The organism is Variovorax sp. dw_308, assembly GCF_019207085.1.
In the GTDB taxonomy this organism is placed as follows: Bacteria; Pseudomonadota; Gammaproteobacteria; order Burkholderiales; family Burkholderiaceae_C; genus Variovorax.
This window is the reverse complement of record NZ_JAATOM010000004.1, coordinates 168,393-281,143: the sequence shown is the minus strand read 5'-3', so window position 1 is coordinate 281,143 and position 112,751 is coordinate 168,393. Positions and strand designations below refer to the sequence as shown.

General features: G+C 66.9%; 104 protein-coding genes and 1 pseudogene (2 of these 105 cut by a window edge). 45 read left to right on the top strand and 60 right to left on the bottom strand.

What is annotated here, in order from left to right:
• On the top strand, positions 1-99 hold the 3' portion of the coding sequence (mltB, locus tag HCU76_RS10655; protein WP_218509207.1) for a lytic murein transglycosylase B. 1,011 nt of this gene lie to the left of the window's left edge; the window shows 99 of its 1,110 coding nt (coding positions 1,012-1,110); its start codon lies off the left edge, out of view; its stop codon occupies positions 97-99.
• Here the strand turns inward: mltB and HCU76_RS10650 are convergent.
• Positions 77-1,006, bottom strand: a complete 930-nt coding sequence (locus HCU76_RS10650; RefSeq protein WP_218509206.1) for a DMT family transporter — start codon at positions 1,004-1,006, stop codon at positions 77-79. The genes mltB and HCU76_RS10650 overlap by 23 nt on opposite strands.
• 85 nt (positions 1,007-1,091) lie before the next feature.
• Here HCU76_RS10650 and HCU76_RS10645 point away from each other — a divergent pair, with 85 nt between their 5' ends.
• Positions 1,092-2,039 carry a LysR family transcriptional regulator gene (locus HCU76_RS10645; RefSeq protein ID WP_218509205.1) on the top strand — a complete coding sequence of 316 codons (948 nt, stop codon included), beginning with the start codon at positions 1,092-1,094 and terminating at the stop codon, positions 2,037-2,039.
• Positions 2,032-3,309, top strand: coding sequence for a tetratricopeptide repeat protein (locus tag HCU76_RS10640; protein ID WP_218509204.1), 1,278 nt, complete (start codon positions 2,032-2,034; stop codon positions 3,307-3,309). Before HCU76_RS10645 ends, HCU76_RS10640 begins: the two co-directional genes overlap by 8 nt.
• Before the next feature lies 1 nt (position 3,310).
• Here the strand turns inward: HCU76_RS10640 and HCU76_RS10635 are convergent, their stop codons facing one another.
• From HCU76_RS10635 to glpD, 8 genes are all read right to left on the bottom strand, one after another.
• Positions 3,311-4,015, bottom strand: a complete 705-nt coding sequence (locus HCU76_RS10635; RefSeq protein WP_218509203.1) for a hypothetical protein — start codon at positions 4,013-4,015, stop codon at positions 3,311-3,313.
• A gap of 78 nt (positions 4,016-4,093) precedes the next feature.
• Positions 4,094-5,824: an ABC transporter substrate-binding protein gene (locus HCU76_RS10630; RefSeq protein WP_218509202.1), complete on the bottom strand. Its 1,731-nt coding sequence runs from the start codon at positions 5,822-5,824 to the stop codon at positions 4,094-4,096.
• Between the two features lie 88 nt (positions 5,825-5,912).
• On the bottom strand, positions 5,913-6,221 hold the full coding sequence (locus tag HCU76_RS10625) for a DUF2160 domain-containing protein (protein WP_218509201.1): 309 nt from the start codon (positions 6,219-6,221) through the stop codon (positions 5,913-5,915).
• Between the two features lie 11 nt (positions 6,222-6,232).
• Entirely contained in the window at positions 6,233-7,045 is an 813-nt protein-coding gene (locus tag HCU76_RS10620; RefSeq protein WP_218509200.1) for a carbohydrate ABC transporter permease, read from the bottom strand.
• A 382-nt stretch (positions 7,046-7,427) separates the two neighbouring features.
• Positions 7,428-8,318: a carbohydrate ABC transporter permease gene (locus HCU76_RS10615; protein WP_218509199.1), complete on the bottom strand. Its 891-nt coding sequence runs from the start codon at positions 8,316-8,318 to the stop codon at positions 7,428-7,430.
• A 10-nt stretch (positions 8,319-8,328) separates the two neighbouring features.
• The gene (locus HCU76_RS10610; RefSeq protein WP_218509198.1) at positions 8,329-9,399 is read right to left on the bottom strand and encodes an ABC transporter ATP-binding protein; all 1,071 of its coding nucleotides are present in this window, start codon (positions 9,397-9,399) and stop codon (positions 8,329-8,331) included.
• Positions 9,400-9,412: 13 nt separating this feature from the next.
• Positions 9,413-10,486: an ABC transporter ATP-binding protein gene (locus HCU76_RS10605; protein ID WP_218509197.1), complete on the bottom strand. Its 1,074-nt coding sequence runs from the start codon at positions 10,484-10,486 to the stop codon at positions 9,413-9,415.
• Positions 10,477-12,078 (bottom strand): glycerol-3-phosphate dehydrogenase, encoded by a 1,602-nt coding sequence (gene glpD / locus HCU76_RS10600; protein WP_218509196.1) that lies wholly within the window; start codon positions 12,076-12,078, stop codon positions 10,477-10,479. Before glpD ends, HCU76_RS10605 begins: the two co-directional genes overlap by 10 nt.
• Before the next feature lie 109 nt (positions 12,079-12,187).
• Between glpD and HCU76_RS10595 the strand changes: the two genes are divergently transcribed.
• Both HCU76_RS10595 and glpK read left to right on the top strand, forming a co-directional pair.
• Positions 12,188-12,955 carry a DeoR/GlpR family DNA-binding transcription regulator gene (locus HCU76_RS10595; RefSeq protein ID WP_218509195.1) on the top strand — a complete coding sequence of 256 codons (768 nt, stop codon included), beginning with the start codon at positions 12,188-12,190 and terminating at the stop codon, positions 12,953-12,955.
• Entirely contained in the window at positions 12,952-14,448 is a 1,497-nt protein-coding gene (gene glpK / locus HCU76_RS10590) for a glycerol kinase GlpK (protein ID WP_218509194.1), read from the top strand. Before HCU76_RS10595 ends, glpK begins: the two co-directional genes overlap by 4 nt.
• A gap of 321 nt (positions 14,449-14,769) precedes the next feature.
• Here glpK and HCU76_RS10585 read toward each other — a convergent pair whose 3' ends face one another.
• The 3 genes from HCU76_RS10585 to HCU76_RS10575 all read right to left on the bottom strand — a co-directional run bounded on the left by HCU76_RS10585 (position 14,770) and on the right by HCU76_RS10575 (position 19,787).
• Complete coding sequence (locus HCU76_RS10585; protein ID WP_213953546.1) at positions 14,770-15,723, bottom strand: alpha-E domain-containing protein; 954 nt, start codon at positions 15,721-15,723, stop codon at positions 14,770-14,772.
• Between the two features lie 21 nt (positions 15,724-15,744).
• On the bottom strand, positions 15,745-17,247 hold the full coding sequence (locus HCU76_RS10580) for a circularly permuted type 2 ATP-grasp protein (RefSeq protein WP_213953545.1): 1,503 nt from the start codon (positions 17,245-17,247) through the stop codon (positions 15,745-15,747).
• A 77-nt stretch (positions 17,248-17,324) separates the two neighbouring features.
• Positions 17,325-19,787: a DNA internalization-related competence protein ComEC/Rec2 gene (locus HCU76_RS10575; protein ID WP_256354117.1), complete on the bottom strand. Its 2,463-nt coding sequence runs from the start codon at positions 19,785-19,787 to the stop codon at positions 17,325-17,327.
• Positions 19,788-19,904: 117 nt separating this feature from the next.
• Here HCU76_RS10575 and HCU76_RS10570 point away from each other — a divergent pair, with 117 nt between their 5' ends.
• Complete coding sequence (locus HCU76_RS10570) at positions 19,905-23,483, top strand: transglutaminase family protein (RefSeq protein ID WP_218509193.1); 3,579 nt, start codon at positions 19,905-19,907, stop codon at positions 23,481-23,483.
• A 72-nt stretch (positions 23,484-23,555) separates the two neighbouring features.
• Positions 23,556-26,246: a circularly permuted type 2 ATP-grasp protein gene (locus HCU76_RS10565; protein ID WP_218509192.1), complete on the top strand. Its 2,691-nt coding sequence runs from the start codon at positions 23,556-23,558 to the stop codon at positions 26,244-26,246.
• Here HCU76_RS10565 and HCU76_RS10560 read toward each other — a convergent pair whose 3' ends face one another.
• Positions 26,247-26,408, bottom strand: a complete 162-nt coding sequence (locus HCU76_RS10560; RefSeq protein ID WP_213953542.1) for a hypothetical protein — start codon at positions 26,406-26,408, stop codon at positions 26,247-26,249.
• A 318-nt stretch (positions 26,409-26,726) separates the two neighbouring features.
• Here HCU76_RS10560 and HCU76_RS10555 point away from each other — a divergent pair, with 318 nt between their 5' ends.
• The 4 genes from HCU76_RS10555 (at position 26,727) to HCU76_RS10540 (ending at position 31,248) form a co-directional block, all read left to right on the top strand.
• On the top strand, positions 26,727-27,731 hold the full coding sequence (locus HCU76_RS10555) for a transglutaminase family protein (protein ID WP_213953541.1): 1,005 nt from the start codon (positions 26,727-26,729) through the stop codon (positions 27,729-27,731).
• Positions 27,732-27,808: 77 nt separating this feature from the next.
• Positions 27,809-28,267, top strand: coding sequence for a RidA family protein (locus tag HCU76_RS10550; protein ID WP_213953540.1), 459 nt, complete (start codon positions 27,809-27,811; stop codon positions 28,265-28,267).
• Positions 28,268-28,596: 329 nt separating this feature from the next.
• A complete protein-coding gene (locus tag HCU76_RS10545; protein WP_218509191.1) occupies positions 28,597-30,246 on the top strand; it encodes a CorA family divalent cation transporter in 1,650 nt (549 codons plus the stop codon).
• A 198-nt stretch (positions 30,247-30,444) separates the two neighbouring features.
• Positions 30,445-31,248, top strand: a complete 804-nt coding sequence (locus HCU76_RS10540) for a class I SAM-dependent methyltransferase (protein WP_218509190.1) — start codon at positions 30,445-30,447, stop codon at positions 31,246-31,248.
• Between the two features lie 21 nt (positions 31,249-31,269).
• On the opposite strand, the gene HCU76_RS10535 is transcribed toward HCU76_RS10540, so the two are convergent.
• The 10 genes from HCU76_RS10535 to HCU76_RS10490 form a co-directional block, all read right to left on the bottom strand.
• Entirely contained in the window at positions 31,270-32,487 is a 1,218-nt protein-coding gene (locus HCU76_RS10535) for an ROK family transcriptional regulator (RefSeq protein ID WP_218509189.1), read from the bottom strand.
• The gene (locus tag HCU76_RS10530; protein ID WP_213953536.1) at positions 32,484-32,939 is read right to left on the bottom strand and encodes an RbsD/FucU family protein; all 456 of its coding nucleotides are present in this window, start codon (positions 32,937-32,939) and stop codon (positions 32,484-32,486) included. Before HCU76_RS10530 ends, HCU76_RS10535 begins: the two co-directional genes overlap by 4 nt.
• Before the next feature lie 25 nt (positions 32,940-32,964).
• On the bottom strand, positions 32,965-33,768 hold the full coding sequence (locus HCU76_RS10525) for an ATP-binding cassette domain-containing protein (RefSeq protein WP_218509188.1): 804 nt from the start codon (positions 33,766-33,768) through the stop codon (positions 32,965-32,967).
• A gap of 2 nt (positions 33,769-33,770) precedes the next feature.
• Positions 33,771-34,733 (bottom strand): ABC transporter permease, encoded by a 963-nt coding sequence (locus tag HCU76_RS10520; protein WP_213953534.1) that lies wholly within the window; start codon positions 34,731-34,733, stop codon positions 33,771-33,773.
• Between the two features lie 51 nt (positions 34,734-34,784).
• Positions 34,785-35,792: a sugar ABC transporter substrate-binding protein gene (locus tag HCU76_RS10515; protein ID WP_213953533.1), complete on the bottom strand. Its 1,008-nt coding sequence runs from the start codon at positions 35,790-35,792 to the stop codon at positions 34,785-34,787.
• A 409-nt stretch (positions 35,793-36,201) separates the two neighbouring features.
• The gene (locus tag HCU76_RS10510; RefSeq protein WP_218509187.1) at positions 36,202-36,864 is read right to left on the bottom strand and encodes a zinc ribbon domain-containing protein; all 663 of its coding nucleotides are present in this window, start codon (positions 36,862-36,864) and stop codon (positions 36,202-36,204) included.
• 8 nt (positions 36,865-36,872) lie between these two features.
• On the bottom strand, positions 36,873-37,649 hold the full coding sequence (locus tag HCU76_RS10505; RefSeq protein ID WP_218509186.1) for a hypothetical protein: 777 nt from the start codon (positions 37,647-37,649) through the stop codon (positions 36,873-36,875).
• A 233-nt stretch (positions 37,650-37,882) separates the two neighbouring features.
• A complete protein-coding gene (locus HCU76_RS10500) occupies positions 37,883-38,542 on the bottom strand; it encodes a UdgX family uracil-DNA binding protein (protein WP_218509185.1) in 660 nt (219 codons plus the stop codon).
• A 29-nt stretch (positions 38,543-38,571) separates the two neighbouring features.
• Entirely contained in the window at positions 38,572-38,820 is a 249-nt protein-coding gene (locus HCU76_RS10495; protein ID WP_213953529.1) for a hypothetical protein, read from the bottom strand.
• Positions 38,821-38,943: 123 nt separating this feature from the next.
• A complete protein-coding gene (locus tag HCU76_RS10490) occupies positions 38,944-39,963 on the bottom strand; it encodes a tripartite tricarboxylate transporter substrate-binding protein (RefSeq protein WP_218509184.1) in 1,020 nt (339 codons plus the stop codon).
• A 103-nt stretch (positions 39,964-40,066) separates the two neighbouring features.
• Between HCU76_RS10490 and HCU76_RS10485 the strand changes: the two genes are divergently transcribed.
• Positions 40,067-40,960, top strand: a complete 894-nt coding sequence (locus HCU76_RS10485) for a LysR family transcriptional regulator (RefSeq protein ID WP_218509183.1) — start codon at positions 40,067-40,069, stop codon at positions 40,958-40,960.
• Between the two features lie 15 nt (positions 40,961-40,975).
• Here HCU76_RS10485 and HCU76_RS10480 read toward each other — a convergent pair whose 3' ends face one another.
• The 4 genes from HCU76_RS10480 to HCU76_RS10465 are packed head-to-tail and all read right to left on the bottom strand — an operon-like array spanning position 40,976 to position 45,445.
• Complete coding sequence (locus HCU76_RS10480; protein WP_218509182.1) at positions 40,976-41,962, bottom strand: ABC transporter permease; 987 nt, start codon at positions 41,960-41,962, stop codon at positions 40,976-40,978.
• Positions 41,962-42,963, bottom strand: coding sequence for an ABC transporter permease (locus HCU76_RS10475; RefSeq protein WP_218509181.1), 1,002 nt, complete (start codon positions 42,961-42,963; stop codon positions 41,962-41,964). The genes HCU76_RS10480 and HCU76_RS10475 overlap by 1 nt, the downstream gene beginning before the upstream one ends.
• Positions 42,956-44,440, bottom strand: a complete 1,485-nt coding sequence (locus tag HCU76_RS10470) for a sugar ABC transporter ATP-binding protein (RefSeq protein WP_218509180.1) — start codon at positions 44,438-44,440, stop codon at positions 42,956-42,958. Before HCU76_RS10470 ends, HCU76_RS10475 begins: the two co-directional genes overlap by 8 nt.
• A gap of 3 nt (positions 44,441-44,443) precedes the next feature.
• Positions 44,444-45,445 (bottom strand): autoinducer 2 ABC transporter substrate-binding protein, encoded by a 1,002-nt coding sequence (locus HCU76_RS10465; protein ID WP_345944618.1) that lies wholly within the window; start codon positions 45,443-45,445, stop codon positions 44,444-44,446.
• A gap of 278 nt (positions 45,446-45,723) precedes the next feature.
• Here HCU76_RS10465 and HCU76_RS10460 point away from each other — a divergent pair, with 278 nt between their 5' ends.
• Together HCU76_RS10460 and HCU76_RS10455 are read left to right on the top strand one after the other, a co-directional pair.
• Positions 45,724-46,152: a cupin domain-containing protein gene (locus HCU76_RS10460; RefSeq protein ID WP_213953523.1), complete on the top strand. Its 429-nt coding sequence runs from the start codon at positions 45,724-45,726 to the stop codon at positions 46,150-46,152.
• A 148-nt stretch (positions 46,153-46,300) separates the two neighbouring features.
• Positions 46,301-47,203: an ABC transporter substrate-binding protein gene (locus HCU76_RS10455; protein ID WP_213953522.1), complete on the top strand. Its 903-nt coding sequence runs from the start codon at positions 46,301-46,303 to the stop codon at positions 47,201-47,203.
• Positions 47,204-47,206: 3 nt separating this feature from the next.
• Here HCU76_RS10455 and HCU76_RS10450 read toward each other — a convergent pair whose 3' ends face one another.
• On the bottom strand, positions 47,207-48,238 hold the full coding sequence (locus HCU76_RS10450; protein WP_218509179.1) for an aldo/keto reductase: 1,032 nt from the start codon (positions 48,236-48,238) through the stop codon (positions 47,207-47,209).
• Between the two features lie 140 nt (positions 48,239-48,378).
• Here HCU76_RS10450 and HCU76_RS10445 point away from each other — a divergent pair, with 140 nt between their 5' ends.
• The 9 genes from HCU76_RS10445 to HCU76_RS10405 all read left to right on the top strand — a co-directional run bounded on the left by HCU76_RS10445 (position 48,379) and on the right by HCU76_RS10405 (position 56,375).
• Complete coding sequence (locus HCU76_RS10445; RefSeq protein ID WP_256354116.1) at positions 48,379-48,717, top strand: c-type cytochrome; 339 nt, start codon at positions 48,379-48,381, stop codon at positions 48,715-48,717.
• Positions 48,718-48,834: 117 nt separating this feature from the next.
• Complete coding sequence (locus HCU76_RS10440) at positions 48,835-49,458, top strand: twin-arginine translocation signal domain-containing protein (RefSeq protein WP_218509178.1); 624 nt, start codon at positions 48,835-48,837, stop codon at positions 49,456-49,458.
• Between the two features lie 49 nt (positions 49,459-49,507).
• Positions 49,508-51,076: a GMC family oxidoreductase gene (locus HCU76_RS10435; protein ID WP_218509177.1), complete on the top strand. Its 1,569-nt coding sequence runs from the start codon at positions 49,508-49,510 to the stop codon at positions 51,074-51,076.
• A gap of 41 nt (positions 51,077-51,117) precedes the next feature.
• Positions 51,118-51,465, top strand: a complete 348-nt coding sequence (locus HCU76_RS10430) for a ribbon-helix-helix domain-containing protein (protein ID WP_213953518.1) — start codon at positions 51,118-51,120, stop codon at positions 51,463-51,465.
• Entirely contained in the window at positions 51,462-51,998 is a 537-nt protein-coding gene (gene gloA / locus HCU76_RS10425; RefSeq protein ID WP_213953517.1) for a lactoylglutathione lyase, read from the top strand. Before HCU76_RS10430 ends, gloA begins: the two co-directional genes overlap by 4 nt.
• A gap of 50 nt (positions 51,999-52,048) precedes the next feature.
• On the top strand, positions 52,049-53,560 hold the full coding sequence (locus HCU76_RS10420; protein WP_218509176.1) for an FGGY-family carbohydrate kinase: 1,512 nt from the start codon (positions 52,049-52,051) through the stop codon (positions 53,558-53,560).
• Between the two features lie 42 nt (positions 53,561-53,602).
• A complete protein-coding gene (locus tag HCU76_RS10415; RefSeq protein WP_218509175.1) occupies positions 53,603-54,490 on the top strand; it encodes a sugar phosphate isomerase/epimerase in 888 nt (295 codons plus the stop codon).
• 92 nt (positions 54,491-54,582) lie between these two features.
• Positions 54,583-55,335, top strand: a complete 753-nt coding sequence (locus HCU76_RS10410) for a carbonic anhydrase family protein (protein ID WP_213953514.1) — start codon at positions 54,583-54,585, stop codon at positions 55,333-55,335.
• Positions 55,336-55,403: 68 nt separating this feature from the next.
• Positions 55,404-56,375 carry a hypothetical protein gene (locus HCU76_RS10405; RefSeq protein WP_218509174.1) on the top strand — a complete coding sequence of 324 codons (972 nt, stop codon included), beginning with the start codon at positions 55,404-55,406 and terminating at the stop codon, positions 56,373-56,375.
• Between the two features lie 315 nt (positions 56,376-56,690).
• On the opposite strand, the gene HCU76_RS10400 is transcribed toward HCU76_RS10405, so the two are convergent.
• Positions 56,691-58,688: a hypothetical protein gene (locus HCU76_RS10400; protein WP_218509173.1), complete on the bottom strand. Its 1,998-nt coding sequence runs from the start codon at positions 58,686-58,688 to the stop codon at positions 56,691-56,693.
• 44 nt (positions 58,689-58,732) lie between these two features.
• The gene (locus HCU76_RS10395) at positions 58,733-59,494 is read right to left on the bottom strand and encodes an SDR family NAD(P)-dependent oxidoreductase (RefSeq protein ID WP_213953511.1); all 762 of its coding nucleotides are present in this window, start codon (positions 59,492-59,494) and stop codon (positions 58,733-58,735) included.
• Between the two features lie 89 nt (positions 59,495-59,583).
• Here HCU76_RS10395 and HCU76_RS10390 point away from each other — a divergent pair, with 89 nt between their 5' ends.
• The gene (locus tag HCU76_RS10390) at positions 59,584-60,132 is read left to right on the top strand and encodes a DUF924 family protein (protein WP_218509172.1); all 549 of its coding nucleotides are present in this window, start codon (positions 59,584-59,586) and stop codon (positions 60,130-60,132) included.
• 11 nt (positions 60,133-60,143) lie between these two features.
• Here the strand turns inward: HCU76_RS10390 and HCU76_RS10385 are convergent, their stop codons facing one another.
• Positions 60,144-61,370 (bottom strand): S9 family peptidase, encoded by a 1,227-nt coding sequence (locus HCU76_RS10385; protein WP_213953509.1) that lies wholly within the window; start codon positions 61,368-61,370, stop codon positions 60,144-60,146.
• Positions 61,371-61,584: 214 nt separating this feature from the next.
• On the opposite strand from HCU76_RS10385, the gene HCU76_RS10380 reads away from it, so the two are divergent.
• Positions 61,585-62,625 carry a VWA domain-containing protein gene (locus HCU76_RS10380; protein ID WP_213953508.1) on the top strand — a complete coding sequence of 347 codons (1,041 nt, stop codon included), beginning with the start codon at positions 61,585-61,587 and terminating at the stop codon, positions 62,623-62,625.
• A 4-nt stretch (positions 62,626-62,629) separates the two neighbouring features.
• Here the strand turns inward: HCU76_RS10380 and HCU76_RS10375 are convergent, their stop codons facing one another.
• From HCU76_RS10375 to HCU76_RS10360, 4 genes are read right to left on the bottom strand one after another with little or no spacing between them, the layout of a single operon-like run.
• Positions 62,630-63,751: an NAD(P)/FAD-dependent oxidoreductase gene (locus tag HCU76_RS10375; RefSeq protein ID WP_218509171.1), complete on the bottom strand. Its 1,122-nt coding sequence runs from the start codon at positions 63,749-63,751 to the stop codon at positions 62,630-62,632.
• Positions 63,752-63,755: 4 nt separating this feature from the next.
• Entirely contained in the window at positions 63,756-64,739 is a 984-nt protein-coding gene (locus tag HCU76_RS10370; protein WP_213953506.1) for a tripartite tricarboxylate transporter substrate binding protein, read from the bottom strand.
• 35 nt (positions 64,740-64,774) lie between these two features.
• Entirely contained in the window at positions 64,775-65,485 is a 711-nt protein-coding gene (locus HCU76_RS10365; RefSeq protein WP_218509170.1) for an RraA family protein, read from the bottom strand.
• The gene (locus HCU76_RS10360) at positions 65,482-66,489 is read right to left on the bottom strand and encodes a hydroxyacid dehydrogenase (RefSeq protein WP_218509169.1); all 1,008 of its coding nucleotides are present in this window, start codon (positions 66,487-66,489) and stop codon (positions 65,482-65,484) included. Before HCU76_RS10360 ends, HCU76_RS10365 begins: the two co-directional genes overlap by 4 nt.
• 95 nt (positions 66,490-66,584) lie before the next feature.
• Between HCU76_RS10360 and HCU76_RS10355 the strand changes: the two genes are divergently transcribed.
• Complete coding sequence (locus HCU76_RS10355) at positions 66,585-67,514, top strand: LysR family transcriptional regulator (RefSeq protein WP_218509168.1); 930 nt, start codon at positions 66,585-66,587, stop codon at positions 67,512-67,514.
• Positions 67,515-67,541: 27 nt separating this feature from the next.
• Here the strand turns inward: HCU76_RS10355 and HCU76_RS10350 are convergent, their stop codons facing one another.
• From HCU76_RS10350 to HCU76_RS10335, 4 genes are all read right to left on the bottom strand, one after another.
• Positions 67,542-67,958 (bottom strand): PIN domain-containing protein, encoded by a 417-nt coding sequence (locus HCU76_RS10350; protein ID WP_218509167.1) that lies wholly within the window; start codon positions 67,956-67,958, stop codon positions 67,542-67,544.
• A complete protein-coding gene (gene vapB, locus HCU76_RS10345; protein ID WP_213953501.1) occupies positions 67,955-68,212 on the bottom strand; it encodes a type II toxin-antitoxin system VapB family antitoxin in 258 nt (85 codons plus the stop codon). The genes HCU76_RS10350 and vapB overlap by 4 nt, the downstream gene beginning before the upstream one ends.
• Before the next feature lie 130 nt (positions 68,213-68,342).
• Complete coding sequence (locus HCU76_RS10340) at positions 68,343-71,885, bottom strand: patatin-like phospholipase family protein (protein ID WP_218509166.1); 3,543 nt, start codon at positions 71,883-71,885, stop codon at positions 68,343-68,345.
• A 392-nt stretch (positions 71,886-72,277) separates the two neighbouring features.
• Positions 72,278-73,837 carry an AMP-binding protein gene (locus HCU76_RS10335; RefSeq protein WP_218509165.1) on the bottom strand — a complete coding sequence of 520 codons (1,560 nt, stop codon included), beginning with the start codon at positions 73,835-73,837 and terminating at the stop codon, positions 72,278-72,280.
• A gap of 228 nt (positions 73,838-74,065) precedes the next feature.
• Here HCU76_RS10335 and HCU76_RS10330 point away from each other — a divergent pair, with 228 nt between their 5' ends.
• On the top strand, positions 74,066-74,878 hold the full coding sequence (locus tag HCU76_RS10330; protein ID WP_256354115.1) for a transporter: 813 nt from the start codon (positions 74,066-74,068) through the stop codon (positions 74,876-74,878).
• Between the two features lie 69 nt (positions 74,879-74,947).
• Here the strand turns inward: HCU76_RS10330 and pstS are convergent, their stop codons facing one another.
• The 3 genes from pstS to HCU76_RS10315 form a co-directional block, all read right to left on the bottom strand.
• Positions 74,948-75,967, bottom strand: a complete 1,020-nt coding sequence (gene pstS / locus HCU76_RS10325; protein WP_218509389.1) for a phosphate ABC transporter substrate-binding protein PstS — start codon at positions 75,965-75,967, stop codon at positions 74,948-74,950.
• A gap of 160 nt (positions 75,968-76,127) precedes the next feature.
• Positions 76,128-76,487 carry a hypothetical protein gene (locus HCU76_RS10320; protein WP_218509164.1) on the bottom strand — a complete coding sequence of 120 codons (360 nt, stop codon included), beginning with the start codon at positions 76,485-76,487 and terminating at the stop codon, positions 76,128-76,130.
• Positions 76,488-76,514: 27 nt separating this feature from the next.
• Positions 76,515-77,984: an esterase-like activity of phytase family protein gene (locus HCU76_RS10315; protein WP_218509163.1), complete on the bottom strand. Its 1,470-nt coding sequence runs from the start codon at positions 77,982-77,984 to the stop codon at positions 76,515-76,517.
• A 145-nt stretch (positions 77,985-78,129) separates the two neighbouring features.
• On the opposite strand from HCU76_RS10315, the gene HCU76_RS10310 reads away from it, so the two are divergent.
• Both HCU76_RS10310 and HCU76_RS10305 read left to right on the top strand, forming a co-directional pair.
• The gene (locus tag HCU76_RS10310; protein ID WP_213953496.1) at positions 78,130-78,315 is read left to right on the top strand and encodes a hypothetical protein; all 186 of its coding nucleotides are present in this window, start codon (positions 78,130-78,132) and stop codon (positions 78,313-78,315) included.
• A 426-nt stretch (positions 78,316-78,741) separates the two neighbouring features.
• A complete protein-coding gene (locus HCU76_RS10305) occupies positions 78,742-79,467 on the top strand; it encodes a DUF1045 domain-containing protein (RefSeq protein WP_218509162.1) in 726 nt (241 codons plus the stop codon).
• 14 nt (positions 79,468-79,481) lie between these two features.
• Here HCU76_RS10305 and HCU76_RS10300 read toward each other — a convergent pair whose 3' ends face one another.
• The gene (locus HCU76_RS10300) at positions 79,482-79,709 is read right to left on the bottom strand and encodes a hypothetical protein (RefSeq protein WP_213953494.1); all 228 of its coding nucleotides are present in this window, start codon (positions 79,707-79,709) and stop codon (positions 79,482-79,484) included.
• A gap of 112 nt (positions 79,710-79,821) precedes the next feature.
• Between HCU76_RS10300 and HCU76_RS37180 the strand changes: the two are divergent.
• Positions 79,822-80,073, top strand: a pseudogene (locus tag HCU76_RS37180) (arsenate reductase ArsC); the annotation flags it as partial.
• On the opposite strand, the gene HCU76_RS10290 reads toward HCU76_RS37180, so the two are convergent.
• Both HCU76_RS10290 and HCU76_RS10285 read right to left on the bottom strand, forming a co-directional pair.
• Positions 80,015-81,721 (bottom strand): alkaline phosphatase, encoded by a 1,707-nt coding sequence (locus tag HCU76_RS10290; protein WP_371319788.1) that lies wholly within the window; start codon positions 81,719-81,721, stop codon positions 80,015-80,017. The pseudogene HCU76_RS37180 and the gene HCU76_RS10290 overlap by 59 nt on opposite strands.
• A 120-nt stretch (positions 81,722-81,841) precedes the next feature.
• Entirely contained in the window at positions 81,842-82,330 is a 489-nt protein-coding gene (locus HCU76_RS10285; protein WP_213953491.1) for a low molecular weight phosphatase family protein, read from the bottom strand.
• A gap of 312 nt (positions 82,331-82,642) precedes the next feature.
• Between HCU76_RS10285 and lplT the strand changes: the two genes are divergently transcribed.
• Entirely contained in the window at positions 82,643-83,899 is a 1,257-nt protein-coding gene (lplT, locus tag HCU76_RS10280) for a lysophospholipid transporter LplT (RefSeq protein WP_218509388.1), read from the top strand.
• A 15-nt stretch (positions 83,900-83,914) separates the two neighbouring features.
• Here lplT and HCU76_RS10275 read toward each other — a convergent pair whose 3' ends face one another.
• Positions 83,915-85,159, bottom strand: a complete 1,245-nt coding sequence (locus tag HCU76_RS10275; RefSeq protein WP_218509160.1) for a glycosyltransferase family 1 protein — start codon at positions 85,157-85,159, stop codon at positions 83,915-83,917.
• A 152-nt stretch (positions 85,160-85,311) separates the two neighbouring features.
• Between HCU76_RS10275 and HCU76_RS10270 the strand changes: the two genes are divergently transcribed.
• Positions 85,312-85,923, top strand: a complete 612-nt coding sequence (locus HCU76_RS10270) for a hypothetical protein (protein WP_218509159.1) — start codon at positions 85,312-85,314, stop codon at positions 85,921-85,923.
• A 117-nt stretch (positions 85,924-86,040) separates the two neighbouring features.
• On the opposite strand, the gene HCU76_RS10265 is transcribed toward HCU76_RS10270, so the two are convergent.
• Complete coding sequence (locus tag HCU76_RS10265; RefSeq protein ID WP_218509158.1) at positions 86,041-87,696, bottom strand: aminotransferase class III-fold pyridoxal phosphate-dependent enzyme; 1,656 nt, start codon at positions 87,694-87,696, stop codon at positions 86,041-86,043.
• A gap of 50 nt (positions 87,697-87,746) precedes the next feature.
• Between HCU76_RS10265 and asd the strand changes: the two genes are divergently transcribed.
• On the top strand, positions 87,747-88,640 hold the full coding sequence (asd, locus tag HCU76_RS10260) for an archaetidylserine decarboxylase (RefSeq protein WP_218509157.1): 894 nt from the start codon (positions 87,747-87,749) through the stop codon (positions 88,638-88,640).
• Between the two features lie 16 nt (positions 88,641-88,656).
• On the opposite strand, the gene HCU76_RS10255 is transcribed toward asd, so the two are convergent.
• Both HCU76_RS10255 and HCU76_RS10250 read right to left on the bottom strand, forming a co-directional pair.
• Complete coding sequence (locus HCU76_RS10255; RefSeq protein ID WP_256354114.1) at positions 88,657-89,526, bottom strand: hypothetical protein; 870 nt, start codon at positions 89,524-89,526, stop codon at positions 88,657-88,659.
• Positions 89,527-89,826: 300 nt separating this feature from the next.
• Positions 89,827-91,416, bottom strand: a complete 1,590-nt coding sequence (locus HCU76_RS10250) for a triacylglycerol lipase (protein ID WP_218509156.1) — start codon at positions 91,414-91,416, stop codon at positions 89,827-89,829.
• Between the two features lie 249 nt (positions 91,417-91,665).
• Between HCU76_RS10250 and HCU76_RS10245 the strand changes: the two genes are divergently transcribed.
• Together HCU76_RS10245 and HCU76_RS10240 are read left to right on the top strand one after the other, a co-directional pair.
• Positions 91,666-92,427, top strand: a complete 762-nt coding sequence (locus HCU76_RS10245) for a PIG-L deacetylase family protein (RefSeq protein WP_213953484.1) — start codon at positions 91,666-91,668, stop codon at positions 92,425-92,427.
• Between the two features lie 61 nt (positions 92,428-92,488).
• Positions 92,489-93,565: an MBL fold metallo-hydrolase gene (locus tag HCU76_RS10240; protein WP_218509155.1), complete on the top strand. Its 1,077-nt coding sequence runs from the start codon at positions 92,489-92,491 to the stop codon at positions 93,563-93,565.
• Position 93,566: 1 nt separating this feature from the next.
• Here the strand turns inward: HCU76_RS10240 and HCU76_RS10235 are convergent, their stop codons facing one another.
• From HCU76_RS10235 to HCU76_RS10220, 4 genes are read right to left on the bottom strand one after another with little or no spacing between them, the layout of a single operon-like run.
• On the bottom strand, positions 93,567-93,746 hold the full coding sequence (locus HCU76_RS10235; RefSeq protein WP_213953482.1) for a hypothetical protein: 180 nt from the start codon (positions 93,744-93,746) through the stop codon (positions 93,567-93,569).
• A 21-nt stretch (positions 93,747-93,767) separates the two neighbouring features.
• Positions 93,768-96,161: a DNA topoisomerase IV subunit A gene (gene parC, locus HCU76_RS10230; RefSeq protein ID WP_218509154.1), complete on the bottom strand. Its 2,394-nt coding sequence runs from the start codon at positions 96,159-96,161 to the stop codon at positions 93,768-93,770.
• 44 nt (positions 96,162-96,205) lie between these two features.
• Positions 96,206-97,069: a lytic transglycosylase domain-containing protein gene (locus HCU76_RS10225; RefSeq protein WP_218509153.1), complete on the bottom strand. Its 864-nt coding sequence runs from the start codon at positions 97,067-97,069 to the stop codon at positions 96,206-96,208.
• On the bottom strand, positions 97,062-99,065 hold the full coding sequence (locus tag HCU76_RS10220; protein ID WP_213953479.1) for a DNA topoisomerase IV subunit B: 2,004 nt from the start codon (positions 99,063-99,065) through the stop codon (positions 97,062-97,064). The genes HCU76_RS10225 and HCU76_RS10220 overlap by 8 nt, the downstream gene beginning before the upstream one ends.
• A gap of 193 nt (positions 99,066-99,258) precedes the next feature.
• On the opposite strand from HCU76_RS10220, the gene HCU76_RS10215 reads away from it, so the two are divergent.
• From HCU76_RS10215 to HCU76_RS10190, 6 genes are all read left to right on the top strand, one after another.
• Positions 99,259-100,476: an MFS transporter gene (locus tag HCU76_RS10215; RefSeq protein ID WP_213953478.1), complete on the top strand. Its 1,218-nt coding sequence runs from the start codon at positions 99,259-99,261 to the stop codon at positions 100,474-100,476.
• 5 nt (positions 100,477-100,481) lie between these two features.
• Positions 100,482-100,622: a hypothetical protein gene (locus HCU76_RS10210; protein WP_213953477.1), complete on the top strand. Its 141-nt coding sequence runs from the start codon at positions 100,482-100,484 to the stop codon at positions 100,620-100,622.
• Positions 100,623-100,627: 5 nt separating this feature from the next.
• Positions 100,628-101,197, top strand: a complete 570-nt coding sequence (locus HCU76_RS10205) for a class I SAM-dependent methyltransferase (protein WP_371319797.1) — start codon at positions 100,628-100,630, stop codon at positions 101,195-101,197.
• Between the two features lie 91 nt (positions 101,198-101,288).
• Positions 101,289-102,212: a 4-hydroxy-tetrahydrodipicolinate synthase gene (gene dapA / locus HCU76_RS10200; protein WP_213953476.1), complete on the top strand. Its 924-nt coding sequence runs from the start codon at positions 101,289-101,291 to the stop codon at positions 102,210-102,212.
• Between the two features lie 112 nt (positions 102,213-102,324).
• A complete protein-coding gene (gene bamC, locus HCU76_RS10195) occupies positions 102,325-103,407 on the top strand; it encodes an outer membrane protein assembly factor BamC (RefSeq protein ID WP_213953475.1) in 1,083 nt (360 codons plus the stop codon).
• 26 nt (positions 103,408-103,433) lie between these two features.
• On the top strand, positions 103,434-104,210 hold the full coding sequence (locus tag HCU76_RS10190) for an MBL fold metallo-hydrolase (protein ID WP_213953474.1): 777 nt from the start codon (positions 103,434-103,436) through the stop codon (positions 104,208-104,210).
• A gap of 73 nt (positions 104,211-104,283) precedes the next feature.
• Here HCU76_RS10190 and HCU76_RS10185 read toward each other — a convergent pair whose 3' ends face one another.
• The 3 genes from HCU76_RS10185 to HCU76_RS10175 all read right to left on the bottom strand — a co-directional run bounded on the left by HCU76_RS10185 (position 104,284) and on the right by HCU76_RS10175 (position 106,336).
• Positions 104,284-104,562 carry a hypothetical protein gene (locus HCU76_RS10185; RefSeq protein WP_213953473.1) on the bottom strand — a complete coding sequence of 93 codons (279 nt, stop codon included), beginning with the start codon at positions 104,560-104,562 and terminating at the stop codon, positions 104,284-104,286.
• Between the two features lie 132 nt (positions 104,563-104,694).
• Positions 104,695-105,204, bottom strand: coding sequence for a hypothetical protein (locus tag HCU76_RS10180; RefSeq protein WP_213953472.1), 510 nt, complete (start codon positions 105,202-105,204; stop codon positions 104,695-104,697).
• A complete protein-coding gene (locus HCU76_RS10175) occupies positions 105,191-106,336 on the bottom strand; it encodes a JmjC domain-containing protein (RefSeq protein ID WP_218509152.1) in 1,146 nt (381 codons plus the stop codon). The genes HCU76_RS10180 and HCU76_RS10175 overlap by 14 nt, the downstream gene beginning before the upstream one ends.
• A 15-nt stretch (positions 106,337-106,351) precedes the next feature.
• Here HCU76_RS10175 and HCU76_RS10170 point away from each other — a divergent pair, with 15 nt between their 5' ends.
• Positions 106,352-106,876, top strand: a complete 525-nt coding sequence (locus HCU76_RS10170) for a peptidylprolyl isomerase (RefSeq protein ID WP_218509151.1) — start codon at positions 106,352-106,354, stop codon at positions 106,874-106,876.
• A 79-nt stretch (positions 106,877-106,955) separates the two neighbouring features.
• On the opposite strand, the gene HCU76_RS10165 is transcribed toward HCU76_RS10170, so the two are convergent.
• From HCU76_RS10165 to coaBC, 4 genes are all read right to left on the bottom strand, one after another.
• The gene (locus tag HCU76_RS10165; protein WP_218509150.1) at positions 106,956-107,450 is read right to left on the bottom strand and encodes a glycine zipper 2TM domain-containing protein; all 495 of its coding nucleotides are present in this window, start codon (positions 107,448-107,450) and stop codon (positions 106,956-106,958) included.
• A gap of 234 nt (positions 107,451-107,684) precedes the next feature.
• On the bottom strand, positions 107,685-108,131 hold the full coding sequence (dut, locus tag HCU76_RS10160) for a dUTP diphosphatase (RefSeq protein WP_213953468.1): 447 nt from the start codon (positions 108,129-108,131) through the stop codon (positions 107,685-107,687).
• Positions 108,128-108,568 carry a hypothetical protein gene (locus tag HCU76_RS10155; RefSeq protein WP_218509149.1) on the bottom strand — a complete coding sequence of 147 codons (441 nt, stop codon included), beginning with the start codon at positions 108,566-108,568 and terminating at the stop codon, positions 108,128-108,130. Before HCU76_RS10155 ends, dut begins: the two co-directional genes overlap by 4 nt.
• A complete protein-coding gene (coaBC, locus tag HCU76_RS10150; RefSeq protein WP_218509148.1) occupies positions 108,565-109,791 on the bottom strand; it encodes a bifunctional phosphopantothenoylcysteine decarboxylase/phosphopantothenate--cysteine ligase CoaBC in 1,227 nt (408 codons plus the stop codon). Before coaBC ends, HCU76_RS10155 begins: the two co-directional genes overlap by 4 nt.
• A 104-nt stretch (positions 109,792-109,895) precedes the next feature.
• Here coaBC and HCU76_RS10145 point away from each other — a divergent pair, with 104 nt between their 5' ends.
• The 3 genes from HCU76_RS10145 to HCU76_RS10135 form a co-directional block, all read left to right on the top strand.
• On the top strand, positions 109,896-111,575 hold the full coding sequence (locus HCU76_RS10145) for a CTP synthase (protein WP_213953465.1): 1,680 nt from the start codon (positions 109,896-109,898) through the stop codon (positions 111,573-111,575).
• Positions 111,576-111,609: 34 nt separating this feature from the next.
• Positions 111,610-112,467 (top strand): 3-deoxy-8-phosphooctulonate synthase, encoded by an 858-nt coding sequence (gene kdsA / locus HCU76_RS10140; RefSeq protein WP_218509147.1) that lies wholly within the window; start codon positions 111,610-111,612, stop codon positions 112,465-112,467.
• 79 nt (positions 112,468-112,546) lie between these two features.
• Positions 112,547-112,751: the 5' portion of a DUF1330 domain-containing protein gene (locus HCU76_RS10135; RefSeq protein ID WP_213953463.1), read on the top strand. Its footprint extends 86 nt past the window's final position; only the first 205 of its 291 coding nucleotides appear in the window; the start codon lies at positions 112,547-112,549; the stop codon falls past the right edge of the window.

Below are 112,751 nucleotides of genomic sequence, written 5' to 3'. Positions count from 1 at the left end.
CAGAACTTCTACGTGATCACGCGCTACAACTGGAGCAGCTACTACGCGATGTCGGTGCTCGACCTCGGCCGCGAGGTCAAGGCGGCGATGGAACAGTAGCGGCCTGCATCGGCCCGCGCTGCGGCAGCGTAACCCACCAGGCCGCGACCACGATCAGCAAGCCGCCGACCCAGCCCAGCGGCCGGATGTCTTCCCCGAGCCAATGGACAGCCACCAGCGCGCCGAAGACGGGCTCGCTGCCCATGAGCAGGGCAACGCGGCTCGGGCTGGTCCGGGCGGCCGCATGGTTCTGCGCGAAGAAGGCGAAGACGGTGCAGAACATGACGAGGTACGCCATCGCCCACCAAAAGCTGGCGCCGCTCGGCAACGGGGCCAGCGCGCCCTTCGACCGCGCGAGCGCAAGCACGAATGCGCCGATGGCGATCACTCCAGATTGCACGGCCGTCAACGTGAGCGCGGGCACGGCATGCCGGCCGGCCAGCCGCCTCGTGAGGCAGACCATCACGGCGCGCAGGAACGCGGCGAGCAGCATGAGCCCGTCGCCCCAGCCGAGAGACAGGTCGGCGGGCGACGTCAACGACAACATTGCGGCGCCGGCCGCGGACATCGCGGCCGCGCCGAACACCCGCTGTTGCGGTCGCTCGCCCAGCAGCCACCATTCGACCAGCGGCGTGAGGGCCACGCAAAGGCTGATGAGGAAAGTCGCGTTGCTTGCCGTGGTCAGCGACACGCCGAAGGTCTCGCACAGGAAGACGGCCAGGAGGTTCGCGCCGAGCATCCCGCCGACGGCCAGGCCGCTGCGCCCCTGGGCAGTGAACAAAGTCTTCAATGCGGGCAGCAACACGATGAAGGTCAGGCCGAACCGCAACGCGAGAAACTCCAGCACCGGCAACTGTTGCGTGGCCTGCTTGGCCACCGCATAGCTGCTCCCCCACACTGCGGCGACCATCAGGAGCATGAGCTCCCCGCTGCCGATGCCGCGCCACGGCGACTTCGCGAAACCCATTCGATGCCTTTCAGAATTGGAGATCGATTCTTCCGGGCAGGTCATCCGCTGAATAGACTGTGCGTCCGAACAAGACTTGTGCGCCATGGGAACGAATGACTTCTTGAAAGTGCTGCCGGAGATGGTGACCTTCGTGCGGGTGGCCGAAGTGGGGAGCTTTTCCGCGGCGGCCGGCATGCTGGGACTGACGCCGTCCGCCGTGAGCCGCCAGGTCGCGCGACTGGAGAAGGTGCTGCAGGTGCAGTTGATCGTGCGCACGACGCGCCAGCTGCGTCTCACCGAACCGGGCATCGAAGCCTTCGTACGCTGCAGCGAGCTGGTCAAGGCGGCGCAGGACACGATGGCCATGGCGCAGCAGTACGCCAGTGCGCCGCGCGGCCTGGTGCGCATCAGCGCGCCCAAGGCCTTTGCCCGGCATGTGCTGCACCCGCACCTGCTGAGCTTTCTCCATCGCCATCCCGATGTGGACGTGCAGCTCATCGTCTCCGACCGCGATGTCGATCCGGTCCGCGAAGGCGTGGACCTGGTGGTGCGGCTGACGCAGGATCCGCCGCAAGGCCTGGCCGCCCGGCCGTTGATGGATGTGCAGACCCTCCTCTGCGCCACGCCCGCCTACCTCGCGCGCGGCGAGGCGATCGGGCATCCGCACGACCTGGTCTCGCACAGCTGCCTGTCGCTCGGCGAACACGAGCGCGACAACCATTGGCGCTTCCGCAGGGGCGACGAAGACGCGGAGGTCGTCGTCCACGGGCGCTACGTCGCCAACCACAGCGAGATTCGCCTCGAAGGCGTGCTGGCGGGCCTGGGCATCGGCTGCCTGCCGGACTTCATGGCGCGGCAGGCGCTGGACGAAGGTACTGTCGTGCGCGTGCTGCCCGAGTGGGCCTTCCAGTCGACCTACCAGGGACGGGCCTGCGTGCTCTATCCGCCGAATCGCTTCATGGTGCCGAAGTGCCGGGTCCTGATCGATCACCTGGCGGAGGCGCTTGCCGCGCCGCACCTTGCCGACGGAAGGAGACCAGGCCATGGATGAAGGCACCTTGCACGGACTGTGGATCGATGCGCTGGCCGAGGTCGGCGTCCCTGCCACGCCGCACACCGACGAGCTGTTTTCCGCGCTGGTCGCACGCTATCGCGAGGCGCATCGCGGGTATCACACGCTGCAGCACCTTGCCGAATGCCTGTCGCTGCTTGGCCTTCACCAGGCCGAAGCCGAACGCTCCGGCGAGGTGGCGCTCGCGCTGTGGTTCCATGACGCGATCTACGACGTGCGCAGCCATGACAACGAGCAGAAGAGCGCCCACTGGGCACGCGACGCGCTGGCCTCGGCAGGCTTGTCGCAAGACGCGGCCCTACGGGTGCATGCGCTGGTCATGGCAACGCGCCACAGCGCCGTGCCCGAGGGCAAGGACGCCCGCCTGCTGGTGGACATCGACCTGGCCATCCTCGGCGCGCCGGCGGCTCGTTTCGCCGAATACGAACGCCAGATCCGCGTCGAATATGCGCACGTCCCGCCGGTGCTATTCGAGCCGCGCCGGCATGCCATTCTTTCGGGTTTCCTTGCGCGCGAGCCGCTGTATCTGACGCAAGCGATCCGGGCCGAACGCGAGGCACAGGCACGCATCAACCTTCAAGCCGCCATCGACGCGACGGCAAGGACCACCGTGCCATCCGTCGAGGAATTGCTCGCGCTTGCCATCCAGCAGGTCAATGCCGGCGAGCGGGCACAGGCCAAAGCCCTCTGCGAGATCGCGCTGGCAGCGCATCCACCGCATCCCGCTGCCCACCAACTGTCGGCCTGGCTGCTCTTGCAACAGGGCGATGCGGTGGCAGCAAGGGATCAGATCGAACACAGCCTCGCACTGCGGCCACAGCACGAGCAAACGCTGGTGCTTGCCGGCGAGATTGCACGTGCGTCCGCGCAGCCGGCAGTGGCCTTGCGCTACTTCGAGCGCGCGCACGGACTGCAGCCCGAGCGCCCGGAGCGTCGGCAACTCGTCGCCACGGTGTGGTTCGAACTCGCGCTCCAGCACCACGACGCCGGCGACCTTCAAGGCGCGGCCAGGGCATTGCGCGAGGCCTTGCGACTGATGCCGCGCTATGTCGAGGCAGAGGTGAACCTGGGCATCGTGCTGCAGGAAACCGGCGACATGGACGGCGCCTTGCAAGCCTACGGCCGGGCCTATCGACTGCGCGACGACACCTTCGGCCGCATCGCGCACGCGCTGTCGACGCCGCGCAGCGGTCGCCTGTGGCTGAACCTGGACGAGCTGCGCGCCACCCTGGGCGCAACCCCACGCTGAATCAACCGATGCCGCGCCTGCGGTAGCCCTTGCGATAGACACCCGGCCCCGCCATGATCTTCGTGGCGACCGCTTCGTAATCCTTCACCTCGGCAGGCGACATCGGCGCGCAGGTCAACGACAGCGGCTCGCGCACGACCGGATAGCACTGCGCCACCGGCGTGCCGCGCGGCAGGATGCCTTCAAACGACGGATCGACCCAGACCGCCGGGAAGTTGATGCCGACGTCATGGAAGCGATCCGCATCGACGAGGCCGGTCACGAGCCTGAACGGCAGGTCGTCGCGATGGACCGGGTGCACCGCCATCAGCGACCAGCCGGCCTCCAGTTCGATCGTCCAGAAGCTGTTGAACTTGATGGCCGACTGGCGGCCATGCGCCAGCGGCGAGCCCGCGATCTGCTCCGGCACATGAAAGCTCAGCGGCGCACGAGGATGCCCCGGCATCGCCAGGGCGGGCAGCGGCCAATCCCAGCTGAACTGGCCCGCCTTGACCGTCACGTCGCAGGGCAGGAGCACCATGAAGCCGTGCGTCATCGCGTCGACAAAGGGCGGACATTGCTTGACCGTGCGGATGTTGCGCTGGTGCACGGTCGAAGGCACGCGCGGCGCCATTGCGCGCAACCAGTCCGGGAGCATGGCCCGGGCAGGCACGGGCCGCGGCAGCAGGTCGAAGAGCGAAGGGTCGCAACGAAAGATGATGTTCATGCAAATGACGAAGCGCCGGGGCAGGTCCTCGCGGAGTCTGCCACGGCGCCTCGTTCCAGGGCGCAGGGTTTCAACCTGTCAGCGTACGCGCCCTTCCTTCCAGGCACCGACCAGCTTGTCGTAGTTGATGGTCTCGCCCTTCGGCTTCTCGTTGGCCAGCTTCTTCCACGGCGCGCCCTTGTCGCTCAGCCACTTGTCGGGCGAGCTCTTCGGGTTGAGCTTGGGTGCGCAGTGCGCCATGCCGGCACGTTGCAGCCGGGCCATCACGTCGTCCATCTCGTTGGCCAGGTTGTCCATCGCCTGCTGCGGCGTCTTCTCGCCCGTCACGGCGACGGCCACGTTCTTCCACCAGAGTTGCGCGAGCTTCGGATAGTCGGGCACGTTGTTGCCGGTCGGCGTCCACGCCACGCGCGCGGGGCTGCGATAGAACTCGATCAGCCCGCCGTACTTGGCCGCGTTCTGCGTGAAGTAGTCGGAGCGGATGTCGCTGTCGCGGATGAAGGTCAGGCCGACGATGGACTTCTTCAGCGACGTGGTCTTCGCCGTCACGAACTGCGCATAGAGCCACGCTGCCGTCGCGCGGTTCGGATCGTTCGACTTGAGGAAGGTCCAGGAGCCCACGTCCTGGTAGCCGTTCTGCATGCCCTGCTTCCAGTACGGGCCGTTCGGGCCGGGCGCCATGCGCCACTTCGGCGTGCCGTCCGCGTTCACCACCGGCAGGCCGGTCTTGATCATGTCGGCGGTAAAGGCCGTGTACCAGAAGATCTGCTGCGCGATCTGGCCTTGCGCCGGCACCGGACCCGACTCGCCGAAGGTCATGCCCATGGCTTCCTTGGGCGCGTACTTCTTCATCCAGTCGATGTACTTGGTCAGGGCGAAGACCGCCGCCGGCGAGTTGGTGGCGCCGCCACGCTCGACCGCTGCGCCGACCGGCGTGCACTTGTCGTCCGCCACGCGAATGCCCCATTCGTCGACCGGCAAGCCGTTGGGAATGCCGATGTCGGCCTCACCCGCCATCGACAGCCATGCGTCGGTGAAGCGCCAGCCGAGCGAGGGGTCCTTCTTGCCGTAGTCCATGTGTCCGTAGATGGGCTTGCCATCGAGCGTCTTCACGTCTTCGCTGAAGAAGGCGGCGATGTCTTCATAGGCGCTCCAGTTGAGCGGCACGCCGAGGTCGTAGCCGTACTTGGCCTTGAACTTGTCCTGCAGGTCCTTGCGGGCGAACAGGTCGGCACGGAACCAGTAGAGATTGGCGAACTGCTGGTCGGGCAGCTGGTAGAGCTTGCCGTCCGGCGCCGTGGTGAAGCTGGTGCCGATGAAGTCCTTCAGGTCGAGGCCGGGGTTGGTGTATTCCTTCCACGGGCCGGCCATCTGGTCGGTGAGCGAGAGTGCCGTGCCGTAGCGGTAGTGCGTGCCGATGTGATCGGAGTCGTTGATCCAGCCGTCGTAGATCGACTTGCCCGACTGCATCGACGTCTGGAGCTTTTCGACGACGTCGCCTTCCTGGATGATGTCGTGCTTGACCTTGATGCCGGTGATTTCCTCGAAGGCCTTGGCCAGCGTCTTCGATTCGTATTCATGCGTGGTCAGCGTTTCGGAGACAACCGAAATCTCCTTGACGCCCTTGTCCTGCAGCTTCTTGGCGGCGTCGATGAACCATTTCATCTCGGCCATCTGCTGGTCCTTGTTGAGCGTCGACGGCTGGAACTCGCTGTCGATCCACTTCTTGGCCTCTGCTTCCCCGGCCCAGGCGCTCTGCATGGCGAGAGTCGCCGCTGCCAGTGCCAACGCTGTGTAGCGCATCTTCATGGTTGTCTCCTCGATGGAACTTCCCTGGTGTGTGCAGATGCCGGCTCCGGGAAGAGAAGAGCCAGCCGTTATCGAACACAAACTGCGGTCAGCCCTTTCGCATGACCAATGCGAGCACGAGCATCGACAGCACGAAGCTGATCCAGATCGATGGCTCTGCCTCGAGCTGCATCCACTCCTGGAACTTGCCGGCCAGGCCGATGAATGCGAGGTTGATGTAGGCGGCGATGAGGAGGCCCATGAAGAGCCTGTCGCCGCGCGTGGTTTCCATCGGCAGCCAGCCCTTGCGCATGACGGTGGGCGACTTGAGTTCCCACACGGTCATGCCGACCAGCATCAGCGCGATGCAGCTGAAGAAAACGGCCACGGGGGTGGTCCAGACCATCCAGTCGAACATTTGCCAGCCTCCTAGACGCGGCCCATCGCAAAGCCTTTTGCGATGTAGTGCCGCACGAACCAGATCACGATTGCCCCAGGCACGATGGTCAGCACGCCGGCCGCGGCCAGCGTTGCCCAATCCATGCCGGCGGCGCTCACGGTACGGGTCATGGTGGCCACGATGGGCTTGGCGTTCACGCTGGTGAGCGTGCGCGCCAGCAGCAACTCGACCCAGCTGAACATGAAGCAGAAGAACGCCGCCACGCCGACGCCGGCCTTGATCAGCGGCAGGAAGATCGTGATGAAGAAGCGCGGGAACGAATAGCCGTCGATGTAGGCTGTCTCGTCGATTTCACGCGGGATGCCGCTCATGAAGCCCTCCAGGATCCACACAGCGAGCGGCACGTTGAACAGCAGGTGTGCGAGCGCGACGCCGATGTGCGTGTCCATCAGGCCGACGGTGCTGTAGAGCTGGAAGAACGGCAGCAGGAACACGGCCGGCGGCGTCATGCGGTTGGTCAGCAGCCAGAAGAACACATGCTTGTCGCCGAGGAACGAATAGCGCGAGAACGCATAGGCCGCCGGCAGCGCCACGGTCAGCGAGATCACCGTGTTGATGCCCACGTAGATCAGGCTGTTGATGTAGCCGGAGTACCACGATTCTTCAGTGAAGATGCGAACGTAGTTGGCCCAGGTGAAGTGCTGCGGGAAGAACGAGAAGTTCGACAGGATCTCCTCGTTCGTCTTGAAGCTCATGTTGATCATCCAGTAGATGGGCAACAGCGCGAAGGCGACGTAGAGCAGCAGGAAGATGCTGCGCTTCCAGGACGTCTTTTCGGTCATGTCGCTTGCTCCTTCGTGTGCTGTGACGCTGGTGCTGCGTTGAGGCGCAAGTGAGACCGGGATGCGCGTCGTCTCAGGGCGTGTATCGACGGTGCGGGTATCCGGGCTGCAGGGATCCGGGGTGCGTGCCGGAGACACCGGGTATCTCCCTCCGCGAATGTCCCCCGGCCTGCGGCCTCCTCCTTTATTTCGCTGCGGGAGACACCCGATGTCCCCGACACGTGGAACGGTCCGCGTTGGCACCGGTCGAGCGACCACTGCGCATCTGGATCACGTCGATGGTGTGCTCCACGCAGCGAAATAAAGGAGGAGGCCGCAGGCCGGGGGACATTCGCGGAGTGGAGTACGCCGTCGGCGTGATCACCCCCACAAAGGTAGCAAGTCATTTCTCGACCTCCACTTCCTGCGTCCCCACTCGCTGCATCCAGTTGTAGAGCACGAAGCACAGCAACAGGATGATCAGGAAGTAGATCAGCGAGAAGGCCGCTGCCGGCCCGAGGTCGAACTGCCCCACGGCCTTCTGCGTCAGGTACTGGCTGAGGAAGGTGGTCGCATTGCCAGGCCCGCCGCCCGTGAGCACGAAGGGCTCCGTGTAGATCATGAAGCTGTCCATGAAGCGCAACAGCACCGCGATCATCAGCACGCCGCGCATCTTCGGAAGCTGGATGTAGCGGAACACGGCGAACTTGCTCGCGCCGTCGATGCGCGCCGCCTGGTAGTAGGCATCGGGGATGGATCGCAGGCCCGCGTAGCACAGCAGCGCGACCAGCGGCGTCCAGTGCCACACGTCCATCAACAGCACCGTCAGCCACGCGTGCGTCGCGTTGCCGGTGTAGTTGTAGTCGACGCCCAGCCATTGCAACGCGTAGCCAAAGAGGCCGATGTCCGCGCGGCCGAAGATCTGCCAGATGGTGCCAACGACGTTCCACGGGATCAGCAGTGACAGCGCGACGATCACCAGCACCGCGGAAGCTTTCCAGCCCGCGGCCGGCATCGACAACGCCAGCAAGATGCCGAACGGGATCTCGATGGCCAGCACCGCAAACGAGAAACCGAGTTGCCGAAGCAGCGCTTCATGCAGTTCGCTGTCGCGCATCACCGAGGCAAACCATTCCGTACCGACGAACACGCGGCGGTCGGGCGAGATGATGTCCTGCACCGAATAGTTCACCACCGTCATCAACGGCACGATGGCCGAGAAGGCCACGCAGATCAGCACCGGCAGCACCAGCAGCCATGCTTTCTGGTTGATGGGTTTGGTGGTCGTGCTCATGTGCTTCCCCTTATGCGACCAGTTCTTCGTTCTGGTAGTAGCAGGTATGGTCGTCGACGACTTGCAGCCACGTGGTCTCGCCCACGGCCGGGGCCGGCGCATCGGAATGCAGGCGCACCTTGAGCAGCACCCCGCCTGCCTCGGCGGTCAGCATCAGGTGCGTGCCGACGTCCTGCACCAGCGTCACCCTGGCCGGCACGGCGCCGGGCGCTTGAGGCGCCGCGAGCTTGACGTACTCCGGCCGGATGCCGACCTTGAGCGGACCGTCCGGCAGCTGGCGTGGCGCGCGCAAGCGCGTGCCCGCGACTTCGAGCAGGCCGGCCGCGCTGTGCGCCGCCAGGAAGTTCATGCCCGGCGAGCCGATGAAATGGCCGACGAAGGTATGCGCCGGCCGTTCGAACAAGGCCTCGGCGCTGCCGACCTGCACCGCCTTGCCGCGCGTCATCACCACCACTTCTTCGGCGAAGGTCAGCGCCTCCACCTGGTCGTGCGTGACGTAGATGAGCGTGAGTTTCAACTCGCGGTGGATCTGCTTGAGCTTGCGCCGCAGCTGCCACTTGAGGTGCGGATCGATCACGGTGAGCGGCTCGTCGAACAGCACGGCCGAGACATCGCTGCGCACCAGGCCGCGCCCCAGGGAGATCTTTTGCTTGGCATCCGCCGCGAGCCCTGCCGCGCGTTGGTTCAGCTGCCCGCTCATCTCCAGCATCTCCGCGATCTCGCCGACGCGCTTTTTGATCTGGTCTTCCGGCACCTTGCGGTTGCGCAGCGGAAAGGCCAGGTTCTGCGCCACGGTCATCGTGTCGTAGATCACCGGAAACTGGAACACCTGCGCGATGTTGCGGTCTTGCGGCGTGGCGTTGGTGACGTCGCGGCCATCGAATGTCACCGTGCCCTGCGAGGGCTTGAGCAGGCCCGAGATGATGTTGAGCATCGTGGTCTTGCCGCAGCCGGAGGGGCCGAGCAGCGCATAGGCGCCGCCGTCGCGGAAGCTCATCTTCAGCGGCAGCAGCGCGTAGTCACTCTCTTGCCGGGGGTTGGGCCGGTAGGCGTGGGCGAGGTCTAGGTCGATGCGGGACATGGCTGCGTCTACCTCACTGCGCCCTGCGCCATGCAGGCGCCACGGACAGCTTGCCGGACCCGTCGAACACGTAGGCCTGGTTCGCCGTGAAATAGAGCGTGATCGCTTCGTTGAGGTCGAGCTTGTGCACGCCGGTGAGTTGCGCGACAAGCTCGCCGACCACGGTATGCACGTGGACGAAGGTGTCCGAGCCCGAGATCTCCGCCAGCTCCACCTTGCCCGACAGCGAGATGTCGCCCTCGCCCGCGTTCACGTTCAATGCGCTGGCGCGCAAGCCCACAACGACGGTTCCCTCTGTGCCGGCGGGCAGCGTCAATGGCAGCAACGGCCCGCCTTCGAGTTGCACGCCGCCGGCGACGACGCGCCCTGCGAGCAGATTCATCGGCGGGTCGCTGAAGGCACGCGCCACGCGCAAGGACTGAGGCGCATGGAAGACTTCAGCGGTCGGTCCGTACTGGAGCAGTTCGCCGGCATCGAGGACCGCGGTGTAGCCGCCCAGCAGCAGTGCCTCGCCGGGTTCGGTGGTGGCATAGATCACGGTCGAGTCGCCGCTCGCGAAAAGCTGGGCGAGTTCTTCTCGCAGCCCCTCGCGCAGTTTGTAGTCGAGGTTGACCAGCGGTTCGTCGAGCAGCATCAGGGGCGCGTTCTTGGCGAGCGCGCGGGCCAGCGCCACGCGCTGCTGCTGCCCGCCCGACAGCTCCTGCGGGTAGCGGTCGAGGAACATGCCGATGTGCAGCTTGTCGGCCAGAGCCTTCACGCGCGTGAGGATGTCTTTCTCGCCGCGCAGCCTCAACGGCGACGCGATGTTGTCGGCCACCGTGAGCGACGGATAGTTGATGAACTGCTGGTAGACCATGGCCACGTTGCGCTGGCGCACCGGCATGCCGGTCACGTCCGCGCCGTTGACAGTCACCTTGCCTTGGGTCGGCGCGTCGAGGCCCGCCATCAGGCGCATCAGGCTGGTCTTGCCCGATTGCGTGGCGCCCAACAGGACCGTGACGGCGCCCGTGGTCGGCGCAATGCTCTGCTCATAGAGCCATGTCTGTGCGCCGACCTTCTTGGTGACACGCTCCAGCTTCAGTTGCATGCGTTGATCCCCTCGGTTTTTATTCTGTCGAACCAGGCCTCGACCGCGGCGCGCTCCGCGGGGCTGTAATGCAGGCCCAGCTTGGACCGGCGCCACAGCACGTCCTGGGCAGTTGTCGCCCATTCGCTGGATTGCAGGTACCGCAGCTCGCGCTCATGAAGCCCCGGCGCCACTTCGGCGCCCATGTCGGACATCGACATCGCATCGCCCAGCACGAGAGCGAGGCGTGCACCATAAGCGCGGGCGAGCCGCCGGGCAAGCGCTGCCGGCAGCCATGCACGCTTCTGCTGCACCGCCGCCACGAATCGCTCGAAATCCGTATCTGGCTTCTCGGCTTTGCCGATCCATGACGAGAGATCGCCACCCGCGAGGAATGCGCCGTCGGTCCACGCCGGGCGCGCATCGCCCAGCATGCGGCTGACCTCGTCGGCAGCGTCTTCGGCCAGCTTGCGGAAGGTCGTGATCTTGCCGCCCCATACCGACATCAGCGGCGCCGCTTCGCTGTTGGGTTCCAGCAGGTAGTCGCGCGTCACGGCTGACGGGTCGCCGGAGTCGTCGTCGAGCAGCGGGCGCACGCCGGAGTAGCTCCATGCCACATCGGCTGGCTCGATCGGCTTCTCGAAATAGCGGCTGGCCTGCGTGCACAGGTAGGCGATCTCGTCCTCGGTGATGTGCGCGCCGGCGGGATCGTCGCCTTCGATCTCGATGTCGGTGGTGCCGATCAGCGTGAAGTCGCGCTCGTAGGGAATCGCGAAGATGATCCGCTTGTCGGGGTTCTGGAAGATGTAGGCATGGTCATGCGTGAACACGCGCGGCACCACGATGTGGCTGCCCTTCACCAGGCGCAGGCTCTTGGTGGCCAGCGTTTCGCCGCGCGCCGAATGGGCCACGCTGCGCAAGAACGATTCGGCCCACGGGCCGGCCGCGTTGACCACGGCCCTCGCCCGCACGGTACGCGAGCCATCGGCGCCTTCGAGCGTCGCGACCCAGCCGTCGCTGCCGCGCTGCGCCGCCACGCAACGCGTTCGCGTGAACACCTGCGCGCCGCGCTCCCGCGCATCGAGCGCGTTGAGCACCACCAGGCGCGCGTCGTCCACCCAGCCATCGGAGTAGACGAAGCCGCGCTTGTAGCTCTTCTTCAACGGCGCACCGGCCGCGTGCTGGCGCAGCTTGACCGTGCGCGAGCCCGGCAGCACTTCACGTCTGGCAAGGTGGTCGTACATGAACAGCCCGATCCGGATCATCCAGGCCGGCCGCATCGACGGGTCATGCGGCATGACGAAGCGCAGCGGCCACATGATGTGCGGCGCGCTCTTGAGCAGCACCTCGCGCTCTTGCAATGCCTTGCGCACAAGAGAAAACTCGTAGTACTCGAGATATCGCAGGCCGCCATGGATCAGCTTGGTGGAGGACGATGATGTGTGCGAGGCCAGGTCGTCTTTCTCGCAAAGGACCACGCGCCAGCCCCGCCCCGCCAGATCCCGCGCAATGCCGCAACCGTTGATGCCTCCGCCCACGATCAGCACGTCGCAATCGATGTCGCGACCCGGCTCGGATGAAGGATTGACGCTCACGGCTGGGGTGCATTGCATTTGCGAATTTGTTCATTCTTATTCCTTAATGCTCGCTTTTCGTGGGAGTTTTCCCTTAGAGGCATTCGTTTCTTTTCGTTTTATAAAGTTTTCACCCCACGCCAGCCACATGTCGTCCAACACCAACCCCCGGCAAATCCACCTCCTCGACACGGTGCGCGAGCGCGGTTCGGTCACGGTCGACGAGTTGGCGGAGATGCTCGACGTCACGCTGCAGACGGTGCGCCGCGACGTGCAGCGACTGGCCGACGACGGCCTGCTGACGCGCTTCCACGGCGGCGTGCGCGTCCCGAGTTCGACCACCGAGAACATCGGCTACCAGCAGCGCGAGACGCTGCACGCTGAGGGCAAGGCACGCATCGCCCGCGCCGTCGCCGGCCAGGTGCCGAACAACTGCTCGCTGATCCTCAACATCGGCACCACGACCGAGGCCATCGCCAAGGCGCTGCTGCGCCACAGCGGCCTGCGCGTGATCACCAACAACCTCAACGTGGCGGCCATCCTCAGCGACAACCCGCAGTGCGAGGTGATCGTGGCCGGCGGCTCGGTACGGCCGCGCGACCGCGCCATCGTGGGCGAAGCCACGGTCGATTTCATTCGCCAGTTCAAGGTCGACATCGCGCTGATCGGCGTGTCGAGCATCGAGTCCGACGGGTCGCTGCGCGACTTCGACCTGCGCGAGGTGAAGGTCGCGCAGACCATCATTGCGCAGGCGCGCGAGGTCTGGCTTGCCACCGATGTCAGCAAGTTCAACCGACCGGCGATGATCCAGCTGGGGCACCTCTCGCAGATCGACCGCCTGTTCACCGACGCGCCACCGCCAACGCCCTACCCCGACCTGCTGGCGCGCGCGCAAGTCCGCCTGGAAATCGCATGACCGCCTACTTGTTGGCCCTTGACCAGGGCACCTCCAGCTCACGCAGCATCGTGTTCGACCGCATCGGCCGCATCGTCTCGATGGCCCAGCGCGAACTGACGCAGATCTACCCCCAGCCCGGCTGGGTGGAGCACGACCCCAAGGAAATCTGGGAAAGCCAGGTCGCCACCGCGCGCGAGGCACTGCTCAAGGGCGGCTTGACGGCGAGGGACATCCATGCCGCCGGCATCACCAACCAGCGCGAAACCACTCTGCTGTGGAACCGCAAGACCGGCGAGCCGGTGCACAACGCCATCGTCTGGCAGGACCGCCGCGCCGAGCCCATGTGCGCGCGCCTGCGCGAGGAAGGCCTGACGGAGACCATCCGCGACAAGACCGGCCTCGTCATCGACGCCTACTTCTCCGGCACGAAGTTGCGCTGGCTGCTGGACAACGTTCCGGATGCGCGCGCGGCGGCCGATCGCGGCGAACTGGCTTTCGGCACCGTCGACAGCTGGCTCATCTGGCAGCTCACCGGCGGCAAGGTGCATGTCACCGACGTGAGCAACGCCTCGCGCACGATGCTCTTCAACGTGCACACCAACACCTGGGACGCCGAACTGCTCAAGGCGCTCGACATCCCCGAATCGCTGATGCCCGAGGTGAAGCCCTCAAGCGCCCATTTCGCCGATGTGGAGGTCGCGTCGCTGGGCCGCCCCATCCCGATCGGAGGCGTCGCCGGCGACCAGCAGAGCGCACTCTTCGGCCAAGCCTGCTTCGAGGCCGGCATGGCCAAGAACACCTATGGCACTGGCTGCTTCATGCTGATGCACACCGGCGGGGAGTTCCAGCCTTCGCACAACGGCCTGCTCGTGACCAGCGCCGCGCAGACCGGCACGACACCGCAGTACGCGATGGAGGGCAGCGTGTTCGTGGGCGGCGCCGTCGTGCAGTGGCTGCGCGACGGCCTTAAGGCGATCGAAGGCAGCGCACAGGTGCAAGCCCTGGCCGAAAGCGTGCCCGATGCGGGCGGCGTGATGATGGTGCCGGCCTTCACCGGCCTTGGCGCGCCCTACTGGAATGCGGATGCGCGCGGCACGATTACAGGCCTCACGCGCGGCACGACGCTCGGCCATGTCGCGCGCGCCGCGCTGGAAAGCATCGCCTACCAGAGCGCCGCGCTGCTCCAGGCCATGAGCCGCGATGCGGTCGCGGCCGGCGGCATGCCGGTGGCCGAACTGCGCGTGGACGGCGGGGCCAGCGTCAACGATCTGCTGATGCAGTTCCAGGCGGACCTGCTGGGGATTCCGGTCGTGCGGCCGGAGATGACCGAGACGACGGCCCTGGGTGCCGCGTACCTTGCCGGCTTGTCGACCGGCATCTACAGCGACGTGTCGCAGCTCTCGAACCTGTGGAAGGTGGAGCGGCGCTTCCTGCCGACCTGGAGCCGCGCGCAAGCTGATGCGGCGATGGCGCGGTGGGAGCATGCCGTGCGGCAGACTGTGTTGCAGTGAACCGCATTGACCGGCTCTCATCGAAGACAGAATTCTGTACGACATCGACTCCGGAACTCGAAGCATGAAAACCACGCAAGGGCGCCCCGGTTGCCAGTTTTCCACGGACGTGGCGGGCTGGCATTGGGCGTGAAAGGATTGGACGACAAGGCACTCCTGGAAGCCGCGGACGATGACGCGTGACGTCAAGTTCTTGTCGCCGCATCGAGGCTTGAACCTCCTTCGCGCGGCAGCGAGCCAAGGCACAAAGTAAAAAGCGCCACTGATTCATATCAGTGGCGCTTTGCGGCAACCGGCTTGCAAGACCCGGCCGGTCGGCCCTCAGTGCGTCGGCACCAGGAAATCCTGGCTGATCCGCCACCCCAGCTCATTTACCCGATCCAGGAACTGCGTCAGGTACGCATGCAACCCCGTCGCCAGGATCTCGTCCACCCGCGCGTACTGCAAATCGGCCAGCAGCTTGCCCGCACGCCGCTGCGTCTCCGCACTCTGGTCGTTCGCCACCTTCGCCAAGTTGGCCACCACCTCCGCCAGGCTCGCATGCAATGAACGGGGCATGTCGGCGCGCAGGATCAGCAACTCGGCCACGCGCTCCGGCTTGATCACGTCACGGTACACCTTGCGGTACACCTCGAAGGCCGAGACGCTGCGCAGGATCGCGCTCCAGTGATAGAAGTCGTACTCCTGGTCGCTGGCGCCCTGGCCGAAGAACTCGCTGTTCATTGCATGGAACTTCACGTCGACCAGGCGCGCCGTGTTGTCGGCCCGCTCCAGGAAGGTGCCCAGACGCGAGAAGTAGAAGGCCTCGTCCTGCAGCATCGTGCCGAGCGTGACGCCGCGCGACAAGTGCGAGCGGAACTTCACCCATTCGAAGAACTGGCCCGGGTCGCGTTCGAAATCGCCCGCGCGCAGCATGCGGTTCACTTCCAGCCAGGTCGTGTTCTGCGTTTCCCAGGCTTCGGTGGTCAGCGCACCGCGCACGGCGCGCGCGTTCTCGCGGGCGGCGCGCAGGCAGGACAGGATCGACGACGGGTTGTCCTCGTCCTTGACCATGAACTCCATGACCTGTTGCGGAACGATCTGCTCGTGCGTCTTGCGATACGAAGGCAGCAGTTCGCTGATGGAGAGCAGGCCTTGCCAACCGTGCTGCGCGACTTCGGCCGACTGCGGCAGCAGCGAGGTCTGGTAGTTGACATCGAGCATGCGCGCGGTGTTCTCCGCGCGCTCGGTGTAGCGCGACATCCAGTAGAGGTGATCGGCGGTGCGAGACAGCATCTGTGAGCTTTCCGTTTGTCGTTATGCCGATTGCTTTTGCGATTGCGAAGGCGCCGCGGGCGCTGCGGCCGGGCGCCGGTCCGCTTCGAGCACCCAGGTGTCCTTGGTGCCGCCGCCCTGCGAGGAGTTGACCACCAGCGAGCCTTCCTTCAGCGCCACCCGGGTGAGGCCGCCCGGCACCATCTGCACTTCCTTGCCCGACAGCACGAAGGGCCGCAGGTCGATGTGGCGCGGCGCGATGCCGGCGTCCACGAAAGTGGGCGAACTCGACAGGCTCAGCGTGGGCTGCGCGATGTAGCCGTCGGGCTTGGCCAGCACGGCCTTCTTGAAGTCCTCTATCTCGGCCTGCGTCGCGGCCGGGCCGATCAGCATGCCGTAACCGCCAGCGCCGTGCACTTCCTTCACGACCAGGTCCTTCATGTTCGAGATGACGTACTCCAGTTCGTCCTTGTTGCGGCACATGTAGGTGGGCACGTTCTTGAGGATCGGCTTTTCGTTCAGGTAGAACTCGATCATCTTCGGCACGTAGGGATAGATCGACTTGTCGTCGGCCACGCCGGTGCCCACGGCATTGGAGATGGCGACGTTGCCGGCGCGGTAGGCGCGCATCAGGCCGGCGCAACCGAGCGTGGACGTGGGGCGGAACACCTCGGGGTCGAGGAAGTCGTCGTCGACGCGGCGGTAGATCACGTCGACCCGCCTCGGCCCCCGCGTGGTCCGCATGTAGACGAAGTCGTCCTTGACGAACAGGTCCTGTCCCTCGACCAGTTCCACGCCCATCTGCTGGGCCAGGAAGGCATGCTCGAAGTAGGCGCTGTTGTACATGCCGGGCGTGAGCACCACCACCGTGGGCTCGGGCGTGGCCGGCGGGGCGATGGCGCGCAGGGTTTCCAGCAGCAGGTCGGGGTAGTGCGCGACAGGCGCGACGCGGTTCTGGTTGAACAGCTCGGGGAAGAGCCGCATCATCATCTTGCGGTTCTCGAGCATGTAGCTCACGCCGCTGGGTACGCGCAGGTTGTCTTCGAGCACGTAGTACTCGCCGCTGCCGTTGGCGTCCGGGGCCCGCACGATGTCGATACCGGCGATGCTCGAGTAGACGTCGTGCGGCACATGCACGCCCATCATCTCGGGGCGGAATTGCGCGTTGTCCTTGATCTGCTCGGCCGGGATGATGCCGGCCTTGATGATTTCCTGGTCGTGGTAGACGTCGTGGATGAAGCGGTTGAGCGCATTGACGCGCTGCACCAGCCCCTTTTCCATCTCGGCCCATTCGTCGGCCGGGATGATGCGCGGCAGCAGGTCGAACGGGATCAGCCGCTCGGTGCCGGCGCCATCCTCGTCCTTGGCGCCATACACCGCGAAGGTGATGCCGACCCGGCGAAAAATCATCTCCGCCTCTTCGCGCCGCGAGCGCATCACCTCGCCCGGTTGCTTCGCCAGCCATTGGTCGTAGCGCTGGTAGTGGCTTCGGATCGCAGCGCCTGCGTAAGGCTGCGACTCGTACATCTCGTCAAATTTGTGCATAGAGCGACCAATCTCCTTCGCACATAGCTTAGCAAGTTCGAGGCCAATTGCCTGCCTTTGTCAACCCGATTGCGCGATCACCGCGGCACGTGCCGCCAATAGCGCCGGGCGACCGCGCGCTCGCACTCCCAGGCCGCGGGCGACGTGCTTTGCCAGGCGATCGCGCCGCAATGTGGCGAATCGACCACCGCGATGCCGCGCGCCTCGTAGCGCTTCGTCACCTCGTCGGCGGGATGGCCGAAGCGGTTGCGGTAGCCGGCCTGCACGAGTGCGATGCGCGGTTTCAGCGTATCGAGCAGCAACGCGCTCGACGAGGTCTTGCTGCCGTGGTGCGGCGCCAGCAGCACGTCGGCACGCAAGCCGGGATCGCGCTTCACCAGGGCGCTTTCCTGGTCGCGCTCGATGTCGCCGGCCAGCAGCGCGCTGGCGCGCCCGTTGTCGATGCGCAGCACGCACGAGATCGCGTTCGGCTTGGTGGCGCTTTCATAGTCGGCAGCCACCGGATGCAGGAACTCGAAGCGGACGCCGTCCCATTCCCAATGCTGGCCTGCCACGCACTTGTCCGAACGACGCAATTCCTGCAGGGGGTGCATTTCCTCGATCGAACTGCGCAGCGCCGCCTGCGGCTGCGTGGCCAGCACGGCCGGTGCACCGCCTGTGTGATCGGCATCGCGATGGCTCAGCACCACCGTGTCGAGGCGCACGTCCAGGGCCCGCAGCAAGGGCACCAGCACCCGCTGGCCGGCGTCGCTCTCCAGGCTGTAGCGGGGGCCGGTGTCGTACAGCAGGGCATGGTGCGCGGTGCGCACCAGCACGGCGTTGCCCTGGCCGATGTCCGCCGCCAACAGGTCGAACTCGCCAAGCCCGGGACGTCCCGGCTGCCAGAGCAAGGCCGACAACAGCAGCGGCAGTCCGAGCGCACGCATCGCCAGCGGCAGCTGCATGGCCAACAGCACCCCGCCCGCAACCCCGCAGAGCGCCAGCCATGCCGGCGGCGCCCCGGTGGAAACGGTGGCCAGCGGCCAAGCTGCCAGCCATTGCAGGAAGTCGCCCAGGCCCTGCACGGTCCAGGCGGCGACATCCCACAAATGCGGGATGGCCACGCCCAGCATCGCCAGCGGCGTCACCACCAGCGTCACCCATGGGATCGCGAGGGTGTTGGCCAGCAGCCCGACCAGCGAGACTTGCTGGAACAGCAGCAAGGTCAGCGGCGCCAGCGCGAGCGTGACCACCCATTGCTCGCGCAGCATGCGCAGCAGGCGCGCCACGAAGCTCGTCCTGCCGGCCGGCGACTCACCCGCATCGGTCGCGAACAGCACCCCCACCGCGACGAAGCTGAGCCAGAAGCCGGCCTGCGTCAAGGCCCAGGGGTCGAGCGCGACCACCACCGCGCAGGTGCAGAGCCACAGGTTCGGCGCCGGCCACCGCCGGCCGGTGAGGCGCAGCAGCGCCAGCGTCGCCAGCATGCTCACCGTGCGTTGCGACGGCACGCCCCAGCCGCTGAACAGCGCATACAGCGCGGCCAGCAGCACGCCGCCGACCAGCGCAACCTGCGGCGCGGGCCATAGCAGCATGCAGCGCGTGCTGCGCCGCCACAGCGCTCCCACCAGCGCCGCGGCCAGCCAGGCGAACATGGTGATGTGGAGTCCCGAGATGCTCATCAAGTGCGCCACGCCCGTCGCGCGGAAGATGTCCCAGTCGGCGCGATCGATCGCGCTCTGGTCTCCGGTGATGAGCGCGGCGATGACGCCGGCCGATCGCTTGTCGGCCACCCGCTCGAAGACCGCGTCGCGCACCCACTCGCGGGCGCGTTCTACCGGGTGTTGCCACGTCATGCCCAGGCGCATGGGCGGCGCGTCGTTGCTGCCGGCACGCACATAGCCGGCGGCGCGAACGCCCTGCTCCCACATCAGCAACTCGTAGTCGAAGCCGTGCGGGTTGAGGTTGCCGTGCGGTGCACGCAGTCGAACCGTCATGCGCCAGCGTTCGCCCGCGTGCAGTTCAGCCGGCATCGAGGGCGCCGGGGCCTGGTTCTCGTCTCGCACGGGCCGGCCCCACAGGCCCGTGTTCTCGGCGTACCAGCCGAGCGCAAGTTTCGTGGGCCATCCAGCAGGCCCGGTCGGAGGCGCCTCCCTGCCCACCCAGCGTGCCGATTCGACATCGAGCCGAAAACGCAAGGCGCCCTCGCCCCGCTGCGGCATCTGCGCGACGACCCCGACCACTTCCACGTCGCGCCCCTCGATGTCCGGATCCAGCGCCCCATCGGCATACAGCACGGCTCGCGTGCCGGCCAGGCCAAAGGCCAGGGCGGCCCCCAAGAGCAGCGCGAGCAGCCCGGTCGCACGGCCACCCCGATGGCGCAGGCGTTGCAAGACCCACAAGGCAAACAACGCTGCCAATGCCATCGCCGCATAAACCGCGAGCGCCCACAGTTCCCGCTGCTGCAGTTGCAGCGCGGCGCCCAGCACCGACCCGGCCATCGCGGCAAAGGCCCACGGGCGGCGCTGGCCGGTGTCTTGTTCCTCCCCGACGGCCTCCATCAACGTCTCTTCCGCCCCACGTTTCCCACTCCGTCCCTTCGCGCTTTGGCGCGTTAATTGCTTGCTTGTGGGCTAGTATGCGTGCGCCACTGGCGCCCCTTCACGACACTTCAAAACATGTCCATTCACGCCGCGCTCCACCACGTCACCCACTACAAATACGACCGCCCCGTGCAATTGGGGCCGCAGGTTGTGCGACTGCGGCCCGCGCCGCATTGCCGCAGCAACGTCATCTCGTATTCGCTGCAAGTCGAGCCAGCCGATCATTTCGTCAACTGGATGCAGGACCCGTTCGCCAACTACCAGGCACGGCTGGTCTTCCCGGAAAAGACGCGCGAGTTCAAGGTTACCGTCGACCTCGTCGTCGAGATGGCGGTCTACAACCCGTTCGACTTCTTTCTGGAGCCGCAAGCGGAAAACTTCCCGTTCAAGTACACGGAATCGCAGGCAGAAGAGCTCGCGCCTTACCTCGTCAAGGACGAACCCACGCCGCTGTTCAAGGCCTACCTCGCCAAGGTCGACCGCAAGGAACAGCGCACCATCGACTTCCTGGTCGGCATCAACCAGCAGGTCCAGAAGGACATCAACTACCTGATCCGCATGGAGCCCGGCGTGCAGACGCCGGAAGAAACGCTGACCAATGCCAGCGGCTCCTGCCGCGACTCCGGCTGGCTGCTGGTGCAACTGTTGCGCCATTGCGGCCTGGCCGCGCGCTTCGTCTCCGGCTACCTGATCCAGCTCACGCCGGACGTGAAGGCGCTCGACGGCCCCAGCGGCACCACCGTCGACTTCACCGATCTGCACGCCTGGTGCGAAGTATTCCTGCCGGGCGCCGGCTGGATCGGCCTCGACGCCACCTCCGGCCTGCTGGCCGGCGAAGGCCACATCCCTCTCGCCTGCACGCCCACACCATCGAGCGCCGCGCCCATCGAAGGCGTGGTCGACGATGCCGAGGTCGACTTCGGCCACGAGATGAAGGTCACGCGCATCTACGAATCGCCGCGCGTCACCCTGCCCTACACCGACGAGCAATGGGCCGATGTGCTCAAGCTCGGCGAGGCGGTCGACAAGCGCCTGGTCGACGGCGACGTGCGCCTGACCATGGGCGGCGAGCCCACCTACGTGGCCACCAGCGACCGCGACGCGCCCGAGTGGAACACCGACGCGCTCGGCCCCACGAAGCGCGGCTATGCCACCGAACTCGTGCACAAGCTGCGCGCCGAATACGGCGACGGCGGCTTCCTGCACTTCGGCCAGGGCAAGTGGTACCCGGGCGAGCAATTGCCGCGCTGGGCCCTGTCGATCTTCTGGCGCACCGACGGCCAGCGCCTGTGGCACGACCCCGAACTGTTCGCCGACGAGCGCGTGCCCACGCACTACACCAGCGAAGACGCACGCCGCTTCACCACCGTGCTGGCCCACAAGCTGGGCCTGACCGAGCGCTTCATCCAGCCCGGCTACGAAGACGTCTACTACTACCTCTGGCGCGAACGTCGCCTGCCGGTCAACGTCGACGTGTTCGAGTCCAAGCTCGAAGACGAGATGGAACGCGTGCGCCTGCGCCGCGTGTTCACGCAGAAGCTCGACGCGGTCATCGGCTACATGCTGCCGATCGAACCAGCCAGCGCGGAAAGCGATGCACCGCCGCTCGAAGGCCCCGGCTGGAAGACCGGCCCCTGGTTCCTGCGCGACGACCGCCTGTTCCTCATTCCGGGCGACTCGCCGATGGGCTACCGCCTGCCGCTCGATTCGCAACCGTGGGCGAGCAAGGGCGACTACCCCTACCTGGTCGACCGCGACCCGACCGCACCCCGCGCCGCATTGCCGACGGCGGCCCAGTACCAGGCACGCTATGCCGCCACCGCGACCGCACCCGCGAGCGGCGCAGGCCTCGGCACGGCATACGCATCCGCCAATGGGGCAGGCCGCGGCACGGCCTATGCACCGGCCACCACGCCCGGCAGTGGAACCGGCGACCTGGCGTCCGTTCCTTATGCCTTCGGCACGCCGCCCGCAGCGGGCACGGCACTGAAGATGCAGGGCTCCGGCAAGCCCTCGCCCTTCGATGCCAGCATCGCGGACGGAACCCGCCAGCCACGTCGAGGCGAGTCGGCCCACTGGGTCACGCGCACCGCACTGTGCGTGGAAGTTCGCGACCCGCGCCGCGCCAACGGCCCGGCTGCGGAAAAGGTCGGCGCTGCCTCCGGCGTGCTCTACATCTTCATGCCGCCGCTGGCCCGCCTGGAGGACTACCTCGACCTGGTCGCGGCCGTCGAGGCCACGGCCACGCAGCTTGGCGTGAAGATCGTCATGGAGGGCTATCCGCCGCCGCGCGATCCACGCCTGAAGGTGCTGGCCGTCACGCCCGACCCCGGCGTGATCGAGGTCAACATCCACCCGGCCAACAACTGGAAGGAACTGGTCGACCACACCGAGTTCCTCTACAACGCGGCCTTCGAGACGCGCCTTTCGGCCGAGAAGTTCATGACCGACGGGCGCCACACCGGCACCGGCGGCGGCAACCACTTCGTGATGGGCGGCGCCACGCCGGCGGACAGCCCCTTCCTGCGCCGGCCCGAACTGCTCGCCAGCCTGCTGCTGTACTGGCACAACCATCCGTCGCTGTCGTACCTGTTCTCGGGCATGTTCATCGGCCCGACGAGCCAGGCGCCGCGCGTGGACGAGGCCCGCAACGACCAGGTCTACGAACTGGAGATCGCGCTCAAGGAAATCGCGAAGAACCGCGAGATCTACGGACAGAACATGCCGGCCTGGCTGGTCGACCGCACACTGCGCAACATCCTGATCGACGTGTCGGGCAACACGCACCGCAGCGAGTTCTGCATCGACAAGCTCTACTCGCCGGATTCGAGTACCGGCCGCCTCGGACTGCTGGAGCTGCGTGCCTTCGAAATGCCACCCCACGCGCGCATGAGCATCGCGCAGCAGTTGCTGATCCGCGCGCTGGTAGCCCGCTTCTGGGACGCGCCCTGCAAGGCGCCGATGACGCGCTGGGGCACCGAGCTGCATGACCGCTTCCTGCTGCCGACCTTCGTCAAGATGGACTTCGACGATGTCATCGCCGAGATGAAGCAGGCCGGCTTCGCCTTCGATGTCGACTGGTTCGCGCCGCACTTCGAGTTCCGCTTCCCGCTCGTGGGCCAGGTGCAGGCGATGGGTGTGGAGCTTTCGCTGCGCAACGCGCTGGAACCATGGCATGTGATGGGCGAGGAAGGCTCGGCCGGCGGCACCGTGCGCTACGTCGACTCGTCGCTGGAGCGCATCGAGGTGCGCGTCACCGGTCTCAACGAAAGCCGACACGTGATCACCGTCAATGGCAAGGTGCTGCCGCTGCAGCCGACCGGCACCGTGGGCGAGTTCGTGGCCGGCGTGCGCTACAAGGCCTGGAACCCGCCGTCTGCGCTGCACCCGAGCATCCCCGCGCACGCGCCGCTGACCTTCGACATCGTCGATACCTGGATGAAGCGTTCGCTGGGCGGTTGCCAGTATTTCGTCGCGCACCCGGGTGGCCGCAACTACGATACCTTCCCGGTCAACGCCTACGAAGCCGAGAGCCGCCGTCATTCGCGCTTTGCACGTATGGGCCACACGCCCGGCCTGCTGAGCACGCCGCCGGCGACCATCGAGCTGGCGGGCAGCCGCGAGTTCCCGTTCACGCTCGACCTGCGACGTTAGGCACATGTTTCCACCGGGGCCGCTGCCCAATGCCCATGACGGCAATGTGACAATCGGCCCACTGTGGAACCCATGAACGACTCCCTCTTCGGCAACGCCTCGCTGGAGGCGCCCGCCGCCTTGGCCTCGGCGCTCGCACCGCCCGCGCACGCCGGCCATTTCGACGAACTGAGGGGTGCGGCAACGCCGCTGAACGCACCGCGCAACAGCCTGCCTTCGCAACCGGTCGCACCCTTGCACGACGCCGCGCAGGCGCCGCCCGTGCCGCAGCCCGAAGCGTCGCCCTCGCCGACGCGCCCACCGTTGACGTCCGGCTGGTCGCAGTTCTTCGACGAGCTCGGCTCGGGCGGCTTCGGCGACCTGCCGCGCCGCGCCGTCAGCCTGGCGCGCCAGATCCGCGACAACGGCGTCACCTACAACGTCTATGCCGACGGCGACGGCCCGCAACGCCCGTGGTCGCTGGACCTGTTCCCCTTGATCATCTCGCCCGAGAGCTGGGCCCAGATAGAGGCCGGCGTGCAGCAGCGCGTGCGGGTGCTCGACCGCGTGCTGGCCGATGTCTATGGCCCGCAGCAGCTGCTGGCCGAGGGCCTGCTGCCGGCCGCGCTGGTGCGTGGCCATCCCGGCTACCTGCGGGCGATGCACGGCGTCAAGCCGCCGGGCGACACCTGGCTGCACATCGCCGGCTTCGACCTGGCGCGCGGCCCGGACGGCAACTGGTGGGTCGTCTCGCAACGCACGCAGGCGCCTTCGGGCCTCGGCTACCTGCTGGAGAACCGCCTGGCCATCTCGCGCCAGTTCCCGCAGGCCTTCGAGGCGCTCCACGTGCAGCGCCTGGCCGCCACCTACAGCGCACTGATGGAAGGCCTGCAGAAGATCTGCCCGGCCGGCGCCCCGCCCCACATCGCGCTGCTGACGCCCGGCCCCTACAACGAAACCTATTTCGAGCATGCCTACCTGGCGCGCTACCTCGGCATCACGCTGGTCGAGGGCAATGACCTCACCGTGCGCGACCAGCGCCTCTACCTCAAGACCTTGCAGGGCCTGCGCCCGGTGCACGGCCTGATCAAACGGCTGGACGACCAGTACCTCGATCCGCTCGAACTCAAGCCCGATTCCACGCTCGGCGTACCCGGCCTGCTGCAGGCCATTCGCGCCGGCAACGTGCTGGTGGCCAACATGCCGGGCTCCGCCTTCCTCGAATCGCCCGCGTTGCTCGGCTTTCTCCCCGCGCTGGCGCGCCACCTGATCGGCGAACGGCTGCAGTTGCCTGCGTTGCCGACCTGGTGGTGCGGCGAGCGTGCCGCCCTGGAAGCAGTGCTGCCGCAGCTCGGCGACTGCGCCATCAAGCCGACCTACACCGGCTCGGCTTCGCACGACACCTTCGAGCCGGTGCTCGGCAGCCGCTTGAGCCGTCGCGAACTCGACGAATGGGCGGGCCGGATCGTGCGCGGCGGCGATGCGCACACCGTGCAAAGCTACCTGCCGCTGTCGCAGATGCCCACCTGGGCGCAGGACTTCGGTCCCGGCCACATCGCACCGCGCGCGGTCCTGCTGCGCGTGTTCGCGGTGAGCGATGGCGCGCAGTCCTGGCGCGTGCTGCCGGGCGGGCTGGCGCGGCTGGCCGGCGCGGACGCGCAGATCGCGTCGATGCAGCGCGGCGGCAGCAGCGCCGACGTCTGGGTGCAGACCAACGGCCACGTCGACCGCACCTCGCTGCTGCATCCGCAGTCCACGCCCGCCTCCCTGGCCCGCCATCGCGCGCCGGTGACCAGCCGTGCCGCGGAGAACATGTTCTGGCTCGGCCGCTACACCGAGCGCGCCGAAAACGCCGTGCGCCTGGCGCGGCTCACGCTCGACTTGCTCGGTGGCGAAGACCAGTCTTCGCGCCAGTTGCTCGGCTGGCTGCATCGCCTCGCCTTGCGCAATGCCCTGGTGCCGCGCGAAGTGCCCGGCGGGACGAAATCACGGCGCGTGTTCGAGCGCGTGTTGATTGCCGAACTGGGCGACGTTGAACGCGGCGGTAGCGTCGGCTTCAGCCTGCGCTGCGTGCGCGAGGCGGCGGCAGCCGTGCGCGAGCGCCTGTCGCAGGACCATTGGACCCAGATCGTGCGGGCCGAAGCGGAGTTCCTGCGCCGCACCGCCGAGCAGGCCGGCGAAGCGGGCGAAAGCAGCTATGCGATCGGCGCCGCGCTGCGTTCGCTCGAAGGCGCCAGCGCCGCGCTGGCCGCGATGACCGGCGCGCAGACCGACCGCATGACGCGCGACGATGCATGGCGGCTGCTGTCGATCGGGCGGCACATCGAACGGCTGGCCTTCCTTTCAAGCGCGCTGGCCGCCGGCTTCCAGAACGGCGCGGTGCATGAGGTCGCGGGATTCGAAGCGATGGTTGCGCTGTTCGACAGCACGATCACCTTCCACGCGCGCTACCAGCAACGCCGCGATGTCGCGACCATGGTGGACCTGCTGGTGCTCGACGGGGACAACCCACGCTCGCTCGCCTGGGTGACGCAGACGCTGCGCGGGCGCATCGCACGGCTCGCGGGCAGCGCGCCAGGCAAGCTGACCGCCCTCTCCTACGAGCTGCCCGACCCGTCCACGTGGACGCTCGAAAAGCTCTGCGAGCCAGGCCCCGACACGCAATACCCGGCGCTGGTGCACCTCTTCGAAAGCTGCGAATCAGCCGCCTACCACGTGTCCGACGCGATCGGCACGCGCTACTTCACGCTGACTTCGGAATCGTTGCGCTCCGTGGGGGCCTGATTACTTCCCGCTCGCCCGGAAGGCGAGGCCGAACAGTGCGCAGAGGATGACGCCGCCAAACCAGATGAACTGCGCCGTGAACGGCAAGGCGCTGACATCGACGAACCACGCGGGTGCGCTCATCCCGGCGGCGATCAGGAGGAACAACTTGCTTTTCGGCATGGTTCTTCCCCCGTCGCTCTGCCCTTGAGCCAGCCCGCCAGCTCATCGTCGAGCAGGTGGGGATGATCGATTGCGACGATCCTTGCGATCGCAGCCCGGTCGATCCCGCCCGGCAGCCTCGGTTGATTCATATGTTGTTCTCTCCCTGTCCTTATGTCTTGGGCGTGACGCTTGCCCGGTTCCATTGCCCGGGCGATTGTCTCAGGCTGTCTCGGCCTCCGGCGAGCGACTCGGGCAATTTGATGCGTGCGAAGTCCAGCTTTCAGGCGGTCCTCATCCAACCGGCAACTTCGCCCGTCATGAGCGCAAAATCCGGCCATGCTGCTCCACGTCACCCACGAAACCCGCTACGACTACACGCCCCCGGTGGAAACCGCGCAGCACCTGGCGCACCTGAAGCCGCTTGTCACCGCATCGCAACGCCTGGTGAGCCACCAATTGACGATCACGCCGGAGCCCGCCCAGCGCAGCGCGTCGCCCGACATCTACGGCAACGCTCGCGCGTTCTTCGCGCTGGACACGACGCATCAGAAGCTGGTGGTCACGGCCGAAAGCGTGGTGGAAACCTCGAACCCGGTGCTCGGTCCCGCCGCAGCGCGCACACTGCCCTGGGAGCAGGTGCGCGAGCGTTTTCAATACCGCAAGGGCGCGCCCTACGACGCGGCCTCGGACTTCGCCTATCCCTCGCCCTACGTGCCGCGCCACGATGACTTCGCGTCCTACGCGCGGCCCAGTTTCGCTCCGGGCCGGGCGACCTTCGATGTCGCGATGGACCTGTGCCTGCGCATCTACAGCGAGTTCGACTACGACCCCGAAAGCACCGAAGTCAACACGCCCGCGGTCGAGGCGCTGGCCCAGCGGGGCGGCGTCTGCCAGGACTTCGCCCACATCATGATCGGATGCTTCCGCACCATGGGACTGCCCGCGCGCTATGTCAGCGGCTACCTGCTGACCCAACCGCCGCCCGGCAAGCCCCGCCTGGTGGGCGCCGATGCCTCGCATGCATGGGTGTCCGTCTACCTGCCGGGCATCGACGGGGCCGGCGACTGGGCCGACTTCGATCCGACCAATGGCCGGCAGCCGGGCGAGGACTACGTGACGCTGGCCATCGGCCGTGACTATTCCGACGTGTCGCCGATGCGCGGCGTGCTGCATGGCGGCTCGCGCCACACGCTCAAGGTGGGCGTGACGGTGATGCCGATCGACGAACTCGGCGACGAAGCACGCATGCTGGCGGAGGAAGCGGTGCGCAATGCGGGACTGTCTCAGTCGCAGTCGCAGTCACAGTCACGATCGCAGTCGCAATCACAATCGCAGTCCTGAAGCCGGGGCCGCCTCTGCGTCGAAGTGCGCGGCGGCCCGTACTCTTTTTCAATCATCGATCTTCCGGAGATGACCTCATGAGCGTTTACGACAAGCTGTCCCAACTCGGCATCACCCTGCCCCCGGTCTCGGTGCCGGCCGCGGCCTATGTGCCCTTTGTTCGCACCGGCAACCTGGTGTTCCTTTCCGGGCACCTGGCCAAGAAGGACGGCAAGGTCTGGGTCGGCCAACTCGGCGTGAACATCGAGACGGCCGAAGGCAAGCAGGCCGCCCGCGCCGTCGCCATCGACCTGCTCGGCACGCTGCATGCGGCAGTGGGCGACCTGAACAAGGTCACGCGAATCGTCAAGCTCATGAGCCTCGTCAATTCGACCGGCAGCTTCACCGAACAGCACCTGGTGACCAACGGTGCCAGCGAGTTGATCGCGGAAGTCTTCGGCAGCGAGAAAGGCGCGCATGCGCGCAGCGCGTTCGGCGTGGCGCAGGTGCCGATGGGCGCCTGCGTGGAAATCGAGATGATTGCAGAGGTCGGTTGAGAAGGCGCGGCGCGGCCGATCGCATCGGTCGGCTGCGCGGGCGTGGTCAGGCAGGGCCGATCAAGGGCGCCCGGTCGGTCTCGTCGAAGCCATGCTGGCGTGCCAGCGGTCGACGAGCACCGCGGGCGTGCCGCGCAACGCGGACGCATCGGGCGCCACCGGGGCCCTGCGTGCTGAGGATGAAGCCGTTCACCTCGTAGCCAGCCAGCGCATCGATGGCCTCGCGCTGACGGCCCGTGGCAATGAGAGGGGGCTTGATTTCATGAAGTCGGTTTCACAGTTGGCCAAGGGAATACCCTTGACACAACCACCCTTCATAAACTGAGGCCATGTCACACATCACCTCGCCGCCCCACGTGCAGCAGTTCCGCCAGATCCTGCTCTGGCCACTGCGCCTCATGCCCACCCCTGACACGCCCGGCGGACACCCCAGCCCCTGGCAAGTGCTGCGCCAGCTCGGCGCCGATTCGCCCTGGAGGGAAGAGGTGGACGAGTACACCGGCGACAGCAGCCGCTTCCACGAACGCCACTACAACGAGTTCGTGAGCTTCCTGCCGTATGTGCAGCGCTTCCTCTACGGCGAGGGCCGGGCGCGCGAAGGCGGCGGCAAGGATGGCGACTCGCCGATGCGCGTGTTCCGCCGCCACGACATCGCAGCCGTGCGCCTTGTCACCCGACCCGGCGAGGCGCCGATCACGTTGCAGGTGATCCACGCGGACCTGTACTTCTTCTTCGACGTCGACGTGGTGATGCTCAACATCGAGGTGGGCGCGGACAACCTCAGCCTGGCGCAGGCGCAGGAGGTGCTGTATCGCTTCGGCCGCGCCTACCCGGCCGGCTGGGACGCCGACGGCTCGCCTTCGCATTGTCTGCACAGCGTCGAATGGCTGGCGCCCGACGGAACAGTGTTGTCGCGCTCCGACGCGCAGAACCGAGAGGCCTTCCTGCAGCACGTGGCCGAGCACCGTGCGCCGCGCTTCTCGGCGCACTGGGCCTTCGTGATGCAACCGCTGGTCAGCGACCATTCCACCGAGCCCGGCGCGTTGCGCTACCGCCAGATCGAGTACTACCGCATGCCGACGATGGCGTACGTCTCGCTCGACGATCCGACCCGGCTCACGCGCAGCGACTACGTGCGGCTCGGCTTGGTCACCGGCGTTGGCGAGAGCGAAGCCACCCTGCCCTACGCCGAGGCGCACCTCGAGGACTTCGAGCGGAAGTACTGCTACGACCGCTTCTGGGTCGATGCGGGGAGTGCACCCAACACGCGCTACATGTGCAGCGGCTATTCGCTGGTGGTGGTCGGCGATGCGCGCTCCGAGTTCTTCTGCTGCCGCGACCGCGGCGTGCTGGCGCAGTTCAGGCACCAGCACTTCCTGGTGTTCCTGATCTCGCATTTCCAGAAGGCGTCGTTGCTGCTTTTCTCCGACCAGCTGGTGGAGGCATTGAGCAAGCTCGACGTGCACCATGCGTCGAGCGTGAAGAAGTTCAAGCGCGCCATCCGCCACAACTTCGAGCGCTTCCTGCGCTTCACGCACCGCTACTGGTTCCACGAGATTTCCGAGCAGGCGCAGGTGCGCGCGCTCTCGCACATGTGCCACACGCACCTCGGGCTCGACCCGCTCTACGAGGAGGTCAGGGAGCGCATCGCCGAGATGAACACCTACCTCGACGCCGACAGCCTGCGACGCCAGGCCAATACCGTGGTGCGGCTGACCGTGGTCACGCTGTTCGGCCTGATCGGCACCATCACCACCGGGTTCCTCGGCATGAACCTGCTGGCCGAGGCGGACTCGCCGCTGATGACCAAGCTGATCTGGTTCTTCGTGGTGTTCGGCTTCACGACCTGGCTGACGGTGTATACGATGGTGAAGTCGCAGCGGCTGTCGGACTTCATCGATGCGCTGTCGAATGACCGGCTGACTTTCCGCGGGAAGATGAAGGCGCTGGTGCAGGTTTGGCGGCCGGGCGCGGATTGAAATGAACGGATGGCGGCGGCGTTGGTTTAGCCCGTGCTGCCTCGCTGCTTGATCCCAGCGCGGGCCTGCGCCCGGGCATCGCGCTCTCGCGAGGCGCAACGATTGATACTGATGCAAATCGCCAACTGGCCTTGCCATTTCCCCGCCCCCGCGTAAAGTCCCGACGCGCCCGCATCCCGCGATCGCGCCGGAGGCCCGATGACCCAGGACCCCTTCACCGACCTGAAGCAGCGCCAGCGCGAGATGTGGGCATCGTTCGCCCCCACAGCCACCTTCACCACGCCCACCGCTGCGCACCTCGTCAGGTTCGCACGGATCCAGCCAGGTGAAACGGTGCTCGACGTGGCAACAGGCACGGGCGTCGTCGCCATCACCGCCGCGCGCGCTGGCGCCAAGGTCTGCGCACTCGACCTCACACCCGAGCTGCTCGACGTCGCGCGCGACAACGCCGCCATCGCCGGCCTTGAGGAGATCGGCTGGACCGAGGGCGATGCCGAGCAACTGCCCTACCCTGACGCGTCCTTCGACGTCGTGCTCAGCCAGTTCGGCCACATGTTCGCGCCGCGCCCTGGCGTCACCGTCGCGGAGATGCGGCGCGTGCTGAAGCCGGGCGGCCGGGTGGCCTTCGCGACCTGGCCGCCGGAACACCTCGTTGGCCAGATGTTCATCCTGATCGGCCGCCATTCGCCGCCGCTGCCGGCCGGGGCGTCACCACCGCCCCAGTGGGGCAACCCGGCCATCGTCGCGGAGCGGCTGGGTGCACACTTTGGTGAGGCCACATTCGAGCGCGGCACCAAGGTGTTTCCAGCGCTCAGTCCCCAGCACTACCGCGTGAGCATGGAGCGCGGGGTCGGGCCGGTGCAGAAGCTCATGGACGGCCTCGCCGCCGATCCGGCAAAGCTCGCGAGCCTGCGCGCCGAGTTCGACTCGCTGATCACGCCCTGCTTCCGCGACAACCTCGTTCACGAGGAGTACCTGCTGACCCGCGCCCAGGCACGCTGAGGCGGGCCGGGCTGGAGAACGCTACCGCTCCACCTTCAGGAACAGGTCGCGATCAGGTGCGAAGTTGCCATACAGCGGCAGCAGCGCCCCGCCGATGGCCCGCGCATCGGCGCCGATCGCGCCGGCCAGGATCTGCGGCCGCGTCACGCCTTCCCAGCTGTAGTGGTCGAAGGCCTCCGCGACCTGCGCCATCAACGCGGCCAGCATCTCGCGGCTGAAGGACCCGTCGATGATCACGCCGTCGAGATCGAGCAGCGCGGCCGCGCTGTCGATGGCCAGCGCGATGGCCAGGGCGGACTCGCGCATCCATGCCTGCGTGACCTGCAGCCAGGGCGCCTGCAGCGCACGCTCGTCGGCAAAGGCGCTGGCATCGAGCCCCTCCTTCGCGTACATCGCCTCCAGCGTGAACAGCGAGGCCACGCTCAGCAACTGGCGCGGCGGCGCACCGTTGGCGCCGCCGAGGCCCAGCGGCATCGAGCCCACCGCGCCGGCATTGCCGGTGACGCCGTGGCGCAGGTGGCTGTCGATGACCAGCCCGCCGCCGATGAAGGTGTCGATGTAGATGTAGAGAAAGCTGCGGATGCTGCGCCCGCGCCCGGCCACCAGTTCTGCCACGCAAGCGGCAGAGGTGTCCTTGACGACTTCCACCGGCAGCGAGGTCATGGCCGCGACCTTGGCCCGGATGTCGATGCGGCTCCACTTGCCGGCCCGCTCGGGCGCGACGCCGAGCAAGGATTGCCAGCCGCCGAGCGACAGCGGCGCCGCGATGCCGATGCCGTGCAGCAGCTGCGCGCGCTTGGGGCCGAGCGACTTGCGCAGCGCGGCGAGGCGGCTGCGTATCTCGTCGAACAGCGTATCGGGGTCGGGGAACTCGTAGTCGAGCGTGAGGCGTTCTCGCACCTGCGCGTTGAAGTCGACCAGCAGCACGTCCAGGCTGCGCCGGCCGATCTTGATGCCGATGGAGTAAGCGCCGTCGGGGTTCAGCGCCATCGGGATGGAGGGCTGGCCGATCTTGCCGCGCACCGGTGCATGCTTGAGCACCAGGCCATCGGCTTCGAGGCGCGCGATGATGATCTGCACGGTCTGCGCAGTAAGGTGCGTGACCCGCGCGATCTCGGCCTTGGGCAGCGCGCCGTGCAGGCGGATCGCCTGCAGCACCACGCGCTCGTTGAACTGGCGCATGCCGACCTGGTTGGAACCGCGCGGGCGCAATCGCGGTGATGCCTCCAGGGTGGTCATGACACGAGGGCATGCGCAATGACGCCCTTCTTGAAAACGAAATTCGAAAACGCTTGCATCTCGCCAGTTTGCACGATGGCAAATGCGCGCTCGACACGCTCGTAGAACGCGAAGCGCTCCACCGCCTCGCACTGCGACTCCTGCGCATCGCCACGCGCGCACATCTGGCCGATCACGTCGCGCTGCAGGGCGGAGCGATAGCCTTGCGGCGTATCGCCCACCTGCATGAACGTCACCGGCTGCGCCACGGCAGCGTCGAGCGGCAGCACCGACAGCACTGCCGCGCAGGCCTCGCGCATCCCCACGCCAGGCAGCCGGATGACCGGCTTGCCGCGGCCCAGGGAATGCGCGGTGAAGTTGGCGTCTGCCACAACGATCTCGTCACCGTGGCCCATCTCGCACAGCACCTTCAGCAGTTCAGGTGCGAGCAACGGGTCGATGTTCTTGAGCATGGTTCGCTTCGACTGCGCGCCCGGTTCAGGCCAGCGCCTGCTGCGGCAGGTCCTCGGCGCGCATGGCGCCGGTCATCACCGCGACCGTGTCGCTCATGCTGATGTTCTTCGGGTTGACGATGCAGGCCCGCTTGCCCAGTCGGGCGATGTGGATGCGGTCGGCAATCTCGAAGACGTGCGGCATGTTGTGGCTGATGAGGATCACCGGCAGGCCCTTGTCGCGCACGCGGCGGATGAGTTCGAGCACCATGTTGCCCTCCTTCACCCCGAGTGCCGCGGTGGGCTCGTCCAGGATCACGACGTGCCTTGCGAAGGCCGCGCTGCGCGCCACCGCCACGCACTGCCGCTGTCCGCCGGAGAGCGTCTCGACCGCCTGCGTCATCGAGCGGATGCCCACCTTCAGGTCGTTCATGCGGGCGATGCTTTCGTCGAGCATCTTCTTCTTGTCGATGATGCGGAACAGCCTGGAGAAGAAGCCTTCCTTGATGATCTCGCGGCCGAGGAAGAGGTTCTCGGAGATCGACATCGCGGGGGCCACGGCCAGGTCCTGGTAGACCGTCTCGATGCCTTCGCGGCGTGCGTCCATCGGCGACTTGAAGTGGATTACCTTGCCGTCGAGCTTGACCTCGCCCTCGTCGGGAATGGTCGCGCCGGAGAGCGCCTTGATCAGCGATGACTTGCCGGCGCCGTTGTCGCCGATCACCGCCATGATCTCGCCGGCGCGCAGTTCGAAGTCCGCGCCATCCAGCGCCGTGACGTTGCCGTAGCGCTTGACCAGGCCCTTGGCCTCCATGACGAGCGGTCCGTGGGAATGTACTGGCGTGGTCATGATCAGCGAGCTCCCTTGCGAGAAAGTTGGTCGGTGGCGACGGCCAGGATGACCAGCACGCCGGTGATCAGCACCTGGTAGACGGAGGCCACGCCCATCAGCGTGAGGCCGTTGCGGAACACGCCCACGATCACCGCCCCCAGCAGGGTGCCCAGGATGATCCCGCGGCCACCGAAGAGGCTGGTGCCGCCGAGCACCACGGCCGTGATCGCGTCGAGGTTCTCGGTCTGGCCGGCGTTGGGGTCACCCACACCGGTGCGGGCCACCGACAGCAACGAGGCAATGCCGTAGAAGAGGCCGGCGGTGACGTACACCATCAGCAGCACCTTGTCGGTCGGGATACCGGTGAGGCGCGTGGCTTCGGGGTTGTTGCCCACCGCGTACACATGGCGACCGGGCTGCGTGTCGCGCAGGCCCCACCACATGAAGATGTAGAGCAGGATCATGAAGATCGTGCCGTAGTTGAGCGCCGCGCCGCCGAGCGAGATGGTGTTGCCGAAGAAGGTCATGGCGGGCGGCAGGTCGGTGACGGTCTGCGCACCCGAGTAGAGCTGCGTGATGGCGAAGGCGATGTTCATGGTGCCCAGCGTCACGATGAACGGGGGCAGCTTGATCCGCGTGACCAGCAGCCCGTTGACCAGGCCGAAGGCCATGCATGCGAGCAGCCCGCACAGGATGGCCAGGTACTCGTTCATGCCGCTGGTCACTGCCAGCTTGGTCATCACGATGCCGCCGAGCGACATCACCATGCCGCAGCTCAGGTCGATGCCGGCCGTGAGGATGACCAGCGTCTGGCCGATCGCGATCGTGCCCACCACCATCACTTGCTGCAGGATCAGCGAGAAGTTCTGCACCGACAGGAATCGGTCGCTCTGCGTCGAGAAGAAGATCACCGCGATCAACAGCGCGATCACCGGACCGAGCGTCGAGATGGGTGGCAGCTTCGATGTCTTGCCGGTTGTCATGACAGCTCCCGTTGCTTTGGGTGTGGCGGAGGTGGACACGATGTGGCCGCCTTACTTGTTGCCCCAGCAAAGGTCGGTGCCAACCTTCGTGTCCTTGCTCTCCACGCCGGCCATCGGCTTGTCGGTGATCAGCGTGACGCCGGTGTCGGTGTAGCCCTTGGCCTTGGTGCCGTTCTTGGCATAGGCCACGCCGGCCTCGACACCCATCGATGCCATCTTGAGCGGGTATTGCTGCGAGGTGGCGGCGATCATGCCGGCCTTCACGTTCTTGATGCCGGTGCAGCCGCCATCGACGGAAACGATCATCACGCCCTTCTCCTTGCCTGCGTTCTTCAGCGCCTGGAAGGCACCGGCGGCGGCGGGTTCGTTGATGGTGTAGACGAGGTTGATGTCGGGGTTCTTCTGCAGGCAGTTCTCCATGGCGGTCTGGCCCTTGGCCTGGTCGCCGAAGCTGTCTGCCATGCAGACCACCGCGCCGTCCTTTGCCAGTTCGTTGCTCTTGGCGTCAAGCGACTTCAGGCCGTAGCCGTTCATGAAGCCGTTGTGGCGCTGCGCACCCACCGGGTGCCCCGGGAACAGGTCGAGCGTGGCGATCTTGGCGGGCTTGCCGGCCATGGCCGCCTTGGCGTACTTGCCGATGAGTTCGCCGGCCGTGTAGTTGTTGGTGGCGAACAGCGCGTCGGCGGCCTCGGCCGGGTCGGTCGGGCTGTCGAGCGCGATGAACATCACGCCCTGGGCCTGCGCCTTCTTGATGGCGGGCACGATGGCCTTGGAATCGTTGGGCGTGATCAGGATGGTCTTGGCGCCACCGGCAATCATGTTCTCGATGGCCGTGACCTGGCCGGCGTTGTCGCCGTCCTGCTTGCCCGCGGCGCTCAGCAGCTTGGCGCCCTGCGCGGTGGCCGCCGCCTGGGCGCCCTCCTTCATCTTCACGAAGAAGGGATTGGTGTCCGTCTTGGTGATGAGGCCGACCACCGGCTGGTCCGCCGCGACAGCGAAGCCTGCGGCGCAGAGGCCGGCAGTGATGGTGAGGGCGATGCGGATCGAGGTCTTCGGCATGAGTGTCTCCGTTGGTGTCGTTGGTGCGGTCGGCGGGCGACTGCATTGGGGTGGTGAGGGACTGCGCCTGCCGGGTTGCATGCCCTGGCGGCGTGGAGGGATTGTGGGCGCGTCGACTAACTAAATCAATTAGATTTATTAAGTAGTTTCCCGGATATGGAGGGCTGCGCGGATGGCTACGCTGCGCGATGGCTGAGGGTTCAGGAAGGCGGACTTCCGGACGCAGAGGACGCGAAGGTTTCGCGAAGGACGCGAAAGAACAACCAAAGATTCCTGGCCGTTCTTGCGCGTCCTTCGGCTACCGTTGGCGTCCTTTACGGCCGCCAAGCCCGCGTTTAGCCCGCGTTTCAGCGGCTCTCAGCGGGGTCGCTCGGAGAGGCCGGCGGCGTTCACGCGCCGCTGCAGCGGGTCATTGCCGGCGGTATCGCCCCGACCAGGTTCTGTACGGGTACCCACCCTGCGTGCAGAGCACTTCGCCATAGGGGTTGTAGCGATCGCAAGCCGCGCGGGCGCCTGACGTGGCGGCTACGACGGGTATCAGGCGACGGTTTTCCTTGCGGGGCTTGGCGCCGCTCGTGGTGGCCACCCGGGCGGGTCGTGACTTCACGCCCAGGTCTGGCGTGAGCGCCTGGAGGGGGATCGGCTGGCTTGCCCCCTGCTTGTCGTCCCATGTTGCTTCGGGCTTGGGCACCAGATGCGCGGCCGTCAACACCTCGCGCTCTTCCTCCGTGCGCATGCGAGGCGGCGGTGCGACCGCCGCCTGTACCTGCGGCAGGACAGAGGGCGCCTGCATGTGCGGCACGCGCGCCGAAGTCGCGGCCCAGACCACCAGGGCCGAGACACCAACGAGCAACAACACGCCCAGGAAGACCATCCACGATGCAACGGCCTGCGCGCCCGCGGGCCCTCCCCCACGTGGTCGCGGGCGGGGCGCATCCGCAGGCGACGCCCGGATGGACTCCAGCATCGAAGGCGCCGTGGGCGCGAAGGCCGGCAGCTTGGCCAGGCAGCCGCGGCAGAACATCGCGCTGTCACGGTTGTCGGTTCCGCAGGTGGGGCAGGCGGCGGGCATGCTCCGGCTCATCCGACCAGCGTCGGGTTGCGCCGCGCTTCGTCCAGGCGGCGTTGGCGGATCGGCTGCGCGCAGGAGGTCGCGCGGGCCGCGGAAGGCTGCGCGCAGGTGCGGTTGACGCACATCGCCCGGGCGAAGAAGTTCATCTCGTCGCACCGGGCCAACTGCGCCGATGCGCTTTGCGTACCCGGCACGTGCTGCGGTGGCGACACCGCCTGCCGTCGGACCATGGCGGCCTTCCTCGAGGGACGCTCCACCGGACTGTCGGCGATCGTCTCGTCCTCTTCTTCGGCAGCGGAGAACGCCGGCTCCGGCACCGCCTCGATGGCGGCAGCGTGGGTCGTGGGCTCAGGCTGCACCGTCACGGGTACCGCGACCTGGTCCTGCAACGCGATGGGGGCGAGAGGCTGCAGCACCGCACGCTCCGCCGACGCATCAGTGGGCGAGGATTCGATCAACGGGAGACCCGCAATGGCTGCCACGGCGATCAGGAACGCCCCCATGCAGCCCGACGCCAGCGGCCTGCGCCGCGCCTGCGTGGGCGTCGCCACCAGACCGTGTCTGGCCGCTTGCTGCAACGCGGCGTTTTCACTCGTCGTGTAGTACGCAGGCAGCCTGCCGGTGCAACCCTTGCAGTAGCGCCGCGACCCCAGGTTGATGGTCTGGCATGCCTCGCACACGCTGCGGGGGGATCGGCTGCGCCATCGCGCAAGGTCCAGCACGTCGCCGAAGGCAATGGCCGGAGCAGAAGTCCTCGACGGGGACGACATTGCGGCGGCCATCATCGACCACGCGATCCGGGGCCCGCGACGCAGATCCATTCGACACGGCGGTTGAACAACATGCTGGGCTCCTGGCTCGACGAGCAATGACAATAACCTTGCGGGATGCAAGATGCAACGGCGCAGCAGTGCCACTTGTAAGACATCGGCTGATCCGGCTGTCGATGGCGATACAGGCCGCGCTACAACTCGCCGACTGGCGCTACAACTGGATACGCGACCCACGCGCGAACGCCTCAGCGGGACGTAGGTGCATGCTCGCCGCGGCGCGGCATGGACAAGGCCAGGTCGCTGGCCAACGCAAGGTCGGCGAGCCAGGCGGCATAGGCCTCGTGCTGCTGTGAAGGGTCGCCACGCAGCAACGCGGAGGGATGCAATGTCACCAGCACCCGTTCGCCGCGCCGGCCTTCATGCCACTGGCCGCGCTCCTTCATCACCGCCACGGGTCGGCCCAGCAAAGCGCGGGCCGCGGTCGCGCCCAGCGCCACCAAGGCCCGTGGCCTGACCTGGGCGATTTCGCTTTCGAGCCAGTGCAGGCAGGCCGCGGCCTCCTGCTGGCTCGGCGTCTTGTGGATGCGTCGCTTGCCGCGCAGTTCGAACTTGAAATGCTTCACGGCATTGCTGACCCAGATGCTGTCGCGCGGCCAGCCGAGGTCGGCGCAGGCGCGGTCGAACAGCTTGCCGGCCGGCCCGACGAAGGGACGGCCACGCAGGTCTTCCTGGTCGCCGGGCTGCTCGCCGACAACCATCAACGCGGCGTGCACAGGGCCTTCGCCGAACACCGATTGCGTCGCGTGCTCGCCGATCGGGCATTCACGGCAGCGGTCGGTGGCGGCCTTGAGTTGAGCCAGCGCCCGCGTCGGGTCGGGCGAGAGGTGGAGATGTGAAGCGGACATGGGTGGCTCCTGATGCCGACCCGATCGGCTCAGAGCGGGCGCGCGCGTCCGGCGAGCAGTTGCCCGAGCCGCGCCACGCCACCGGTGCCGCTCGCGGCGCGGCCCACCAGCGCGGTGCCCAGGGCGCCGGCCAGCGTGCGCCCGATGAACGAACGACCGGTGGCGGCCTTCCACAACAGCAGCGCCCCGACGCCGAGCACGATGACATGCTCGCCGGGGAAGTCGGGTCGTTGCTGGTCGTACTGCTTCAGTTGGTCGATCACCGATTCGCGTTGCATGTGAGGGCTCCTTCATTCGATCGCCCCCGTGATACGTCGTGCGCCGCCCTCGCGGTGTAGGCATGAAGGCACGGCGCTCGTCAGGCCTCCGGTTCGGGCGCAGCGAGTTCAGGCGCATCGTGTTCAGGCGTCGCCGCGGATGCCGGCGCTGACCAGCAGGGGCGCCCAGGCTAGACGATCCGCCTCGACCCTTGCGGCCAACTGCGCCGGAGTACCTTGCACGGCGACCATGGCCGAGTCCTCCAGCTTGTGCGCCAACTCATCATTGCGGGTCGCAACGGCATGCACCGCCCGGGACGCCTCTTCGGCAACACGGGCCGAAGCCCCACCCGGCAGGAAAAACGCAAACCACTCGCGCATCACCGACCGCGCGAATCCCTGTTCTGCGAGCGTCGGAACACCCGGCGAGAACCGGCTGCGCTCCAGGGCGGAGGTGCCAAGCATCCGCAGCCGCCCGCCGGCGAGTTGCGGCAGCAGCAGGCCTTCCGGCAGCGCGAGCACCGCCACCTGGCCGCCCAGCAGCGCCACCATCGCCGGCGGGCCACCGGGGTATGGCACATGGCGCCAATTCAGGCCGGCCTGGTCGAAGACCATGACTTCGAGGATGTGCGGCAGCGTGCCGGTGCCCGGCGAAGCAGCGTTGGCGGCGTCGGGCGTGCGTCGCATCCACTTCATCAGTGCATCCATGTCGCCCACCTCGGCGGGCACGGCGGGGCCGACGACCACGCCGAGGTTCATTTCCGCCGCAAGCGACACCGGTCGCAGGTCGCGCGTGGGCTCGTAGCCGAGCTTCTCGTACAGCGTCGGATAGAGGCTCGCGATCGCACCCTGGCCCAGCAGCCAGGTCGAACCATCAGCCGGAGCCGACTTGAGCGCCTGCACCGCGATCTGCCCTGCCGCACCCGGCCGGTTGTCGATGATGACCTGTTGCGCGTAGAGCCCGGCCAGCGCTTCGCCATAGCGCCGCGTCACGATGTCGGGCACGCTGCCGGCCGGGCCGGTGCAGATGATGCGCAACCGCTCGCGCCCTGGCGCCGACGGCGCCTGTGCAAGGCTGACGGGGCTGCAGACAGCGGCGGCCATCCCGGCGACCAGCATGCGGCGACGTGCGATGCCGCCAGGCGTTGGATGGGGTGTCGTCATGGCGCTGTCCTCGTTTGCGATAGGAAAGCCAGCGTAGGCCCGCCCCCAGGCCGCCACAAGGCGCGGACTTGCGGAACGGGGCCGCAATAGTGCATAACGAGCGATGCTCGACTGGAACGACCTGAAGTACTTCGTCGCGGTGGCCCGGCACGGCAGCACGCTGGCCGCGGGCCGTGCGCTGGGGGTCGACCAATCCACCGTGCAGCGACGGCTGACCGCGCTGGAACGCCACATCGGGCGCGCGCTGGTGCAGCGCCACACCAGCGGCTATCGGCTCACCGACTTCGGCACCGAGATGCTGCAAGCCGCGCAGCAGGTCGAGCATGCCGCCGTCGCCTTCGAACAGGCGCTGGCCGAATCGAGGCGCAATGCCGCCGGCGTGATCCGGCTGACCTGCCCGGAGCCGCTGGTCAACCGGCTGACGAAATCGGGGCTGCTCGACCGCTTCCATGCCCAGCACCCCACGTTGCACGTCGAGTTCGTGATGAGCGACAAGTACATCGACCTGCGCACTGGCGAGGCCGACGTCGCCTTGCGTTCAGGCGACACCGACGATGGCGTGCTGGTGGGCCGGAAGGTCGGCGACTCGCTGTGGGCCGTGTACGCGAGCAAGGACTACGTGGCGCGGCATGGCATGCCCTCGTCGGTCGAGGAACTCGGTGGGCACCCGCTGGCAGGGTTCGAGGAGAGCATGTCGGCGCATCGCGCGAGCCAGTGGCTGCGCGAGGTGGCACCGGACGCCGCCATCGTGGCGCGCAGCGGCAGCGTGCTCGGCCTCCTGCTGTCGGCGAAGGCGGGTGTCGGCATCGCGCCGCTGCCCACGGCGCTGGGCGATTCGGAGCCGGAACTGGTCCGTGTGCTCGGGCCCATCGCTGCCCTGTCGCGGGACTGGCGCCTGCTGGCCATGCCGGAGATACGCAAGACGGCGCGCGTCAGCGCCTTCTTCGATTTCATGGTGTCCGAGATCGAGGCGCTGAAGCCGATCATCACGGGTTAGCGCGGGACAGGGCTCTCAGCCGCGTGAGCCGCGGAACCCTTCAAGCCTCGCCCCCACCGCCGTCACCGCGATGATCAGCGCGCCCCAGATCGCCAGCGTGAGGAAGGGACTGAAGCCCAGCAGGTTGAACGCCGACGAAATCAACTGCAGCAGCACCAGCGCCATCACCAGCCCGCCCACCTTGCCGAAGCCGCCAAACGGGTCGACGCCGCCGAGCACCGCGGCGAGGATGGTCACCAGCAGGTAGCTCTCCCCATACGACGCATTGGCCGAGTTGAAGCGCGCCATCATCACCAGCGCCGCGACCACCGCCAGCAGGCTCGACAGCACATACACCCCGAGCAGCACGCGCCGCGTGTCGACGCCCGAATAGCGCGTCGCCTTCTCGCTCGACCCGATCATGTAGACCTTGTGGCCGAACGGGCTCTTGTTGAGCAGCACCGCCATCGGCACGCACAGCGCCAGGAAGATCATGAGCGCCACCGGCACGCCTGCGAGCGTGCCGTTGCCCAGGAACACGATCGGCTCCGGAAAGCCGGAGATCACGTTGCCGCGCGTGAGCCCGATCGAAAGGCCCTTGCACAGCGTCATCGTGCCCAGCGTCGCGAGGATCGGCGACACGCCCAGGTAGGCGATGACGTAGCCGTTGATGAGCCCCACCACCAGCGCCACGCCCACGCCGGCGAGGATCGCGATGAGTTGCCAGCCGCCCCACATGAAGCCCTGCGCGCCCGGCACCTGCGTGGTGAGCACCCAGCCCATCGTGAGCGCGCAGAGATTGGCCGTGGCGATGATCGACAGGTTGAGTCCGCCCGAGAGCAGCGTCACCATCATCGCCAGCGACAGGATGCCGAGTTCGGGCAACTGGAAAGCCATCGACTGCAGCGAGCCGACGCTGAAGAAGCGCTCGCCCAGCAGCAGCCCGAACACCGCCAGCAGCGCCACCAGCACCAGCGACAGCATCGGCACCGTGCCGCCGCGCAGGAAGCGTGCGAGCGCCATCAGTTGATCGCCTTCGTGGCGCGGCGGCGGCGCTCCGACCATGCGGTCATTGACACGGCCACGAGGATGGTCAGGCCGACGAACCACTGGTTCCAGTACGAGGACACGCCGATCAGCACCAGCCCGTTCTGCAGGATCGCCAGCAGCGCCACGCCGAGGATCGCGCCCATCACCGTGCCCACGCCGCCGGTGAGGCTCGCGCCGCCCAGCACCACGGCCGCCAGCACGTCGAGTTCCTTCCCGACCAGCACGGTGGGTGTCACCGACTGTGCCAGTTGCGCCTGCACCAGCGAAGCCACGCCGGCCACGAAGCCCAGGTAGCCATACACCAGCACGTTGAGCCGGAACACATGAAAGCCCAGGCGCTGCGCCGCATCCTTGTTGCCCCCCATCGCATAGATCTGCCGGCCGACGTTGGTGCGGTTCAGCAGCAGCCAGGCCGCCAGGAAAGACAGCACCAGCACGATGATCTGCAGGTTCAGCGCATAAGGCACGCCGCTCGCGTCCTCCTGCTCGAACCACCAGATGCCGTCGCGGAAGAACTTGGGCAGCGAGGTGATGTACTTGCCGCCGGTCGAGAAGATCAGCAGGCCGTAGAAGATGTTGAGCGTCGCGATCGACACGATGATCGAGGAGATGCGCAGCTTGGTGATGAACACCGCATTGATCACGCCGCACACGACGCCCACCGCCGCCGCGATCGCGAACAGCGACAGCCAGCCTAGGCCGTGCTGGATGCCGAGCGTCAGCGCGATGTACTGCGCAATCGACGCTGTGGCCGTGAACGAAATGTCGATGCCGCCCGAGATCAGCACCACCAGGAGGCCCGACGCCAGGATGCCGATGAAGGCGTTCGAGGTCAGCAGGTCGTAGAGGTTCTGGATGGTGAGGAAGCTGTCGGTCGCCAGTGACAGCGCGACCGACATGACCAGGATGACGGCCAGCAGCCAGAACTCGTGGCTGCGGCGGAAACGCTGGAGCGCGGACGTGGGGCTATGCATCGACCATCGCCTGCAATTCCTCTTCGCTCGAATCATGCGGCACGCGCTCGCCGACCAGCTTGCCGCTGCGCATCACCAGCACCCGATGCGCGTGATAGAAGACCTCCGGTATCTCGTCCGAGATCAGCAGGATCGCCACCCCCTTGGCCGCCAGCGCGCGCACCACTTCGTAGATGCCATCCTTGGCAGCAATGTCGACGCCGACGGTCGGGCTGTCCAGGATCAGCAACCTGGGCGCGGTCGCCATCCACTTGGCCAGCACCACGCGCTGCTGGTTGCCGCCGGACAGCGTGCGCACCGCGTTGTCCGCATTCGGCGCCTTGATGGCCAGTTCCTTGATCCAGTGCTGCGCCGTGGCCTGGCGCGTCTGCTCGGGCACCAGGCCGATGCCGTTGGTCAGCTTGTCGAGCACCGTCACCAGTATGTTCGAGGAGATCGGCTGCTCCAGCACCAGGCCCAGGTTGAGCCGGTCTTCCGAGACGTAGGCGATGCCTTCCTCGATCGCCTGCGCGTTGGTCTTGAGCGCGAGCGGCTTGCCGTTCAGGCGGATCTCGCCCGCGCTTGGCCGGTTCATGCCGAACAGCGACAGCGCGAACTCGGTGCGCCCGGAACCCAGCAGCCCCGTCAGCCCGACGATCTCGCCGGCGCGGATGTCCATGCTGATGTCCTCGTACTGGCCGATGCGCGTGAGGTGGCTCACCGACAGCACCACGTCGGCCGTCGTCCAGTCGGTCAACGAGGTCTTGTAGGCAAAGGACTTGCCGGTCATCAAGGTCGCGAGCTTCTTGTCGTCCATCTCGCGCGCCGGAAACTCGCCGACCTTCGCGCCGTCGCGCAGCACCGTCACGCGCTCGGCGATCTCCATGACCTCGTCGAGCCGGTGAGAGACGAACACGATGCAGATGCCATGCCGCTTGAGATCAGCGACCAGGCGGATCAGCGCATCGACCTCGTGCCGCGACAGCGAGGCCGTGGGCTCGTCCATGATCACCAGCTTGGCGTCGGCCGCCATCGCGCGGCAGATCGCGACGAGTTGCCGGTTGGCGATCGACAGGTCTTCCACGCGCTCGTCCGGATCGAGCGATGCGCCGATGCGCGCCATGGCCGCCGCGGCGGTCGCGCGCAGCCGCTTCCAGTTCACCACCTGCGGCCGGCCCAGGTGGCTCGCAATGGAAATGTTCTCCGCCACCGTGAGGTTGGGGAACAGCGACAGGTCCTGGTAGATCACCTGGATGCCGCAGGCCGTGGACTGCACCGGGTCGAGGTGCGGATACTCCCGCCCTTCGATCACGATGCGCCCGCCCGGCTCGGGCGCGAGCACGCCCGAGATGATCTTGATCAGCGTCGACTTGCCCGAGCCGTTTTCACCGACCAGGCAATGCACCTCGCCCGCCGCCAGCGAGAGGTCGACGTTGCGCAGCGCGACGACGCCGCCGAAGCGCTTGGAGATCGCCTGCAGCTCGAGAAAGTTGCTCAACCCTCAAAGCCCGCCTGCGATGAGTCCCGCGATCGTCTGGTTGTTGATCGCCATGATCTTGTCGACCTTGATCAGCTTGCCGGGCACGTCAACGGACGCCTTGCCCAGGCCCGGAATCTCCACGCCGTCCTTGATCGGCTTGCCGTCGAGCATCAACCGCGCGACCGCGACCATCGCGTAGCCGGCATCGGTCGGGTTCCAGAGGAAGCCTTCGCGGATGATGCCGTCGGCGATCAGGTCCTTGGCCTGCGACGGCAGCACCGTGCCGACGATGGCGATCTTCTTGCCCAGCCGTTTCTCGCGCACCGCATTGCCCGCGCCGATCGGCCCGTTGGAGCCGAAGCCGAGGATGCCCTTGAGATTGGGATACGCCTTGATCACGTCGAGCGTGGTCTTGTACGAGGTGTCGATCTCGTCGGCGCCGGGGAAGCGGTCGGCCGCGAGCTTCATCTTCGGGTAGTTCTTCTTCTGGTAGGCGATGGCGGCGTCAGCCCACTTGTTGTGCAGCGGCGTGGTCAGCGTGCCGACGTACACCACGTACTCGCCCGACTCGCCCATGTCCTTGGCGATGCGCTGCATCTGCACTTCGCCGAACTTCACCGAGTCGATGAGTTCCACGTTCCAGTCGCGCCCCTCCTGCTCCGGCCCCTCGTGCGTGATGACCTTGATGCCCGCCGCCTGCGCCCGCTTGAGCACTGGCTCGCAGACCTTCACGTCCAGCGGCACCAGGCCGATGACGGTCACCTTCTTGGCGATCTGGTCCTCGAGCAGCTTGACCTGCTGCGCCGGGTCGACATTGGCCGGGCCGACCATGGTGGCGTCGATGTTGAAGTCCTTGGCGCCCTTCACGATGCCCTTCTCGACCGCGTTGAACCACGGGATGCCCGCGATCTTGACCACGGTCACCATCGACGGATTCGCCGCGAAGGCGAGTCGGCTGGCGAGCCCCGATGCGCCGGCCATGGCCGCGCTTCCCAATGTCTTGAGAGTCTTGCGTCTATTCACTGGTTGTCTCCATGTTGTCCCGCGTTTTCGGCGAGCCTTGTTGCCCTCCCAAGGTGCGAACGCGAAGCTGCACTCATGCTAGTACCGCCGCCGTTGCTTGACAACGGGGCGGTGGCGCGGCTTACCCTGATACCGCCGCATGGGCGGTGCGCGCGGCCGGGCGCGCGGGCGGGATTTGCAGTTCAATGGCGCCGGGGCGATCCTTCATTCGGCATCGCCCGATGGTCGCGTTGGAGCGGGTCTCCACGCGCGTTCCACTCACCCACGATGGAGACGACATGAAGACGAAGTCAAGCGAAGAATATGTGCAGATCGACGAGGTGCAATGGCAGCCGTTCCCGGACGCCTTTTCCACGGGCGGCATTCGCTGGAAGCTGCTGAACGTATCGCCGGGCCAAGGCTCCTGGACGGCGATCTTCGACTGCCCCGCGGGCTCCTCGTTCGCACCGCATATCCATGCCGGGCCGGGCGAATACCTGCTGACCAGGGGCAAGATGGACGTGCGCGGCGGCAAGGCCGCGGGCGGCGCCACGGCCGTTGCGCCAGGCTACGGATTCGAATCCTCGGGTGCACGCCACGACAAGACGAACTTCCCCGAGGACAGCGAGTTCTACATGACCTTCCTCGGGCCGCTCACGTTCATCAAGCCCGACGGCAGCCCGATTGCCGTGATCGGCTGGGAAGAGGCGCAGGGCGCCTGGGGCTGAGCGGGCGGCTCGACCCAATGGGCAACGGCCCGCCTTCCTGTCGGAAAAGGCCAGGTGCATGATGCACAGGCGACGATTTGTCGGAAGCATCGCGGGCGGGTGTTTCGCCCTGCCGCTGTCTGCGCGCGCGCAGCGGCCGGCGTCGCCCATGCCGGTCATCGGCTACCTCAGCGGTGCGTCGGCCATGCAGTTCCCGCTTCTGCTCGCCGCGTTTCGTGCCGGGCTCGTCGAAGCAGGCTTTGAAGCAGGCACGAACGTGGCGCTGGACTACCGCTTCGTCGACGGCCACTACGAGCAACTGCCGGCGCTTGCCGCCGATCTGGTCAACCGGCACGTGTCGATCATCGTGGCGACCTCGGGGACGCCGACCGTCAATGCCGCCAAGGCGGCAACCTCGACCATTCCCATCGTCTTCGTGATGGGCGGCGACCCGGTGATGTTCGGCATCGTCGCCAGCCTCGGACGACCCGGCGGCAATATCACAGGCATCACGCTGCTGGGCGCGGAACTCGCGGCCAAGCGGCTGGACCTTCTGCTGAAGCTGGTGCCGACGGCGATGGTCGTGGGGACACTGGTCAATCCGAACAACCCGATCAGCGCGCCCCAAGTGCGAGATCTGCAGGATGCGGCACGCGCGCTCGACCGGCGCCTCGTCGTTCTGAATGCCAGTGCCGACGCAGACTTCGATGCCGCCTTTGCCACCATTGCACCGCAGCGGATCGACGCACTGCTGGTGGCGGCGGATCCTTTTTTCGACAATCGGCGCGCGCAGATCATTTCGCTCGCCGCAAGACACGCCGTGCCCACGTCCTATATCCGCCGCGACTTCGTGAACGAGGGCGGGCTCATGAGCTACGGCCCCGACAACGCAGACGCATTCCGGCAGGCCGGCATCTACGCCGGCCGCATCCTCAAGGGCAAGAAACCTGCCGATCTTCCCGTGATGGAACCGACCAGGTTCGAAATGGCGTTCAACCTCCGGACGGCGACGGCGCTCGGCCTGTCGATCCCCCAATCGATGTTGCTGGGCGCCGACGAAGTGATTCAGTGATGTTCAGCCGACCGGTGCGGCCGGGTCGAGCAAGCCGGCGGACTTCAGGTCGCTCCAAAGCGCGGCCGGCACGGCGGCTTCCGCATCGGCCGCGTTGGCCTCGATTTCCTCGGGCTTGACGCCGCCGAGCACCACAGTGACCACGGCCGGATGCGCCATCGCGAACTGAAGCGCGGCGCGCCGGATCGAGGTGTTGTGCGCCGCGCAGATCTTCTCGATCTTGCGCACGCGCTCCATGATGTCTTCCGGCGCCGGCCCATATTCGAACTTGGCGCCCGGCCGCGCGCCGGTGGCCAGGATGCCGGAGTTGAAGACGCCTGCCAGCATCACGCCGATGTTCTTCTGCAGCGCCAGCGGCAGGAACTCGGCCAGCCCGTTCTGGATGAGCAGCGAGTAGCGCCCCGCCAGCATCGCCACGTCGAAGTCGCCGGCCTTGGCGAACTTGACGCTGACGTCGGACTCGTTGATGCCGAAGCCGATGGCGGCCACCACCTTCTCGCTGCGCAGCTTGTCGAGCGCCTTGTAGGCGCCTTCCATCGCCTCCTTGAAATAACGCTCCGCATCGACACGGCCGTGCGTCCACACGTCGCAGTCATGGATGAGCAGCACGTCGATGCGGCTCAGGCCGGTGCGCAGAAGCGACTGCTCGACCGAGCGCATCGTTCCGTCATAGGTGTAGTCGAAGCGCGGCGCATGCGGGTAGCCGCCGGCGAATCCGGGCGAGAAGACGTCGGGGTTCTTGGGCGGCGGACTGGTGAAGGCGTCCATCACGCGGCCGATCTTGGTCGAGACGATGACCTCGTCGCGCGGCACATGCCGCAGGCCCGCGCCCACGCGGGACTCGGCCAGCCCGTTGCCGTAGTGCGGCGAGCTGTCGAACACCCTCACCCCGCTGGCGTACGCCCGCTCGATGGTGGCGATGGACGTCTTCTCGTCCAGCAGCTCGTAGAGGTCGCCCATGGGCGCGGTGCCCAGTCCGATGGCGGAGAACGCCAGGTTCGTGCCGTTGCGCGTCTGGAAGTTGCGTGACTTCATTGCGAATGTCTCCTCGTTGGTGCCGCGCGAGCTTAGCGCGGCTTTCGATTTTTCGTGCGGCGCGTAGGTAGCGTGCTACCACCCGCGCCGGCCCATCCCGCCGAATAATCGCCTCGCCCCACAACACGAAGAGACAGCCCATGAAGCCCACCCGCATGCGCCGCAGCCCGCGCACCGCCCCAATCGCGCTGGCGCTCCTGCTCGGCGCCGCCACCGCGCCGGCCCTCGCCAACCAGGCGCTCGCCAGCAAGTACAGCTGCCTCGCCTGCCACGCAGCCGCGACCAAGCTCGTCGGCCCTGCCTACAAGGACGTCGCGGCCAAGTACAAGGACGACAACGATGCCGTCGCCACGCTCGTCAAGAGCATCCGCAACGGCGGCAGCGGCCGCTGGGGCGACATGGCGATGCCGCCGCAACCGCAGGTGTCCGAGGCCGATGCGAAGAAGCTGGCCGAGTGGATCCTCGGCGGCGCAAAGTGACTGCCAAGGGCTTTCCCTTGTATGTAGCCAGCTAAAACCCGGCGCGCCAAGGCGGGTGCAACACTGCAATCACAGGGCCGCACCGAGCCCGTCGACGATGAAAACAGGAGACATGACATGCGTGTGATACCCATCGCACCGTTGACGCTCGACAGCGCCGATGCGTGCAGCGACGAAAGCTACGGCTACGTTCCCAAGCTTTCCCTGCCGCTCGCGCGGCGCGAGTTCCTCAAGGGCTCCGGCATCCTCATGGGCACCATCGCCGCGGGCTCCGTGCTGGCCGCGCTGGCGCCCTCGCCGGTCTGGGCGGTGGAGCTGAAGCAACTCAGCGAGAGCGAGGGCACGACGCTCATGGCCATGGGCCGCGTGCTCTACCCGCACAAGAAGCTGCCCGATGCCGTCTACGCGCTGCTGGCCAAGGACCTCGACGGCAAGGCCGATGCGCTGCCCGTGCTGAAAGCCGGCATCGCGAGTCTCGACCAGGCTACCGGCGGCAGCTTCGTGAAAGCCTCTCCGGCCAAGAAGCTGGCCGCTGTGAAAGCCATTGAAGGCACGCCCTTCTTCAACACCGTGCGCGGCCAGTGCGTAACCTCGCTCTACGACAACGACATGGCCTTCGCCGCGTTGGGCTACCCCGGTTCCGCCTGGGAAAAAGGGGGCTACATCACGCGCGGCTTCCAGGACCTGAAGTGGCTGCCGGCGCCATCGCAAGCCGCCAGCCCGCCGCCGTTCTTCGGCTGATTCCGACCCCGCCAGCGACGTAGCACACACAGCAAGCAGGAGACAGAAAATGGCGAAGTTCGACAACACGGACGACTCGGTGGTCGTCATCATCGGTTCGGGCGCCGGCGGCGGCACCCTGGCCAACGAACTGGCCCAGAAGGGCATCAAGGTCGTGGTGCTGGAAGCCGGCGCGACGCAGTCCAGCGCCAAATTCATCAACGACGAATGGAAGTCCTTCGGCCAACTGGCCTGGCTGGACAACCGCACCACCTCCGGCAACTGGCGGGTGGCCAAGGACTTTCCGAACCTGCCGGCCTGGACCTGCAAGACTGTCGGCGGCACCACCACCCACTGGGCCGGCGCATCGCTGCGGCTGGAGGAGCACGAGTTCAAGGCGCGCACCACCTACGGCGAGATCAAGGGCGCGAACCTGATGGACTGGCCCGTCACGCTGAAGGAACTGGAGCCCTACTACGACCGCGCCGAGGACAAGATGGGCGTGACCCGCACCCACGGCATCCCCGGCCTGCCCGGCAACAACAACTTCAAGGTGATGTACGCCGGCGCCACCAAGCTCGGCTACAAGCAGGTGCACACCGGCAACATGGCGATCAACAGCCAGCCGAGGGACGACCGCGGCCGCTGCATGCAGTTGGGCTTCTGCTTCCAGGGCTGCAAGAGCGGCGCCAAGTGGAGCACGCTCTACACCGAGCTGCCCAAGGCCGAGAAGACCGGCAACATGGACCTGCGCCCCGAAAGCCACGTCACCCGCATCGAGCACAACGACGCCGGCAAGGTCACGGGCGTCGTCTACTTCGACAAGGACGGCAAGGAGCAGCGGCAGAAGGCGCGCGTCGTCTGCGTGGCCGCCAACTCGATCGAGACAGCGCGCCTGCTGTTGCTCTCCGCCTCCAACACCTTCAAGGACGGCCTGGCCAACAGCTCCGGCCAGGTCGGGCGCAACTACATGCGCCACCTGACCGGGTCGGTGTATGGCCTCTTCAAGCAACCGGTGAACATGTACCGCGGCACCACCATGGCCGGCATCATCCGCGACGAGGCCAAGCCGAACACGAAGCGCGGCTTCGTCGGCGGCTACGAGATGGAAACGCTGTCCCTGGGCGTGCCCTTCATGGCCGCCTTCCTCGATCCGGGCGGCTGGGGCAGCGGCTTCACCGAGTACATGGAGAACTACACCAACCTCGCCGGCATGTGGATCGTGGGCGAGGACATGCCGCAGGAGAACAACCGTGTGACGCTGCATGCCAGCCTCAAGGACAAGTGGGGCAGCCCCATTCCCAACGTGCACTTCGACGACCACGCGAACGACCTCGCGATGCGCGAGCATGCCTTCCGCCAGGGCCAGCGCGTCTACGCGGCGGCCGGCGCCATCAAGTCCTTCCGCACGCCGCCGTATCCGAGCACGCACAACCTCGGCACCTGCCGCATGGGCGCCGATGCGAAGACCAGCGTCTGCAACGCCCACGGCCAGACCCACGACATCCCCAACCTGTTCATCAGCGACGGCAGCCAGTTCACCAGCGGCGGCGCGGAAAACCCCACGCTCACCATCGTCACCCTCGCCATCCGGCAAGCGGAGTACATTGCCAGCGCGATGACCGCCCGCACGGTCTAGTCACGGTCCAGTCACTGCGGGCTCCAGACAAGGAGGCAGCCATGTGTGAGTTCTTCGTCAAGGCCGATCCGATCCAGTACGAGCAGCGGTCCCGCACCGTGCGCATCCACGGCGTGCTGACCAGCCTGCGGCTGGAGAACATGATGTGGGACACGCTCGCCGAGATGGCCGAGGAAGAAGGCCGCACCACCAACGCGCTGATCGCCCTCTTCCACGACGAGATCATGGCGCACCGTGGCGAGGTGCCCAACTTCGCGTCCTTCCTGCGCGTGACCTGCATGCGCTACCTGCGAAGACGGCTGCTCACTGCCGAGCAGGCGCCGCGCACGCTGGCCGCCGCCCCCAAGCTGGCCCCCATTCACCCTTTGGCAGTAGCGCACGCACGATGAGTTTCGACACCGAAAACCACCCGGGCGTGTGCGCCCAGCCCAGCGACGCATCGCAGGGCTTCGTCTTCAACCACAGCATGCTGCGCGTGAAGGACCCGGCCATTGCGCTGGACTTCTACACCCGCATCTTCGGCATGCGCGTGCTGCGCAAGCTCGACTTCCCGGAGATGAAGTTCTCGCTCTACTTCCTGCACCGGCCCGCGGCGGACAAGCCGCCACCGGAGGACGTCGGCGAGCGCACCGCCTGGACCTTCAGCCAGACCGGCGTCCTCGAATTCACCCACAACTGGGGCACCGAGAGCGATCCGGCCTTCAAGTACCACGACGGCAATGCACAGCCGCAGGGCTTCGGCCACATCTGCTTCTCCGTGCCTGACCTCGATGCCGCCATCCGATGGTTCGACAGCAACGATGTCCCCTACGTCAAGCGCCCCGAGCAAGGGAAGATGAAGGACGTCGCCTTCATCAAGGACCCGGACGGCTATTGGATCGAGATCGTGGAGCCTGCACGGCTCATGAAGCTCGGTCGCTGACATCGCGGCAGTTGTGCTGAAGGCTGGGCCGCGGTAGAAACGCGGACTTCATGCGTTCACTCCTGCTCGGCATCGACATCGGCACCTTCAGCAGCAAGGCCGCGCTGGTCACGCTCGCGGGCGAGGTGCTGAAGACAGCGGTGGTGCCGCACGGCATCTCCACACCCGCGCCCGGCCATGTGGAGCAGGATGCCGATGGCGTCTGGTGGCACGACCTGTGCGCGCTCTGCCAACAGTTGCTCGACGGCTCGCCCTTCAGCGGCCAGGATGTCGCGTCGGTCGCCGTGAGCGCCATCGGGCCGTGCCTGCTGCCGCTCGACGAAGCCGGCCGGCCGCTGCGCCCCGGCATTCTCTACGGCGTGGACGTTCGCGCAGCAAAACAGATCGCCGAACTCGACGCGCTGATCGGCTGCGAGGAGATCCGCGCGTTCTCGCTGATGAGCCTGACCAGCCAGGCGATCGGCCCCAAGATCCGCTGGCTGCGCCAGCGTGAACCCGCTGTGTGGCGCCAGACGCGGCGGCTCACCACGGCCAGCGCGTACCTCGTCTGGCGGCTGACCGGCGAACACCGCATCGACCGGCACACCGCCAGCCATTTCATGCCGCTGTACGACCCTCGCACCGGCGAATGGGGCGAGCGCCATGCCGCACATGTGGCGCCCACGTCGATGCTGCCCGCTCCGGGATGGAGCGATGAAGTCGCAGGGGCCGTCACGCAAGCGGCAGCGCAAGCGACGGGTCTCACGCCCGGCACGCCGGTGGCCGTGGGCGCGGTCGATGCGCTGAGCGAGGCCATCAGCGTGGGCGTGGTCCAGCCCGGCGACCTGATGGTGATGTACGGCAGCACCACCTTCTTCATCCTCGTGCAGTCCACGCCGACGCCCGACGAGCGCGTGTGGACCGTCGCCGGCGCGTACCCCGCGCAGTTCAACCTCGCGGCCGGCATGGGCACCACCGGCAGCCTCACGCGCTGGTTCCAGGACCAGTTCGCGCGCGAGTTGCCGGAGGGCGAGGCGGCGGCGCTCTTCGATGCGGCGGCGCGCGTGGCGCCGGGCGCGGGCGGGCTGGTCTTCCTGCCCTACTTCAGCGGCGAGCGCACGCCCTTGAACGACCCGCTGGCCCGCGGCGTGATCGCCGGCCTGAGCCTGGCCCACACGCGCGAGCAGCTCTTTCGCGCGATCCTCGAAGGCGTGGCCTGCGGCGTGCGGCACAACGTCGAGACGCTGGCGCAGCTCGGCGCGCAGACCCGCCGCGTGGTGGCCGTCGGCGGCGGTGCGCAGACCGACACCTGGCTGCAGATCGTGTCCGATGTATCGGGCCTGCGGCAGGAGGTGCCGAGCCTCACGCTCGGCGCCTGCTACGGCGATGCATTCCTCGCGGGCTGCGCAGCCGGCCTGCTGCGGCGCGAGCAGATCACCGAATGGGTGAAGCCGGGGCGCATCATCGAACCCGCCGCCGCGCTGCGCCCGACCTACGACGCGCTGTACCGCGACTACCTAGACCTGTACCAGGATTCGCGCCGCGTGGTGCATCGGCTGGCGGGCCGGCAAGGTTCGGCGTGAAAGCCGGGTCGGCTCTCTCGAATCAATGAAGGAGCAACGAACATGAAGAACAAGCTCGGAGTCCACGCGCTGGTCTGGGTCGGCGGCTGGAGCCATGACGAATGCGAGCGCGCGATGGCACAGACGGCGGAGATCGGCTTCGACCTGATCGAGATACCCGCGCTCGACCCGTCCTCCATCGACAGCGCCTTCACGCGCAAGATGCTCGACCGCTACAAGCTCGGCACCACGATGTCGCTGGGCCTCGACGATTCCACCGACATCTCGAGCGGCGACCCGCAGAAGCAGAAGCGCGGTGAGGCGCGCCTGATGCAGGTGCTGGACGTGGCGCGCGACATCGGCGCCACGCATGTCTGCGGCATCCTGTACTCCGCGTTCCAGAAGTACTTCGAGCCGCCGACGGAGGCCGGCATCGCGGGCTCGGTCGAGGTGATGCGGCGCATCGGGGAACACGCGGCCAGGGACGGCATCACCATCGGCCTGGAAGTCGTCAACCGCTACGAAAGCAACGTGCTCAACACCGCTGCGCAGGCGGTCGCGTATGCCAGGCGCGTGGGCCTGGCGAACGTGACGGTGCACCTCGACACCTATCACATGAACATCGAGGAAGCCGACCTCGAATCGGCGCTGATCGACACGGGGACGATGATGGGCTACTTCCATATCGGCGAGTCGGGGCGGGGCTACCTCGGCGCGGGCAACATCGACTTCGACCGCGTGTTCCGCGGGCTGGCCAAGGCGGGCTACGAAGGACCGATCACCTTCGAATCCTTCTCGTCGGCGGTCGTCAACAAGCAGCTGCAAGGCATCCTCGGCATCTGGCGCAACCTGTGGGAAGACGGCGCGGATCTTGCGCGGCATGCCAAGGGGTTCATCGAGCATGGGATGAAGGCGGCGCGGGAAGCGCATGCGCGGCAGTCGTCCATATAGCGCCTGCCGACAGGCCCTGGCTGAAAGGAGGTCCGCAAATCGTGTCCGTGATCTCGAACTGATTCCATCCTGACATCCAGAGAAGGACTTTCATGAAACCAGTGAATGAATGCTGCGGACCAGACCGCAACGTGGCCACCAACGGACGCCGCGCATGGCTCAAGGCCGGCGCCGGCGGGGCGGCAGTGATCGCCGGGCTCGGACTTCGAACGGACGATGCCGAGGCGGCAGCGCTGAGCAAGTCGCAGCGCGACGCCATGACACCCGACCAGGTCATCGAGATGATGAAGAAGGGAAACGCGCGGTTCCGCACCGGAAAGATGCTTCCGCACGACTACCGCGCGCAAAAGCGATCCAGCGCCGCGGGACAGTTCCCGGCGGCGGTCATCCTGAGCTGCATCGACTCGCGCGCGCCGGCCGAGATCGTCATGGACATGGGCATCGGCGACACCTTTAATGCGCGCATCGCCGGCAACATCGCGAACAAGGACGTGCTGGGCAGCCTCGAGTTCGCCTGCGCCGTCATGGGCGCGAAGGTGGTGCTGGTGATGGGGCACACGTCGTGCGGCGCCATCAAGGGCGCCATCGACAAGGTCGAACTCGGCAACCTCACCGGGCTGCTCGAAACGATCAAGCCCGCTGTCGAGGCCACGCAGTACACCGGTGAGCGCACCAGCAAGAACTACCCGTTCGTCGACATGGTCGCTCGAACGAACGTGAAGATGACGGTCGATGCCATACGCAGCGGCAGTCCGATCCTGGCCGACCTGGAGAAGAAGGGCAGCATCAAGATCGTGGGGGCGATGTACGACCTGTCGAACGGGATGGTGAGCTTCCTGGGCTGACCATCGAGCGTATTCTGTTCAGAAGGCATTGCCGTTGTGTCTTCAACTGACAAATTGGGGGAAGCAACATGTCACTTACATTTTTAGGCATTGAAAATCCATTGGGCGTGCTCGGTCCAAAAGTGAGGGGCGTTCTTCAAACCGAGGAAGATTTGAAGCCGATCATGAACGTGGAGGCAAATACGGATGCCTCGCAATACGCCACCACTCTGGTCTCGAAGTACAAATATCGATCAGAAAGCTTGACAGAAAAAAGCGCCGGCATTGGCAAATTGATGGTCGAAGACACGATCGACAATCGCAAATACGTCCTGAAACTGCTCAACAATCGCGCTGCCCATCCCGACTTGCGACTGGCAATGTGCAGCTCGTTGAATTCAATGCTGAAGTACCTGCTCGCGTCCTGGACCGCAGGCCAGCCCCAGTTTGAATCCGTCGTCGTATATGGCCATGGGCTTCCAGGAAGCATCAATATGGGATTGGGGAAAATCGGCATCGGGCAACCACGAACTTTTGACCACCCGCAATACAAGGAGCGAAAGGAAATTCGACTTGCGTTCGGACTTGATGAAAAGAGTGATGGCGAGAAGCCGGAAGCGCGACGCATCCGCGACCTTGGGACAAAGAATATCAATATCTGGACGGCTGCGTTCAACGGAATCCTGCCGGCATTGACGGTGAGTGACGATTCGGAGTATTTTCATCTTTTCCTGATGGGTTGTTCCGTCGGCGGAGAAAAGATCTCCAAGGCCGGTGACACGACCTTGCTTCATGAAGCCGCGGTGGCAGCGCTCAGCGCTGCATTGGGAGGTATGCGTGTGTGCATTTCAGCCCCGACTGCTCCAATTGACGACGACCATCTGGACTACCTTCTGACTCGACTGTCGAATATCCGCCAGAAAATTGGAGTGCACGCAGACGTATACCTGAAGGGGGCGGAGAAGGATGAGGATGAGGGTAAGAGCAGGAACAAGAACAGGAACAAGAAAAAGGTCAGGGACACAGTCAAGCTGTTGAGTGCATTCAGCCATCCTTATTGACAAAAATGACAAAAAAATTCACTCAGGCCTCGCCGCAGGTCCTTCTGGACGGCAGAGTGAGGTGTGAGGCGAATTGCAGGCAGCGCTGGCGCCTGCGCAGCCCACCGCTTGAATCGCTCTCCACCCACAAGACGAGCCAAAACTGCGAAGACGCCTTTTGAGGTTTCCCGACATCGCTCACCACGGCGCATCGGGGTGCCGTGGCCGCCGCAACACCGCACGGAAAGCAAATGACGAAGCGAACCCTGGCCGCAACCGCCCTCCTGCCTCAAATGCGCCTGCGCGTTCAGGCGACTGGACTGAGGCGCCTGGTCGTCAGCGATCGTTGATGCAGACCAGCGCCACGGCATAGGCGCTCAACGCAAGCTTGCGGGTGTCGATCGGCTTCACCTCCGACTCGAAGCTCGCCGGCTGCGTGGTGGCCTCGTCAAAGCTGGCCTCGTCGAGCACGATGCCGAAGGGTTCCTCGCCGTGATGCGACACGCTCACCAGCTGGTCCTTCGCGGTCATGTTGGCCAGCCACAGCAAGGTCGCGCCCTTCGCCCGGTAGGCGAGGCATCGCACGCGCGCATCGTCCGACGACCTGGCTTCCACCAACGCGGCGCCGGCTGCGCGCGTGAGCCCAGCCACGACGTGATACGCCGGATACACCGCGCCAGGACCCAGCGCATCGAAGTACGGCACCGTGGATTCGCCCGCACGATGGATGATCCCCAGCGGCCCGGTCGGCGCGCCGAAGCACACGGTCTCCACGCCCCTCGCGGCCAGGCTGGCGACATAGCCCAGCGTCCACGCCGCGCCGAACAAGCCGCGTTGCCTGGGGTCGCTGTTGACCAGGCAGAGGCGTTCGTTGGCGGGATTGGGCGTGAAGGTCTTGCCATGCGGGTTGTCGCGGCAACCGATGGCGCTGGGGCCGATGCGGTAGCCGGTGTCGCCGATGAAGCTGCGCGCGGTCTGCACCTGGAAGGGCAGCGCCTCCAGCGTTTCCATCACCGAGCGGTCGTCGGCTGCGTGCACGATCGGGCAGGTGCCGTTGTGCGTGAAGTCGAGCCACTCGGCGGGCGGCCGCTTGCGGTTGAGTTCGGTGAAGAACGAAAACATGCCGCCTCCCAGCCGCACGTCCGGAAAGGCCTTGCGCGCGGCGCGATACAGGTCGCCCAGGGGCGGCGCCGGCGGCCGGACGCCACCGGGGAGCACGGACTTCAGGTCGCCGACCGGGCAGATGGCCACGGCCGACAGCTTGAGTCCCGCATCGCGGACCCAGGTCGCGACATTCGCCAGCTCGACGTCGAAGGCATAGAGGCTCTCGACCACGATCTCCAGTTCGCACGCCGCGCCGGTCTCCTCGCACAAGCGCCGATACGCTTTCAGCTGCTTGAAGCCATGGCCCGCGCGCCGGTCGAACTGGCAGATGAGCAGGCGCGGCGCCGCCCGCTTGAGCAGGTCCATCGAAGCCAAGGCCGCATCGATCTCCTGCGCCGGCATGCCCAGGCCGATGGCGGGCATGCGATGGCGCTGCTGCTCCTTGCCCAGCGTGATCTCGACGGCCCCTCCGGCGGCTGCCTTGCCCGCCTTGGGCGCGGCCCCGACGAGCGTCATGCTGACCGACTGCCGCACCACCTCCCCGGCCTTCAGCGTGTAGGGCCACGGCCGGGCCAGCGGCCGCACATAGGTCTTGAACGACGCATCGGTCCAGTTGCGGTGATCCTCCATCTCGAAGGTGTCGCCCTCCATGCGCACGACGGCCTTCAGGCCGGGCATGACCTCGTGCGTCAGCGCGCGCAGGTCCAGGAAGGGTTGCACCGGGTCGACCAGCGCGGGGAAGGTCGAGGTCAGCACCCGGCCATCCACATGCTCCACCTCCAGTGCGTGGCCCGCGACGCCCTTCAGCGGATGCAGCACCACGAAGCCGGTGCGCGCGGTGAGGAAGTCAGTCCGTGGCGTGGCCGCGCCGGTGAATTCGAGGCTGCCGTCGCTGCGCCCCTCGATGCGCGCCTCGTAGCTGAGCGATTGGCTCCCACGCTTGCAGTCCGCGCGATAGCGCACGCTGAAGCTGTCCTTGCGCTGCTCGACGACCAGGTCGCGCAGCGTCGGCACATAGGTTCCCCAGTTCTCGTCGCGCACCAGGAAGGCCAGCCCGCGCAACACCTCGACGCCCGCGACGCGCAGGTAGCGCAGGTTGCCGTTGTCCAGCTCGACCGTGAGCGGCCCCGCGCTCAGCAGGCGCCCCGCACCATCGGGCTGCTCGGTGCCGCAGAGCTTGACCGCACGGGAAACGCGCGGCGCGCGCGAGGGACCACTGCCTGACTTCATCGCTTCGCCTTCCAGAGAAATTTCCGAAGGCGAAACATTGCCAGCTATTGCGCCAGAAATCCACCGTCCACAGGCAGGGTATGCCCAGTGATCATGCGTGCCCTGGCCGAAGCCAGGAAGACGATCGCCTCCGCCACGTCGGCCGGTTCGGCCAGGCATCGCATCGGCGTCATGTCGAGCACGCGGTTGAGCAACTCGGCATTGCTGAACAGCCCGACCGTGAGTTCCGTGCGCACCCATGTCGGCGCCACGGCGTTGACGCGAATGCCTTGCGCGGCCCATTCGACCGCCAGCGCGCGCGTCATGTTGACGATCGCGCCCTTGGTCGCCTGGTAGGACACGTTCGGATAGAGCCCGCCGCCGGACAAGCCCATGATCGACGAGACATTGACGATGGCGCCCCCGCCCGCCGGCAGCATCCGCCGCGCCGCCGCGCGGCTGCACAGGAACACCGCCGTGAGGTTCACGTCCAGCACCGCCTGCCAGTGCGAGACGGGCATCTCGACGGTCGGGTGGCGCAGCGCGATGCCTGCGTTGTTCACGAGGACGTCGATGCGCCCGAAGCGCGCCATGACCTTGTCGAAGGCCGGTTCCACGGCCGACTCGTGCGTGATGTCGACGTTCTCCGCCAGGTGCTCGATGCCCCGCGCGGCCAGCGCTTCGTGCGCGACCGCCAGCGCCTTCTCGTCGCGGTCGAACACGACCGGCGTCGCCCCTGTCTCCACCAGCGCCTGCACGGTGGCCCAACCGATTCCCTTGGCGCCGCCGGTGACGATGGCGATGCGCGGCGTTGCGGAAGCATTCATGGTTTGTCGGCTTTCAGCGGACACAGTGGAGGATCAGTGTACGCCCGCACCCCACGCATCAAGGCAGGCCCGGTGGCATCATCCGCCGCATGAACGCCCTCCCCTCCGCCCGCGATGTCGTGGCCTTCTGGCGCGAGGCCGGCCCCCGCCGCTGGTTCGCGAAGGACGCGGCCTTCGATGCCGAGTTCAAGTCACGCTTCGAAGCCGCCCACCATGCCGCCGCCACGGGCGCGCTCGACCACTGGGCCGACGATGCCGAAGGCGCGCTGGCCTTGCTGATCCTGCTGGACCAGTTGCCGCGCAACGCCTGGCGCGGCAGCGGCCACATGTACGCGACCGATGGCAAGGCCCAGGCGATTGCCCGCGGGGCGGTCGACGCCGGCTTCGACCAGCAGGTCGACGACGCGGAGATGCGCGCGTTCTTCTACCTGCCGCTCATGCACTCGGAATCACTCGACGACCAGCACCGTTGCGTCGCGCTCTGCACCACGCTGAACGAGGAACAGGCGCGCTACGCGGTGCACCATCGCGAGATCATCGAGCGCTTCGGACGCTTCCCGCATCGCAATGCAGTGCTTGGGCGCACCGCCACGGCGGAAGAGCAGCGGTTCCTGGATGGCGGGGGGTTTGCGGGCTGAGGGCCGGGCCTTCACGCCTTCTTGGGCAAATCCTCTTGCAACTGCTCATCCAGCCAGTCCAGCACCCGCTGGTTGAGCAGCGAGCGGTTCTGCATCTCGCAGTGGGTGCCGGCGCCTTCCGCCGCAGTGAAGCGCAGCAGTTGCTTCGGGCATTTCAATGCTTCGAACAAGGCCGCGGCCGAGTGCGACAGCCGATCGTTCTCCGCTGCCGTGATGAGCGTTGGACAGCGGATCGAATCGATGCGTCCGTCGAGCGTGAACTTCTCGGCCTCGGCGAAATAGTCGCGAAGGTTGTTCACACCGTGGACCCAGTAGCCTCGCTTCATGACGCCCCAATGCAGCTTCGGATCGTTGGCGATGAAGGTCTCCAGCCGCTCGATCCACTGCGCGGGCAGATCGCTCAGTCGCGCGGCCAGCTCGACCGGGACGCCCAGTTGCACGGCCGCGGCGCTGAAGCCGGAAGCCACGCTCGACAAGCCCGGATCCGCGATGCACGCAGCCAGGCGCGGCTCGCCGGAGGCGCCGCGTGGCGCCAGGTAGCCGCCAAGGCTCAAGCCACTGAGCACGATCCGCTGCGGATCGACGATGTCGAAGGTGAGCGCGTGGTCGACGACGGCGCGAACGACCGTCTCCCAGTCCGGCCGCTGGCGCAGTCCCTGCTCGTACAACGCGCCGCCCTGGCCAGGGCCGTCGAACGCGAGGCAGTGATAGCCGCGACGGCTCGCGGCCACGACGGAGCCGAAATACAGGTCGGTGATGGTGGCGTCGTATCCGCTGAGAAGGATCAGCAACGGACGCCGCTCGTGCCCGCGCCTTTCGGCCGGCAGCAGGTAGCCCGGTAGGGTCGTGCCCTCGAACGGAATGCGCAGGCTGGTCGCGGGGGTCTCGTCCAGGGCCAGGGCGCTCTCGAACGCAGCGGTCTGACTCCGGAATGAAGCCAACAGGCGCGGGTCCACGGGCTCACCGAAAAGGGGGTGGAAGGCGGCCGCATGGAAGCAGCTCGCCTTGAGAAAGAGGCCGCGTGCGCTGTCCCGGTGGCCGCGTCCGAGCGCCTCTTGCGCGTTGGCCGAGAGACGCTCTGCCGCCTGCGTCCAGGCGGCATGGAAGGCGCTGTCGTCGCCATCCCCGACCGCCGCACCCACGGCCGCGATCTCGCCGTAGTCGGCGCCGCCGTAAGGAATGTAGGCGAGAGGCCAGCTCCCGAATTCATCGTGGAGATGGTTGCGAAACAAGGCCATTGGTACTCCTCAGGGCCAGAAGTTGGCCGCAGCCGACGGGCTCGAATCGTATAGGCGGGCGGCTCCCGCGTCATCCTCTTTGCGCGCCGCTGGTTGCGAAAACCACCCTTCGCAGGCACGATATTGCCGCAGTGCGGTGAACCCTCGCGCTCACCATTTGCCGGTGCCGGACTGCGACTGCCGAGTTGCATGAAAAGGTCCGCCACGCGCCGCCATGTCCTTCCTCTGGCCTCAATACCTCTGGCTCTTGCCAGCGCTGGTGCTGCTGCCGCTGGCCTACGCCTGGCTGCTGCGCCGGCGGAGCAAGGCGGCCTTGCGCTACAGCAGCCTGGGCATCGTTCGCGCGGCGGCGGCTGGCCGCAACTGGCGGCGGCACCTGCCGCCCGCGCTGCTCCTGCTGGCCTTCGCAGGGATGCTGCTGGCCGCGGCGCGCCCGGTCTCGCGGGTGCCGTTGCCATGGGCGCGGTCCACCATCATGCTGGCCATGGACGTGTCGCTCAGCATGCGCGTCAGCGACGTCAAGCCGAGCCGCCTGGAGGCCGCGCAGGAGGCAGCCAAGCTGTTCCTGCGCGAGCTGCCCAAGGACATCGAGGTCGGGCTCGTCACCTTCGCCGCCAGCAGCCAGGTCGCGCAGCGCGCCACCCTGGACCGCGAGGTGCTGGCCGCTGGTATCGACGCCTTCCAGATGCAGATGGGCACGGCCGTGGGCAACGCCATCGTGCTGAGCCTGGCGGAGCTGTTTCCGGAGCAGGGCATCGACCTCGCAGACCTGAGCTCCGGCGGCGGCAAGCCGCAGGGTCGCAGCCTGGACGCGCAAGCGAAGAAGGCGCCCCGCGAGTTCACGCCGGTGGCGCCCGGCTCGTACAACTCGGCCGCGATCATCCTCCTGAGCGACGGCCGCCGGACCACGGGGGTCGACACGCTGGAGGCGGCCAGGATGGCGGCCGAGCGCGGGGTGCGCATCTACGCCGTCGGCCTGGGCACGGCGGAGGGCGAGGTCGGCACGCCCGAGGGCATGGCCATCTACCTCAAGCTGGACGAAGTCACGCTGCGCGAAGTGGCGCGCATGACGGGCGGCGAGTACTTCCATGCCGCAACGGCGGAGATGCTGAGCAGCGTCTATGGAAACCTCGGCACGCGCGTGCAGGTGGTGACGCGGGAGACCGAGCTGGCCGGGGTGCTGGCGCTGGCATCGGCGGTGATCGCGATCGTGGCCGCCCTGCTGTCCATGATCTGGTTCCGACGCATCACATAGGGCGTCACGCCATCGCCAGCGTCCGCTCCACCACGTGGTCCCCGATCGCCAGCGACGAGGTCAAGCCCGGCGACTCCATCCCGAACAGGTTCACCAGCCCCTGGATGCCGTGCTGCGTCGAATCCAGGATGACGAAGTCCGTCGCCGTGTTGTGCAGCGACGAGCCCGGGCCGGCCAGGCGGGGGCGGATGCCGGTGTAGCCGGGTTGCAGGTCACCGTCCTGCAACGCCGGGTAGTAGCGCCGGATCGAATCGTAGAACGCCGATTCGCGCGAGGCATCGAAGTGGTAGTCCACGCCGTCGCGCCAGCTCAGGTCCGGGCCGAACTTGCATTGCCCGCCCAGGTCCAGCGTGACGTGCGCGCGCAATGCGCCGTCGCGGCCGGTCGGGTACACGAGGTGATTGAACGGCGACTTGCGCGCCAGACTGAAGTAGTGGCCGATGGCGTAGTACAGCGGCGGCACCAGGCCGGCCGGCATGCCCTCGATCGCACTGGCCACGCGTTGCGCACCCAGTCCCGCGGCATTGACGACGGTGCGGCAGTGGACCTGCATCGCTTCCGGGCCGCCCACCTTCAGCACCACGCCATCGTCGTCCGCCGCGCCGCCGACCACCTGGCTTTGCAGCGCCAGCGTGGCGCCATGGTTCTCCGCATCGCCGAGGTAGCTGAGCATCAAGGCATGGCTGTCGACGATGCCGGTGGACCGCGAATGCAAGGCGCCGACACAAAGCACCTCGGACTCCATCGCACGGGCCTCGTCGGCATTGAGCAAGCGCAGGTCGGTCACACCATGCGCCGCGCCGAGTTCGATGTACTTGTGCAGGTCCGCCAGTTCCGATTCCTGCGCCGCGACGATCAGCTTGCCGATGCGCCGGTGCCCGACGCCGCGCTCCGCGCAATAGGCGTAGAGCGCCGCCTTGCCCGCGACGCACAGCCGGCCCTTGAGCGCGCCGGGCGCGTAGGAGATGCCGGCGTGAATGACCTCGGAGTTGCGCGCGTTGGTCTGCGTGCCGATCGCGTTCTCGCTCTCCAGGATCACGACCTCGCGGCCCGCCATCGCCAGGGCGCGCGCGATGGCGAGCCCGACCACACCCGCGCCGATGACGGCGCAATCGATCTTTTCCATGGCCTCAATCCAGCTTGATGCTGGCCTCGCGGATCAGGCCGCCCCACTTGGCGTGCTCGGCCTTGATCAGCGCCGCGAACTGCTCCGGCGTGCCGGTGACGGGAATGCTGCCTTCGCCGGACAGGCGCTCCTGCACATCCTTGCGGCCCATGATGGACACCACCTCCTTGTTGAGCAGGGTGACAGCGTCCGCAGGCATCTTCGCCGGGCCGACGAGGCCGAGCCAGGTCACGGCCTCGAAGCCGGCGAAACCCTGTTCCGCAACGGTCGGCACCTTGGGCAGTGCCGGCAGCCGCTGGGCCGAGGTCACGGCGAGGGCGCGCACCTTGCCCGCCTGGACCTGCGTCATCACCGACACGCTGTTGCCGAAGTACGCAGGAATTTGTCCACCAAGCAGGTCGGTCATGGCCGGCCCGGCGCCCTTGTACGGCACCTGCAGGACCTGGATGCCGGCGCGGCGCGCCAGCAGTTCGCCCGCGAGGTGACCTACGGTGCCGTTGCCGGCTTGCCCGATGCTCATGGTCCCGGGCTTGTCTTTCGCGGCCTTGACCAGGTCGGCCAAGGTCTTGTACGGCGAGTCGTCGCGCACCACCAGCACCACGGGCTGCACCGCGATCTCGACGATCGGCGTGAAGTCCTTGAGCGGATCGAACGGCATCTTCGAATACAACGCCGGGTTGATGGCCAGGTTCGAGGCCTGGCCCATGCCGAGCGTGTAGCCATCCGGCGCAGACTTGGCGACGGCGTCCAGGCCGATGTTGCCGGCCGCGCCGGGCCTGTTGTCGACCACCACGATCCACTTATGCAGCGTGGTGAACTTCTCGGCCACGAGGCGCGAGGTGGTGTCAGTGCCGCCACCGGGCGGGAACGGCACGATGAGCTTGATCGGCTTGCTCGGGTAGGCCCCTTCGGCCCATGCCGCGGCGGGCGCGATGGCGGCGGCTGCGAGCGCCAGGGAGGTCGACAGGAGGAAATTGCGTCTGTTCATGGAAATGCCTCGTTGGTACTTGAAGGAGTGACGGTTCAGATCGGCAGGCCCTTGGCCCGCAAGGTCGCGTCGAAGCGCTCGGGGTCGGACTTGCCGGCCGCGTTGTCGGCGCGGATCTTTTCCTCCTTGACCAGGTGGGCGCGGGCACGCGTGAGGACGTCGGCGGCTTCGGCCGCGGGAATCGCGATCACGCCATCGGCATCGCCGACGATCAGGTCGCCCGGCAACACGGCCAGGCCGGCGCAGGCGATCGGCACGTTGATCTCGCCCGGGCCGTCCTTGCTCGGGCCACGGTGCGTGTGGCCGCGGGCGAAGACCGGCATGCCCTCCTCCGCCCACTCGCACAGGTCACGCACCGCGCCGTCGATGACCAGGCCGCCCAGTTTCTTCGCCACGCAGGTCGTGCGGATCAGGCCGCCGACCAGGGCTTGCGACACATCGCCGCCGCCGTCGATGACCAGCACGTCGCCGGGCTGCACCATCATCAGCGCCTTGTGGATCATGAGGTTGTCGCCGGGGCGCACGCGCACCGTGACGGCCGGGCCGCACAGAACCGTGTCGAGGCGGCCATGGTATTGGCGCAGGCCGACCGTGCCGATGTTGCGGCTCATCGCGTCGCCGATCGCGGCCACGGGGATCTCGCGGAATGCCGAGACGATGTCCGCTGCGGGCCCCTCGACGCGGGGGTTGATGCGGTAGCCCGCGGGCCACTGCACCGGCGCAGGGATTGAGGGGTTGGTGGTCATGCGGACACTCCTGAAGCGGGGGTTGTCTCGTTGCGAAGCAGCTGCGGATTGACGCAGGCGGATGGATCGGCGGGACGGCCCTGCAGCCAGCCCAGCACATTGCGCGCGGCGCCGCTTGCCATGCCGGCCAGGGCGGCCGGCGTCGAGCCGCCGACATGCGGCGTGAGTACGACGTTGGGCAGTGCGGCGAGCGGGCTGCCCGCGGGCAAGGGCTCCTGCGCCATGGTGTCGAGCCCGGCGGCGTGAAGCTGGCCGCTTTGCAGCGCGTCGATCAGCGCGGGCTCGTCGACGACTTCACCGCGCGCCGTGTTCACGAGGATGGCGCCACGCGGCATCGCCGCGAATTGCGCCGCGCCCAGCATGTTGCGCGTGTGCTTGTTGAGCGGAACGTGCAAGCTGAGCACGTCGGACAGCGGCAGCAGCGCATCGAGCGAAGGCAGCGTGCGAACGCCGTCCACCGGGCTGGCACCGGCCTTGAGCGCAGGGTCGAAGGCCACGACCTTCATGCCCAGCGCCATGCAAACCTTGGCCACGCGCTGGCCGATCTGCCCGAAGCCGACCAGGCCCAGCGTCCGGCCTTGCAACTCGACGCCATCCTGCGCACGGGACCAGCGGCCATCGTGCAGTTCGCGGTCCATCCAGCCGATGCGCCGTGCCGCGGCGAACATCAGGCCGAGCGTCATCTCCGCCACCGACTGCGCGTTGGCGCCGGGCGTCACGTACACCGGAATGCCGCGTTCGGTGGCCGCCCCCACGTCGATGTTGCTCACGCCGACACCGTGCTTGGAAATCACCTTCAACGTCGGGCAGGCTGCAATGGCATTCGCAGACAAAGTGACCGTGCGCGAGATCACCGCATCGATCGGCTCGGTGGCCATCAGATGCTCGAGCTCCTCGACGCTCTCGGCATCCTTCAGGTAGATCACCCGCGCCCCGGCATGGGCCAGCAGGTCCACGCCTGCCTTGGCCAGCTTGGGCGCGGTGACCAGAACTGTCGCTGTCATTGGACTGTCTCCGTTGTTGTTGGACTGGATTCTGGAAAAACCCATTCATTCCGTCCATTCGATAATGTTCATCTTTCGATTCCTGTGATTTATCAATGGACATCAACCTCCGTGACCTGAAGTACTTCGAGACGGTGGCCGAGCTGGGTCATCTGGGCCAAGCGGCCGACAAGCTCGGCCGCACGCAGCCGGCGCTGACCAAGTGCGTGCAGCGCCTGGAGGAAGCCTTCGGCAGCGCGCTGTTCGAGCGCAAGGGGCGCGGCATCCAGCTCACGCCCGTGGGCGAGGTCTTGCTGATGCGGGCCAGGCTGTTGCGCAGCGCCACGGAAGAGGCCCTGCGCGAGGTCGGCGACTTCGCGCGCGGCAACGCCGGCCACGTGCGCATCGGCAGCGGACCGATCGCCGCCGACCACGTGCTACCCGAGATCTGCAGCCTGCTGCTGGCCGAGGCGCCGGGCACCACCATCGACATCACGATCGCGCCGAGCATGGCGCTGCGCGAGCGCCTGCGCGAAGGCACGATCGACCTGCTGATCGGCCTCATGTCGGAGCATGACGATGCCTTCGTCACCCATTCGATCGTCGAGGACGTGGTCGTGGTCGCGACCAGCCCCAGCCATCCGGTGTTCGACCTGCCCAAGGTCACGATGAACGCGCTGCTGCAATGGAACTGGGTGCTGCCGGACCAGGCGACTCCAAGCCGGCAATGGCTCGATGCGGTGTTCCAGTCGCACGGCCTGGCCAAGCCGACCGTGCAGATCAACGCCAACTCGATTCCCCTGCTGCCGCGCCTGATCGCGCGCACCGATCTGCTGAGCTTCCTGTCGCGCCACACGCTGGGTACGGGCGACCGCCGCAACGCCTTGCGCGAGGTGCCTCTGAAGGAGACGACCCTGCGCCGCAAACTCGGCGTGACCTACCGCAAGGAAGGCTATCTGTCGCCAGCGGCGCAACGTCTGGTGACGCTGCTGCGCTCGCGCGGGGAGCGGCTGTTCACCTCCGCGATGGCAACGGGATCGGAGTGAGGGAGGCGCAAGCAGGCAAGCTCGCTGCTACTTCATCCAGTTCTCGACCTGCAGCCCCTTGACCCGGCCGAAATCCTTCGTGTTGTTGGTGACCACGATGGCGTCCATCGCACGCGCGTGCGCGGCGATCATCAAATCGGCCGCGCCAAGCTGCGCACCACGCTTCTTCAGGTCCAGCCGAATCTCCGCGTAATGCTGCGCGGCCTCCTGCGGCCACGGCGCGACCGCCAGGTGCAGTTCCAGGTTGTCCAGCGCGGCCTGGTTCTGCTTGCGCCTCGCTGCGGCCGAGGCCCGCACGCCGTAGCTCAGTTCCGCGAACGTCACGACGGACATGAGCTGCTGTTGCAAAGGAACCGCCTGCACGCGAATTTCCAGCATGGGTGACTCGCGGCGCATCAGGAAGATGCAGGTATCCGTGTCCAGCATGTAGACGGGTGCGGTCAAAACGACCGCTCCTGGACCGGCAGACGCTCCGCATCGGCCATGAAGTCCGGCGATGCCACTACGGGCGATTCAAAGAAGCCGCTCCAGTCCGCAGGGCGCGGCGTCAGGATCACGCTCTCGCCCTCGCGGCGAATAAAGACCTCGCGCACGGAGTCTGGAAACCGGAAGTCCACCGGAATCGAAACGGTTTGAACGCGGTTGTTCCAGCCAACACGCGCGGTCGGCCGGTGGGTGGAGGCTTGTGGTATTGCCATGTGTCACAGCATATGGCATTCGCCGCCATATATCAAGCCATGTGGCAAATGCGCGCTCTCGCCCGTCGGCTTTGTCAATTCGACTTCACCCATAGCGAGACAGGCCGGGCGCGGGCCGCCCCGGCGACTTTCAGTAAGTCGCATCCTTGCTCCGCGGCAGCCACACCTCGATGGCGCCCGGCGTGCTCTTCAGCGAGGGCGGCAGCTTGATCACCGTCCAGGCCTGGCCGTTCGGCAATGGGGCGGTGAGTTGCAGCAGGTCGGTGCACGCGCGTGCGCTGTCGGCCTGGATGACCATGGTGGGGACAGGATGGCCTCGCGGCGGCGAGCGTCCTTGCCGCTGCGAGGTGCTGATCAGGTCCTCCGTCGGCGGCACCGAGGCGCCGAGTTCGCGCCAACGCCAACGCCATTCGCGGACCTGCTCGCGCATGGCCGGGCCGTAGATCTGCACATAGACGACCGTGCCCGCACAGGCGGCGCTGCTGATCGCGGGAGGCACGGGTGGCGGCACTGGCGGCACGGCCGGTCCGGGGGGACCGACCTGCGGCGCTTCGGTTCCGGCCGGGGGCGCGGGGTAGGACGGCGTGCCGGCCTTGGGAGCCGGTCCGGTCGCCACGGCCACCGACGGCGCAGCACCGGTCAGCATCTCGTTCAGCCACACCACCATCGGCCACGGCGTGGGCAAGGTGCCGCTGCAGTTCTGCGACGGCGGCGTCAACCCGGTGTAGTCGCGCGCCCAGTAGCGCGGCGCGCATGGGGGTGCCTGCGCGGGCTGCAGGCAGTCGATGCCGTTGGCCGGGTCGAGCAGCCGCGCGCAGGCCGGCGTGCGCTGCTCCACCGGCTCGCGCGTGCAAGCCGCCTTGGCATCGTCGACGATCCGCACCGACAGGCGGAACTTCGCCATGAAGTTGTCGCCGCCGTCGCGGCACAGCAGGTCGCCGGTGCGCAGCAGTTCCGCCGCCAGCAAGGCGGGCGCATCGCCGCTGGTGCCCGCGCCGTTCTTCAGCCGCGCCCACAGTTGCGACAGGTCCTTGAAGGCCGCGTTCTCCGATTTCTCCGCGTCGGCGAGCTGGGCGCGCCAGCTGTCGATGCCCTGCCACGCGGCCACGCCGATGGTCGCGGCCGTGCCCAGGCCCACGGTGGCCGTGACCGCCCCGGCGCGGAGCACGCGAGCCTGCAGCCGGCTCGCCGTCGTCGCCATCGTGCCGGCGGTGCCGGCAGGTGGCGCACCATCCGCGGCAGCCCGCGTGCCCGCAGCCTGCGCCGCCTGGCCGTCGTCGGGCATGAACAGGCCGGGCGCGCCGTCAGCCACCATGTCGAGCAACTCGCCGTCCAGCCGCGTGCCGATCTGGGCGCCCAGGCGGAAGTAGCTTTCCCACTGCGCCTCGTCGAAGAACTGGTCGGTGGTCGGCTGCTGCGGAAACGCCGGGTTGGCCGCCTTGAAGTTGACCAGGTCCACCGGGAGCGCGGCCGAGACGTTCGGCTTGACCAGGATGATCTGCCCCGTCGCGCCGCTCGTGTAGCGCACTTGCGCGAGCGCGAGGCAAGCCTGGCTGGACGGCGACGCCAGGTCGTTGAGCGAGCCGAAGGCTTCGAGCTGCGGCAGGCTGGCGCCGGGCCGCGGCTTCATGAAAGTGATCTCGGCGTTGAGGTCGATGCGGGCGCGGCGGATGAGGATCTCGAGGTCGCAGAAGCGGTAGTCTGGGTCGGCGCCGCAATCGGCAATCACGATCAAGGCGGCCTCCTGCCGCAGCAGTGCATACGCGCCGGTGTTCTCGAAATGGCCGCCGTCGCTCAGGTACCAGTTGGCCGAGCTGCTGCCCGGGAAGGCGCCGAAGCATTCGAGCAACAGGAAGCGCGTCTTGGTCAGCAACTTGGTGCCGCGCACTGCCGCGCCACGTTGCAGGATGCCGGCTTCGGCGCTGTTCCACCAGTAGCCCAGCCGCAGCCCCGCGAACACGGTGAGCGCCGCAATGCCGCGCTTGGTCAGGCGGCCGAAGCCGGGCGCGAACGCGGCGCCGGAGATGGCCGTCCACGCGCCCAGCGTCATCGCGCCATCGCCGTGTGCCTTGGCCCATTCGGAGCCACCCGCCTGCATCCAGCCGAGCGGCCCGATGGTCATCGGCAGGCTCTTGCGGTCGCGGTTGAAGAGCTTCTGCTTCGGGTCGTGCGTCTGGTTGATGCAGACGTTGGCCAGGTGCACCGGCCCGCCGTATTGGTGCGGCGCGTACTTGAGTTGCGAGATGTCGTCCTGCCCATCCACCTCGCCCACCGGCACCTGGGGCGGCATGAGCCCGGAGACCTGGTCGGTCGGGCTCGCGCCCAGCCGCCGGGCATTGGCCGCGCCGAGGTAGCCGCGCACGATGCGCGCCTTGTAGAACATGTGCAGCGACGAGATGTTGAGGAACGCGAAGTTCGAGCCCGTGAGCGTTGCATACGCACCCAGGACCACGAACATCGCCGCCAGCCAGGCCCAGCCGCGCCAGAACTCCAGCCCCTCCGGCTGGAACACCTGCAGCAAAGTCGCCGCATACACCACGCCGATCCACCATGCGGCCAGGCAAAAGGCCAGCACCAGGCCGAGCACGCTCGCCAGCGCGGCCAGCATGCTCTTCTCCAGTCCCGGCGTCTGCTGTTTCTGCGACAGGATCACCGGCAGCACCGCGCGCAGGATCGCGGCCACCACCAGCAGCGTCGCGCCATAGGAGGCCCGCATCTGCTGGTTCTCCGCGGCCAGCCACCAGGCCGAGCGGTCGAGCAGGCCCAGCACGCCGATCAGCAAGGTGGTGTTGAGCACCGCGGCCAGCGCATCGGTCAGCTCGTTGCGCTGCTGCGCAGCCGTGCGGTGGCGGCTGCGGTACACGACCCAGGTCAAGGCGATGACCCAGCACAACGCAAAGCCAACGAAGGCGGCCGACAGCCAATCCGGCCCGCCGGCATAGATCACGAGCATCGGGCCGAGGATGCAGGCGCCTATGCTCAAGACGCACCACATGCCCACCTGGACCAGCAGGAACTTGAGCGAGGGTTTGTCGCGCACCGACCAGTACGCGCACGACAGCACGATCGACGCGATGAACGGTCCCGCGGCGGCAAACCACAGCGTGGGCAATTGCGTGGCCGCCTTCACCAGCAGCCCGATCGTGGCCTGCGCCGTGGTCGGCTGCGTGTTGTTGAGGTCGACCGCGCGAAACACCGCATCCCACATCAGCAGGTTGCTCGCGGCCAGCGCCATGCCGACCAGGCAGGCGGCAATCGCCAGCTCGATGTGGGTGCCCAGCAGGTTGCGCAGGTAGAGCGCCGCGGCAAACAGCGTATCGCGCATACCGCCCGGTATGAGGTAGCGGCCGTTGGCGCGCAGCCACCAGCCGAAGCGCGCGCGGTCCACGTCGGCGAAGGCGCGCTCGATCTCGCGCACCTCGTCCGCGGATTTCGCGTCGGTGCAGAGGCGGCCCAGCGTGGCGCCGATGTAGCCGCCGCCGGAGACCGTCGACACGATGTCGAACTTCAGCAACTGGCGGTGGGCCGCCAGGGACTTGATCAGCCCCAGGCAAAAAGTAGCGCTGCGGATGCCACCACCCGACAGCGCCAAACCCCAGGCGCGACGACCATCGTCCGCGCCATTCAATGCTTCGCGCCGTGTCTTCACAAGCTCACGCAGCGTCTCATCCATCCGGTGACCTCGGTGTGGAGACCCCACTATTCCATCCGCGAACGGAGGCGGCAATTTGGCGGACGGTCTATGGCGCAACGGCAACGGAGCTTGCAGGCATAGTGCTTAGGTGCGCTTCGCCTGCTCCCCTGAGCGTTGCAAGATCGGCCACGAGACAGATTCGCAAGAGGGGGCTCCCTGTGCTGACCGGCGCTCAATTCGCGCAGGTCATGGTTCGCGCTTCGCAGAAGAAGCGCCTCCTTGGTGTATCTGGGCCCGCTCGACGGATCCAGCCGACGCATTGCTGCGTGGCGCCGCGGCGATCCAGCTGGAGCTGACGCAACCACCTTTCATGCCACCACCCTTCGGGCCGCCGCCTTCGGACACGCTCGCGGTGCGGCCCGACAAGGAAGTCACACGACGATCCGCTCCCGCAACTCCCGCCGCAGTATCTTGCCGGACGGCGACTTCGGGATCGCATCCACGAACGCCACCGCGCGCACCCTCGCATAAGGTTCTACATGCGCCGCGACGTGGGCCACGAGCTCGGCTTCGCTGACTTCTGCACGCTTCACGACGAAAGCCTTCGGCGCCTCGCCCGTCTCCTCATGCGGAATGCCGATCACCGCCGCGTCCGCCACCGCCGGATGCGTGAGCAGCACCGACTCCAGTTGTGCCGGCGCCACCTGGTGCGCGTTGACCTTGATCAGCTCCTTCAGGCGGTCGACGATGAAGAACTCGCCATCGTCGTCGATGACCACGACGTCGCCGGTATGCAGCCAGCCATCGGCATCGATCGTGGCATCGGTCGCCCGCACGTTGCCGAAGTAGCCGCGCATGACGGTCGGCCCGCGCACCAGCAGTTCGCCGCGCTGGTTCGGGCCGAGGTCCGCGCCCGTCGCCACGTCGATGACGCGGGCCTCGTTGTTGGGCAGCAGGCGGCCGACCGCACCCGGCTTGGCCGGATCGTCGTCGCGCCTGCGGCCACTCACGGCCAGCGTACTTTCCGACATGCCATAGCCTTGCCGCACCTCGACGCCCATGCGCGCGCCGGCCTCGTTCTGCAGCGCCTCGCCCAGCGGCGCGGCGCCGCTGTTGATGAACTGGACGGACGACAGGTCGTACTTCGCCACCAGCGGATGCTTGGCCAGCGCCAGCACGATCGGCGGCACGAGCATGAGCGAAGTGACGCGGTGGCGCTCGATGAGCTGCAGGAACTGCTCGAAGTCGAAGCGCGGCATCGTCACGCAGGAGAGGCCCCGCCGGACCGTCATGCAGACGAAGGCCAGCAGGCCGTAGCAGTGGAAGAACGGCAGCACCGCCAGCGACTGGTCCTCCGTGGCATCGCCCCACAGGGTTTCGAGCTGCGCCATCATCGCCACCATGTTCCGGTGCGTCAGCATCACCCCCTTGGCGCGGCCCGTGGTGCCGCTGGAGTAAGGCAGCGCGACCAGGTCGCGAGCCGGATCGATCTCGATCCTCAAAAGCCCGGCCTCCTCCGCGACCAGCGCCGCGAACGGCGTGGCGCCCTCGGCTTCGCCGAACACGAACACTTCCTCGACGCCGGCCACCTTCGCCGCCTCGAGCGCGACGCCGATGAAAGGCGGAACCGTGAGGAGATAGCGCGCCCTGCTGTCGCCGAGTTGTTCCGCCAGCGTCTCGGTGGTGCACAGCGGGCTGGCCGTGGTCACCACGCCGCCGGCCATCGCCACGCCATGGAAGGCCACGACGTACTCGGGCAGGTTCGGGCAGAAGATGCAGAAGACATCGCCCTTGCGCAGGCCGCGTTCTTTCAGCAGCGCGCTGGCCACGCGCCGCGCCATGCCATGCACCTGGCCATGGGTCAGCGTGCGGCCGGTGGGGCCGTCGATGAAGGCGATCTTCTGCGCATGCGAGGCCTCATTCGCGAAGACGAAGTCGGTGACGGACTGGGCAGGGATCTCGATGTCGGGCCAGGGGCTGCGAAAGATCATGTCGGCCTCCTCGGCGCGGGACGCCGGGGTGGCACTTTACTGCGGGGGCATGCGTCGACTACGACTTTTTTCTACACCCGTGGAGGGATGAATCAGGCCATCCCGAACACGGTCACATCCGCCCCGCCATCGGGTGCGTCCGCCACCCTCGAAAACTGCCCCAGAATGCCATTGACAAGCCATGGCGCATGGACTGTCATGCACCACCATTTCAAGGAGGACAAACGAATGAATTTCCGATCCGATTCCAGCGCCCCTGCGGCCGTCTTCACCGTGGCTGCCATCCTCGGCGCGCCGGCCGCCCAGGCTCAGGACTCGGAAGAACTGGCCAAGAAGCTGTCGAATCCGGTCGCGGCGCTCATCAGCGTGCCGTTCCAATACAACTACGACCACAAGTACGGCAGCGACGAATCGGGCCATAAGAACGTGCTGAACGTGCAGCCGGTGGTGCCCATCGAACTCAACGCCGAATGGAACATGATCAGCCGCACCATCGTGCCGATCGTCAGCCAGACCAACATCCAGCCGGGCACCAGCCAGACGGGCCTTGGCGACATCACGCAGAGCCTCTTCTTCTCGCCCAAGGCGCCGGGCCCGGGCGGCATCATCTGGGGTGTCGGCCCGGCGTTCTACCTGCCCACCGGCACCGACTCTGCCTTGAGTGCGCGCAAGTGGGGCGCAGGCCCGACCATCGTGCTGTTGAAGCAGGAAGGCCCGTGGACCTACGGCATGCTGGCCAATCACATCTGGGCGGGCGGCGGCGACTCGAATCGCCTGAGCATCAGCAACACTTTCATCCAGCCTTTCCTGTCGTACACCACGAAGGACGCATGGACCTTCGGCGTCAACACCGAGTCGACCTACGACTGGAAGAACAAGCAATGGTCGGTGCCCGTCAACCTCACGGTGGGCAAGCTCATCAAGGTGGGCAAGCAGCCGATCAGCCTGACCGGCGGCCTGCGCTACTGGGCCGAGAGCCCGGATTCGGGGCCGAAGGACCTGGGCTTCCGCTTCGTCGTGACCTTCCTGTTTCCGAAGTAGCGCGGCGACGATGCCAATTCGTCGCCGGACGCCGGTGGCGGACCCTCTTCGCCGCCCGACGTTGCGCCTCTACTTGCCGCCTTCCCAGCTCGACTCGATCTGCTTGACCAGGTTCTCAGGCAGCGGAACATATCCCAGGTTTTGCGCGTCTGCCCGGCCGCCCGAGAGCGATGACTTGAAGAACTTCAATGCCTCGGCCGAGCGGGCAGCGTCGTGTGCCTGGCGCGGCATGAGTGCGAACGTCGTCGCGGTGATCGGCCAGGATTGCGCGCCTGGCGCATCGGTCAGCAGTTGATAGAAATCGGGGCTCGTCCAGGTGGCGCTGGCTGCTGCCGCCTCGAAGCTCTCCGGCGAAGGCCTGACGAAGGCACCGCTCTTGTTGCGCAGCAACGCGTACGTCATCTTGTGCTGGATGGCATAGCTCAGTTCGACGTAGCCGATCGAACCCTTGATGTAGTTGACGTAGCGTGTCACGCCGTCGTTGCCGCCGCCGCCCGTGCCGGTGGGCCAGGCGACCATCGTGCCCTCGCCGACTTTGGTCTTCCACTCCTCGCTCACCTTGCCGAGGTAGTTGACGAAATTGAAGGTCGTGCCCGAGGGGTCCGACCGGTGCGTGACGGTGATCTTGAGATCCGGCAGCTTCAGGTCGGGGTTGAGCGCGGCAATGGCGGGATCGTTCCAGTTCGACACCTTGCCGAGGAAGACGGCGGACAGCACCTCACCGCTCAGCCGCAACTGGCCCGGCGCCACGCCATCGATGTTCACGACCACGACCACGCCGCCGATCACGAGCGGGAACTGCATGAGGTCTGCCGCCTTCAGGTCCTCGGGCGGCAGGGGCTTGTCGGAAGCGCCGAACGTGGATTGGCCGGCCTTGACTTGCTGGATACCCGCTCCGGAGCCGATGGCGAGATAGTTCACCTTGACGCCGGTCCTGGCGTAGTAGCTCGCGGCCCATCGCAGCATGACAGGGTAGACGAACGTCGAGCCCGATCCGGTGATGTCGACTGCCGAGGCCGGCATGGCAGCGAGCATCGAGGCGAGTGCCACGACGCCGGCCGCAAACCGTGGCCGGGTTGGATGAAACATCTTCATGACGAGTCTCTCCGCAGTCGAATGGACCGCCGACTATCTCGCCGGCTCGGCGTGAATGCCAATCGCCTGTTTGGCCGACGGCAATAAGCCGTAGGCGCCGTCACCCTTTTTCCTCAGTGCGCGCTTGGCGTGCGCACGATTGCCGCCAATGCCTCTAGCGCAGCAACAGGCGCAGGAGATACGCGAATATCGCGAGCCCGCCAAGCGCGACGGCAGCCGTTTCGCCAAGGCTCGCCTCCTTGGGAACCGCTGCGCCGGCCGCCGCGTTCGTGCGCGAGGCCGCCGCGGGCGCCTGCGAGAAGGGGTTGAAGATGGCGCCGCCGGGGCGCGCGCCGGGTTCCTGCTTCGGCTCCGGCCCCCCCGTGGCCGATGGCGTTCGCCTTGCTGGCGTGTCCTCGCTTGCCGTGACCTCCTGCTGCGCCATGGGACCTTCGCTTTCGCCGGCCTGCACGGGCGCGCATGTGGCCATGGCCGAAGCGAGTGCCGCGATCAGTAGCAGGAGGCGCATCTTCATGCCCGCGGCGCGATCACCGTCCGGCGATCAATCTTCGTCGTCGTCATGGTCGCGGTCCCGGTCGCGCTCGTGCTCGTCGTCCATGCGCTGCGGCTGGTAGCGCGGCAGGTCGCGGTCGTCGAAGGCGAACACGAAGAACTGGTTCGGATTGGCGACCATCCCGCGCGTGGCATCGCTCGGGAGCTTGAGCGGGTCCGCGATCGTGGCAAGGAAGTCGTTGTCGTTGGCGACGAAGAGCGTGTGCCGGGTGATGCCCTTCACCGTGACGTCCTGTCCGAACGCGATGCCTTCGATCTTCGAGGGGATCAGCCGGGGATCGGTGCCGGCGGCCGTCAGCTTGGCCACGACGTCGAGGAAAGGCGTCGTGCTCTTGGTCACGGCATAGGCCGACAGGTCGCCTGCCACACCGCTCACGTCGCGGGCGCCGTCGAGGTCGATCACGTAGAGCTTCTTCACCTTGGCGGCCGACGCGGTGTCGGTCGGCAGGGGCGTGTCGGCCCTGCCGCTGCCGTCGCGCTCGTCGACCAGGAACTCGTGGTTGTTGATGGCCAGGATCTCGCTGACGCCCGAACCGTCGGTGAGGATGTAGGCATATTGGTGCGTTGCACCCGTGTAGGTGTCGATCGTGACGATGCGCAGGCTGCCCTTCTTGTCCTGCTCGAGGTTGGCTTGCATGATGCCCACGAGCTTGCGGCCATCGGCGGTGATGGCCAGGCCCTCCATCCCCTTGTTGGTGACGCGCCCGACGGTGTTGCCGCTGATCTCGACGGCGCCCTGTGCGCTGAGCTTGCTGATCGCGAGGTTGGCGGGCAAGGCGAAGCTGCGCACGCGCTTGCCGGTGGAGCGCTGGAACTCGTGGACGAAGGGACCGTATTCGTCCGAGACGAAGACGCGCTCGCCGTCGTTGGAGACACGGATGCCCTCCGGATCTAGGCGAGCGTTGTTGGTGTAGGTCGACGGCTTCGAAGCGTCGAAGTTGTCCGAACGGCCAGTGAAGTAGTAGCGGCGGCGCTCGGCGTTCAGCGCCGGCGCGCCGGAGCCCAGCGGCGTCACGCCATCGATGCGAAATCCAAGGCCCGCGCCGGTGCCGTAGACCAGCGGTGTCGGGCTCGACAGCAGGGTCGTCTTGCGCAGCGTCGGCGTGAGGGTGAAGGGCAAGTCGGAGCCCGGATCGCTCGGCGACAGCGCCATCCTGAAGGTCTGGAATCGCGCGATGTACGACACCGTGTCGTCGACCAGCGGGTTATAGGGTTTCGCATTCGGACCGCGGTCCGGCAACGCCAGGAACGTCGTGCCGCCGGCGTAGGCGAAGCCCGAGCCCAGTCCACCGAGACGATTGCCCGGAACCCCGTTTTCGAGCAGTGCGGAAGTCCTGGTCGACAGATCCTCGTATGCGCCGCTGATGCTGCCGATGGCGATCAGGTCGACGCTGGCGTGGGCAGCGGGTGCAAGTGATGCGGCCGACAGCACGCCGAGCAGGAAGGTTCTTTTGATCATGGGTTTCTCCTGTGCGCCGCGGTCGGCGTGGACAGATGCTCACGGCCCGGTGTGACAACGTCGTGAAATTCCACGCGCCGAGGACTTCAGCGGGCGGCCGCTGCCCTGTCACGACATTGACCGATTGCGGTGATATCAATGCAGCATGGACCAAATCACACAGATCGACGGCTACGAGCCGGACTACCTGGGTCGCTGCGAGAACTGCGACGCGGCCCCCGTCGTGACTGCCGTCAAGGACGGCCGAACCATCTACCGCAGCATGCGCTGCGGGCGCTGCACCTGGGGCGAGCAGCGCGCGGACGACCCGACCGTCTGGAACGAACTCTGAGCTTCGACGTTCAGGCCTGCGCCCGCAAAGGCCTGGCGTAGGCGCGCCTCGGCTTGCTTCGAGCGCAGCGAAGCGGCCGCCGCGCGGGAACTCGGTCCCGCGCTGCACGTTGAAGAAGCGTTCGGCCCAAGCATTGCTCAGGCAGTTGGTGAACAGGAAACTGATGCCCGAACCGTCGGCGCGGCGAACCCGCGGCGAACGCCTCGCGCACCGCGGCTGCTGTCAAGAACATGAAACATGAAGCCGGTACCCTGAAATCCGTATAAATCATTTTCGACGGCCCGGGCCGAGCCTGGACGGCGAGCAACCCCTATCTCATGACCCTCTGGATTGCGGCGATCGACGCAGCGGACAGCATTCACTGCATGAGTTCCGACCTGGCCCCGGTGCCTTGCCGAGATCTGCGCTCATCGACGGTGTTCCCCGATGAATGAACGCGCGCACCGTACCGTGACGACGGCCCATCGCTATGCGGCCTACTACGCGCCAGCATTCGGCGGCCCCCTGTCGGAGGCAGGCAGCCGGTGGTTGGGCCGCAGCGCCTGCGACGGAAGAGCGGTGCCGCAACCGGTGGTCGAAGGCGTGTCGCCGGAACTGCTGCGGCAGTTGACCGCCGGGCCGCGGCGCTACGGCTGGCATGCAACGCTCAAGGCCCCGTTCGCGCTGCTTCCCCAACTCGAGCTTTCCAATCTCCACGGTGGGATTCAGGCCATCTGTGCGGCCTGGGATGCGTTCGAGCTCCCCGCGCTGAAGGTCGATCTCATCGATGACTTCCTGGCCCTCGTGCCCGCCCAGTCAAGCACGGCCATCCATGCGCTTGCGGGCGCGTGCGTCACGGGGCTGAAGTCGTTCGCACGGCCCCTCTCCTCCTTCGAGCTGGAGCGTCGGCGCGCGCCCGGCCTCACGTCCCGCGAAGACGCACTGCTGTGCAGCTGGGGGTACCCCTTCGTGCTCGATTGCTTTCGCTTTCACATGTCCCTGACCGGCTCGCTGCGGCACACGGAACCGGAGATCGTGCGCGCCCTGGCGGAAGGCGCGCAGCGGCATTTCGACAAGGTGCCGGCAGGACGATTCGATGCGATCAGCCTGTTTGCCGAGCCCTCGCCCGGCGCCGATTTCATCTGTCTCGAGCAGATTCGCCTCGGCGCATGAAATGACGCTCGGAGCTACTCCCGGAACACCGCGAAGCCATTCGCCTCGATCTGCCGGGCGATGTCGGCAGCGTTGACACCCCCGTACACCGCATCGGGATTGAATCGATGTCGCAGCTTGTATACCACCAGGTTGGCGAGGTCGTCATGCGCCGGAAACTCGAAGGCGGCCGTCGACAGGCCGGCGGGCACGGCCAGGTACTTATTCCGGTCGGTGATGCTGCGGTACAGGTCTACGTCCACCGGTTTGCTCCAAGTCGACCAACGAACCTAGTCGACAACCGTGAAAGCAATATGATGCTTTCGCGTCAGCAGCGTCACCTGGACGGACCGGGTCGCCAACACCGGATGGAACATGGACGATCGCGGTCGAGTCAACGTTCTTTTTGTCTGCAACGACAACTCCGTGCGCAGCCAGATGGCCGAGTCGCTGCTGCAACGCCTGGGCGGCACTCGCTTTCGCGCCTTCTCGGCCGGAAGCGGCGAAGTGGATGACGACGAGCCCGACCCGCGGACCCTGCGAACGCTCCTCGAGGCGGGACTGCCGATCAAGGGGCTGTACTGCAAGAGCTGGCGGGAATTTCTCCGGGGCGGCGCGCCGCACATGGACCTCGTCGTGACCTTGTGCGACGTCGCGGCCGGCGAACCGATGCCCGACATGCCCGGCGAGCCGCCCGCCGCGCATTGGTCCCACCCCAACCCCCTCCACGCCAACCCCGCCGATGCCGCGACCGCGTTCCGGCACGTACTGCATGAAATCCGCCGCCACGTGGAGTTGCTGGTAAACCTCCCGGACGAGCGCGTCCACCGACTGGTGCTGGAAGCCGAGGCACGCGGACTCGCCCGATCGGGCAGCTGAGACCGAAGCTGCCCGCATTGAGTGGTCCCGACACGAACTCCCAGAACGGCGCGAAGTCGCTGAACTTCGCCCTGGCGGGATCGTAGAAATGCGCGGCGGTGTAGTGCACATCCGCCGTGAGCCAGACCACGTTGCGGATACCCGCCTGCTTGATCTCGCGCAGTAGGCGCGCGATCTCGATCTCGCGTCCCAGCGGCTGGTTCGGCTCGTTGTTGGCGATGGCCTCCCACAGGTCTCGACCCTGGGCATCCTTGCCGTCCGGCACGCCAAGTCCGACCGGCATGTCGGCAGCGATCACCTTCCACACGGCCTTCGACTGCTTCAAGCCCTGGACCAGCCACGCGACCTGGGGCCGCCCGAGAAAGGCGCTGTCCGCATCCTCCGTGGTCTGCAGGTTGGCCGAGTTGGGGCCGCGATAGCTGCGCATGTCCAGCACGAACACATCCAGCAACGGACCCTGCGGCAGGTGGCGATAGACGCGCCACGCCTCCTCGTCGCCGTGGCGGCGCATCGGCGCGTAGTCGTGGAAGGCGCGGGCCGCGCGCGCGACCATCAGCGGGATGTTCTTCTCGGTGTAGCGGGCATCGTTCAGCACGCTCTTCGCGTCCGACCAGTTGTTCATCACCTCATGGTCGTCCCACTGCCAGAGCTGCGGCACCTCGGCCGCCATGCCGCGCATGTTCGCGTCCATCATGTTGTAGCGATAGCGCCCCCGGAACTCATGGAGCGTTTCGGCCACCTTGCTGACCTCCTCCGTTACCAGGTTGTTCCACACGGTGCCATCGGGCAGCTTGACTTCGGAAGCGATCGGGCCATCGGCATAGATGGTGTCGCCGCTGTGCAGGAAGAAGTCCGGCGCAAGCTTGCGGATCTGCTCGTAGATCTTCATGCCGCCCCATCGTTCGTTGATGCCGAAGCCCTGGCCGGCGGTGTCACCGCTCCAGACGAAGCGCACGTCGCGCGTGGCGCGCCCCGTGCCGGCCTGCGGCAGGCGCAGATGGCCTTGCACCGGCTGGGAGAAGACACGCTCGTTGCCCAGGTCCTGCAGGCTGGCACGGTAGAAGATCTCCTGCCCGGCAGGCAGGCCGGTGAGGTCGATGCGTCCCGTGAAGTCGCTGTCCTCCAGCAGGTACGGCCCGCGCACGCGCTGCGCGTCGGCGAAGCTGGCGACCGTCGACCACTCGAGCCACAGCCGCGCCGGCCGATCGGCACGCGTCCAGACGATGGCGCGGTCGGCCTGCGCATCGCCGCTCTGCACGCCGCTCGTCATCTGCGGCCGCGCGCCATCGTGGGTGATCGCGGCGGGAGCCGACTGAGCAGTCGCCCAACGGGGTATCGCGAGTCCGGCACCGGCGGCCGTGGCAGCGTGGAACAGATCGCGTCGGCGCATGGACATCGGGACTCCGTTGACTTGGCAAAACTGCGGGCACTTTCGGCTCGCACGATGTCAGCCTGATGAATCCAGGGGCCGCGGCGGCTGCTGGCTGCACCGCGCAGCCGCAAGGCCGACGCAGCGTCAGCCCATGTACCCGAGGTCCCGGATGTCGGAACGTATCGCTGCCGGGTCGGCACCTTGCAGCGGCAGGCTGGTGAAGAGCTCCAGTCGGCGTCGCAGGCCGTAGAGGATCTGGAGGGCGATGTGGGCCGCCCGCTCGGCATCGTCCGCCGCGGCGGCGTCCGGGAAGGTCCACAGCGCGGAATAGGGTTGGCCGGGCCAACTGGGCTCCAGCAACTGCGTTGCCTCGTCCAGCGTGATGACGAAATCGACGCGCGGCCCGCCGGCCCGCGCGAGATCGTTCCAGCCCCGTGGCGGAACCTGTGGCACTGCGATGCCGACGGTGCTCAGCGCCCACACCGCGGCGGGATGGACCGACTCGCCGACATGCTTCGGATTGCCGCAGGAGACGGCCGAAAAGCGGTCGCCGGCGATGTGCGCGAGAACCGCCTGGGCCAACACGCTGCGCAACGAATTGCGCTTTGAAACGAAGACTATTCTTGTTGCCATCGAACTCGGCCGGAGCAAACGCCATGCCGCCGCGTCACCCGACGCGGCCTTGCGACGTTGCCCGCATGGCCTGCGGAAAACTGGAAAGCGACAGCCTGCGGCATCGAGAAAAACAGCCAGACTACGTCTGCGCTGCGCATCCCTACCAGCGCTGCAAGCTGCCACCCCCGGCATTCTCGATCCGGATTCTTACGCGGGCAATACAGCATCACCCTGACTGCCCCGGCGCGCCCACCACCCTGGTTCACGCAACCGTCACATCGTTTCGCGACGATCGCCACCCATGCACAAGAACATGACGCCGGGCCGGTGATGCCGCCCGGCTTCCACCTGCTGATCGCGGGTCAGGCTCTCTCTTCGCTCGCCGACAACGCGCTGCTGATCGTTGCCATCGCACTGCTGCAGGAGCGCAGCCTGCCCGGTTGGTGGGCGCCGCTGCTCAAGTTCTGCTTCACGCTGTCCTATGTCGTGCTGGCGCCGGTGATCGGGCCGCTGGCCGACGCGATGCCGAAGGCACGACTCATGACGGTGATGAATGGGGTCAAGTTCGCGGGCGTGGCCATGCTCATCGCCGGGGTGCATCCCCTTCTTGCCTTCGGGTTGGTCGGCTTCGGCGCCGCTGCCTATGCGCCCGCCAAATATGGCTTGGTCACCGAGATGGTCGCGCCTGGCCAGTTGGTGACGGCGAATGGCTGGCTCGAGGTGTCGGTGGTGTGCGCGGCGCTGCTGGGGACCGTGCTGGGCGGCCTGCTCGTGACCGACCTGGTGCGCGCCTCGGCCGCGAGCCGCGCGTTGCACGAGTGGCTCGGAGTCATCGCGCCGGGCGCGGGCAGCACGCTGGCGCTCTCGATGGTGGCGCTGCTCATGGTGTACCTGCTCGCCGCATGGCTCAACGCACGCGTGCCCGACAGCGGCGTGCGCTATCCGCGCACCCGCATCCACGGTGGCGAATTGATGCGCGACTTCCGCGCGGCCTGCCGCACGCTGTGGCGCGACCGCGACGGCGGCCTGTCGCTGGCGGTGACGACCATCTTCTGGGGCGTCGGCGCCACGTTGCAGTTCGCGGTGCTGCGGTGGGCCGCCGACGTGCTGCAGCTGCCGCTCGACCACGCCGCCTACCTGCAGGCCGCGGTGGCGGTGGGCGTGATCGCGGGCGCGGCCTTTGCCGGACGCCATGTCGGCCTGGCGCAAGCCAAGCGGGTGCTGCCGGCCGGCGTGATGCTCGGGCTGCTGATGCCGGTGGTCGCATCGACGCATTCGCTGATGCTCGCGGTGCCTTTGCTGGCGCTCGTCGGCGTGGTCGGCGGGGTGCTGGTGGTGCCGCTGAACGCGCTGCTGCAGCACCGTGGCTACACGCTGCTGAGCGCCGGCCGTTCGATCGCTGTGCAGGGCTTCAACGAGAACCTCAGCGTGATGGCGATGCTGGCAGGCTATGCCGCGCTGTTGGCGTTCGACGTGCCGATCGTGCCGCTGATGTGGGGCTTCGGCCTGACCGTTGCAGGCGCCATCGCGCTGCTCATGTGGCGCGAGCATGCACTCGACAACGCGGCGCCGGCGGCGGAAGGCTGACGCGGGCGGAATCGTTCAGGCCACGCCTGCAACGGAACGCATGGGCGCGGCTGCTGCGCGTTCACCCGTGCCGCTGGCGAGCGTGGCAAACATCACCTCTTCCACCTGCTTCACGATGCGCGGCCAGCCCAGCCCGGTCGCGGACTGGCGCGCGCGCCGGCCCATCTCGCGCGCCTGCACGGGGTCGCCCGCGAGCCGCAGCCCCTGCGCGATGAAGTCGTCCTCGTCGCCCAGGCGCGCGAGCAGTCCGTTGTGCCCGCTGCGGATCAACTGCCCCGCGCTGGCATGGTCGTAGGCGAGCACCGGCAAGCCGCTGGCCATGGCTTCGAGCGTGACGTTGCCGAAGGTCTCGGTCATGCTCGGGAAGACGAACATGTCGGCCGACGCGTAGAAGGCGGCAAGCTCCTCGCCGCGCCGCGTGCCGGCGAAGAAGGCATCGGGCACGGCAGCCGCCAATTGCTCGCGCCACGGCCCGACGCCGACCACCACCAGCCGCAGGTCGGGTCGCTTGCGGCGCATCGCCGCGAACGCGGAGACCAGCGCGCCCAGGTTTTTTTCCGCGGCAAGCCGGCCGACGAACAGGACCACCGGCGTCCCCGGCGGCGCGCCCCACAACTGCCGCACTGCGTCGCTGCGCCGCGCGGGATCGAACAACGCGGTGTCGACGCCGCGCGTCACCAGCACCAGCCTCTCGAAGCCGTTGTCGCGCAGGTCCTGCCGCAGCCGCTCGCTCGGCACCATCGTGAAGGCCGTGCGGTTATGGAACTTGCGCAGGTAGTCCATGATGGGCCGGTACAGCCAGCCGATGCCGTAGTGCCGGCTGTAGGCATGGAAGTTGGTCCGAAAGTCCGAGCACACCGGCAGCTTGAGCCTGTTGGCGATCTTCAATGCCGACCAGCCCAGCGGTCCTTCCGTGGCGATGTAGACGAGGTCCGGGCGATGCTGGCTCCACAGCGAGACCAGCGCCTTGTTGGCGGGCATGCCCATCTTCATCTCCGGGTAGCGCGGGATCGGCATGCCGCGCATCAGTACCTCCTCGAAGCTGCCGGTGCGCTGCTGCGCGAGTTCGTCCGGCGCCTGCCGCGGGCGGATCAACTGCACGTCGTGCCGCAATTCGCACAAGCCCTCCACGACATGCTGCAGCGCAAGCGCAACGCCGTTGACCTCGGGCGCGTAGGTCTCGCTGACGACCGCGATGCGCAGCGAGCGGTGCACCGGCGGCAGATGGTCGACCACGATCGGGGGAAGCGATTCAGCCATGCGGCGAATGCTGACCGCCGATTGCAACAGCCAGATGACGGTACAAAAGAATTCCTTCGCAAGGCGTCACCAAACAGTCACGCAGGCCCGCCACGATGCCGCCACGCGCCGGGGCGCGCGCTCGCCGCCCGGCGTACCACCAAGGAGAGCCCGTGAACGATTTTTTCCGCACCCTTTCCGTCCAGCGTTGGGACGATCACCGCTACTACCACCACAGCCGGATCAACCAGGCGCTGCACCTGCTGAGTGCGATCAGCTTCGTGGTGGCCTATGCCCTGCTCTTCGTCGACCCGGTGGCGGCGGCGTTGCTCGCCTGGCTGGTGGCAATGACGAGCCGCCAGGCCGGCCACTTCTTCTTCGAGCCGAAGGGCTACGACCACGTCAACCGCGCGACGCACGAGCACAAGGAAGATATCAAGGTCGGCTACAACCTGCGCCGCAAGGTGGTGCTGATGGCGCTGTGGGCCGCGGCACCGCTGCTGCTCTGGTCCGACCGCTCGCTGTTCGGCCTGATGACGCCAAGCGCCGGCTTCGAGGGCTTCGCGCGCCAGGTCGGCATGGTCTGGCTGTGGCTCGGCGCGGGCGGCCTGCTGTTTCGCACGGTGCACCTGTTCTTCATCGCCGACGTGCGGACCGGCCTGGTGTGGATGACCAAGGTCCTCACCGACCCGTTCCACGACATCCTGCTCTACTGGCGTGCGCCGCTGCACCTGCTGCGCGGCGAACTGATCGATCCGATGGGCCGGGTCGACCAGCGCGCTTGATACGACTTCGCAATCAATCGCATAACTGCGTTGGATCGCCTTGCCGTGCTACAGCACTGTCTGCGGCGCTCCGCCTTGTTCTGCGCTTGATTGCAAAGTCGTATGAGCGCGCCGTCGCTACGCCTGCCAGCGCTGCGCGATCATCTCGCGCAGGATGCCGCGCTTGATGGCCTTGTTCGTCAGCGCGGCATCGTGCCACCACCAGCCATCGGCCTGCATTGCGCGGGCGGCGGCAACGAAGCGCCGGGCCACCTCCTCGAAGTCGGCGTCGGTGTAGTTGAGGCTGAAGATCAGGCGGCCAGTGCCGACCCAGCTCAGGGCCAGGCCCTGCGCGCGCAGGTAGTACTGCAGCATCCAGTTGTAGCGCGACGGGCGCGTGTAGAACACCGTCCAGATCGACGACAGGTTGGCCACCTGCACCGGCAAGCCGGCCTCGCGCAGGCGAAGGTTGAGCACGTCGGCGCGGTGGTTCCAGCGCGCATCGAGCCCGTCGTAGAGCGCACGAACCTCGGGCTGGGCAATGCGATCGAGGAAGGCATCCATCGCACCCATCACGTACGGATGCGAGTTGAAGGTGCCGCGCGCGAAGCAGATGTCGGCCGGGCGTTCCTCGCGGTAGCGCTTCATCAGTTCGGCTCGACCGCAGACCGCGCCGATCGGCAAGCCGCCGCCCAGCGTCTTGCCGTAGGTGACCATGTCGGCACGCACGTCGAAGTACTCCTGCGCACCGCCGGGCGCGAGCCGGAAGCCGACGAAGACCTCGTCGAAGATCAGCACGATGCCGCGCTCGGCGCAGACCTCGCGCAGGGCACGCAGCCAGGCCGTGTAGGCTTCGCGGTCGAAGCGTGCGCTGCGGCTGCTGTCGACCAGCGACGAATCGCCCGGCGCGCCCGCGTTGGGGTGCAGCGCCTGCAGCGGGTTGACCAGCACGCAGGCGATATCGCGGCGCTTGCGCAGGACCTGCAAGGTGCGCTCGTCCATCTCGCGCAGCGTGTAGGTCTCGCGCGGCGGCAGCGGGTTGCCCAGGCCCGGCTGGACGTCCTCCCACCAGCCGTGATACGCGCCGCAGAAGCGCACCAGGTGCGAGCGACGCGTGTGATAGCGCGCGAGGCGCACCGCCTGCATCACGGCCTCGGTGCCGGACATGTGGAAGGACACCTCGTCCATCCCGGAGATGGCACACAGGCGTTCTGCGTTGGACGCCACGACGGGGTGGTACGCCCCCAGCACCGGCCCGAGCGATTCAACGCGCGCCGCGCCCTGCGCGATGCAGGACTTGTAGAAGTCGTAGCCGAACACATTGACGCCGTAGGAGCCGGTGAGATCGTGGAACACGTTGCCGTCGAGGTCCTCGACGGTCACGCCGCTCGACGCCTGCACGAAGGCGCCCACGGGCAGGTGCTCGCGCAGGTACGGACTGAACTGGAAGGGCACGCGATAGCTGCTGGTGAACTGCAGGTCGGACAGGTGCTGCCGCGCCTGCGAGGTGGCGGCCAGGGAACGCTCGAAGCGCGTGCGGTACAGCCGCGTCAGGGCCTTGAGGCCGCTGCGCCGCTGCGCAGCCACCGATTCGGGTGCGCCATCGGAATCGAAGAAATCGTTGGCCTCGTAGGCATAACCGGGCAGTTGTGCGGCCACCCGCTTGGCCATGCGCGAATGGCCGGTCAGCGAGGGATGCTTGGCCCGCGAAAGTTCGAGCCGCCGCCAGGCCATCGGCAGCGTGGCGAGCAGGGAAGCGACGGCGACGGAAGACAGGAGGAATGTAGGTTGCATGGTGAGTTCTGGAGCGATCCCCCTGTCTATCCCACCTTCTTGACAGCCTCATGAAAACACTTCGATGGCGCGATGCCTTGCTGCAGCAGGAAGACCTCAACTTCCTGCTGACCAACCGCGTCCCGCGCATGGCGCTGACGCGCTTCATGGGGTGGTTCAGCAAGTTGCGCAACCCTTGGGTACGAGACGCGTCGATCGCGGTCTGGCGCCTGTTCACCGAACTCGACCTGAGCGATTCGAAGAAGACGCACTTCGACAGCCTGCACGACTGCTTCACGCGCGAACTCAAGCCCGGCGCGCGCTCTGTCGACGGCGATCCCGATGTATTGGCCAGCCCCTGCGATGCGATCGTCGGCGCCTGCGGCGCGGTCGACGGAACGCGCGTGTTCCAGGCGAAGGGCTTTCCGTACGAAGCAGCTGAACTGTTCGGCGACGCGCAAGCCTTCGAGCCGTTCCGCGACGGCTGCTACGTCACGCTGCGGCTGACGTCGAGCATGTACCACCGCTTCCATGCGCCGCACGACAGCCGGGTCGAGCGAGTGACCTACCTGTCGGGCGATACGTGGAACGTGAACCCGATCGCGCTCAAGCGCGTCGAGCGCCTGTTCTGTCGCAACGAGCGCGCGCTGGTCGAGGCACGACTTCTAGGCAGCGACCACCGCATCGCACTGGTGCCGGTGGCGGCGATCCTGGTGGCCAGCCTGCGACTGCACTGCCTGGACCTGCTGCTGCACCTGGGCTACCGCGGGCCGAAGCGCATCGATTGCACGGCCGACTATCGCAAGGGTGACGAGATGGGCTGGTTCGAGCACGGCTCGACCATCATCGTCTTCGCGCCCGCCGGCTTTGCGCTCGCCCCGGGCATTGCGCCGGGCCGGCAGATCCGCATGGGGCAGGCACTCATGACGCTGCCTTGCGCCGCCAGCACCGCCAGCGGCGGCTGAGGCGATCGCGGAAGGCTCAGGCCGCGTCCTTGCGGGGACGGCCCGTCTTCAACGGCGTCAGCGCATCCAGCGCTTCACGCAGGGCTGGGGCGGAGAGCGCCTGCAATGCATGGAGCCCGGCGCGCAGCAACTCGCTCTTCTTCGCCGGTCGCTTGAACTTCAGCGCGCGGTCCTTGAGCGCGGCAATCAGCGCGTAGTCGTCCTTGGGCATCGTGAAGCTGTCGCGAACGAGCTTTGCCTTCGGAACCTCCGCCTTCTTGACGCCAGCCACGGCCTTTTCCGCATTCTTGCCGGGGGCCTTCTGCTTGATTTCCGCGGACTTGGGCTTGACCGCCTTGGCTTTCGGCTTGCCCTGCTTCTGCACGGGCGCGCTTGCAGGCTTCGGCGCCTCGGGGGCCGCTACGGCTGGGGCCTTGACCGGCGGCGGAACGAACGCGAGCTTCGTGCCCGGTGCGACCCGCTTCTTCGTCGCGGTCTTCACTGGCGACTTGGCGGGCGTCTTGGCGGCGGTCTTGATCGCTGACTTGGTCACTGACTTGGCGCCGGTCTTGGTGGCGGGCGTGGCGTCAGCCTTCTTGACAACCTTCCTCACGGCCTTGGCGCCAGACTTCTTCACGACCTTGGCGCCAGCCTTTTTCACGGCCTTGGCGCCAACCTTCTTCGCGACCTTGGTCCCGGCCTCGGCGGCGACCTTCGCACGGCGGGGCGTCGAAGCGGTCTTGGGGGTGCCAGCGGTGGAAGGACTTGCGTCTTGCGTCGCGGCCACAGGCAGTGCCTCGGTCGGCACTGCGGATGCCTCAACGGCGTCGATGGACGGCGTGGCTGCGACGGACGCGGCCTCGACGTCGGTTGGCACGGGGTTCTGGTTCGCGATGCTGGTTGCCATGAGCAGGAATCTGTAATTGATATAAACGGTTTATACCCTTATTTTCGCAAACAGTAACATTTCGTCAAGAATTTGTGGTGCGCAGCACCTCCGCATCAGCCGCGCCCGCGTGCTGTTACAGACGCGGGCCAGCCGTGGGACCTGGACGACAGCGGCCAGTGGTACGACTTCGAGGGGGGCTGCGATGCCGGCTGCATCGAGACCGGCCGCCATTTGGTCAGCGATCCTGCGACGGGAATGCAAGAACCTGGAGGCGAGCTTCCTGTCTTCAGGCAACCGGCGAAACGCCGTCCGCCAGCCTCAGCTCCACGCACTCACCGACAAGCGCACCTTGCCTGAGATGCTCGGCGCAGCCAGCACCGCGCCCTTCGTCGACAAGGGCACCACGAACTGCAGCTTGCCGTCGATGACGTCGTTGTAGTTCGTCGGCACGGTGGCGCGGCCGGCGGTGTCGGATTGCCAGCCGTACTTCACCTTCCATGTCCTGGTCGTGTCGTCGGCGGCCGGCGGCTCGATCTCGATGATCAGCGTGTCGCGGAACAGTGAGCTGCCTTCGTAGTGGCCGTCGACCCAGAACTTTTTGTTGACCTGGTAGTCCGGCACGCGCACACCCAGCGTCATGGCGTACGCGAGCGTGGGACGGTCCTGCTTCACGCGCGCCTTGTTGGAGAGGAACACGGTCGACAGGTAGATCGAGCGCTTCTCCGGCGTCGCGGGATTGGTCAACTCCTTGTGCGTGCGGCAGGCCGGCGAATCCTCCTCCGCCACGCGCCGGCTCAGGTACCAGCGCTTGCCGCGCGGCGCAGCCAGTAGCTCGACCTGGTAGAGCGCATCGACATCGGCGTCCTTCGGGATGTCCGGCGGCAGGATCACGCTGTCGACGTCGAACCAGAGGTCCACCCGCACATCGCCGAACAGGAAGCGCACCAGGTTCTGGAACGCCTCCTCCGAGTTGACGATGCCGAAGTAGCCCGAGTGCGACCGGTAGGTGTAGGCCGTGGCCACCGGCCGCTCCTTGCCGTCCTTGTCGAAGAAGCACAGCGTGGCGTTCTCCACGCGCACCAGGCCGTCGCTGCCGTGGCCCGCGAACATGCGCGACGCGCCCATCGCCACCTCATAGTCGCCGCGGTTCGAGCCCACCATGCAGAACACGCGCTCCGGCGCGATGGCCGTCGGGGGCAGGTAGTCGACGCGCTCGTTGATCTTCGGCGTGGCCAGGAACTCGGCGATCTTGTCGCGGTTGAAGGTGTTGATCTCGTTCGCCGTCAACCAGCTCGGCACGTTGACGCCGCCGATGTCGATGCCGTTGTGTGGCGTGGCGTAGGTGAAGAACTTGTCGACGCACTTGCGCGCCTTGTCGTCGCCGAGCGCGGGGTTCTGCAGAAAGGCGCGGCACACCAGCCCGCCCATCGAATGCGCGACCAGGTAGCAGCGGAAGTCATCCGACCCGGCCGCCCCCTCACGCTTGGCGACCAGGTCCTTCACGCGCAGGATGAGATCGTTCAACCCCTTCGCGTAGGACATGATGTCGCGCGCCTTGCCATCGCCGAGCAGGTCGGAGCCCGTCTCGTAGTAGCGGTAGATGATGACCGAGGCCGACGGAATACCCTCGACGTCCGCCCCGGTCTCGTCCGGCGGCGGCTTCCAGTCCTCGTCGAGGATGTCGAGCCCGTTCTGGTAGACGCTCATGTACTGGAAGTCGGCCAGCAGCCGCACCACCGGCGACTCGAACACGAACTTCTGCGCCGCCGCCGTCTTGTCGACCGTCGCCCGGTACACCGTCGAGCCCACGTTGAAGCCGCAGAACGGGTCGGCCGTCGTCTCGTCGCGCTCGTTGGCGGTCATCGCGTAGCCGCGCACATAGATGATGGGATAGCGCTTGTCCGTCATGGCAAAGACCTCCGTGTTGCGCGCGCCGTGGCGAGGATTTGCAACGCCGCAGGCGGTGCATGACGCGCGGGACTTGTCCAGCGTTGCCCTCCACTGTGACGCCGGCACCTGGCCGCCGCCATAGCGCGCATGGCGTAGAGCAAGCGGCCGGTCATCCCGGCTACCGACAAGGTCGCTTCGCGCATACCATGACCGTCCCGCCGGTCGCAGAGCACGACCGCGAAACCGACAAGAGAGGCAAGGAGACTCATGCTGACTGCTGCCCTTCGCGAAGACTGCCCGGTTGAAGATGCCGTCGTGACCGACTGGCTGGACTGGCCCGGCCTGGCCGACATCGCCCCGATCTCGATCGATGAACTCGTGCCCGCAGGCGCCCGCGCGGTGGTCGTCGCGCCGCATCCGGACGACGAGGTACTCGCGCTCGGCGGCTTGCTTGCGCAACTGGCCGCGCAAGCGCGCGAGATCTGCATCGTTGCCGTCACCGACGGCATCGCCAGTTCCAGCGAGACTCGGCACTGGCCTCCAGACCCGCGCGCCCGCATGCTCCCCGTCGAAAGCCGCCGCGCGCTGCACCGCCTGGGCGTCGTCGACGATCCGGTGCGCCTCGGCTTCCCCGACGGCAGCCTCAACATCCTGCGCCGCATGCTGGCCGAACGCCTGCAGCCGCTGCTGGGGCCGAACGACGTGGTGTTCACCACTTGGCGCATGGATGGCCCGCCCGACCACGAGGCCGCCGGCCATGCCTGCGCCTTCGCCGCCGCCCGCTGCGGCGCTCGACTCGTGGAAACGCCCGTGCGCGCCTGGCACTGGGCCGCGCCCGGCGACGCGCGCCTGCCCTGGCGCCGGGCGCGTCGACTCCCGCTCGACGCCAGCGCGCTGGACCGCAAGCGCAAGGCGCTGGAGGCCTTCGAGGCCCGGCTGCAAACCGTGCCGTCGATCATCGGCGACCCCAACCTTTGCAACAGCGCGGTCACGCGCGCGGCCTGGCCTTTCGAGGTCATGTTCACCTGAACCCGCCGCGCAGCGCTCGCTGTGCACTGAGCATCCAGGCGCTTCCACTATCCTCGCGCGGATGATCGCCACCCGCCTGCTGCTCGCCGCCGCCCTTGTCCTCGTCACCGCCTGCGGAAACTCCGGCGCCTGCGAATCACCCTATGCCGCGTCACCGCAGTTCAAGGACTGCGGCTTCGTCAATGCGCCGAATCCAGACGCGAAGCCCACGGCCAACGCGGCCAGGATCTGGTGGCGCTTCCTGTTCGGCGCCAAACCCGATGCCGCACCGGTCGACGCCATTCCCGTGCGGCCGCTCGACACCGCGCAACTGGAAGCGCTGGACCCGCAAGCCAACCATGTCATGCGCATCGGCCATGCGTCCACATTGCTCAAGTTGCGCGGCAAGTTCTGGCTGATCGATCCGATGTTCAGCGAGCGCGCGTCGCCTTTCGGCTTCATGGGTCCGAAGCGCTTCCATGCACCGCCCATCGCCCTGCAGCAGTTGCCCGCCATCGACGGCGTGATCATCTCGCACGACCACTACGACCACCTCGACGCTCCCACCATCGAATACCTGGCGCTACGCGCGCAGCGCTTCTTCGTGCCACTGGCCGTGGGCCAGCGCCTGCGATCGATGGGCGTACCCGCGGAGCGCATCACCGAACTCGACTGGTGGCAGTCCGCCAGGCAGGGCGAGGTGCAGGTGACCGCCACGCCGTCGCAGCACTTCTCCGGCCGCACATTGAGCGATCGCAGCGAAACGCTGTGGGCCTCGTGGGTGATCCAGAGCGGGCCGCAACGCATCTTCTACAGCGGCGACTCCGGCTACTCCAGCGGCTTCAGGAAAATCGGCGAGCGATTCGACAGCTTCGACCTGGCCATGATCGAGAACGGCCAGTACGACGAATGGTGGCCCTCGGTGCACATGACGCCGGAGGAGGACATCCAGGCCTTCGGGGACGTGCGCGCCAAGGTGCTGCTCCCCGTGCACAACAGCACCTTCGACCTCGCCTTCCACACCTGGCACGCACCGCTCGACCGCATCGCGGACCTGGCGGCAGAGAAGAAGATCGACCTCGCGACGCCGGAGATCGGCGAGGTGGTGACCGTCGGCCAGCCGCGAACCAACGTGCGCTGGTGGGCCGGGTTGAAGTAGGTCAGCGCTTCGCGCGCCGCTCGCGTGCGCGCCGCGCCTGGCGGCTTTCATTGGCAAGCGCGGCTTCGCGCTCGCGCTTGGCCTTGCGCTCGCGCCGGCCCTTTCCGATCCAGCGACCGAGATAGACGCTGCAGATGCTGCTGACCACAAAGATCAGGATGGTGACGAGTTCAAATTTCATCTGGCTGTCCCTTGCCTGACCCTATTGCACGCGCGTGATGCTGGCCGGCTTGAAGCCCAGGTCGGCCGCCTTGCCCTTGCGCGCCCGCGTGCCGCGCGCGTTGTTCAAGGTGCGGATCTCCAGCGTCTCGTCGCGCTCCTTGCCGCCGCGCCCGATGCCCTGGATCTTCACGCTGCGCGTGTAGGCCGCGGCGCCCGCGAGCGTGTCCTTGGCTTCCAGGTCGATCAGCGTGAGCCCGCGGCCGCCCTTTGGCAGGGCCTTGAGTTCACCGATCTCGAAGGTCAGGATGCGCCCGCCGGTCGACGCGCAAGCCACATGCGTGGCAGGCGGCATCGGCTCCGCGCCGCTGGCGCCGCCCACCAGCGAAGGCCGGCACAACTGCTCGCCCTCGCCCACGTCGACAAAGGCCTTGCCGCCGCGCTGGCGCGACGTCATGTTCTCCACCGTCGCGATGAAGCCGTAGCCACCCGTGTTCGACAACAGCAGGCTCGCGCCCAGCGGGCCGGCAAAGTAGTGCGCCACGTGCGTGCCGCTTTCCAGGTCGATCAGCGTCGTCACGGGTTGCCCGTCGCCGCGTGCGCCCGGCAGTGAAGCCACTGCGACGGTGTAGACGCGCACCGCCTTGTCCTTGGCGGTGCCGAACACCAGCAGCGTGTCGACCGAGCGGCATTCGAAGGCGCCGTACAGCGCGTCGCCGGACTTGAAGCTGTACTCCGTCGGCGCGCCGTTGCCGCCCGCCGCCTTCTCGCTGGCCCAGCCCTTCTGCGCGCGCACCCAGCCCTTCTGCGAGACGATCACCGTCACCGGCTCGTCCACCACCCTGACCTCGGCCACGGCGCGCTTCTCCGCCTGGATCACCGTACGGCGCGGGTCCTCGAAGGTCTTCGCGTCCTGCTCGATTTCCTTCACCAGCAGGCGGCGCAATGCGGCCGGGCTGCCGAGGATGTCCTCGAGCTTCTTCTGCTCCTCGCGCAGGCCCTTGAGGTCCTGTTCGATCTTGATGGCTTCGAGCCGCGCCAACTGGCGCAGGCGGATTTCAAGGATGTCCTCGGCCTGCCGCTCGCTCAGGTTGAAGCGCGCGATCAGCGCCGCCTTCGGGTCTTCCGCCGCGCGGATGATCGCGATCACCTCGTCGATGTTCAGCAGCACCAGTTGCCGGCCTTCGAGGATGTGGATGCGGTCCAGCACCTTGTCGAGCCGGTGCCGCGAGCGCTTCTCGACCGTGATCTCGCGGAACGCGATCCACTCGTTGAGCATCTGCCGCAGCGACTTCTGCGTCGGCTTGCCGTCGATGCCGACCATCGTGAGATTGATCGGCGAAGAGGTCTCCAGCGAGGTCTGCGCCAGCAGCGTGGTGATGAATTCTTCCTGGCTGATGCGCGAGGTCTTCGGCTCGAACACCAGGCGCACCGCCGCGTCCTTGCTCGATTCGTCGCGCACCACGTCCAGCACGGACAGCATCGCCGCCTTGAGCTGTGTCTGCTCGGTGCTCAGCGCCTTCTTGCCGGTCTTGATCTTCGGGTTGGTGATCTCCTCGATCTCTTCCAGCACCTTCTGCGTGCTGACACCCGGCGGCAATTCGTTGACGACCAGTTGCCATTGCCCGCGCGCCAGGTCCTCGATCTTCCAGCGCGCGCGCACCTTCAGCGAGCCGCGTCCGGTGCGATAGGCGTCGGCGATGTCGGTCGGGCTGCTGATGATCTGCGCGCCGCCCGGATAGTCCGGGCCGGGCACGATGGCAAACAGTTCTTCCTCGCTGAGCTTGCCGTTGGTCTTGATCAGCGCCACGCAGGCATCGGCGATCTCGCGCAGGTTGTGGCTCGGGATCTCGGTCGCCAGGCCCACCGCGATGCCGCTTGCGCCGTTGAGCAGCGTGAACGGCAGGCGTGCCGGCAGCAGGCGCGGCTCCTGGGTCGAGCCGTCGTAGTTGGGCACGAAGTCCACCGTACCTTCGTCGATTTCGTCGAGCAGCAGGCTGGTGATGCGAGCCAGCCGCGCTTCCGTGTAGCGCATCGCCGCTGCACCGTCGCCATCGCGGCTGCCGAAGTTGCCCTGGCCGTCGACCAGCGGATAGCGCTGCGAGAAGTCTTGCGCCATGCGCACCAGCGCGTCGTAGGCGGCCTGGTCGCTGTGCGGATGAAAGCGGCCGAGCACGTCGCCCACCACCCGCGCGCTTTTCACCGGCTTGGCGCCGACCGTGCCATTGGCGCCGCCGAAGCCGAGCCCCATGCGCGACATGGAATAGAGAATGCGCCGCTGCACCGGCTTCTGGCCGTCGCACACATCGGGCAACGCGCGGCCCTTGACCACGCTCAGCGCATATTCGAGGTAGGCCTGTTGCGCGTAGTCGGCCAGCGTGATGCCGTTGCCATCGTCTTCGGGTGGCAAGAGGTCGAGCGTTGGTTCGGAGTCCATGAGCAAAAGAGTTCGAGAAAAAAAATTAAAGTAGATCGGGCAGGTCAGGAAGCGGGCGCAATGAGCGGCGCAGCGGCCGGCCCGGCAGGCGCATCCGGCAGCGCCGGGAGCGTCCGGCTGCCCGGCTCCGGCGGCATGTTTCCACGGCCGATGGCCCCGCCCTGCGGCACCACCATCTCCATGCGGATGCGCCCCGGCGCCTTGCCGCCGCGGCCCATGCCCGCGCGGGCGCCGGGCTTCAGGTAGGCGTAGAGCTGCAGCACGGTCTGCACGTAGTCCTGGGTTTCGCGGTAGTTCGGGATCTTGTTGCCGGCGCGCTGCACAGCGCCTTCGCCGGCGTTGTACGCGGCAAGCGCGAGTTCGATCTGGCCCGGGAACATCGCGATGAGGTCGCGCAGGTAGCGCGAGCCGGTCGCGATATTGATGCGCGGGTCATAGAGCTTTTCCTCGATGGAGCGGCGCTTGTCGCCCTGCACGCCGTAGCGTTCCGCGGTGGCGGGCATCACCTGCATCAATCCCAGCGCGCCCTTGGGCGACAGCGCCTGCGCATCGAAGCCGGATTCAGTCGCGACCAGGGCCTGCAGCAGCTCGTAGTCGATCGCGTGGCGCTTCGACGCGTCCTGCAACGCCGTCTTGGCGACCCGGTAGTTGGGCGATTTCTCGAACATCGCGACCAGCGCTTGCGACACCGCCGGCGCCTTGCCGCTGCCGCGCCGCCCCGGTGCACCGATGCCATCGGCTGTGTCGAAGCTTTGTCCGCCCTTGAAGAACAACAAGTAGCGCGCATCGAGGTTCTCCGAAGCGAAATGCGCCATGCCCTTCTCGTCGATGTAGCCATAGATGTCGGCCGCGAGCGCGCCGTGCTGCAAGCAAATTGACAGCACGAAGGCGATCAGCAGTCTAGACATCGATCTCCACGTCATCGCCACGCAACTCCATCAGGTCGCGCCGCGCGGCGGCCTCGCCCTTGCCCATGAGCTTGGTGATTTCTCCCTGCGTCTGCGTGAAATCGAGGCGGCCGAGCTGCACCTGCAGCAGCCGGCGCGTGTCGGGGTTCAGCGTGGTTTCCCACAGCTGCTCCGCGCTCATCTCGCCCAGGCCCTTGAAGCGGCTGATGCTCCATGCGCCTTCCTTCACGCCGTCCTTGCGCAGCTTGTCCAGCGTGGCCGTGAGTTCGCCCTCGTCCAGCGCATAGACCTTCGACGCGGGCTTCTTGCCGCGCGCCGGCGCGTCGATGCGAAACAGCGGCGGCTTCGCCACGTACACGTTGCCGGCATCGATGAGCTTCGGAAAGTGGCGGAAGAACAGCGTCAGCAAGAGCACCTGGATGTGGGAGCCGTCCACGTCGGCATCGCTCAGGATGCAGATCTTGCCGTAGCGCAGGCCGCTCATGTCGGGCGTGTCGGTCGGCCCGTGGGGGTCGATGCCGATGGCCACCGAGATGTCATGGATCTCATTGTTGGCAAAGAGCCGGTCGCGCTCGACCTCCCAGGTGTTCAGCACCTTGCCCCGCAACGGCAGGATGGCTTGCGACTCCTTGTCGCGGCCCATCTTGGCGCTGCCGCCGGCCGAGTCGCCCTCGACGAGGAACACCTCGTTGTGCGCCGTGTCCTTGCTCTCGCAATCGGTCAGCTTGCCGGGCAGCACCGCCACGCCGGAGCCCTTGCGCTTCTCGACCTTCTGGCCGGCCTTCTGCCGCGATTGCGCGGCCTTGATGGCCAGTTCGGCGAGCTTCTTGCCGTAGTCGACGTGCTGGTTCAGCCACAACTCCAGCGCGGGACGCACGAAGCTCGACACCAGCCGCACCGCGTCGCGCGAGTTCAGCCGCTCCTTGATCTGGCCCTGGAACTGCGGATCCAGCACCTTGGCGCTCAGCACGTAGGAGGCACGCGCGAACACGTCCTCCGGCAACAGCTTCACGCCCTTGGGCAGCAGCGAATGCAGTTCGACAAAGCCCTTGACCGCATTGAACAAACCGTCGCGCAGCCCGCTCTCATGCGTGCCGCCGGCACTGGTCGGAATCAGGTTGACGTAGCTCTCGCGCACCGGTTGGCCGTCCTCGGTGAAGGCCACGCACCAGTCGGCGCCCTCGCCTTCGGCAAAGTTGTCGGCATTCTTGTCGGCATGGCCAGCACCTTCGAACAGCGGGATCACCGGCTCGCCGTTGAGCGTCTGCATCAGGTAGTCGCGCAAGCCGCCCTTGTAGAGCCATTGCTGCGTCTCCCTGGTCTTCTCGATCACGAGCGTGACGGTCACGCCGGGCATCAGCACCGCCTTGCTGCGCAGGAGGTGCGTGAGTTCGTTCACCGGTAGCGTGGCCGTCTCGAAATACTTCGGATCGGGCCAGGCCCGCACCGTCGTGCCCTGCTTGCGGTCGCGCCCGCCGTCGGGATTGCTGCTACCGCTTTCCTGCGGACGGATCTGCAAGGGCTCGATCACGTCGCCGGCCGAAAAGGCCAGTTGGGCCACCGAACCCTCGCGGTACGTCGTGACCTCGAGCCGCTTCGACAGCGCGTTGGTCACCGAGACGCCCACGCCATGCAGACCACCCGAGAAGCTGTAGGCGCCCCCCGAACCCTTGTCGAACTTGCCACCGGCGTGCAGGCGCGTGTACACCAACTCGACCACCGGGGCCTTCTCTTCCGGGTGCAGCCCGAACGGAATGCCCCGGCCATCGTCCTCGATGCCGACCGAACCATCGGTATGCATCGTCACCTTGATCTTCTTGCCATAGCCCGCGAGCGCCTCGTCGGCCGCGTTGTCGATCACTTCCTGGATGATGTGCAGCGGGTTGTCGGTGCGGGTGTACATGCCCGGCCGCTGCTTGACCGGCTCGAGTCCCTTGAGAACACGGATCGAGCCTTCGGAATACGCCGGGGGAATTGTCTTGCTGGGGGTTGCCATGGGGGCGGATTGTAGTGAGCCAGCCTGATAAAAACTGGATGCCCATACAGGCAACTTTCATGTCGGAGAGCCACTCGGTATCGGTTGCGCCGCAACGCGATGCGCCGGGCGCATCAATGGCTCGAAGATATTTCAACAATCGCCCATGGACCAGCGCCGGAACGGCCCATGGCTTTTGGGTACATTGGCCGGGATGCGCCCCTCCTCCACCCAGCCCCTCAGCCTGAAGCAGGTGCTCCTTTGCGGCGCGATGATCGTCACGCTCTCGATGGGCATCCGCCATGGCTTCGGCCTGTGGCTGCAACCGATCACGCAGGCACAGGACTGGTCGCGCCAGACATTCTCCTTCGCCATCGCCATCCAGAACCTGTCGTGGGGCGTGATGGGGGTATTCGCGGGCATGCTGGCCGACAAGCTGGGCGCGTTCCGCGTGCTGCTGATCGGCGCCGCCTGCTATGCGCTGGGCCTGGTCGGCATGGCGCTCTCGCCGACGCCCACCTTGTTCGCATTGACCGCCGGCGTGCTGATCGGCGCCGCGCAGGCCGGCACCACCTATGCGGTGGTCTACGGCGTGATCGGCCGCCAGATCCCGGCGGAGCGCCGCTCCTGGGCGATGGGCGTGGCCGCCGCGGCCGGCTCCTTCGGGCAATTCCTCATGGTGCCGATCGAAGGCCAACTCATTGCAACCATGGGTTGGCAGACCGCCCTGCTCGCGCTGGCGGCCGTGGTACTGCTGGTGGCGCCGCTCGCCTTCGGCCTGCGCGAGCCGGCTTCCACCACGAGTGGCGCCAGGCGTGAGCAGACCATCGGGCAGGCCCTGGCCGAAGCCTTCCGCACACCCAGCTTCAGCTTGCTGATGGCGGGCTATTTCGTCTGCGGCTTCCAGGTGGTGTTCATCGGCGTGCACATGCCGAGCTACCTGCGCGACAAGGGGCTCTCGCCCGAAGTAGCCAGCTATGCACTGGCGCTGATCGGCCTGTTCAACGTGTTCGGCACCTACACCGCCGGTTCGCTCGGGCAGAAGTACGCCAAGCGCAAGATCCTCGCGGCCATCTACTTCGGCCGCGCCATCGCCATCGCCTTGTTTCTGCTCGTGCCGATCTCGCCGCTGTCGGTCTATGTCTTCTCGGGCGCCATCGGCTTCCTGTGGCTCTCGACCGTGCCTGCGACCAATGCGCTGGTCGCGCAGATCTTCGGCGTGGCGCACCTGTCGATGTTGAGCGGCTTCATCTTCCTGGGCCATCAGGTCGGCTCCTTCCTCGGCGTGTGGCTGGGCGGCGCCCTGTACGACCGCACCGGCAGCTACGACATCGTCTGGTACATCTCCATCGCGCTCGGCGTGTTTGCCGCGTTGATCAATCTGCCGGTGAAGGAAAGCGCCGTCGTGCGCGTCACGCCGCAGCCGGCCTGAAGCCCATGGCCAGCCAGAACCGCCACCGAATCCGTCGCGCCGCCGCCTGGCTGGGCATCTGCGTGGTGCTGGCGCTGGTGTTCGCGCTCTACACCCGTCCCGGCTTCATGGTGACGCTCATCGACCAACTCTGGGCCTGCTTTTGAGTGCGCTGCACGGGTTCGGCGCACCCTCCCCGTGGGTGATGCGCTGGTCGCACCTGCTGCCCGAGGGCGGCAGCGTGCTCGACATCGCCTGCGGCGCCGGGCGGCACATGCGATGGTTTGCCGGGCGTGACCATGTCGTCACCGGCGTGGACCGCTCGCCCGAGGCAGTCGCCGCCGCATCGCACTTCGGCCGCGTGCTGCAGGCCGACATCGAATCGGGGCCCTGGCCGTTCGCTGGCGAGCAGTTCGATGCCGTCGTCGTCACCCATTACCTCTGGCGCCCCCTCCTGCCCCGCATCGTGGCGGCGGTGGCACCCTCAGGCGTACTCCTTTACGAAACTTTTGCAGCCGGTAACGAAAGCGTCGGCAAGCCCTCGCGTCCGGATTTCCTGCTGCGACCCGGCGAATTGCTGGCCGCCAGCGCCGGACTGCGCGTGGTCGCCTACGAAGACGGCTTTCTCGACGATCCCGCCCGATTCGTCCAGCGCATCGCGGCCGTGCGCCCGGCGGGCGCGTCGGCGCGCTACCCGCTCGAAGCGCCGCCCCGGCAATTGACCATCACGCCGCGCCTCTAGGGCACGAAACGGCGGCAAGCAACAGGAAGCGCCGTCATGGGCACCCGCGGAACCGGCGTGAGCTTCGGGGCTGCGGCATCACATCAGTAGAATGGCAGGTTTTCGGCCCGAACAAAGAGAACCCCCCTTGGATCCACTGACTGGCAGCATCGTCGCGCTCGTCACGCCGATGCACGACGACGGCAGCGTCGACTATCCCGCATTGCGCCGCTTGATCGACTGGCACATTGCCGAAGGCACGGACTGCCTCGGCGTCGTTGGCACCACCGGCGAATCGCCGACGGTCGACGTCGAAGAGCACTGCGAAATCATCCGCGTTTCCGTCGAGCAAGCCAAGGGCCGAGTGCCCGTGATGGCCGGTTGTGGCGCCAATTCCACGAAGGAAGCGATCGAGCTTGCCAGGTTCGCGAAGGGTGTGGGCGCGGATTCGCAACTCCAGGTCGTTCCCTACTACAACAAGCCGACGCAGGAAGGCCAGTACCAGCACTTCAAGGCCATCGCCGAAGCCGTCGGCGACCTGCCCACCGTGCTCTACAACGTGCCCGGCCGCAGCGTCGCCGATATGGCGCACGACACGGTGCTTCGCCTGGCGCAGGTGCCCGGCATCATCGGCATCAAGGAAGCCACCGGCAACATCGAGCGGGCCCAATGGCTCATCCGCGAGGTGCCGAAGAACTTCGCCGTCTACTCGGGCGACGACCCGACCGCCGTCGCCCTCATGCTGTGCGGCGGCCAGGGCAATATCAGCGTCACCGCCAACGTGGCGCCCCGCAAGATGCACGAGTTGTGCGTGGCCGCGCTGGCCGGCGACGTCGCCACCGCAATGCGCATCCAGTTCGAACTGATGCCGCTGCACCGCAACCTCTTCATCGAGCCCAACCCGATTCCCGTCAAGTGGGCCATGGCGCGCATGGGCCTTTGCACAGACGCGTTGCGCCTGCCATTGACCGAACTCAGCAAGGCATCCCAGCCCGCCGTGCTGGACGCCCTGAAAGCCACGGGCCTGCTTCACTGACGCCTGCCTCGATTGCGCAATCGCGCATGCAACCTTTTTGCCGACTAGCCACTCACAACCTGCGGCGCCGCATGCGTCCATTGAATTGCGATATTCCAGAAGGAAGACGACGTTGAACCACATTTCGCGACTTGCATTGCTCGGACTCGTCACGAGCCTTGCGGCCTGCTCGGCTCTAGACTCCGACAAGATCGACTACAAGAGCGCCGGCAAGGCCCCGACCCTCGAAGTCCCGCCCGACCTGACCCAGCTCTCGCGCGACAACCGCTACGCCCTTCCCGGCGCGCCGGTCTCGGCGAATTCGTACCAAGCCGGCATCGCCAACGCACCGACCCTGCCGACCGCCGTGTCGAGCATCGGCGACGTGCGGATGGAGCGCGCAGGCAACGAACGCTGGATCGTGGTGAATCGGCCAGCCGACCAGTTGTGGGAACCGGTTCGCGACTTCTGGCAGGAAAGCGGCTTCCTGCTGACCACCGACCAGCGCAACCTCGGCATCATGGAAACAGACTGGGCCGAGAACCGGGGCAAGCTGCCGCAGGACATCATCCGCGGCACCGTCGGCAAGCTGATGGACTCGGTGTACTCCACCGGCGAGCTCGACCGCTTCCGCACGCGCATGGAGCGCACGCCCAACGGCACCGAGATCTACATCACCCATCGGGGCATGGAAGAGGTCTACAGCACCGCCCGCAAGGACCAGACGATCTGGCAGCCGCGCAAGCCCGACCCGGACCTCGAAGCTGAATTCCTGCGCCGCCTGATGGTCAAGCTCGGCGTGTCGCAGGAACAATCGAAGGCCCTGGTGGCGGCAGGCCCGGTGGCGCAGACCTCCAAGGTCAGCACCATCGACGGCCAGCCCGTGGTGCAGATCAACGAAGGCTTCGAACGCGCATGGCGCCGTGTCGGCCTGGCGCTCGACCGCACCGGCTTCACCGTGGAAGACCGTGACCGCGCCGCCGGCACGTACTTCGTGCGCTACGTTCCGCCCAATGCCAACAAGGACCCGGGCTTCATCGCCCGGATGCTCACGCTGGGCCAGGCCGGCAAGTCCGACCCGCCGATCAAGTACCGCATCCAGGTCAAGAGCCAGGGCGAAGCCACCACCGTGGCCGTGCTCAACGACAAGGGCGCGCCCGAGACCTCGGCGAATGCAGAGCGCATCGTGAAGGTCATCGCCGACGACCTGAAGTGAAGTGAAGCCGACGGCGAGCGCTACCGATGCTCCGTTTCAGAAGCCTCGGTAGCGGCAGCACCGGCAACGCCACCTTGGTGGAAGCGGCCAGCGCGGGCCGCACGACCCGGCTGCTGGTGGACTGCGGCTTCGGGCTCAAGCAACTGGAGAAGCGCCTGGCCACGGCCGGACTGGCCATTGCCCAGCTGGATGCCGTCTTCGTCACGCACGAGCACGGCGACCACATCGGCTGCGCGCACATGCTGGCGCGCCGCCATCGAATCCCGGTGTGGATGAGCGAGGGCACCTGGCTCGCCACCGGCGGCCGCGACTTCGAAGGCATGTTGCACCTGGCCCGCGACGGCGCCGACATCGCGATCGGCGAGCTCTCGCTGCATCCCTTCACCGTGCCGCACGATGCGCGGGAGCCGCTGCAACTGGTCTGCACCGACGGCGCCCGCCGCCTCGGCGTGCTGACCGACCTCGGCCACGCCACGCCCTACGTGCTGGCGCAACTGGCCGGCCTCGACGCACTGCTGCTCGAATGCAACCATGACAGCGACTTGCTCGCCCAGTCGAGCTACCCCGCCTTCCTGAAGCATCGGGTGGGCGGCAACTATGGTCACTTGTCGAACACCGCGGCCGCGGACATTGCGCGAGCCGTCCTGCATGGCGGCTTGCGACATGTGGTGGCGGCGCATCTGAGCGAGCAGAACAACCGGCCCGCCATCGTGCGGCAGGTGCTCGCCCAGGCCCTAGGCACGTCGGAGCAAGACATGCTCACCGCCGATGCGGCTTCAGGCTCGCCCTGGCTCGACGTGTAGGTCGCCGGCTCTCGCACCGTGCACACAAAAAAAGCCACCCTCGCGGGTGGCTTTTCCATGAAGGCAGTCGCGCTTACTTCGGCGCGTCCTTGGGCTTGTTCGGATCATCGGCGGCTGCAGGTGCCGCAGCGGGCGCGTCCGCGGCCGGGGCAGGAGGGGCGGCGGCCGGTGCATCGGCAGCAGGCGCGGCGGGCGCTGGAGCCGGCGCTTCCGCGGCAGGCGCAGGCGGGGGCGCGGGAGGCGTCACGACCACAGGTGGCGGCGTCACGACGGCCGGTGCTTCCTCCTTCTTGCTGCACGCACTCAGTGCTGTCACGGCGGCCAACGAGGCGAGCAAGACGGTCTTTTTCATGAAGTCTCCTTTGGATGGGATGGAACAAAAAATTCTAGTCCTCCATCCTGACCGGATGCTGCGGCGTCCGGCAATTCGCGGCGTTGGCTGACAAGGCTCCTGGTCTTTTGAAAACCAAAGCACTCCTTTCGGTCAAAGGCCCAGCGTGAAGGCCGGGAAGGCCGGGCGCCCTTGGCGCAGGCATTCGTCGATGGATTCGCGCAATGCGCGCCGCCGCTCCGGCTGCACCGAACACATCCCCCGCGCATGGTCGATGTCGATGCGCTGCAGACACCAGGACGGCGTCCAGATCGCGCTGGGCACCGTCGGCAGCCCCGGGCCCCTGCAGGCCCGGCAATCGATGATGTGGCTCCAGGTCTGACGCCAGCGAACGAAGCGCGCATGCTCGCGTTCGAAGACTTTGAAGTGCTCGGCCAGCAAGACCAGGCTGCGGCCCGCGGCGGCCCAGGCCTGCAGCGACTCGATACTGGCGCGCTCGCCCAGCGGCCAGTCCTCGAAATCGATGTCGCTGAAGACAATCTCGCGCCAGTTCTGCCGCGCAGCCTCCGACATTGCCATCCTGAGGTGCGAGCGGAAGGCCTCCCGGCCCTCGAATGGACCGTCGGGCAACATGGCGCCCGCGTGGTGTTCAGGTGGCGGCATGCAGCCATCCGGCTTCGCGCCAGTCGTCCAGCAAGGCCAGGGCATCCTCGCTCGCCCGCGCCAGGTCGGCAGGTTCGAGCGCACGCCGATCGGCCAGGCGACGCATCAAGGTCGCATCGCGGCCCGCGGCCCGAAAGCTCTCGCCGTTGATGTAGAGATGGCGTGCGTCGTAGAGCATCCTGCTGCGGCGGTCGAGCGCGACGCCGCGTGTCACGTCATCCGCATCGCGGGCCTCGAACCAGACCTTGGCCTTTGGTTCGGTCATCGACTCGCCCAACGCGCGCTCGATCGCATGCGGATCGCGCTGCAGGCCAGCCAGCACCGCGTCGCGTGCGAAGGCCTGCAACGCGCACGGCATCTGGGCGGGCTGCTCGACCGCGGGTTGCTGCGGGTCGCGGTAGCGCGGCGGCGCCCTGCGATCCGGGTCTTCGAGCGCGTCCGCCTGTGCCTCGGCAATGCGCACCAGCAGGTCCGCGGCCAGTTCGTCGGCGGCCGGCGTGCGCAGGCCGATCGAACAGGTCATGCAGTCGCCGCCCACCGCCACGCCATCGTGCGCATAGCGCGGGGGCAGGTACAGCATGTCGCCGGGCTCGAGCACGAAGGTCTGCTCCGGCTCGAAGCGCTCGAGGATCTTGAGCGGCACGTTCTTCTGCAAGCTCAGGTCGCGCTGGCGGCCGATCGACCATCGGCGCTGGCCCGTGGCCTGCAGCAGGAACACGTCGTAGCTGTCAAAATGCGGCCCCACGCCGCCCTGGTCGCTGGCGTAGCTGATCATCAGGTCATCTACCCGCGCATCGGGGAGGAAGCTGAACTGCCGCAGCAGCGCGTGAACGCCGTCGTCGTGCGTGTCGACGCCCTGCACCAGCAGCGTCCAGGCAGCCTGCTTCGCCGCCGGAAGGGCTCGGCGCGGGAACGGTCCATGGCGCAAGGTCCAGCCCTTGTCCGCATGGCGGATCAGGCGCGATTCGACATCGTCCCGCGCGGCCAGTTGGAACAGGCCGGCACGGGAGATTGGGGGGGTCATGCCCGGCACGGCTTGCCGCACCAGCAGCGGCTTCTTCTGCCAATGCCGTCGCATGAACTGCGCGGCGCTCAGTCCGCCCAGCAGGGCGAGGGGTTTGTTGATCTCCATGGGAGAATTATCGCGATGGAAATCTCTGAACAATGCGTGGTCGGCCTGACCTGGACGCTGAAAGACACGCTCGGCGAAGTGCTGGACGTACTCGACGAACCGGTGGAATTCCTGGTGGGCGGCGACGACCTTTTCGCCGCGATCGAGGCCGCGCTGCAGGGGCATGAACCCGGCGCGAAAGTGCAACTGCAACTCGAACCCGAACAGGGCTTCGGCGACTTCAACGACCAGCTTCTGTTCCTGGAACCGCGCGCGCTGTTCCCCGAAGGCACCGAGGAAGGCATGACCTTCGACGGCGCCGCGCTACCCCCCGGCGTGAACCCCGACATGCCGCGCGACGTGCTCTACACGGTGAGCGAGGTCTATCCCGAGCATCTGGTGCTGGACGGCAACCACCCGCTCGCGGGCATCGCGATCCGCCTCGACATCACGGTTCGCTCCGTGCGCGAAGCCACTGAAGAAGAGATCGGCCGCGGCACCGCTGGCACAGGTTTCTTCAAGGTGCCATCGATGGCGCCGGGGAACGACCTGCTGCACTGACTCTCAAGTCGACGTGGCTTTGCCATCTCGACTTGATCCCCCGCGGGGGACGGGCCGGGCCGGGCCCGGCCCTGGGGTCTCAAAACCGCGAGATCTGCCCGTTGTCGATGCGGACGCGGTCGCCGATGCGAAGGTCGCCGGGGTTCGGCACATCGAAGGCGCGATAGGCACCGTTCTCGGTCTGGATCGACACGCGATAGCTTTCGTACACACGCGGACCGTTGTTCTGCGCCTCGACACTGTTGCCGAGCAGCGCTCCACCGATGACACCCAGGGCCGTTGCCGCGGCGCGGCCGTTGCCGCTGCCGAACTGGTTGCCCACCACGCCACCGATCACACCGCCCGCCACGGCGCCGGCGCCCCCCGTGCCGGTGCCCGGGCGCTCGGTGCGCAAGACTTCGATGTTGGCGATGCGGCCGTACTCGGTATAGGGCGCGGGCTGCGCCGGATAGGCCGCCTGCGGCTGGTACGGATAGCGGCTGGTGGTGTAAGGCGCGGGCGCAACGCAGGCCGTCAGCGTGGCGACTGCCAGGACCGATGCGGCGACGGAAACGATACGTGGAAGCTTTTTCATGATGGACTGTTCCATGGGGCTGAATCTCGACTGTCACTGAAATACACATGCATCCAACGCGCGGCTGCGCGTCCAGATGACCGGCCTGTGTAGGAGCACGTCGCTTATTCAACGGTTCCTCAACGGTTCCGCGCTTTACGCGCCAGATGCAAATCTCAAAACTGGAACAAGCCACGGCCGAATGATCATGCTGCTTGCCCGAAGGCCCAGCGCGGCCAACTGCTCTTCAAGCGCTCAGTGCTTGCCGGTCGAGCCGTAGCCGCCCTCCCCGCGCTCGGAGCGCTGGAACTCGTCTACCACGTTGAATTGCGCCTGCACCACCGGCACGATCACCAGCTGCGCCAGCCGCTCCATCGGTTGCAGCACAAAGGACGTGTTGCTGCGGTTCCAGGCGCTCACCTTGAGTTCGCCCTGGTAGTCACTGTCGATCAGGCCGACCAGGTTGCCCAGCACGATGCCGTGCTTGTGGCCCAGGCCGGAGCGCGGCAGGATCAGCGCCGCATAGCCAGGATCGGCCAGGTGGATCGAGATGCCGGTGCCGATCAGCTGCCAGCCGTTGGGCTCCAGCGTGACCGGTGCATCGAGGCATGCGCGCAGGTCCAGACCGGCGCTGCCAGGGGTTGCGTAGGCGGGAAGTTGATCCGCCATGCGCGCATCGAGAATTCGTAGGTCCACTTTCACTTGCTGCGTCTTTCCTGTTGTTGTCTTGCGATGTGTTCGAGCCATTGGCGCCAGCTGCCGAAACCGGGCGGCAGGAAGCGGTGGCGCAGGCTGTGGGCCGCCCAGAGCCCGCCGACGAAGACCAGCGTCAACGCGGCCAGCGGCGCGCCCATCGCCATCAATGCGAACAACAGCACCAGCCAGGCGACGGCCAGGCCCTTGGCCACCTTCAGCCTGATCTCGGCGGCTGTGGCCGGCGGCACCGCGCCCGGCGACGGGAGGGTGGCCGGCAGCCGATGCGAGACGCCCGCGTGCGGTGCGCCCGACGGCGTCATGCCCTCATCGAGCAGATGTTCGTTCTCGCCTGGCGGCCGCTTCGGCATCGCTGCCTCCGCCGCCAGCCTCTCGACCAGGCGCGCGAAATCACCGTTGGGTGGCGTGTTCCATTGCGGGTTCATGGCGGCTTCCGTGCGGGCAGGCGCGCGGCAATTTCGGCCACGAGCTGACGCGCGAGCGCCAGCTTGGTGGCTCGCGGCAGCTCGCGCACGCCGTTCGCGTCGACCAGCAGCAGGCTGTTGTGGTCCTGCCCGAAAGTCAGCGGGCCGATGTTGCCCACCAGCAGCGGAATGCCCTTGCGCTCGCGCTTGGCGCTGGCATGGGCAACGAGGTTCTCGCTCTCGGCCGCGAAGCCAACGCAGAACAACGCGCCGCTTTGGGCGCGCGGGCTCCTGGCCACGGTGGCCAGGATGTCCGGGTTCTCGACGAAGTGCAGCACCGGCGGCTGGCCGCTGCCGTCCTTCTTGATCTTCTGGTCGCTGTGCGCGGCGGGCCGCCAGTCGGCCACCGCCGCCGTGGCGACGAAGACCGTGGCGTCCTGCGCATTGCCCATCGTGCTTTCGAGCATGCCTTGCGCCGACAGCACGTCGACGCGACGCACGCCCCGCGGTGTCTGCTGGCTGACCGGCCCGGCGATCAGCGTGACCTCGGCGCCCGCCTCGCGCGCCGCCCGTGCGATGGCGAAACCCATCTTGCCGGACGAATGGTTGGTGATGCCCCGGATCGGGTCGAGCGCCTCGAAGGTCGGCCCGGCCGTGACCAGCACGCGCTGGCCGGCCAGCACCTTGGGCTGGAAGAAGGCCACGATGTCTTCGAGCAGTTGCGCGGGCTCCAGCATGCGGCCATCGCCGGTCTCGCCGCAGGCCTGATCGCCGGTTCCCACGCCGAGCGCGATCGCGCCATCGGCCTGCACCTGCGCCAGGTTGCGCTGCGTGGCCGGGTGCGACCACATCTCGCGGTTCATCGCCGGCGCGAGCAGCAGCGGCACTCTGTCACGCGGGCGCGCCAGGCACAGCAGGCTCAGCAATTCGTCCGCCCGCCCCTGCACGAGGCGCGCGATGAAATCGGCACTGCAGGGCGCCAGCACGATCGCATCGGCCTCGCGGCTCAGGTTGATGTGCGGCATGTTGTTGGGCTCGCGCGTGTCCCATTGCGAACCGTAGACCGCACGGCCGGACAGCGCCTGCATCGTCACCGGCGTGATGAACTGCTCCGCCGCCTCGGTCATCACCACCTGCACGGTTGCGCCTGACTTGATGAGCAATCGGCATAGCTCCGCCGACTTGTAGCAGGCGATGCCGCCAGTGAGGCCCAGGACGATGTGTTTGCCAGCGAGATCTTGCATATGCGCGGAAGTGTAATGACCCGCAGCGCAGGCCGGGGCGCGCCAATTCCCGGCATCTATAATCTCAATTTCCCACTGCCCGGACCTTTGCGTTCGGTAATGGCATGACCAAATTTGTCTTCGTCACCGGCGGTGTGGTGTCTTCCCTCGGCAAGGGAATCGCCTCCGCCTCGCTCGCCGCGCTGCTCGAATCGCGCGGCCTCCAAGTCACCCTCATCAAGCTCGATCCGTACATCAATGTCGACCCCGGCACGATGTCGCCTTTCCAGCATGGCGAGGTGTTCGTCACCGATGACGGCGCCGAGACCGACCTCGACCTCGGCCACTACGAGCGCTTCATCAACACGCGCATGCGGCGCGCCAACAACTTCACCACCGGCCAGATCTACAAGACCGTGCTCGAGAAAGAGCGCCGCGGCGATTACCTCGGCAAGACGGTGCAGGTGATTCCGCACATCACCAACGAGATCCAGGAATACGTCAAGCGCGGCGCCGGCATCGGCACCTCGCACGAGGTGGACGTGGCCATCGTGGAAATCGGCGGTACTGTGGGCGACATCGAATCGCTGCCTTTCCTCGAGGCCGTGCGCCAGATGAGCCTGCGCATGGGCCCGAACAATTCGGCCTTCGTGCACCTGTCGTACGTGCCGTGGATCGCTGCCGCCGGCGAGCTCAAGACCAAGCCGACGCAGCACACCGCCAAGGAACTGCGCGCCATCGGCATCCAGGCCGACGCCCTCCTCTGCCGCGCCGACCGCCCGATCCCCGACGACGAGCGCAGCAAGATCTCGCTGTTCTCGAACGTGCCCGAATGGGGCGTGATCTCGATGTGGGACGTGGACACCATCTACAAGGTGCCGCGCATGCTGCACGAGCAAGGCCTGGACGGCCTGATCTGCGACAAGCTGCGCATCAATACACCGCCCGCCAAGCTCAATCGCTGGGACGACCTGGTCTACGAGGTCGAGCATCCGCAGAACGAAGTCACCATCGCGATGGTCGGCAAGTACGTCGAACTGTCGGACAGCTACAAGTCGCTCAACGAAGCGCTGCGCCATGCCGGCATGAAGAACCATGCAAAGGTGAAGATCGAGTACATCGACTCCGAGACCATCACGCCGCAGGACGTCTCGCGCCTGGGCAAGTACGACGCGGTGCTGGTGCCGGGCGGCTTCGGCCAGCGCGGTGTCGAGGGCAAGATCTCGGCTGCGAAGTTCGCACGCGAATCCGGCGTGCCCTACCTTGGCATCTGCCTCGGCATGCAGGTCGCAACCATCGAGTACGCCCGCAACGTGGCCGGCCTCAAGAATGCCAACAGCACCGAGTTCGAGCCCAACACGCCCTGCCCCGTGATCGCGCTGATCACCGAGTGGAAGGACAACGACGGCACCGTCAAGACCCGCAGCGAAAAGTCCGACCTCGGCGGCACCATGCGCCTCGGCGCGCAAAGCTCCGACGTGACGCCGGGCACGCTGGCCCACAGCATCTATGGCGACGTGGTCACCGAGCGCCATCGCCATCGCTACGAAGCCAACGTGCACTATCTGGACCAGCTGCGCGACGCCGGCCTGGTGATCTCGGCGCTGACGCAGCGCGAGCACCTGACCGAAATCGTCGAATTGCCGAAGGAGATCCATCCCTGGTACATGGGCGTGCAGTTCCACCCGGAATTCAAGTCGACACCATGGGGCGGGCATCCGTTGTTCAATGCGTTCATCAAGGCCGCGCTCGCGCATCAGGCGCAGGGTGAAGGCAGCAAGCCGCTCATGAAGGTGGTTGCATGAGTGCCGCTCACGTAGTGGCAGGCGTGGAGGTCCTATGAAGCTCTGCGGATTCGACATCGGGCTCGACAAGCCCTTTTTCCTCATCGCCGGACCTTGCGTCATCGAATCCGATCAGTTGCAGATGGACACCGCCGGCACGCTGAAGGAAATCACCGCCAGCCTCGGCATCCCGTTCATCTTCAAGAGCAGCTTCGACAAGGCCAACCGCTCGTCGGGCACCACCTTCCGCGGCCCGGGCCGCGAGAAGGGGCTGGAGATCCTGGCCAAGGTCAAGCGCGAACTCGGCGTGCCGGTACTGACGGACGTCCACACCGAGGACGACATCATCGAGGCCGCGAAGGTGGTGGACGTGCTTCAAACGCCCGCCTTCCTCTGCCGCCAGACCGACTTCATCCGCGCCGTGGCGCAGTCGGGCAAGCCGGTCAACATCAAGAAGGGCCAGTTCCTCGCGCCGCACGACATGAAGAACGTGATCGACAAGGCGCGCGCGGCCGCCAGGGAAAAAGGGCTGGAGCAAGACAACTTCCTGGCCTGCGAACGCGGCGCCAGCTTCGGCTACAACAACCTCGTGTCGGACATGCGCTCGCTGTCGATCATGCGCGAGACCGGCGCGCCGGTGGTGTTCGATGCGACGCATTCGGTGCAGCTTCCGGGCGGCCAGGGCACGAGTTCCGGCGGCCAGCGCGAGATGGTTCCGGTGCTGGCGCGCGCGGCCCTCGCCGTCGGCGTGGCCGGTGTCTTCATGGAAACGCATCCCGACCCCGCCAAGGCGATGAGCGACGGGCCGAACGCAGTGCCGCTCAAGCACATGAAAGCGCTCCTTGAGACGCTGGTCGCGCTCGACGCGGTCACCAAGAAAAACGGCTATCTCGAAGACAGGTTCCAGGCATGAGCAACGCAGGATCGCTCCACGTTGCGAATGCCCCCGCGGGGCGCAGCGAGGACACGACCATGCCAAGCGTGGGGGCGCCATGAGCTGCGGATACGTGATCGCATACGTCGAGGTGACCAACCCGACGCAGTACGAGGAATACAAGAAGTGGTCGACCGTCGCCATGCAGGCCCATGGCGCCGAAGTCTGCGTGCGCGGCGGCCAGGTCGAGCCACTGGAAGGCGACTGGAAGCCCACGCGCGTGATCGTGCTGAAGTTCCCGAGCCTCGAGAAGGCCAAGGCCT

Bases quoted from the DNA above. Each gene is read 5' to 3' on its own strand.
- HCU76_RS10650 (WP_218509206.1), bottom strand. From the start codon at position 1,006: ATGGGTTTCGCGAAGTCGCCGTGGCGCGGCATCGGCAGCGGGGAGCTC.
- HCU76_RS10645 (WP_218509205.1), top strand. From the start codon at position 1,092: ATGGGAACGAATGACTTCTTGAAAGTGCTGCCGGAGATGGTGACCTTC.
- HCU76_RS10640 (WP_218509204.1), top strand. From the start codon at position 2,032: ATGGATGAAGGCACCTTGCACGGACTGTGGATCGATGCGCTGGCCGAG.
- HCU76_RS10635 (WP_218509203.1), bottom strand. From the start codon at position 4,015: ATGAACATCATCTTTCGTTGCGACCCTTCGCTCTTCGACCTGCTGCCG.
- HCU76_RS10630 (WP_218509202.1), bottom strand. From the start codon at position 5,824: ATGAAGATGCGCTACACAGCGTTGGCACTGGCAGCGGCGACTCTCGCC.
- HCU76_RS10625 (WP_218509201.1), bottom strand. From the start codon at position 6,221: ATGTTCGACTGGATGGTCTGGACCACCCCCGTGGCCGTTTTCTTCAGC.
- HCU76_RS10620 (WP_218509200.1), bottom strand. From the start codon at position 7,045: ATGACCGAAAAGACGTCCTGGAAGCGCAGCATCTTCCTGCTGCTCTAC.
- HCU76_RS10615 (WP_218509199.1), bottom strand. From the start codon at position 8,318: ATGAGCACGACCACCAAACCCATCAACCAGAAAGCATGGCTGCTGGTG.
- HCU76_RS10610 (WP_218509198.1), bottom strand. From the start codon at position 9,399: ATGTCCCGCATCGACCTAGACCTCGCCCACGCCTACCGGCCCAACCCC.
- HCU76_RS10605 (WP_218509197.1), bottom strand. From the start codon at position 10,486: ATGCAACTGAAGCTGGAGCGTGTCACCAAGAAGGTCGGCGCACAGACA.
- glpD (WP_218509196.1), bottom strand. From the start codon at position 12,078: ATGCAATGCACCCCAGCCGTGAGCGTCAATCCTTCATCCGAGCCGGGT.
- HCU76_RS10595 (WP_218509195.1), top strand. From the start codon at position 12,188: ATGTCGTCCAACACCAACCCCCGGCAAATCCACCTCCTCGACACGGTG.
- glpK (WP_218509194.1), top strand. From the start codon at position 12,952: ATGACCGCCTACTTGTTGGCCCTTGACCAGGGCACCTCCAGCTCACGC.
- HCU76_RS10585 (WP_213953546.1), bottom strand. From the start codon at position 15,723: ATGCTGTCTCGCACCGCCGATCACCTCTACTGGATGTCGCGCTACACC.
- HCU76_RS10580 (WP_213953545.1), bottom strand. From the start codon at position 17,247: ATGCACAAATTTGACGAGATGTACGAGTCGCAGCCTTACGCAGGCGCT.
- HCU76_RS10575 (WP_256354117.1), bottom strand. From the start codon at position 19,787: ATGGAGGCCGTCGGGGAGGAACAAGACACCGGCCAGCGCCGCCCGTGG.
- HCU76_RS10570 (WP_218509193.1), top strand. From the start codon at position 19,905: ATGTCCATTCACGCCGCGCTCCACCACGTCACCCACTACAAATACGAC.
- HCU76_RS10565 (WP_218509192.1), top strand. From the start codon at position 23,556: ATGAACGACTCCCTCTTCGGCAACGCCTCGCTGGAGGCGCCCGCCGCC.
- HCU76_RS10560 (WP_213953542.1), bottom strand. From the start codon at position 26,408: ATGCCGAAAAGCAAGTTGTTCCTCCTGATCGCCGCCGGGATGAGCGCA.
- HCU76_RS10555 (WP_213953541.1), top strand. From the start codon at position 26,727: ATGCTGCTCCACGTCACCCACGAAACCCGCTACGACTACACGCCCCCG.
- HCU76_RS10550 (WP_213953540.1), top strand. From the start codon at position 27,809: ATGAGCGTTTACGACAAGCTGTCCCAACTCGGCATCACCCTGCCCCCG.
- HCU76_RS10545 (WP_218509191.1), top strand. From the start codon at position 28,597: ATGTCACACATCACCTCGCCGCCCCACGTGCAGCAGTTCCGCCAGATC.
- HCU76_RS10540 (WP_218509190.1), top strand. From the start codon at position 30,445: ATGACCCAGGACCCCTTCACCGACCTGAAGCAGCGCCAGCGCGAGATG.
- HCU76_RS10535 (WP_218509189.1), bottom strand. From the start codon at position 32,487: ATGACCACCCTGGAGGCATCACCGCGATTGCGCCCGCGCGGTTCCAAC.
- HCU76_RS10530 (WP_213953536.1), bottom strand. From the start codon at position 32,939: ATGCTCAAGAACATCGACCCGTTGCTCGCACCTGAACTGCTGAAGGTG.
- HCU76_RS10525 (WP_218509188.1), bottom strand. From the start codon at position 33,768: ATGACCACGCCAGTACATTCCCACGGACCGCTCGTCATGGAGGCCAAG.
- HCU76_RS10520 (WP_213953534.1), bottom strand. From the start codon at position 34,733: ATGACAACCGGCAAGACATCGAAGCTGCCACCCATCTCGACGCTCGGT.
- HCU76_RS10515 (WP_213953533.1), bottom strand. From the start codon at position 35,792: ATGCCGAAGACCTCGATCCGCATCGCCCTCACCATCACTGCCGGCCTC.
- HCU76_RS10510 (WP_218509187.1), bottom strand. From the start codon at position 36,864: ATGCCCGCCGCCTGCCCCACCTGCGGAACCGACAACCGTGACAGCGCG.
- HCU76_RS10505 (WP_218509186.1), bottom strand. From the start codon at position 37,649: ATGATGGCCGCCGCAATGTCGTCCCCGTCGAGGACTTCTGCTCCGGCC.
- HCU76_RS10500 (WP_218509185.1), bottom strand. From the start codon at position 38,542: ATGTCCGCTTCACATCTCCACCTCTCGCCCGACCCGACGCGGGCGCTG.
- HCU76_RS10495 (WP_213953529.1), bottom strand. From the start codon at position 38,820: ATGCAACGCGAATCGGTGATCGACCAACTGAAGCAGTACGACCAGCAA.
- HCU76_RS10490 (WP_218509184.1), bottom strand. From the start codon at position 39,963: ATGACGACACCCCATCCAACGCCTGGCGGCATCGCACGTCGCCGCATG.
- HCU76_RS10485 (WP_218509183.1), top strand. From the start codon at position 40,067: ATGCTCGACTGGAACGACCTGAAGTACTTCGTCGCGGTGGCCCGGCAC.
- HCU76_RS10480 (WP_218509182.1), bottom strand. From the start codon at position 41,962: ATGGCGCTCGCACGCTTCCTGCGCGGCGGCACGGTGCCGATGCTGTCG.
- HCU76_RS10475 (WP_218509181.1), bottom strand. From the start codon at position 42,963: ATGCATAGCCCCACGTCCGCGCTCCAGCGTTTCCGCCGCAGCCACGAG.
- HCU76_RS10460 (WP_213953523.1), top strand. From the start codon at position 45,724: ATGAAGACGAAGTCAAGCGAAGAATATGTGCAGATCGACGAGGTGCAA.
- HCU76_RS10455 (WP_213953522.1), top strand. From the start codon at position 46,301: ATGCCGGTCATCGGCTACCTCAGCGGTGCGTCGGCCATGCAGTTCCCG.
- HCU76_RS10450 (WP_218509179.1), bottom strand. From the start codon at position 48,238: ATGAAGTCACGCAACTTCCAGACGCGCAACGGCACGAACCTGGCGTTC.
- HCU76_RS10445 (WP_256354116.1), top strand. From the start codon at position 48,379: ATGAAGCCCACCCGCATGCGCCGCAGCCCGCGCACCGCCCCAATCGCG.
- HCU76_RS10440 (WP_218509178.1), top strand. From the start codon at position 48,835: ATGCGTGTGATACCCATCGCACCGTTGACGCTCGACAGCGCCGATGCG.
- HCU76_RS10435 (WP_218509177.1), top strand. From the start codon at position 49,508: ATGGCGAAGTTCGACAACACGGACGACTCGGTGGTCGTCATCATCGGT.
- HCU76_RS10430 (WP_213953518.1), top strand. From the start codon at position 51,118: ATGTGTGAGTTCTTCGTCAAGGCCGATCCGATCCAGTACGAGCAGCGG.
- gloA (WP_213953517.1), top strand. From the start codon at position 51,462: ATGAGTTTCGACACCGAAAACCACCCGGGCGTGTGCGCCCAGCCCAGC.
- HCU76_RS10420 (WP_218509176.1), top strand. From the start codon at position 52,049: ATGCGTTCACTCCTGCTCGGCATCGACATCGGCACCTTCAGCAGCAAG.
- HCU76_RS10415 (WP_218509175.1), top strand. From the start codon at position 53,603: ATGAAGAACAAGCTCGGAGTCCACGCGCTGGTCTGGGTCGGCGGCTGG.
- HCU76_RS10410 (WP_213953514.1), top strand. From the start codon at position 54,583: ATGAAACCAGTGAATGAATGCTGCGGACCAGACCGCAACGTGGCCACC.
- HCU76_RS10405 (WP_218509174.1), top strand. From the start codon at position 55,404: ATGTCACTTACATTTTTAGGCATTGAAAATCCATTGGGCGTGCTCGGT.
- HCU76_RS10400 (WP_218509173.1), bottom strand. From the start codon at position 58,688: ATGAAGTCAGGCAGTGGTCCCTCGCGCGCGCCGCGCGTTTCCCGTGCG.
- HCU76_RS10395 (WP_213953511.1), bottom strand. From the start codon at position 59,494: ATGAATGCTTCCGCAACGCCGCGCATCGCCATCGTCACCGGCGGCGCC.
- HCU76_RS10390 (WP_218509172.1), top strand. From the start codon at position 59,584: ATGAACGCCCTCCCCTCCGCCCGCGATGTCGTGGCCTTCTGGCGCGAG.
- HCU76_RS10385 (WP_213953509.1), bottom strand. From the start codon at position 61,370: ATGGCCTTGTTTCGCAACCATCTCCACGATGAATTCGGGAGCTGGCCT.
- HCU76_RS10380 (WP_213953508.1), top strand. From the start codon at position 61,585: ATGTCCTTCCTCTGGCCTCAATACCTCTGGCTCTTGCCAGCGCTGGTG.
- HCU76_RS10375 (WP_218509171.1), bottom strand. From the start codon at position 63,751: ATGGAAAAGATCGATTGCGCCGTCATCGGCGCGGGTGTGGTCGGGCTC.
- HCU76_RS10370 (WP_213953506.1), bottom strand. From the start codon at position 64,739: ATGAACAGACGCAATTTCCTCCTGTCGACCTCCCTGGCGCTCGCAGCC.
- HCU76_RS10365 (WP_218509170.1), bottom strand. From the start codon at position 65,485: ATGACCACCAACCCCTCAATCCCTGCGCCGGTGCAGTGGCCCGCGGGC.
- HCU76_RS10360 (WP_218509169.1), bottom strand. From the start codon at position 66,489: ATGACAGCGACAGTTCTGGTCACCGCGCCCAAGCTGGCCAAGGCAGGC.
- HCU76_RS10355 (WP_218509168.1), top strand. From the start codon at position 66,585: ATGGACATCAACCTCCGTGACCTGAAGTACTTCGAGACGGTGGCCGAG.
- vapB (WP_213953501.1), bottom strand. From the start codon at position 68,212: ATGGCAATACCACAAGCCTCCACCCACCGGCCGACCGCGCGTGTTGGC.
- HCU76_RS10340 (WP_218509166.1), bottom strand. From the start codon at position 71,885: ATGGATGAGACGCTGCGTGAGCTTGTGAAGACACGGCGCGAAGCATTG.
- HCU76_RS10335 (WP_218509165.1), bottom strand. From the start codon at position 73,837: ATGATCTTTCGCAGCCCCTGGCCCGACATCGAGATCCCTGCCCAGTCC.
- HCU76_RS10330 (WP_256354115.1), top strand. From the start codon at position 74,066: ATGAATTTCCGATCCGATTCCAGCGCCCCTGCGGCCGTCTTCACCGTG.
- pstS (WP_218509389.1), bottom strand. From the start codon at position 75,967: ATGTTTCATCCAACCCGGCCACGGTTTGCGGCCGGCGTCGTGGCACTC.
- HCU76_RS10320 (WP_218509164.1), bottom strand. From the start codon at position 76,487: ATGAAGATGCGCCTCCTGCTACTGATCGCGGCACTCGCTTCGGCCATG.
- HCU76_RS10315 (WP_218509163.1), bottom strand. From the start codon at position 77,984: ATGATCAAAAGAACCTTCCTGCTCGGCGTGCTGTCGGCCGCATCACTT.
- HCU76_RS10310 (WP_213953496.1), top strand. From the start codon at position 78,130: ATGGACCAAATCACACAGATCGACGGCTACGAGCCGGACTACCTGGGT.
- HCU76_RS10305 (WP_218509162.1), top strand. From the start codon at position 78,742: ATGAATGAACGCGCGCACCGTACCGTGACGACGGCCCATCGCTATGCG.
- HCU76_RS10290 (WP_371319788.1), bottom strand. From the start codon at position 81,721: ATGTCCATGCGCCGACGCGATCTGTTCCACGCTGCCACGGCCGCCGGT.
- HCU76_RS10285 (WP_213953491.1), bottom strand. From the start codon at position 82,330: ATGGCAACAAGAATAGTCTTCGTTTCAAAGCGCAATTCGTTGCGCAGC.
- lplT (WP_218509388.1), top strand. From the start codon at position 82,643: ATGCCGCCCGGCTTCCACCTGCTGATCGCGGGTCAGGCTCTCTCTTCG.
- HCU76_RS10275 (WP_218509160.1), bottom strand. From the start codon at position 85,159: ATGGCTGAATCGCTTCCCCCGATCGTGGTCGACCATCTGCCGCCGGTG.
- HCU76_RS10265 (WP_218509158.1), bottom strand. From the start codon at position 87,696: ATGCAACCTACATTCCTCCTGTCTTCCGTCGCCGTCGCTTCCCTGCTC.
- asd (WP_218509157.1), top strand. From the start codon at position 87,747: ATGAAAACACTTCGATGGCGCGATGCCTTGCTGCAGCAGGAAGACCTC.
- HCU76_RS10255 (WP_256354114.1), bottom strand. From the start codon at position 89,526: ATGGCAACCAGCATCGCGAACCAGAACCCCGTGCCAACCGACGTCGAG.
- HCU76_RS10250 (WP_218509156.1), bottom strand. From the start codon at position 91,416: ATGACGGACAAGCGCTATCCCATCATCTATGTGCGCGGCTACGCGATG.
- HCU76_RS10245 (WP_213953484.1), top strand. From the start codon at position 91,666: ATGCTGACTGCTGCCCTTCGCGAAGACTGCCCGGTTGAAGATGCCGTC.
- HCU76_RS10240 (WP_218509155.1), top strand. From the start codon at position 92,489: ATGATCGCCACCCGCCTGCTGCTCGCCGCCGCCCTTGTCCTCGTCACC.
- HCU76_RS10235 (WP_213953482.1), bottom strand. From the start codon at position 93,746: ATGAAATTTGAACTCGTCACCATCCTGATCTTTGTGGTCAGCAGCATC.
- parC (WP_218509154.1), bottom strand. From the start codon at position 96,161: ATGGACTCCGAACCAACGCTCGACCTCTTGCCACCCGAAGACGATGGC.
- HCU76_RS10225 (WP_218509153.1), bottom strand. From the start codon at position 97,069: ATGTCTAGACTGCTGATCGCCTTCGTGCTGTCAATTTGCTTGCAGCAC.
- HCU76_RS10220 (WP_213953479.1), bottom strand. From the start codon at position 99,065: ATGGCAACCCCCAGCAAGACAATTCCCCCGGCGTATTCCGAAGGCTCG.
- HCU76_RS10215 (WP_213953478.1), top strand. From the start codon at position 99,259: ATGCGCCCCTCCTCCACCCAGCCCCTCAGCCTGAAGCAGGTGCTCCTT.
- HCU76_RS10210 (WP_213953477.1), top strand. From the start codon at position 100,482: ATGGCCAGCCAGAACCGCCACCGAATCCGTCGCGCCGCCGCCTGGCTG.
- dapA (WP_213953476.1), top strand. From the start codon at position 101,289: ATGGCAGGTTTTCGGCCCGAACAAAGAGAACCCCCCTTGGATCCACTG.
- HCU76_RS10190 (WP_213953474.1), top strand. From the start codon at position 103,434: ATGCTCCGTTTCAGAAGCCTCGGTAGCGGCAGCACCGGCAACGCCACC.
- HCU76_RS10185 (WP_213953473.1), bottom strand. From the start codon at position 104,562: ATGAAAAAGACCGTCTTGCTCGCCTCGTTGGCCGCCGTGACAGCACTG.
- HCU76_RS10180 (WP_213953472.1), bottom strand. From the start codon at position 105,204: ATGCCGCCACCTGAACACCACGCGGGCGCCATGTTGCCCGACGGTCCA.
- HCU76_RS10175 (WP_218509152.1), bottom strand. From the start codon at position 106,336: ATGGAGATCAACAAACCCCTCGCCCTGCTGGGCGGACTGAGCGCCGCG.
- HCU76_RS10170 (WP_218509151.1), top strand. From the start codon at position 106,352: ATGGAAATCTCTGAACAATGCGTGGTCGGCCTGACCTGGACGCTGAAA.
- HCU76_RS10165 (WP_218509150.1), bottom strand. From the start codon at position 107,450: ATGAAAAAGCTTCCACGTATCGTTTCCGTCGCCGCATCGGTCCTGGCA.
- HCU76_RS10155 (WP_218509149.1), bottom strand. From the start codon at position 108,568: ATGAACCCGCAATGGAACACGCCACCCAACGGTGATTTCGCGCGCCTG.
- coaBC (WP_218509148.1), bottom strand. From the start codon at position 109,791: ATGCAAGATCTCGCTGGCAAACACATCGTCCTGGGCCTCACTGGCGGC.
- HCU76_RS10145 (WP_213953465.1), top strand. From the start codon at position 109,896: ATGACCAAATTTGTCTTCGTCACCGGCGGTGTGGTGTCTTCCCTCGGC.
- kdsA (WP_218509147.1), top strand. From the start codon at position 111,610: ATGAAGCTCTGCGGATTCGACATCGGGCTCGACAAGCCCTTTTTCCTC.